Below are 96,383 nucleotides of genomic sequence, written 5' to 3'. Positions count from 1 at the left end.
ACAATACCAGCGCACCGCCCACAGGATCACATCACCCTGGAAATGGCGCCACTTGAAATCCGTCATCGTTCCGTCCGTCCAATCTCCGCCAAGCATGCTCAAGCTTCACGATTTTTGCAACAGAGCCAAACCGGAAATCCTAGTTGGCTTCTCGAAGCTCCAGCTTCCCCATTGCGAGGGCTTACTGAAGGTAAACGACGGGAGGCGTTGAGGCGCGCGCGGAATTCTGCGGAGAATCGTTCAGCACATCATCCTCGCCATGGGGCAGCGATTACGCATGACGATGCTTTGGCGAACACAATGTTTGGGATGTGGAAAGACATTCTCCCTAACCACGACCCCGATGCTGAACCGGAGAGGAGGGAGAATAGGAATCGTGTTCGGATGTGGAAAGAAGCGCTAGAAGCAGCGTTTCCGCATGAAGTAGATCCTGACGGGCAAACGACGTACTGGAGAGTGGCCCACCTTCATCTGCTGCGCAATCGGGTGTCGCACATGGATAGCTTGCTCAATGTTGACGTTCTCGATGTGATTGGTGACGTGTTTTCACTGGTTGGGAGCATAGACCCGGTTCTCGAGCAGTGGCTCACGGGCACGAGCACCGTCAAGAAAATTTACGCCGCCCAGATTGCACGCGTGGGGATTGAGGGTGTGAATCCCACTGTCGTGGGTTTGATGAGGTAGTCGATGTTGCGGAAGCTTTGGCATCGGCGTGCGTTGTGCTCCGTACGTTGTTTCAAAAACGGGTTTCATCAAACGGAACAAAACCTGGGACACTTCATATCCCACCCCAGGCCTAATGACTTGGGTGCAGCGGCAACGCTCATCCGATTTAGGCAGAGTCGTTGCAGGATCCAGTGGGTCACCTGGTCCGTGGTCTTTGAATTGTCGGGCGCGCAGGCAAGGCCAGCACGGAAGATCTTCTGCAAGCAACGCTTGTTGGTGCACCGGTAGCGTGGAAGGCGCACATGAAGTTGTTGGGTGGCCGACGATGGGCAGATCGACCAGGCTGCGGATGACGTGGTCGCGGAATACTCCAGGCTGCCCGCAGGTAGGGCATTCATTGATCGGCTCGACGGGTTCGGCTTCAATAACAGTGACGTCACCGTTTTCTGTGGCACCGGTGATAGTAGTTCCTAGTTTTGCGGTGCGGCAGATGGTATCGACGATGACATTTCCGTTAGGCTGCACAGTAGGTCCTTAGTTTTGTACGGATGGATTAGATACCTTTTTCCTACAAAGCCAAGGACCCCAATATCTTGTGCCACGCCCGAACCCCCGGCGAACTAATCAATGCACTCTAAAACCGGAAGAGCCCTTTTAGTACTACTGGTGGATTTCGGTTTTGGTGGGGATTAACGCCGCCGGCTTCGGTTTTTCCGTTGAGGAGGTCGTTGACTACTTCCCGATGGTGAAATGGGTCGATGGTGAGGTAGAGAGGAACCAGTCACCTGGAAGAGATCGATCCAGTCGTTGGTGTGCAATCTGGGAGGTAGGGTCGCGGGGTCGATTCCTCGCGAGTGCAACCATGATTGTGTTTCTGAACGTGATGAAAACAACCCTGCCCTTCGGAGAATTTCCCTTATCCCGCGTCCCCGGGCAGTGAAAACGGTGTGCACCATCGCCTGAAAGGCTTTGCGCTGCTCTATCGGAATCTTCGGGTCACCCACCCGGCGGATCACTAAGATCCCCCCGTCAACGTTTGGCTGTGGCCGGAAAGCAGACCTTGGTACCCGGGAACCCAGGTGAAATGTGAACCATGGGGACCACTGAGCCGTCATCATCGTGCTTGCGCCTACCCCAGCCCGGCGGCGAGCGACTTCCCACTGCATGAGGAGTACAGCGTCAGTCCATGCCGGCGCATGCAGCAACTTTCGAAGAATGGCAGTGGTGAGGTGAAAGGGAATGTTTCCCACAATGACGCAGGGAGTGGCGGGTAAACGGAAGTTAAGGAAATCATCATGGACCACTTCGACCGCCGCCGAGGAGGTTTCTTGTGTGAGTTTGGCAGCTAGTTTTGCGTCCACTTCAACTGCCGTTATCGCCCTCCCCAAGTGGGCCATCGGGTGAGTGAGGGCACCGCTTCCTGGTCCGATCTCAATGATGGGGCCGGAGGTTTGTTTTACAAGGTCGATGATGGAGTTGATGATCTTGTGGTTGGTGAGAAAATTTTGGCCATGCTCGTGACGGCCGTGTCCGTATGCAGACATCAGGTGTGCTCCTTGGATTTGAAAGGGAGCCGGGCATGACAAATAGCCGCCCGGCTAAAGGACCGGAGCGGTTTTTAACCTACGGGGTAGGAAACCGCCTTAGCGGTTGGTGCGCAACCGCAAGAAAGCGGTACCTGAAATCAACATGGGTCTAATTATATCCCCGCCCGCCCCCAGTAGAGAAAAAGAAAAGGCCTACAGGCGCAAATTGTCCTGTAGACCTTTTCTTACTCATAGCGAGGGACCTTGTCCTCACTTTCTGTACTTGCATTCTACTCTTGGAAAGTTTCAATGCAAGTTCCCCAAGGGTGTGCAACCTTCTGGTGGTCGATGATCACAGCTCAAAGGTGTGATGTCCATGGGTTTTTGGAAAAGGAGTCCGAAGACTTCTTGGACAGGGAGTCCAGTTACTTGTTGGGCAGGGAGTCCGTCGCTTTGTGGACGGGGAGTCTAAGGGGTTTGTGGACGAGTTTTAGGTGCTGGGCGGCCTATGGCTTTTTGCGGCGTGAGGGCCGTGGTCGTGACAGGATCAGTTTGATCTCTGGTGGGCGGCGGTGCCACATCCTTTCGACATATCCGATATTGATCTGACCTCCGGCTGGTCGGTGCAACAAGGTAAGGGGCTATCGCTTCCTTCCGCTGGTGGGTTAGTTGTGAAAGGCCTCACCTGCTTTTGACCCGGACCCCTGCCGCGCCTTCTCGCCGTGGGGCGCTGCCGAAGTGGGGTCTTGGGAGCGTCGGAAAGCTTCAGGAAACCAAGATTGAGTCCACCACGCTCAACTTTCTAAAAAATTTTTCTGCTTTTTACCAGGGCTTTTAGGTTCTCGGGGCAATTTACAGCAGTGGGGCGGGAACAATATCCAGGGTGGGGGAGTTAGGCTAAGTGTCGGGTTGAGTGGAGCAGGCTCAACCCAGTGAACACTTCAATAAAACACAATGTAGGAAGGAACCTCCATGTCCCGTGCAGTAGGTATTGACCTCGGTACCACCAACTCCGTAGTTGCCGTTCTTGAGGGCGGTGAGCCCGTAGTTATTGCGAACTCCGAGGGTTCGCGCACCACCCCATCCGTGGTGGCTTTTGCCAAGAATGGTGAGGTGCTGGTTGGCCAGTCCGCCAAGAACCAGGCGGTGACCAACGTGGACCGCACCATCCGCTCCGTCAAGCGCCACATTGGCACTGACTGGACTGTTGGCATCGATGAGAAGAATTACACCCCACAGGAAATTTCCGCCCGTACCCTGCAGAAACTGAAGAGGGACGCAGAGGCATACCTTGGTGAGGACGTCACCGATGCCGTGATTACCGTTCCCGCATACTTCTCCGACGCACAGCGCCAGGCAACCAAGGAAGCCGGCCAGATCGCGGGCCTCAACGTGCTGCGCATCGTGAACGAGCCAACCGCAGCCGCGCTCGCATACGGCCTGGAGAAGGGCGAGAAGGAGCAGACCATCCTGGTGTTTGACCTCGGTGGCGGTACCTTTGACGTCTCCCTGCTGGAAATCGGCGACGGCGTGGTGGAAGTCCGCGCAACCGCCGGTGACAATGAGCTCGGTGGCGATGACTGGGATCAGCGCATCGTGGACTGGCTGGTAGAGCGCTTCAAGGCGTCCTCCGGCGTGGACCTCTCCAAGGACAAGATGGCCATGCAGCGTCTGCGCGAAGCAGCCGAGAAGGCAAAGATTGAGCTGTCCTCCTCCCAGAGCGCAACCGTGAACCTGCCATACATCACCGTTGATGCAGACAAGAACCCACTGTTCCTGGACGAGACGCTTTCTCGCACTGAGTTCCAGCGCCTTACCCAGGATCTGCTGGACCGCACCAAGACCCCGTTCAACCAGGTAATCAAGGATGCCGGTGTGTCCGTCTCCGAGATCGACCACGTGGTGCTGGTGGGTGGCTCCACCCGCATGCCTGCAGTATCTGACCTGGTCAAGGAGCTCACCGGTGGCCGCGAGCCAAACAAGGGCGTGAACCCAGACGAGGTAGTGGCAGTTGGCGCTGCACTCCAGGCCGGTGTGCTCCGCGGCGAAGTCAAGGACGTGCTGCTGCTGGACGTCACCCCACTCTCCCTGGGAATTGAGACCAAGGGTGGCTTGATGACCAAGCTCATCGAGCGCAACACCACCATTCCGACCAAGCGCTCCGAGACCTTCACCACGGCTGAAAACAACCAGCCATCCGTGCAGATTCAGGTCTACCAGGGCGAGCGTGAGATGGCGGCGGACAACAAGCTGCTTGGTTCCTTTGAGCTCGGCGGCATTGCGCCTGCGCCACAGGGTGTGCCACAGATCGAGGTGACCTTTGACATCGACGCCAACGGCATCGTCCACGTCACCGCCAAGGACAAGGGCACCGGTAAGGAAAACACCATCAAGATCCAGGACGGCTCCGGCCTCTCCCAGGAAGAGATCGACCGCATGGTGAAGGACGCCGAGGCCCACGCGGAAGAGGACAAGAAGCGCCGCGAGGAGCAGGAAATCCGCAACTCCGCTGAGTCCATGGCTTACCAGACCCGTAAGTTCCTGGAGGAAAACGGCGAGAAGGTTTCTGAGGACGTGAAGACCAAGGTCAACGAAGCCGCCGACGCCGTGGACGAGGCCCTCAAGGGCAGCGACATTGAGGCCATCAAGGCAGCCGTAGACAAGCTCTCCACGGAATCCCAGGAAATGGGCAAGCAAATCTACGAAGCCGAAGCAGCCCAGGCCAACGCCCAGGATGCCGCTGACGCCGACCCCAACGTGGTGGACGCAGAGGTTGTAGATGAGGACGAGGACAAGAAGTAATGTCTGACCAAAACCAAAACCCTGACGTCCCCGAGGTTGAGGAGGAGTTGCTTACCGACGCCCCCAGCGCCGAAGGTGAACAGGTTGCAGCGGAAGGTGCCGCCGAAACCCTAGAGGGCGCTGAGGTGGATGGCTCTGAGGTGGATCGCCATGAGGCGGGTGCCGCAGGCGATCTGCAGGCGCAGCTTGATGAGCGCACTGAAGATCTGCAACGGATCACCGCGGAGTACGCTAACTACCGGCGTAGGACCGAGCGGGAGCGCCAAGCAACGGTAGAGCTGGCAAAAGCACAGGTGATCACCACGTTGCTGCCGTTGCTCGATGACCTTGAGCTCGCCGAGAAGCACGGTGACCTCGCCGAGGGACCGCTCAAAGTCTTCCGCGATAAGTTGGTGGGCGTCCTCGACGGCCACAAGGTGGAAGCCTTCGCTGAAGAGGGTGACCCCTTTGATGCCGAGCGTCACGAGGCCGTGCAGGACCTCTCCACTGGAGACGAAAAGGTGATTGGTACCGTGTTGCGCCGAGGCTACCAAGCAGGCGAGCGCCTCCTGCGTACTGCAATGGTGATCATCGCCGACCCGGCCGAGCCACAAGAAGTAGTGCAGCCGCAAGAAGCGCCTGCCGAGTAGCCTGCTGCTCGCGCAGAGAGCAATGAGCCCCCGAACCAGTTTCGGTTGGGGGCTCATTTTCGTGTGTTAGCCTAGGACTGATCTTCGTTCATGAATATATAGTTCATTTCGCAAAGATCAATGTGAAAGTCGGTGTTCAACGGGAATCCAGTGAGAATCTGGAACTGACGCGCAGCGGTAACGTAAGCACTTGGCCGTGAACTGGGTGAGCCCACTGGGCATCCTGGGAAGAGCTCATTACAGATGGCCGAGATTCTTGTCTTATGGAGTCCGAAAACCTTGCACCGAGTGGGATGATCGGGAGTGCGCGATCTGCTTCTGGTCACTATGAAAGGCACGTTGGCTTGCCCATGCAACGGCGAATTCTCACGGCTTCCGTGATTATCGGTGTGGGCTGCGCTCTCGCTTGTGTGAGTTTGGTTGCAGCCCTTGTGCTGGGCTCTGCAGAGGTGAGTTTTTCTCAAGCGTGGTCCGTTTTGGCGTCGCACGTCTTGGGCCAGGAGGCCGCCGTACCCAAGAGTGTGGATTCTATTGTGTGGGATCTGCGTCTTCCTCGGAGTTTGTTGGCTCTCATTGTTGGTGCTGGTCTTGCAGTGTCTGGCGTGGCCATGCAGACGCTTGTCCGCAACCCTCTTGCAGACCCCTACATTCTTGGTATTTCTTCAGGCGCAGGTGTGGGTGCTACTGCTGTCATTCTGTTTGGCTGGTTTGGCAGCCTGCCCGTTTCCGCACTCACCGTGGGCGCCCTGGTGGGTGCGGCGGCTGCGTCGTTTGCCATCATGGCTTTTGCTCGCACGCGCGCTGGTTTGACGCCTCTGCGCCTCGTCCTGGGTGGCGTGGTGCTCTCGGCAGCGTTTTCCGCACTCTCCAGCTTTATGGTGTTTGCGGGCCCAGATCCGCGTGCAGCGCAGTCCGTGATGTTCTGGATGTTGGGCAGTGTCGCGGGCGCTACCTGGGCAAAGCTCTGGTTCCCGCTCGTGGCGGTGTTGCTGGTGAGCACATACTTTGTGATGTGGAGTAGACAGTTGGACGCTTTGGCAACGGGACGGGAGACGGCCGCAGCCGTGGGTGTGGAAGTGCCTAAGTTGCGGATGGGTTTGTTTCTTGCACAGTCGGTGCTGGTTGGCTCGATTGTGGCCGTGGCCGGGGGCATCGGCTTTGTGGGCCTGGTGATTCCCCACGCTGCTCGAATTCTCGTGGGCGCGTCGCATCGCTTGCTTATTCCGGTTGCCCTCACGGGCGGGGCGTTGTTCATGCTCTGGGTGGATGTGTTGGCGCGTGTGATTGGTGGTTCCCAGGAGATGCCGCTCGGCGTAGTCACGGGACTTATCGGTGCACCGCTGTTCCTCTACCTGATGGCGAAGAATAGTTATCGCTATGGAGGTATGGAATGAATTGTGTGCAACATGGCGCGCTCCTCAAGGCGCGCGGCCTGACCTTTTCGTACCACAACGGCGATCAGCCAATCTTGCGGGATCTGGACCTCACGCTGCAGCCGGAACAAATGACGGCCATCGTGGGCACGAACGGTGCGGGGAAGTCCACCCTGCTTAAGTTGCTAGCAGGTGTCATGGAACCCAGTGGTGGGAAGATCCTCGTCGGTGAGGAGTCCTTGCGGTCGATGCCGGCGCGGCAGCGGGCACAGCAACTCGCGTTTGTGGCGCAGGAGGAGCAGCCTCCCTTTGAGATGGAAGTTATCGACTTTGTGAGCTTGGGCCGCCTCCCGTACTCTTCGCGTTTTGGAGTGATGCGGGCCAGCGATCATGAGGCCGTTCAGGCCGCGATCCAGCTCATGAGGATTGAGAACCTCGCCGGGCGCAATAGCGGTGAGCTTTCTGGCGGCCAGCGCAGGCGCGTGGTGATCGCCCGTGGTATCGCACAGCGGAGCCCATTCCTCCTGCTTGATGAGCCAACCAACCACCTCGATGTATGCCACCAGCATCAGGTGCTCAATATGGTGCGAGAGTCTCACAGTACCGTCGTTGCGGCGATTCACGACCTCGACCTCGTCCTCACCTACTTCGACCGCGTGATAGTGCTGCATGAGGCTTCGGTATTCGCTGACGGATCGCCTGTTGACGTTCTCACGCAAGACGTTGTGCAACAGGTCTTTGGGGTGCGCTCCCACATCGAGCACGTGGAGGCTCTCCGGCATCCGCACCTGCTCACTGAAAAATTTGAAGACTAATTAGAACAAAACCCCATTTTGGGATGGAGGAAACCCCATGAAAACTTGGAACAAAACCCTCGCAGTATTTACTCTGTGTGGCCTCGGCCTCGTGGGCTGCACCTCTTCAGGTGATGCGCCGCAAGCGGAGGGCGATCAGGCGTCGATCACCCTGACCAACTGTGGCCAGGAGGTGACCTACCCAGGTGAAGCCAAGAAGATGCTGGTCAATGACGGTAACATCATGTCCCTCGTGCTGGCTGCCGGCGCAATTGACGCAGTGACCGCCGTGAGCTCCATGCAGCGCGACTTGGACATCCTGCAGGCCGCCTACGGTGACGCCATCGCGTCGAAGGAAGAGATCGCTGAGAAGTACCCCACGCTTGAGGAGATCGTGGCATCGCAAGCCGACGTCTACGTGGCTGGCTGGGGCTACGGCCTGAGCGAAGACAAGGGCATCACCCCAGAGCGCTTGGCCGAGTACGACATTGCTACCTACGTGCTCTCGGAGTCCTGCCGTCAGCAGGACGGGGAGGGCCGCGGGGTGATCAACCCCTACGACGCAGTGCGCGAAGACCTCCACAACATTGGCCTGCTCACCGGCAATGAGAAGGAGGCCAAGGAGGCCGTGCAGCGCTTTGACAAGCGCCTAGACACGCTGGAGGCCGCACCGGAAGCAACTAAGGAGCCCGTGGTGCTGGTCTTCGACTCCGGCACTGACACCGTATTCACCTCTGGCCGTTGGGGCGCTCCTCAGGGCATCATCGAAGCGGCAGGCGCCAAGAACGCAATGGAGGGTGTGGAGGATACGTGGGTATCGGTGAACTGGGAGGCAATCGCTGAGCAGCAACCCGACGCCATCGCGTTTGTGGATTACCCCGGCCAAACGCTGGAAGAGAAAGTGGAGCTGCTGCGCAGTCACCCGGTGACCAAGGATCTGCCGGCCGTGAAGGAAAACCGCTTTATCAACCTTCCCTACGCCATGTGGTGTGAGTCGCCGCTGAACGTCGATGCCGCGGAGCATGTGCGTAAGGCCCTCGAGTACTTCAAGCTTGTCCCAGAAAGCACCATCGCCCCAGAGTTGGCCCTGCCTGATTCCGTACCGGGTCAGGAGTACACGCGCGGTTAGGTTCTTTCTTCTCCCATCACACCACGCTGCCGAGTGTTTGGCCGCGTGGTGTTTTTATGCGCTCACGTGCACGGCTGGGTTTCGCTCGCACACCCAGGGTGCAATAAAAACTCCAACGTGAGCGTTGCGTCCACTAGACTCAACTTTTAGTGAACAGGAAAGAAAGGTGTGCGCATTATGGCACCAAAACCAGAGTGGGCTGAGAAGGACTACTACAAGGACCTCGGTGTATCCAAAACCGCTACCGAGGCGGAGATTAAAAAGGCGTATCGCAAGCTTGCTCGCGAAAACCACCCGGATTCCAACCCCGGCAACGCAGCCGCGGAGGAGCGCTTCAAAGCCGTGGCCGAGGCATATGACGTGGTGGGTGACCCAGAAAAGCGTAAAGAGTATGACGATTTCCGCCGGATGGCGTCTCGCGGATTTGGTCAGGCAGGAGGCGCCGGCTTTCCCGGCGGGTTTCGCCAAGCGCAAGAAGGATTCGACTTCCAAGACATCTTCACTCAAAGAGGCGGAGGATTTAGCCAAGAGGGCCCTTTGGGGGATATCTTCGGTGGCATTTTCAACCGCGGCAGTGGTACTCGCAACACAACTGCGCCGCCGCGGGGACAAGACGTAGAAACCTCCATCCGAATTAGCTTCCGCGAGGCCGCGCGCGGCACCACCATTCCGGTAAAGCTCACCGGTGAGGTTCCGTGCCAAACCTGCCACGGCTCGGGCGCGAAGTCGGGCCAACCGCAGAACTGCCCTACCTGCCAGGGAACAGGGTTTACCAGTGAGAACCGCGGAGCTTTTGGCTTCAGCGCACCGTGTAAAGACTGTGGCGGTACCGGCAAGAAGATCACCGACCCCTGCCCGGATTGCAACGCCACCGGTACCCAGCGCAAAACCAGGGACATCACGGTGCGCATCCCACAGGGCATCCGCGACGGCCAAAAAGTTCGCCTCGCAGGCCAGGGCGAAGCCGGGCACAACGGCGCCCCAGCAGGCGATCTCTTTGTGACCGTCCACGTTGACGCCGACCCCGTCTTTACCCGCGACGGCCAAGACCTTGAGCTTACGGTGCCAGTCTCCTTCGCCGAGGCAGCCCTCGGCGGGACCGTCTCCGTTCCCACGCTCGATGGTCGGGTGACTGTGAAGATCCCGGCGGGAACTCCCGACGGGCGAGTGTTGCGCGTGCGCGGGAAAGGAGTGCCGCGCAAAGCTGGCGCTGCTGGAGACCTCCTTGTGCGCGTCGTTGTGCAAGTGCCGCCGACGCTCGACGTAGATGCCACAACCGCACTGCGAACCTATGCGCAGGCGGAGCGCGATGCCGGATTTGACCCGCGCCAGGGATGGGCGGGCAACGCTTAGGAGGTGAGAACCATGAGTACAGAACGGACAACCTATGTGATCTCGGTTGCTGCGGAGCTTTCCGGGATGCACGCGCAGACTTTGCGCACCTATGACCGCATGGGTCTGGTCACGCCGGAGCGCACATCTGGTGGCGGGCGTAGGTACAGCGAGCACGATATTTCCATGTTGCGGGAGATTCAGTCGCTTTCCCAGGATCAGGGAGTCAACCTTGCGGGGATCAAAGCCATCATTGAGCTGAAGCGCGAAAATGAGCAGCTCAAGCGCGAAAATGAGCAACTGCGCCGCCAAGTGGCCAGGCCCAAAGGGGAGATTGTGCACGTGCCGCGTTCCACTGCCGTGGTGATGTGGCAGCCGCGTCGCGGGCGCTCTTCCTCCTCCTCATAGTAAAAAGGAGGGCATGGATTCCCTGGATGCGCAGTATTCCCGCAGACTTGTTGCCCCCGACCTCGCGCGTGGTTTTGCCTTATTAGGCATCGCCATTGCAAATGCAATTACGGCGTGGTCGGGGGACGCGGGGGAGACTGGATTCGGGATCGTGCGCAACACCGCCGACTCCATGGCCGGCCTGTTTGGCGCAATGTTCGTGCATGTGCGCGGCATCGCCCTGTTCTCCACGCTGCTGGGATACGGCATCGGGATGATCTACGCCCGGGAACTGCAAAAAGGCCACCGTGCCACCCGCGTGATTCTGCGCAGATACGCCTGGCTCGCGGGTTTCGGTGTGTTGCATGCAATCTTCCTGTTCTGGGGAGACATCATGGTGTTCTACGGGCTGGCCGGCATGGCAATGTGCCTGGTGGTGCGCCTCAAAGACAAGGCCCTGTTGACCATCGCCGCCGCGCTTGCGGTGGTGTGGATTGGTGTGATGGGGCTCTTGACTGCGCTTTCGGTTGTCATGGGTGGCGTCATAGACATGGCAAAACTCAATATGGCGGCGCCTATGGTGGAAAGCTACCTGGATCAGCTTGTGGCGGGCGCGATCATAGTGGCAAGCCAGCCTCTGAGCTTCTTCGGCGTGATCTTCATGCTGGGCCCGTGCATCCTCGTGGGGTTTGTGGCCGGGCGCCGCGGCATGATGTGGCATGTGCCGCGCTACCTACCGCTGCTGCGCGCCCTGGCACTTATCACCTTTGGCCTGTGCATCATTCTGGGTGCTGTATGGTGGTTCATCGGGATCAACGGCATGAACACGGAAGCGATCGTGTTCATCAATACTGCTGTGGGTCCGCTTTCCGGCCCGGGTTTCCTGGCCATGTTTGCGCTGTTGGCGCACTGGGTTGAGCGCCGCGGGGGAGTAGGGGAAATCTTCGGTGCGGTGGCCGCTCTTGGCTCAATGAGTATGAGTGGGTATGTGGCGCAGTCGGTCCTCTTTGGGTTGATCATGGCCCCGTACGGCCTGGGTGTGGGCTACGGGGGTGGCGCTGCCTATGTTACCGGCGTGGCCGTGTTCGTGTGGCTAGTGACTGTGCTTGTAGCAGGTTTTTGGCGCAGTCTGGGCAAGCGCGGGCCGGTGGAATCAATCCACCGGAAGGTGGGATATTCACCAAAATTGGCATAAATCTTTCGCACACAAAGCAAAATCTGTAACCTAGGCCTCACCTCGTCCAAAATTGTGGCGGGGCACACACTAGATGCAGATTGGAGCTCATGTGACCATCTACACCAAACCAGGCGAAGAAGGATCAATCGTTTCTTTCCGTGATCGCTACGATAACTACATTGGCGGCAAGTGGGTGCCCCCTACTGATGGTGAGTACATGGACAACATCACCCCGGTTACGGGTGAAGTGTTCTGCCAGGTTGCGCGCGGTAAGGCCGCAGACATTGAGCTGGCTCTCGACGCTGCCCATGCGGCCGCACCCGCTTGGGGTGACTCTTCCCCAGTGGAGCGTTCCACCCTCCTGCTGAAGATCGCTCAGCGCATGGAGGAGCACTTGGAGGAGCTCGCCCTGGTGGAAACCTGGGACAACGGCAAGCCGATCCGTGAAACCCTTGCCGGAGACATTCGAGGGGCGATCGATCACTTCCGCTACTTTGCCGCGGCGATCCGCGCGCAGGAGTCCCGCACCTCGCAGATTGATAAGAACACGGTGGCCTACCACTTCCATGAGCCAATTGGCGTGGTCGGTCAAATCATCCCTTGGAACTTCCCAATCCTCATGGCCGCATGGAAGATTGCCCCCGCGCTGGCGGCCGGCAACGCGATTGTGCTCAAGCCTGCGGAGCAGACCCCAGTGTCCATCCTCCACTGGATTGAGTTGGTGGGTGACCTGATCCCAGACGGCGTGCTCAACATCGTCAATGGTCTGGGCGAGGAAGCCGGCGCTGCCCTTTCCGGCTCCAACCGCATTGGCAAGATTGCCTTCACCGGTTCCACTGAGGTTGGCCGCATCATTAACAAAGCCGCCGCAGACAAGATCATCCCAGTCACACTGGAGCTCGGCGGCAAGTCCCCATCCATCTTCTTTGCGGACATCATGGATCAGGATGATTCCTTCTTTGCAAAGTGCGTGGAAGGCTTCACCATGTTCGCACTCAACCAGGGCGAGGTGTGCACCTGCCCTTCGCGTGCACTGGTCCATGAGTCCATCGCAGACGAGTTCCTTAAGCGCGGCGTTGAGCGCGTGAAGCAGATCAAGCTCGGCAACCCACTGGACACCGAAACCATGATGGGTGCGCAGGCCTCCCAGGAGCAGATGGACAAGATTTCCTCCTACCTGGAGATCGGCCCAAAGGAGGGCGCGGAAGTGCTCACCGGCGGCCACATCAACAAGATCGAAGGCCTAGACGGCGGCTACTACATTGAGCCCACCGTGTTCCGCGGCACCAACGACATGCGCATTTTCCGCGAGGAAATCTTTGGTCCGGTGCTCTCCGTGACCACCTTCAAGGACTTCGACGAAGCCATCCGCATTGCGAATGACACCAACTATGGCCTCGGCGCCGGTGTGTGGACCCGCAACCAGAACACCGCGTACCGCGCTGGCCGCGCCATCCAAGCTGGCCGCGTGTGGGTGAACCAGTACCACAACTACCCAGCGCACGCTGCGTTCGGTGGATACAAGGAGTCCGGCATTGGCCGCGAGAACCACCTCATGATGCTGGACCACTACCAGCAGACCAAGAACCTCCTGGTTTCCTACAGCGAGGAACCAACCGGCCTGTTCTAAAGGCGTTGCCACTGTTCCACATCACACCTGTTGCAATCCGGCTTTCCCGTATGGGAGCCGGATTGTGGCGTATCTGCACACTATTGAAAAAGTAATTCAAATCACAATGAGGAGGAAGACCATGACTTTCCCAGAGAAATTCACCGCAGCAGTAGTAGACGAGCTCGGCCCAGAGGTAAACGTCCGCGAAATCGAACTGCCTACCCCAGGGCCAAACCAGGCGCTGGTCAAGCTCATCGCCTCCGGCATCTGCCACACTGACCTCCACGCCGCAGAAGGTGACTGGCCGGTCAAGCCCAAACCGCCATTCATCCCTGGCCATGAGGGCGTGGGTGAAGTGGTGGCACTCGGCCCAGGCGAGCACACCGTTGCAGAAGGTGACATGGTAGGTAACGTCTGGCTGTGGTCCGCTTGTGGCCACTGCGAGCACTGCCGCACCGGTTGGGAAACCCTGTGCAATGAAGCGCAATACGGTGGGTACAACGTGAATGGCTCCTTTGGCCAGTACATGCTGGTAGATACCCGTTATTGCGCCCGCATCCCCGAAGGCGTGGACCCGGTGGCTGCCGCACCAATCCTGTGCGCCGGAGTGACGGTGTACAAGGGCCTGAAGGTCACGGACACCCGCCCAGGGCAGTTTGTGGTGATCTCCGGTGTGGGTGGCCTGGGGCACCTCGCCGTGCAGTACGCGGTGGCAATGGGCCGCCGCGTGATCGCCGTGGATATCGCCGATGAAAAGCTGGAGCTCGCCAAGAAGCACGGCGCGGAGTTCGTGGTAAACGCAAAGGACGGCGACCCATCCCAAGCGATCCTCGAATACACCGGCGGCGGCGCCCACGGTGTGCTTGTGACCGCAGTCCACCCACAGGCATTTGCCCAGGCCATCAACATGGCGCGCAAGGGCGGCACCATCGTGTTCAACGGCCTGCCACCAGGAGAGTTCCCAGCGAACATCTTCAACATCGTGTTCAAGGGCCTCACCATCCGCGGCTCCATTGTGGGCACGCGCCAAGATCTGGAAGAGGCCCTGGACTTCTTCGCGCGCGGCAAGATCCACCCAACCGTCACCGAATGCAAGCTCGACGACGTCAACAGTGTGTTTGAGGACATGCGCCACGGCAAGATCGACGGCCGCATGGCAATCCGCTTCTAGCGCGCAAGCACCTCCCGCATCACCTCATGGAAGGCGGGGTCCTCAAAGTAGTCCGAATGGCCTCCGCTGAGGATCACCCCTTCCACGTGCGGGTCCTCACCATGCAGAGCCCCGAACCGGGAACCCGTGAGACCGATGGGGTCGCGCGCACCCAGCACGGCAACAACTCTTCTACTGCCAGAGAACGCTCCCGACGGAACCCCCGGGCTTCCCACCAACACCACGGTATCTGCCTCAAGGCCGTGGCTTGCGCCCGCGTGGCCGGTTACCACGGACCCGTATGAATAGCCCACAACGGTGAGCTGCGCCTGCGGGGCAACCTCGCGCAAATGTTGCTGAAATGCTGCTAGATCCCGGCCGCCGGCAACCGCCGGCTCGGTGCGCAGCCCCGCCACCACGGAAGCCGGTGCGGTGTACCCCTGCCACGCAATGACCGTTGCCCCGGTGGCCTCATGCAGCGCCAACGCGCGCCGGGCGGCGGCCTCCTGGCCCTGTTCAGAGCTGGAACCCACCCCGGCAACAACGGTGATGATGTTCTGCGCGTCGAGCTCACCAAAGATCACCGCTTCCCCCTCCACGGCAGCACCCGATCCCCGGCACAGCCCCGCCAGCCTATCGAGTTCGGCGGCGCAGGCTGCGTCGAGTTGCCTGCCAAGCGCACGTAACGCCGCGATGGCCGCCACAGACCCTGGGTTGAGGTCCCAGATTTTCTGCGCGAAGCCTTCCAAAACGGCGTTGGCGCTCGCCGTGAGCTCCAAGATGATGGCCGCTTGAGTGAGCAAAAGGTCAAGTTCACGCCTGTGGCGTAGGAGTGTGCGGCTGCGGTTTCGTGCAGCTTGGGCGGCCTGTCCGTCCATGAGGGAAAACGCACGTCCAAGGCCTTCGGCAGTGCGCCCCCACGCCTGCTCGCGGCCGCTGTGGTGGAGTCGCAGTACCTGGGCTGCCGCTCCCAGGGCGCTGGTGCTAAGCGGGATCATGGCGGCCCCAAAACTGCTGGTCCAGCTTTTCTGCGGCGGCAAGCCAGGAGCGAACTGAATTAAGGTGGAGGTCTATGTGTTCCTCGCTGTTTGCACTCAGTTCCTGGTAGATGGCTAAAAATTGGCGGAGTGAGCGTTCGGTTTCCCCGCCAACCGCGGGAACGTCGGGCTGCCTTGGCATGGGGCAGTGGTGAAGATGTTTGGATGCGTCTGTGTGAAATTCCATGCCTTTAAGCCTGCGTGGGCAGACCCCCTGGGTGCTAGGGGCTGGGCAGCGAAAGGGCGGAAACTGTGGAAAACTGCCCAAATTCCACAGTAGGGTTTGGGTATGTTGATCGCACTGGCGCAAATCACAAGTGGGAAAGAGATTCAGGCCAACCTGGAACTCGTGAAAACCCAAGCTCAGAAGGCTGCCGAGGCCGGGGCGAGGGTAGTTGTGTTCCCGGAGGCCACAAGTCAAGCCTTTGGAACGGGCCGGCTGGACACCCAGGCGGAGCCCCTAGATGGGTCGTTTGCCTCTGCCGTGCGTGAACTCGCCGATGAGCTGGGGATTACCATCGTGCTCGGCATGTTTGAGCCAGCGGATACCAAGGGGGAGGTCAATCGCATTTACAACGTGGCCTTGGTTGCCAGCCCCAACACCGCCAACACCTCCGGCACCGCCTACCGCAAGATCCACACATATGACGCCTTTGGCTACAAGGAGTCGGACACCGTAAAACCCGGCTCTGAACTGGCAACATTCACAGTCGATGGGGTGACTTTCGGCGTGGCCATCTGCTACGATGTCCGCTTCCCCGGTCAGTTCCGCGCCCTCGCCGCTCAAGGCGCAGAGGTGATCGTGCTCCCCACGAGCTGGGCCGATGGCGAAGGCAAGCTCGAACAATGGCGCACCCTCACCGCCGCCCGCGCCCTGGACTCCACCACCTTCATCCTCGCCGCCGGCCAGGCCCGCCCCGAGCACAGCGAGGAACGCTCCGAAGGAGCCCCAACCGGCATCGGCCATTCCGCCGTGATCGCCCCAGACGGCACACGCATCGCGGAGGCAGGCTACGCCCCAGAGCTGCTGCTTTGCACTATCGACGTAGCCAAGGTGGCACACACCAGGAAAGCACTGCCCGTTCTGGAAGGCACGGACACGTACTAATCTTCCCAGAATCTCCGCGGGGAGGTATCCAACACCGTGCTGTGCTGAATCCCGCCTTTGGCCAAGGCTTCTTGGGTGGCGCGGATTTCTTCGGTGGTGCCGGCGATGATGATGTGGCGGTCCAGCCAGCGGCCGTAGCTGGCCACCACTTGGCCCACCTGCCCCACCTGCGGGAGGTGGAGCCCCCGTGGCGGTTTGGAGTGCTCGGTGGCACCCACCCACCATGCGTCTTGCGGGTGCTGCACAACCGGGGTGATTGCCAGCCACGGCGCGGTGGCGGCGATCTGCCACATGGTGGCAAGCTCGTACTGCTCACCGGGGTATTCGGAGCTTAAGAACATATGGATGCGCGGCGGGTCGGCGGATTGATTGAGCAGGTCTAGCATCAGCGCGCGCATGGGCGCCAGTGCGGTGCCGTGGCTGATGAGCAGCAGGTCACGGTCATCTAACTCAATGGGGGTGCCGAGTCCCTGGGAGACGCGGCAGGTATCGCCTTCGCGTAGGGCAACTGAGGAGTCGGCAGAAGAATCGAAGCAGTGGATTTCAAGTTGGCCCTGCTCATTTGCTGGAATGGAGGGATATACCCGCATCCATCGCCCTGGGGTGAGCGAGGGGCCGAGCCAGAGGTGCTGGCCAGCACGGTAGGAGGTGGGGGCGTGCACCTGGATGCGCACAATGGTGATGCGCCTGGAACGGCGTTCTACTTGGACCACGTGGGCGTCGGAAAGCTCCGGCGCAGGCCGCGCTTTGAGTTGGCGGGCGCTTTCATGCAGCACCCGCTCCGCCGCCAGGACTTCTTCCAGCGGGAGGTCCTTACCCAGGGTCTGCACGGCGCTTAAGGCGGCGGCGAGGAGCGCGGGGTAGTCACTTTCCTGCACCCCAAAGACCCCGAGCGGGGCGTGTTCCACAAAGCGTTCCGGTGCGCGCAACAGAGCGGCGATTGCCTGCCCGGCCGGTGCGGAGCGCAGGTGCAGCCGGGTGGCTACCTCCGGCGCGTGGGTGAGCACATGCTGCAAGAAGAGCTGGTGAAGCTCGTGTTCCTGGAGCAGTTCTTGGTGAATCACGCTCCCATTCTAGCTGGCTCCCACCCAAGCTCCGGGGCAACGTGCTTGGCAAAGTTTTCCAGGATGGAGAGATTGAGCGCCACGCCTGCCTGGTTGGGGATGGTCAGCATGAGGGTGTCTGCGCTCATCACGGCGGCGTCCTGCTTGAGGGCCTCAATGAGTTTGTCAGGTTCGTCGGCGTAGGTGCGGCCGAAGGTGGCTTTGAGGTCGTCGATGATGCCCACCTGGTCGTGGCTGCTGCGGCCGAACATGGCGCGCTCGGCGTCGTTAGTGATGGGGAAGATGGAGCGCGATACAGAGACGCGCGGCTCCCAGTCATGCCCCTGAGCTGCCCATTCCTCCCGGAAGGCCTGGATTTGGGCGGCTTGGAGGTCACCGAAGGACTGGTCGCTGGTTTCCGCGAGCAGCGTGGAGCTCATGAGGTTCACCCCATCCCGGGCCACTTGCCGCGCGGATTCTGCCGAGCCGGCGCCCCACCACAGCCTGCGGTCTAGCCCCGGAGACTGCGGCAACACGGGCAGCGGCGCGCCCTCGCGGTACATCCTGGGGTACTGCTTGTCCCAGGTAGCGGCGGTGGCTACGGGCTCCCCGCGCACCGCGGCGAGGAATTGCTCCCACTTCGCGCGGGCGATGTCTGCGCCGCGAGGATCCTTCGACCCGGTGTAGCCAAAGGCCTCATATCCGCGCTCAGCCGGCTCCGGTGACCCTCGCGACACCCCAAGCGCGATCCTATGGTTGGAAAGCAGATCCAGTTGCGCAGCCTCTTCTGCAAGGTAGAGAGGGTTTTCATAGCGCATATCGATCACGCCGGTGCCCACTTCAATGGTTTTGGTGGTGGCGGCGATTGCACTCAGTAGCGGCATGGGGGCCGCGCCTTGGGGTGCAAAGTGGTGGACCCGGAAGTAGGCGCCGTTCACGCCCAGCTCATCCGCGGCCTGGGAAAGCTCAAGCGCTTGGTGGAGCATGTCTTTGGCGCCGGAGCGGATGTCGTAATGGCCAAAGCTGAGGAATCCAAATTTTTTCATGGCTCGATGCTAAGCCCATGAATGTGATGTGTCAACAACTAGGGGAGCGGGTGGCCTGCGGCAGTGTACAGCGCATACCACTGCCTGCGGGAAAGCTGCGTTCCAGCACCTTGTGCAATCTCCCGCACGCGCTCCGGGCTGCTGGTTCCCGCAACCACTTGAATCCCGGCGGGGTGCGAGCAAATCCACGACGCAGCAACGGCGGTAGCGCTGCATCCCAGCTCATTACCGACGCGCCCAAGCACCGCATTCAGCTCAGGAAACTCCGGCGAGTGCAGGAACGTGCCACCTGCTGCCTGGAATGGTGCCCAGGCCTGCAGCCGAACGCCTTTCCTGCGGGCGTATTCAAGCAGCCCATAGTTGGCGCTGGCCGTAATGCCCTCGCTGACCAAGCCCGCCTGTACCAATGAAAGCTGCACCTGATTGACCTCCAGTGGCTGGGCGATTGCCTGCTGAAGGAACTCAATTTGTCCGGTGGTGTAGTTGGAAACGCCAAAGGTGCGCACCTTGCCGCTGTGCTGCAGTTCTGTAAAGGCCCGCGCCACTTCCTCGGGTTCCATGAGTGTGTCTGGGCGGTGCAGCAGGAGCGTGTCAATGTAATCCACGTCGAGCGCGCGCAGCGATTCCTCCACGCTGTTCATGATGTGGGCGTAGGAGTGATCATAGTAGGTCGTGGTATTCGGGACGGCCACGATCCCCACCTTGGTCTGCAGCGTGATCTCCTCGCGTTCCGCGGGGCTTAGCGTGAGGGCCTGTGCAAACCGACGCTCACAGTAGTGGTAGCTGCCGCCTGGAGAAAATGCGCCGTAGATGTCTGCGTGGTCAAAGTGCGTCACGCCTTCTTCGCGGTAGGCGGTGTAGAGGGCGCGGATCTGGGCGTCGCTGAGCTCCGCGATACGCATCATTCCCGCAATTACATTCTTGTTCATGGCGTTCATGCTATCTGGGGTGTGCGGAGGGCTAGGAAATGACAAATGTCATTGCATATCGATGATTCTCGGCACTACCTCGGCACCTTGTGCGGCGGCCAGTATTGGAAATATGCAGAAGCCAATCATAGAAGTCTCAGGTTTGACTCGCCGCTACGGTGATTTCACCGCAGTGGACAACATCAGTTTTCAAGTTGCCAAAGGAACATGCTTTGGGTTGCTAGGTACCAATGGTGCCGGTAAGACCTCCACCCTAGATATTCTTGAGGGCTTGGCCTCGGCTACCAGCGGTAGCGTTCAAGTCCTCGGAATGGACCCAATTGCCCAGCGCAAGAAGCTACGCCCACACCTGGGCATCATGCTGCAACACGGCGCTTTGCCAGTGGAACTCAGCGTGAAGGAAACCCTGGTGATGTGGGCCGGAACCTGCAGCACCCCAAAACCAGTGGAAGAAATCCTGGAGAGCGTAGACCTCTTGCACAAGGCTGATACCAGGGTGGGCTCGCTTTCGGGTGGTGAACAACGCCGTCTTGACCTCGCATGCGCACTCGTTGGCTCACCCAGCGTCATTTTCCTGGATGAGCCCACCACTGGTCTTGACCCAGAATCTCGTGCAAACACCTGGGAACTCCTGGCTAATTTGAAGGCATCCGGCGTCACCATGGTGCTCACCACTCACTACCTAGAAGAAGCGGAAATGCTGTGCGACTCCATGGTGATCATGCACAGAGGGGTCATCCGGGCCCAAGGGAGTGTGAAGGAAATACGCCAGGCTCTACCAGCACAGATTAGCTTCTCTCTGAACAACCACCACCTCAGCTTGCCGCAGCTTGATGGCACCGTATCCACTCACGGGGACATCGTTGTGGTGCACACCCAGCAGTTGCAAAAAGATGCGTTTGCTCTGCTCTCTTGGGCGGACGCCAACTCAGTTGAACTGCGCCAGTTTTCTGCTCAACCTGCAAGCCTCATGCAGGTGTTTGAGTCCATTGCGAAACAACCCTAAGGATCTTCATGAAACGAATTATTGCGCTCAGTCGCGCCGAAACTTTGCAATTTCTCCGCAACCGCACGGTCCTAGTGATGGCGCTGCTCTTCCCCGTTGGTACACCGGTAATCCTCTTTTATAAAACCATGGCAGAAAGCCCAGCTACTGCTGTTCTCGCTTTTGAGATGTTCACAATCTTGGTGCTGCTCATCGGCTTGTTTTATGCAGTGCTTTCCATGGCTACTGCGCGAAGGGGAGAGGGTGTGCTCAAGCGTTTGCGAACTGGTGAATGCCAAGACTGGGAAATCCTTGTGAGCATTGCCATGCCAACAGTCATTACCACGGTACTGCAAACGGTGGTCATGCTTGCTGTGATGCGGGCCCGTGGTGCGGTGATGCCACAAGAGCCGCTGTGGTTAGTTGTGGCCATGCTGGGGGGAACGGTCCTCTATGTGGGAGCCGCGTACCTCACCAGTGTATTCACCAAAACGCCGGAGGCTGCTCAATTTACTGCATTTCCGGTGATGGTCGGCTGCATTGTTGGTACTTCTGGGGTGCGCCAACTGCTTTCACCGCAGTTGCAAACAGTGGTGGACTTCCTCCCTTTCACTCCGGTGAACCAGTTGGTGTATCACGCCTGGCTGGGGGATCAGGCGCAGGAAATGTTCAGCCTCTCGCCTTGGCAAATGGCATTGTTGTTGCTTGGCTGGGGGCTGCTTTCCCTGATCGCGGTGCGAAAAACGTTTCGTTGGGAGGCGCGTTAAACTGCACGATATGACTGCACGGCAGCGCCTCCACACTGGCTTTTTCACCACCAGTTGGGTTCTTTGTGCCCCGTTCTACTGGGCGCTCAGCCTGGGTGTGCAGCCGTCGCAGTGGTGGGAGATGGTCATCGCCGGGATCCCCTTCGTTCTTGGTGCGCTCGCCGTGTACCAAGGCGTGGGCCTTTGGGGGAATGGACTTTCCTCTCGTCTCCTCTGGGGTAACTATGTCTGCCTTGCGCTCATGATTTTCTATGAGCCACTGCGCGGTTGGGCGGCGTGGCTCTTGTTCTTGTTTGTATTGCCATTACTCCGCAATCGGCACCTGCATGCCGTGGTCTGGCTCCTCATTGTCTGCGCAATGGGTCCCTGGTGGGTCGCTGCCGTTGCTCTTGCTGCCTATGTGGTGAGTGTGCCTTCCCTGTGGACGCTCAACGTGATCAGGGAGCTTGAACAAGCGCGCAATACTGCTGCTGAGTTGGAAAGGAATAGGGAGCGGTTGCGTATTGCTCAGCAGTTACATGATTCTCTGGGGCAGCACCTGGCCACTGTGGGGCTGAAGGCCCAGGTAATCCAAGAAGTTGTGAAGAAGCGCTACCCGGATGATTCCCAGCTCCTCCATGAGGCGGAAAGTTTGGTAGCAGTGAACAACGAAGCTGTGCTCCATTTGGGGCAGGTGGTGCATGGGTATCGTGCGGTGGAATTGGAGTCTGAGCTCCAGGGTGCGCAAAAGCTGCTCCAAGAACATGGGATCAAGGTGCAGGTGAGCGGAAGTGGCACGGACTTTCCGCATAATAATGCTCTGGCGGCGTGGTTTGTCCGTGAGGCGATTACCAACGTGGTGAAACATTCTGATGCGGGTGCGGTGGACATCCTTGTCGAGCCGCGCAAAGTGAAGGTCCGCAATGACGGGGCCCACGCGAGCATCGGCCCGTGGCGCGGTTTGGACACCCTCGCTTCACGGGCTGCCGCCTCGGGTGGGCGCCTCAACTTGAGTCAGGATGGGGAAGTGGTGGAAGTGGTGCTGGATTTTGATTGACATTGTGATTGCGGACGACGAAGCCCTTGTGGGTTCCTCCCTTGCCACGCTTTTGAGCCTGGAGGAAGATTTCCGGGTGCGTGGCGTGTGCAGTTCTGGTGAGGAGCTGCTTGCGGTCTGGGCTCCTGGGTTCGTTGCGGTGCTGGATTATCACATGAGTGGCATGGATGGTCTTGCTACTGCGCAGGAATTACTCAAGAGTGATCCCGCGGCGCGCATTCTCATGGTTACCAGTCACGCGCGCCCACAGCGATTGAAGCGTGCGTTGGAACTGGGGATCCTTGGCTACTTGCCAAAGACAGCGAGCGCTCAAGACTTTGCGGATGCTGTGCGCACGGTGCATGGCGGAAGGCGATTTATCGACGCCGACCTAGCCGCACACACCATCGGTCTACCGGACTCACCGCTGACACCCCGTGAGGTAGAGGTTCTTGAGCTAGCCGGTGCGGGGTTGAGTGTGCAGCAGATTGCGCGGAAGGTGTACTTGGCTCCCGGTACTACGCGTAATTATCTTTCGTCTGCCATCGGCAAGGTGGGTGCTGCGAACAAGGTTGAAGCGTACCTGCGGGCCCGTGAGGCGGGATGGATCTAGGAGTTTGCCCTGCTAGAAAAGTTTTTGTGGCTGATGTTACTGGAGTGACCAAGCGCAAAAAGCTGGGGTTGAGCCAAGAACGCTCAACTTTTTTTGAGTTGAGTGGAACAAACTCAACTTTGTGGCCGTTGGAGAAAATGTAGTGAAGAAAGGAACATCATGAACGCATTTAATCCAACAACCAAAACTCAAGAAGCCCTGCAGGTAGCGCTGCAGCAGGCTTCCGCTAAAGGCAACCCAGACATTCGGCCAGCGCACTTGCTGGCCGCAATTTTGGGCCAAGAAGACGGCATTGCGGTGCCTGTGCTGCGTGCTACAGGTGTTGATCCCCAGGTGGTGGCCAAGGAGGCCAATGCCTTGGTGGATAGTTACCCCCAGGCACAGGGCTCCGGGATGGCAAACCCGAACTTTAACCGTGACGCCCTCAACGCTTTCACCGCAGCTCAGGAACTCGCCGGTGAACTTGGTGATGAGTACGTGTCTACGGAGGTGTTGCTCGCTGGTATTGCGCGGGGCAAGAGTGATGCCGCTGAGTTGCTCACCAAGCGCGGGGCTACGTATGACGCCATCAAGGGCGTATTTCCCGCAGTGCGTGGGGCAAAGAAGGTGACCACCCAAGACCCAGAAGCGCAGTTCCAGGCCCTGGAGAAGTATTCCACCGATCTCACCGCACGCGCCCGCGAAGGCAAGATCGACCCTGTGATTGGCCGTGACGCCGAAATCCGCCGCGTGGTGCAGGTACTTTCCCGGCGAACCAAGAACAACCCAGTGTTGATCGGTGAGCCCGGTGTGGGTAAAACTGCGATCGTGGAAGGCCTTGCCCGGCGTATTGTGGCTGGTGACGTCCCAGAATCCCTCAAGGGTAAGACTCTTATTAGTTTGGATTTGGGATCGATGGTTGCCGGCGCCAAGTACCGCGGCGAGTTTGAGGAACGCCTCAAGGCCGTGCTGGATGAAATTAAGCAGGCTGAGGGTGAGATCATCACCTTCATCGATGAGCTGCACACCATCGTCGGTGCCGGAGCTACCGGCGACTCCGCGATGGACGCCGGCAACATGATTAAGCCCCTTCTCGCGCGCGGTGAGCTGCGCCTTGTGGGTGCTACCACCTTGGATGAGTACCGCAAGTACATTGAGAAGGACGCCGCCTTGGAGCGTCGTTTCCAGCAAGTGTTTGTTGGGGAGCCTTCGGTGGAGGATGCCATCGGTATTCTGCGCGGCCTCAAGGAGCGCTACGAGGTGCACCACGGCGTGCGCATTCAGGACTCTGCCCTGGTAGCAGCAGCCACGCTCTCGGACCGCTACATCACCTCCCGCTTCCTGCCGGACAAGGCCATCGACTTGGTGGATGAGGCGGCCAGCCGCCTGCGCATGGAAATTGACTCCTCGCCGCAGGAAATCGATGAGCTCGAGCGCATCGTGCGCCGCCTTGAGATTGAGGAAATGGCGCTGACCAAGGAAACGGACGCCGCCTCAAAGGATCGCTTGGCCAAGCTGCGCCAGGAGCTTGCCGACGAACGCGAGCGCCTGGGCGAACTGGTTGCACGCTGGAACAACGAGAAGCAAGCGGTGGACCGGGTGCGTGAAGCCAAGGAGGAGCTGGAGAAGCTGCGCCAGGAATCGGAGATCGCGGAGCGTGACGGCGACTACGGCCTGGTAGCCGAGCTGCGCTACGGGCGTATCCCTGAGCTGGAAAAACAGCTCGCGGATGCGGAGGCTTCTGAGGTGGAAACCACCATGATTACTGAGGAAGTCACCCCGGACACCATCGCGGAGGTCGTCTCCGCATGGACCGGGATCCCCGCCGGCAAGATGCTCCAGGGTGAAACGGAAAAGCTGTTGCACATGGAGGATGAGCTGGGCAAGCGCGTGGTAGGCCAGCTCGAGGCTGTGCAGGCGGTTTCCGACGCCGTCAGGCGTGCTCGGGCCGGCGTGGCAGACCCGAATCGGCCCACGGGTTCCTTCCTCTTCCTCGGCCCCACCGGTGTGGGTAAGACGGAGCTTGCCAAGGCGCTGGCGGAGTTCATGTTTGATGATGAACGCGCAATGGTGCGCATTGACATGTCCGAGTTTGGTGAGAAGCACTCCGTGGCCCGCCTCGTTGGTGCCCCTCCAGGCTATGTGGGGTATGACCAAGGTGGCCAGCTCACCGAGGCAGTGCGCCGCCGCCCCTATACGGTGGTGCTGTTCGACGAAGTGGAAAAGGCCCACCCGGATGTGTTTGACATCCTGCTCCAGGTCCTTGACGAAGGCCGGCTGACCGACGGCCAGGGCCGCACGGTGGACTTCCGCAATACGGTGCTGATCCTCACCTCCAACCTGGGCGCCGGTGGCACCAGGGAGCAGATGATGGATGCGGTGAAGCGCGCCTTCAAACCGGAGTTTGTGAACCGCTTGGATGACGTGGTGATTTTTGACCCACTGAGTGAGCAGCAATTGGCAAACATCGTGGACATTCAGGTTCGTGATCTTGCCAAGCGTCTGGAAACTCGCCAGTTGCGGCTGCATGTATCCGATGCTGCGCGCCTCTGGCTCGCTGAGCGAGGCTACGATCCTGCCTATGGTGCGCGCCCGCTGCGTCGGTTGATTCAGCAGGCGATCGGTGACCAGTTGGCAAAGAAGCTGCTCTCGGGTGAAATCCGGGACGGCAACACAGTGAACGTGGACGTTGCCGATGGCGGCGCGGCACTTGAGGTGTCCGCTGCCTAACGGAAGGGCTCCCCTGTGTGGGAGCTCTTTTCGTGCAATTTAAATTGCGCACAATTTAAATTAGGTGCATACTTGTGTGAAACCAACATAGGAGGATCAGATGACACTTCAACCGCTCTACACCGCAGAAGCGCTCGCAACTGGTGCGGGCCGGAATGGGCATGTACGCACCGCAGATGGGTTGCTGGATACCCAGATGGCCGTCCCTCAAGAAATGGGTGGCCCAGGCGGCGCGCCAAATCCCGAGCTGCTGTTCGCTGCGGGATATGCGGCTTGTTTCCACTCCGCCTTGCAATTAGTTGCACGCAATGAAAATGCGGATTTGGGTGAAAGTGCAGTGGGTGCAAAGGTGAGTATCGGCAAGCTGGAAGATGGCGGCTTTGGGCTCGCCGTGGAACTTGAAGTGGTGATCCCAGGCCAAGCACACGAACAAGCGGTGCAATTGGCACACAAGGCGCACCAGGTGTGCCCATACTCCAACGCAACCCGCGGCAACATTGCAGTAGAAATCAACGTGGTGGAGGACTAATGCTCTTTGAACCCATGCAAGCTGGGGAAATCAGGCTGAACAACCGTGTTGTCCAAGGCCCAATGGGGCGCCTGCGCGCGGACACGCAGGGTGTGCCAGGGGAACTGATGGTGGAGTTCTATCGGCAGCGCGCGGGGATGGGGTTGTTGATTACCGACGGCACCTTCCCCACCACAGCCGGCAAGGTGCAATACAAGCAACCCGGCCTGGAAACCGCCGAGCAAGCCGCTGGCTGGAAGCAGGTGGTTAGTGCGGTGCACGCCGAAGGCGGGAGTATCGTGGTGCAACTCATGCACGCCGGTTGGAACACGCACCGAGAAATCACGGGCCAACCTACGCAATCCCCAAGTGCACTCCCTCATGAGGGCTACACCCACAACGCTTTGGGTGAGCGCATTGCCTATGAGGTCCCTGAAGAACTTGACCAGGATGGCCTAGAGAGCATTCGTGAAGGCTTTGCCCTCGCCGCACAGCGGGCAGTGCAAGAGGCAGGTTTTGATGGCGTGGAGCTGCATGGCGCCAATGGCTACCTGCTTCACCAATTCTTGAGCCACAACACCAATTTGCGCAGCGATGCCTATGGCGGCAGCCCGGAAAAGCGTGCGGCGTTCCCCCTTGAGGTCGCGGCGGCAGTGGTGGAAAAGGTGGGACCTGGGCGCGTCGGTATGCGAATCAGCCCTGCGCTGCCAATCCAAGGTGTAGCGGAGACGCAGGAGGTTGTGGAAACCTATGATGCCCTGGTAGATGGGCTCAATGAGCTGGGAATTGCCTACCTCTCCGTGGAGTACGCCCCGGATACTGAACAGTTGGTTCGGCATATCCGCGAGCGCTTCCAGGGAGCGTTCTTCCTCAATGATGCGTCCAAGATGGGAACAACGGAATTCAATGGGCTGCAGGATGCCCAACGGATGTTGGAGCTTGCCGACGCAGCCGTGGTGGCCCGTGCCGCATTGGCTAATCCTGACCTGGTTGCGCGCTGGCAGCAAGGCGTTGAACTGCAGCAACCTGATTGGGATCACATCTACACTGGCGAGGCGCGCGGCTACACGGATTATCCGAAAGCAACCTAGTTGGGCGAGCATAAGAAACAGCTAATAGAATCGCTGGCATGAGCATCCTCATTTCCGTAGAAGAACTCGCCGAGCGCATCCATGCCGGCAGCAACAACATCATCCTTGCCTGCTTGTGGGAGGCGCATAGCGGGTCCGGGTTCCCAGCATTCAACTCCGAGCACATCTCCACCTCGCGGTTTTGCGACGTAGCCTTGGCCCTTTCCTCCGTACCAAGCTCCAAGACGGGCCGTAATCCCCTGCCAACCAAGGCAAACCTGGACCGTTGGTTCCGCCGCTGGGGTTTGGACTCCAAGCGCCAGGTGGTGGTGTATGACAACTTCAAGGGCCTCTACGCCGCCCGTGCCTGGTGGGTGCTGAAGTGGGCCGGCGTGGAAAACGTGGTCTACTTGGACGGCGGGCAGAAGCTGTGGGAGGCCAAGGGGAACCAAACCCTGGGTGGCCCAGGCAATCTGTCCACTCCTGGCGACCTCAGCGCGGACCTTGGCCACATGCCAACCGCCACCATCGAGGACGTGAAGGCGCACAACGGGATCCTCTTGGATGCGCGCGAGGCCAACCGCTTTGCTGGACGCAAAGAGTTCCTGGACCTCAAGGCGGGCCACATCCCAGGCGCAGTAAACGTGCCTTCACGTGACCTGCTGCAAGAGGACGGCACCTTCAAGAGCGCCGAGGAGCTGCGTGAGATCTTTGCAAACGTGGGCATCACCAGCGCAGACAACGTGATTGCCTACTCCGGATCGGGCAACCACTCTGCCCAGGCGATCATCGCTATGAACATCGCCGGGATTGGCACCCCGCGCCACTACGTTGGCGGCTGGTCGCAATGGTGTGCAGACCCCAAGAATCCAGTAGAGCGCGGGGAATAAGTTAGGTGAGCTGCAAGAGATAAATGGAGTAGTTGCCGTCTTCTTGCCGCAGCTCACTTTCGGGGTGGTAGTTGTAGCTCACATTCAACGTGAGGTACTTGACGTCCTCCGGCACGTCCAAGGTGGCTACCGTCCCACCCTCAGTAAACCCATCCCGGTTCATGGTGCCGAGTTCCTGGAAGTAAACCGAGTCCGAGGACAGAAGTTCTTCGAGGTTCGAGCCTGTAAGGCTACTGAAACCTAGGGTGCGAATTTCCGTAATGACGTAGCGTTCCGGGGCAATGAGGGAGATTGTCAGGCCGGGGAGCTGAACGGAGACGTCGGTGAACTCGAACGGGTCAGTAAAGATTGCTTCGTCGAGCTCCACTACGTTGCCGTGGCGCCACTCTTCCACTGGGGCGAGCTCATTGCCCTCAATCAGCAAGGCGGCCTCGGGTTGGGTTCGCGTCGCGGAGGCGGGGCGCGCCTCGTCGGCGGTCTTCTCGAAGTAGGTGGGGGTGTCTACGTCTTCAAACGGGGCACTAAATTCAAACGGGGTGCCAAATTCAATTTCCATGGGGTTTCCTCCTCCGAATTGGTGACTGGTGCCTCTTGCGCGGATTGGCAGGAGGCAAGGAAAGCCGCACTTGCCAACAGCATGGTTACGAAAACCTTTGTGAAGCCAGGTTGCATTGTGCTGACCTTTCATTGAGGGGAATTGCCCATGGATCTTAGTGAAAATTGATCGCCGTTCATTTCTGAATCAATCCAGGTCGCCCCATATGGGGGTGCGCTGTGTTTCGCCCTGTTGATCGAGTAGAGCCGGCTGGGCCGCCTGTGCGGTTAAGCTGAAGCCATGCTCTTTTTGGTTGCGGCCTTGCTCTTTCTTGCTGGTGTAGCGCTGTGGTGGCTCGATGCCCGTCGGAGAAACAGCCAACAGTTCAGTGCGGCTGATTCCGGCCCTGTTGCCACCGAAGAAATCGAACCTCAATCCCAACCGGTTAGCGAACCTCAGCCCCAGCCGGATCAAGCGAGCGTTAACTACGGCGCAACCGAGGAAATTGTGGATGCTCAGGTGGAGGCTGAGTTGGTGGCACTGCCCGCGGTGGAGCCCGAATCTTTGCAGGTGGAGCCAGTGGAAATTGCGGAGGAGGACATCGAGTTCACCGCCCCCCGCGCTGCCCAACTCCAACCCCAGCCCCAGCCGGTGCCAGCAACGCCGGACCGTGACGCCCCTCGTCGGCAAGCGTTTGGGAGTTTCCCCGGCGCCCCCAAGCGGGAGAAGCGGGCCTGGGCCCAGCAGCACGGCTTTGCGTACGTCAAGCAGGACGCGTACCTCGCGGAGGAGTGGGTGCGGGTGCAGGGAACCGCAAAGGATGTGGTCAGCGGGGTGTCTGGTGGCTATGAGACGCACCTGCTCGAACTCGGCGGCGCCACGGTGATGGCTATCCGACGCGCCCAAGGCTCCGAGGTGGTGCTGGAGGCTCGGCGGGAGGGAAGTGGCTCGGAGGACCTGCAGCCGGTGCGCGCCTTCGCGGGTTTTGGACTGCGCGCCAACGAACAGGGCGCGGTGGAGCGTTTCCTGGATGAGCGCGTAGATCAGGCGCTGCAGCAGTTGCCCGCGGCGGTGCAGATGGTGTGGTGGGAGTCGGAGTGGGTGCTGGCGCAGTTCGCCAAGGGCAGTGACCAGGCAGATTGGGATGCCACCTTGGCCCCGCTTGCCGCGCTGGCTGACGCCGCCCGCATCCTCCCGCCGCGCAAGGGCGCGAAGCAGCCCGTGGAGTTCCAGGAGTTCGACCCCACCCGGGCTTTCGTTCACGTAGCGGCCGCGCCGCAGGACCCGGACGAGGACGAACTGCCCGAATTGCCGGACGTGCCGCAACGCCCCGCAGAGCCTTTGAGTTTGCCCAGCAGGGCCGTTGGGGCGTCGCACGGCGAAGTGGAGTTGCGCCAGCTCGGGGAGGATGAGGTGCGCAGCATCGGCGAGCAGGCGCAGGCCCCGCAGGACTTCCAGGGAACCCGCGTGCTGCGGGATACAAGCGCGGGCTCGAGTATCTTTGACGATATTGTGGCCGAACTCGGTGACCCAACCCAAGGAGCAAACGATGGCAATTAATCAAGAAAAGAAGGCGCAGCTCGCCCAACTGGTCAAGGAGCTCGCCGTGGTCCACGGCAAAGTGACCCTCTCCTCCGGCAAGGAGGCGGATTACTACGTTGATCTGCGCAGGGCAACGCTGCATGCCCAGGCCTCGCGCCTCATCGGTGAACTGTTGCGTGAGCTCACCGCGGACTGGGATTACGTTGCCGTGGGCGGCCTCACCCTCGGCGCTGACCCCGTGGCCACCGCCATCATGCACGCCGACGGCCGCGAGATCCACAGCTTCGTTGTCCGCAAAGAAGCCAAGAAGCACGGCATGCAGCGCCGCATCGAGGGCCCGGACATTGTGGGCAAGAAGGTGCTGGTTGTGGAGGACACCACGACCACCGGCAACTCCCCGCTGACCGCCGTTGCTGCCCTCCGCGAGGCAGGCGCTGAGGTAGTGGGCGTGGCCACCGTGGTAGACCGCGCCACTGGCGCTGACCAGGTGATCGCTGCAGAAGGTCTGGAATACCGCTTCCTTTTGGGGCTGGAAGATCTTGGACTCGCTTAAAGGCCCCACTGAGTGGAACGAGGGGCGCCACGGCGTAGGCCCCTGGGTACAGGAGCATCCCGACGAACCCGTGCCCGACGCCCCACACCTGGACCCTGAGCTGCTGGAACATGGGGACCGGCGCAACGTGGTGGACGCCTACCGCTACTGGCGCCGCGAGGCAATTGTGGCGGACATCGATACCCGCCGCCACCCGCTGCACATCGCCATTGAAAATTTTGAGCACGATGCCAACATCGGCACCGTGGTGCGCACTGCCAACGCTTTTGCCGTAGACACTGTGCACATAGTGGGGCGTAAGCGGTGGAATCGCCGTGGCGCCATGGTGACGGACCGCTACCAGCACCTCGTGCACCACGAGTCCACCGAGGCGCTCATTGAGTGGGCGTTGGCGCAGCAACTCACCGTGGTGGCCATTGATAACACGCCGGGGTCCGTGCCGCTGGAAACCGCGGAACTGCCCGAGCGGTGCCTGCTCCTGTTCGGCCAGGAAGGCCCCGGTGTGACCCGCGCGGCGCAGGAGGGTGCGTTGATGACGTGCTCCATCGCGCAGTTCGGTTCCACCCGTTCCATCAACGCAGGGGTGGCTGCGGGGATTGCGATGCACGCTTGGGTGCGCCAGCACGCGGACCTGAACAAGGCGTGGTAGTGCATAAAAATAACGCTTTAGTAACGTTTTCTTGTGAATGTCGATATAATCGGCTGAGTGCCTATTCTCCCAGCTAGTCAGGGTGAAGGCGTGTTCCTTATCCACCTGCTCACCCCTAGGAACGGCTTCCTTGAACGAAATTTGGTTGCACAGGGCTGACCTCGCAGAAGCAGCCATCCAGCAACGCCACGCCTCCCGCGTTTGGGCAATCCCCAAAACCAACCTGGCAGTTGTTGCTTGGCCGCCAACCACCAAGGAAAAGCTGTTCTACCGCTGGCACTACTGGTGGCAGGCGCACTACTTGGACTGCCTCGTTGACGCCGCAACCAGGGTGAACACCAAAGGGCGCAAGACTGCGATCAAAGAGACGATCACCGGCATCCGGGTGCGGAACCTGGGCAAACTCACCAAGAATAAGTATTACGACGACAAGCTCTGGCTTGCCCTCGCCATGCAACGTGCCCGAGGCCTGGAGGAGAAGAGCCCCAAAAAATATCAGCGCACCTTAGAAGCGAACATTTTTGCTGGGCGCGATGAGATCGTCGGAATGCTGCCTTGGCGCACCGGAGAGCATTTCTTCAACGTGCCCACCAACGGCCCCGCGGCCATCCTTGCTGCTCGTTCCGGGGATGTGGCAACGGCGCGAGCGCTTGTGGACTGGATCTTTGACAACCTGATTGATGATAACGGCCTGGTGATGGACGGCATTCGCATGTCCATGAATGGCCCTGAGGTGGTCAAACCCACGCACCCCTACTGCCAGGGCGTGGTGCTTGGGGCGTGCCTGGAAATTGTGCTTGCGCTGCAGGGAAGTGATGAGGCCGAAGCTGCAATGCCTTATCTTTCCCACATCCGTGCGCTCACTCAGGCTGTGGCTAAGGAAATGGCAACCAGCGCTGGGGTGATTGATTGGCGCACCGGCGATGGTGATGGTGGCCTTTTCAAGGGCATTTTGGTGCGCTACCTCGCAGACCTTGCGGTACGCCTCCCGGAGGACTCAGAGGCAAACCGCGCCACCAAGCGTCTGGCTGCCAAGATGGTGATGGGCTCTGCGAACAGCGTGTGGAATCACCGCCTGGAGGTGGATGGCCTGCCGATCTTTGCCACCGACTGGACCGATGATGCACGCCTGCCGCACAACTACGGTGTGGGTGGTTCCTCACTGAGTGACATCGTGCGCATCGTGCGCATTGATGAACGTGACCTCTCTGTGCAGCTCTCCGGCTGGATGCTCCTGGAGGCCGCGGCGCGGGTGAGTGCGCACAGTTAATGTTGAAGAAAGTTTGACTATGCCCGAATATGTGGGATTTCTCTCCTAAAAATTTCGCCTTCGGGGCAGCGGCTGAGGTGCGTTGCTGGCATAATCGGTTATTAGGTCACCAAGGTCAATGGTTGCTGTTTGCTTGGCCTTGCGTGCGATAAACCCTAAACGTCCACTATCGGAAGGTGACGCAATGCCAATCGCAACCCCAGAGGTTTACAACGAGATGCTCGATCGCGCAAAGAAGGAAGGCTTTGCCTACCCAGCGATTAACTGCACCTCCTCGGAAACCATCAACGCTGCTCTCCGTGGTTTCGCCGAGGCAGAGTCGGACGGCATCATCCAGTTCTCCACCGGCGGTGCAGAGTTCGGTTCCGGCCTTTCCGTGAAGAACAAGGTTGCTGGCGCGCAGGCTCTTGCGGCGTTCGCACACGAGGCCGCAAAGCACTACGGCATCAACGTTGCGCTGCACACTGACCACTGCCAGAAGGAAGTGCTGGACGAGTACGTCCGCCCACTGCTGGCTATCTCTCAGGAGCGCGTTGACCGCGGCGAACTGCCACTGTTCCAGTCTCACATGTGGGACGGCTCCGCAGTGCCAATCGACGAAAACCTGGAGATCGCCCAGGAGCTGCTGGCCAAGGCAAAGGCAGCACACATCATCCTCGAGGTTGAGATCGGTGTTGTTGGTGGTGAGGAAGACGGCGTTGAAGCCAAGGCTGGCGCAAATCTTTACACCTCCGAAGAGGACTTTGCCAAGACCGTGGATGCCCTGGGCACCGGTGAAAACGGCCGCTACCTGCTGGCCGCCACCTTCGGTAACGTCCACGGCGTGTACAAGCCAGGCAACGTGAAGCTGCGCCCAGAGGTTCTGGACATGGGCCAGAAGGTTGCAGAAAAGAAGCTCGGTCTCACCGCCGGCTCCAACCCATTCGACTTCGTGTTCCACGGCGGCTCCGGCTCCGAGAAGGAAAAGATCGAAGAGGCTCTGCGTTACGGCGTTATCAAGATGAACGTGGACACTGACACCCAGTACGCCTTCACCCGCCCAATCGTTGGCCACATGTTCTCCAACTACGACGGCGTGCTCAAGGTAGACGGCGAAGTTGGCAACAAGAAGGCTTACGACCCACGCTCCTTCATGAAGAAGGCAGAGCAGGGCATGGCTGACCGCGTCGTCGAGGCCTGCCAGGACCTCCACTCCGTGGGCACCACGCTCAGCAAGTAATCTACTTGCGCGTTAGGGCACCGCCGGTTGGCGGTGCCCTATTTTTGTTGGCGTTGGGTGCCAGGCCCTCAAGCAACCCCGAGGATTGCCGCCGCGATGGCGTCGGCACGGCGCAGAATGCCATGGTTCGTGTAAGGCTCCGCGGTTTCGGCAGCGGGCCAGGTCACGCCGTCCACGGAGATGCCAAAGCAGTACAGGCCCGGTTGGTTGCGCACTTGCATGCTGGGCTCGTGGATGTCCACGGCGCCGGTGTGGGCGGTGCCGGTGGAGTCCGTGCGAACGCGTTCCACAACCAGCTCGTCATCGATGAGTTGGCGCAGCAGGGGATCGCCGGTAACGGTGATATCTGGGTTGGGCACTCTGGCCTCGATCACCACACGGGAAGGATAACGCTTGGTGGGATTGCGTTTGGAATAGCCCACAAAAGTTCCGCTGAGGTCGGGGTCCACCACAAAGTCCGGGCCGGGCAGCTCCACCACACCGGCGGCGATGAGCTGGCTGAGTTGCTCCAGGCGCATCTGCGGCGGGCCCATCAGGTTGCTGGAGTTCACGGCGGTGAAGAAGCCCTGGAAGTGCTCGCTAAAAGAGTGGGCGCTGAGGTGGGCGAGGCTGAGTTCGATTGCGTCCCAGCAGTCTCGGATGGGTTCACACCAGCGGGCGTCTTCCCGCAGGTAGTTCTGCAGCCACTGCGGCCAACGATCCATGTTCACTGGTGGGTGCAGAACGCGCTGCCAGTCCACACTCGGAAAGTGGTGTTCTACCTCTGCCACGGCGAGCGGCCAGATGTCACGCATGAAGTCCAAGGTCTGGTGCTTGGCAATGAGCGCCTCTACTGCTTGTTTGGTGAGGTGTTCCGGGGTGTAGCGGGTGGTCATTTCACGTTTGCCGCGGTAGGGCAGCCCACCGGGTGAGCCCGCCACGATCCGTGGCTCGCGGCCACTCGGGTGGTACTTGCCATCCCGGAACTCGCCGCCACGGCCGAGCGTGAGCTCCGCGAGGTAATCAAAAAAGCCCAGGCCAAGCCCCTTAATGAGCACGGTTTCCTCTGCGGAAATGGTGGACAGGTTGGCGTCGGCAGCGTTGCCCGGAAGGATGTGCAGCGCGTCTTTGTCTTTGGCATAGTCCAGGAGTACCTGGGCATCTGGGGGAGCAGCGGCAACGACGTGCCCAAGCGCCAGCACCACGGCGTCTACACGCACGGTTGCGGCGGGTGCCTCTACCTGCCACTGATCCCCAAAGGGGGCCACGCGCGTGACCTTGGATTTGTGCACACGCACCTGCTCATTGGTGATGTTTGAGAAGTGCCATTCTAGGTAGTGGCCGTAGAAGCGGCGCTGCGCGGGTTCCTCGGGTTGGAGGGATTCGGCGAGGTTGTGGAGTCCGGGTGGGAGCCAGTGGGTGGCGGCGGAACTGTGTGCCCATTCGTGCAGCGTGGGGCCTTGGCGTAGGGGGCCGCGCAGTTCCACGGTGGGGTCCATGAATGCCGTGACCTGCGAGCTTGCTGTGTTCATGAGCATTTGCGGGGATTGATCGGTGCGCCATACCGCCCCGGAGCCGGGGGCGTTGGGCTCAAAGATTTCGATGCGTATGGGTGCATCTGCCATGGACAGCAGGCGTTCGGCGACGGTGAGGCCGCGCGGTCCGCAGCCGATAATTGCAACGCTTCTCATGCGGCCAGCTTAATTGGGATGCTGGTGGGGGGTGGGGGTGCGTATGCTGCCGTGGCCCCACAAACCTACTCCTCCTCTACGGCATCGAGGCGCCTTTGGGCGCGGTTGCGCTGCCGCTCGGTCCACTTGGGCAAAAGCCAGAAGGCAATGCACCCGCCCACAATGCCGCCGATGGTAACGCTCATGGAGCCAAACGAGCTGCGGTAGGCAATCCCGGCGATCATCGCAACGCAGGGGATCATCACGAACCCCATGTAGCGCTTTTGCGGGACGTATTTGGGCTGTGGTACCCGATTGCGCAGCCAATCGTCGGCGGCGATTTCATGCGCCAGGATTGGCAGAAGCGCCAGGATGGACAGCAGTGAGTAGTTGCCTGGCAGCACCCAGGCCAATATGGCACCGGCGACTGTGGCGCCGATCGGGGCAGCGTATGCGCCCACCGCCATGCTCTGAAGGTAGGTGTTGGCTTGGTATTCGTCATCGCTGCCTTCATGTACGTGGGCGAGCGCAGTGCGGCCAAGCGCCTCAGTGATTTTGGTGCTCATGCTTGTTCCTTTCCAAATACTTCCTCCACCGTTTTGCCCAGCTCCCTACAGATGGCAAGGGCTAGGTACACGGAGGGGGAGTAGTTCCCTTTTTCGATGTTGGCAATGGTTTGTCTTGAAACGCCCACGCGCGCGGCCAGGTCTGCCTGCGAAAGTTCAAGCCAGCGCCGCCATTTGCGGACCATGTTTTCTTGCGGGTTCAAAACACCTCCCCTCTTTGGCAAAACGGAAACCCAATACGACCAAATGTAAAAGATTCTTTGCATGAAGTCAAGGCTTTCCTGAGGAGTACACTGATACGGCAGAGTCATGAAGGAACAGGAGCGTGTATGCGGCCAACACTGCTGCCAACATCGCGGATCACTGAGGGCATTGATCGTCTGAAAGACAACTGGCCCTACGTTCTCCAGGTGGGTTTGGCCTCTGGCCTGGCGTTTTGGGTGGGCTTGCTCATTGGGCACGAGCACCCCTTCTTTGCGCCCATGAGTGTGGTGATTGTGCTTTCCACCACCGGCGGTGAGCGCTTCCGCCGTTCCATCGAGCTGGTGGTGGGTGTCTCCGTGGGCGTTGGCTTGGGGGACCTGATCGTTGCCAGCGTGGGCACCGGCGTGTGGCAAATTGCCCTCGGCGTGATGTCCGCGGTGGCGGTAGGCATCTTCATTGACAAAGGCCCGCTGCTGGCCAACCAGGCGGCCTTCGCATCAGTACTGGTGGCGACCATCCTCCCGCCCAGCACGTCCGGCGGCTTTGACCGCATGACGGACGCGCTGATCGGCGGCATCGTGGGCTTGGTGGTGCTCGCGCTGTTTCCCATCTCTCCACTGCGTTCAGGGCGCCGCGAAATCTCTCACATGCTCGGCATCGCGGCCGGCATTCTGGATCAGGTGGCCAAAGCGCTGCCGCGTTACGACGCAGCCGCCATCTCCTCAGCCCTGGCCACAGCGCGCGGTACGCAAGCAGGCATTAATAAGATGATTGCAGCGGCGCAGGAAAGCAAGGAGGCTGCGAGGTTTTCGCCCTTCCTGTGGGCGCAGCGCAGCCGCATTGCAAGCATGTTGCGCATCCTCAACCCGGTGGATAACACCATCCGTTCCACCCGCGTGCTCGCCCGGCAGGCGCTCATCCTCGCCGAGGCCCAGGGCAGGACATCCGAAGAGCAGGTGCAGATGATTGCGGAGCTCTCCCAGATCGCAGAAACCCTGGCGCACGCTTACGCGGGGCATGAGGCCGAACACCTGGTGATCCCCAAACTGGTGAAGCAACTCCAAGGGTTGGCTGTGCGCGCGCAGCCGGAAATACTCGCCCCTCAAGCGCTCACTCAGCAGGCGCTGCTGGTGCAAACGCGCTCGTTGATTGTGGACATGCTGCAAATCTGTGGGATGTCTAGAAAGTCGGCGGCGGCAGCACTGGCGCCGGTAACCTAGGCGGCATGGGCAAACGCACTACGGCAACCGTTGCGCAGATACGCAAACTGGATGACTCCCTGCATAACCGCGCACTTCGCGTGCGCCGCAACCTGCTCTCCATCGTTCAGGTGGCCATTGCCGCAGGCCTGGCGTTCTATATAGCCCAACGCTTCTTTGGCCACTCCGTGCCCTTCTTCGCCCCGATGGCGGCGGTGATCACCCTGGGGCTTTCCGGTGGGGCGAGGCTGCGGCGAGCCTTTGAGTTGGCCTTGGGGTGCTCCGTTGGCGTGGGTCTTGGGGACCTCCTCATCTACAACATCGGCTCCGGGCACTGGCAGATCGCGCTGGCGGTCGCGGTGAGTTTGGCTGTGGCCTCATTCCTTTCCGGTTCGCAGCTCGTGAGCAACCAAGTGGCCATTGGTTCCATCCTGATTGCCACCATCATGCCCCCAGGGAGCAGTAGTGGCTTCGAGCGGCCAATCGATGCCCTCATCGGTGGTGCCGTGGCCATCCTGGTGATCGCCGTCCTGCCCAACGCCCCGCTCAGCGCAGGGCGCCGTGAAGTGTCTAAAGTGCTGGCGCTGGCGGCGTCGGTACTTGAGGATGTAGCAGAAGCGCTAGCGCGGCGGGACGCGCAGGCCATTGAAACCGCGCTGGCGCTGGTGCGCGGGAGCCAGACCAACATCAACGCGATGCTGGAGGCGGCCAAAGGTTCAAAGGAAAACGTGGCCGTATCACCGCTGTTGTGGGCTGCGCGGCGGAGGGTTGATTCCTTCGTGCGGATCCTGGCGCCGGTGGACAACGCGATCCGCAATACGCGCGTGCTGGCCCGGCGGGCACAGGTGCTGTTGCAGGACGGCGACGCCGTGAGTGAGCAACAGATCGCGATCATCAGCGACCTCTCCCTGGTAACCAACCGCCTTGCTGAGCTATACGCCCAAGGCCACTCCGAGGCCCAAGAGGTACCCGAGTTAGTACACACATTGCGTGACGTAGGTGCGCGCGCCGGGTTGGACGTGGCCAAAGGGGGAGTGCTTTCCGCGCAGGTAATCCTTGCACAATCGCGTTCCATCACCGTGGACTTGCTGCAAGTGTGTGGCATGTCCCGTGAGTCGGCGGTCGCACAGTTGGCCCCCACCTCATCTTCGCCCGCGTTCCCGCCAGAGGTGGATTAGCAGTGGCAGTGCGTAGAGCTTAAGGCCTCACCACTTGAATATCGCGCAAATGCCTGTAAAACGTAGCGCCTTCTACTGGGCGTTTGCGCGATACGCCGTCTACCACCACCCGCAACTCTTTGCCGCCGGCTTGCAACGCGCGCCCCGCGAGCACCTGGTCACTCACTAGGTTCGCTGGTACTGTGCGCAACAACTTGCGCCGCGGGCTGCCGCCGGAAATCAACGGCGCGGCAAGCAAGCCGGGCGCGTCGAGCATTGGCACCAACCGCGCACCATAATTGCCCAACGCACGCTTCTTGCCTTCCTCAAACCCCGCGGTCAGGCGCTGTGAATCCACAATGATCTCCCCGTACAACTCCGTGCCATCCCAAGCTCCGATGGTGGCCTCGCCTGCTACGGCGGTGCCGGCGTCGTCACGGATGAGCGGCGTGGGCTTTGCCGGAGCTTCCCGCAGAAACTCCGCACCCGGAACACCCCAGCCCACCGCCAAGGGGGAGGTGGGGTCAATCGGCTCGTACGCAAACTCCACCCAGCAAGCATCCGCGCGCATGAGGAAGGTGAGAACGGCGGAGGCGGCGGCGTCGGAACCCTTGACGACGACGCGCAGCGGGTGCTTGAGGAACGGCTCCTGCGGCGCGGGACGGGGAGCTTCGAGGTGTTCAACGTTGGGGGACTGGGCAATTTCCTTCAGGCTGGGGGTGGGGTCCTCCGGCAAGGCTTGATTGATGTGGGGGCGAAGCGATTTTAGATCGCGCTGGGAGGGCACGGTGCGGCCGAGGTCAAGTTCATACAGCATGGTGTGTAAAATGGTACAACGTCTGTTTTCAACAAATTAAAGGACGTGCACACATGGCAGCGATCGTGATCGTAGGTGCTCAATGGGGCGACGAGGGTAAAGGCAAAGCCACTGATATCCTCGGCGGCCTGGTGGACTATGTAGTCAAGCCCAACGGCGGTAACAACGCTGGTCACACCGTAGTTGTTGGCGGTGAAAAGTACGAGCTCAAGCTCCTGCCCGCCGGTGTGCTTTCAGAAAACGCGGTGCCCATCCTTGGCAACGGCGTGGTGATCAACCTTGAAGCGCTCTTTGAGGAAATTGACGGGTTGGAGGCCCGCGGTGCCAACGCCTCCCGGCTGAAGATCTCCGCCAACGCCCACCTTGTTGCGCCCTACCACCAGGTTCTTGACCGGGTGCAGGAGCGTTTCCTGGGTAAGCGCGCCATTGGCACCACCGGCCGCGGCATTGGCCCCACCTACGCAGACAAGGTCTCCCGTGTAGGCATCCGCGTTCAAGACGTGTTTGATGAATCAATCTTGCGCCAAAAAATCTCCTCCGCCCTGGACGTGAAAAACCAGATTCTGGTGAAGATGTATAACCGCAAGGCAATTGAAGTTGAAGCCATGGTGGAATACTTCCTCTCCTACGCAGACCGCCTGCGCCCAATGGTGATCGACGCCGAACTGGAACTCAACCGCGCACTCGACGCCGGCAAACACGTCCTCATGGAAGGTGGCCAAGCCACCATGCTGGACGTAGACCACGGCACATACCCCTTTGTTACCTCCTCCAACCCCACCGCGGGAGGCGCATGCGTTGGCGCCGGCATTGGCCCCACCCGCATCACTTCCTCCCTCGGCATCATCAAGGCGTACACCACCCGCGTAGGTGCCGGACCATTCCCCACCGAACTCTTTGACAAGTGGGGCGAATACCTACAGGTCACCGGCGGTGAGGTGGGTGTGAACACTGGCCGCAAACGCCGCTGTGGCTGGTACGACTCCGTAATTGCCCGCTACGCCTCCCGCGTGAACGGCTTCACGGACCTCTTCCTAACCAAGCTGGATGTGCTCACCGGCATCGGCGAAATCCCCATCTGCGTGGCCTACGAAGTAGACGGCCAACGCTTTGAGGAGATGCCACTGACCCAATCCGAGTTCCACCACGCCACCCCCATCTTTGAGACCATGCCCGCCTGGGAAGAAGACATCACCGGCTGCAAGACCTTCGAAGAGCTCCCCGAGAAAGCCCGAGCTTACGTGCTCCGCCTGGAAGAGCTCTCCGGCTGCCGAATCTCTTACATCGGCGTGGGTCCTGGCAGGGACCAAACCATCGTTCGCCACGACGTCATGGCCTCTTAAAAGTTTTTGTGACTGGTGGGGTTTCCCTACGAAACTTCGGCCAGGGCCTCCCGTGCTTCTTCGGTGGTTTCGGCGGAGACGTAGGCGAGACTTTCGCCTTCGGCTTGGATGGCGTCACTTTCTGGCGCGGTCAGGGCAGAACGTAGCGGCACGTTGCGGGTTGCGGCGCCGGGTGTGGTGAGGGTGACGTCGATAGGCAATCCCAGCACGGCGCGGGCATGAAGCTCGTACTGGCTGCGCCGCTGAGTGCCCAGGGTGACTTCGCCGGCGCGGGTGGGGCCGGGGACGCAGCGGTGAAGGAGGGCGTCGTCGCCGGAGATTTCCAACTCCACTGAAAACAGGCCCTGGCCCCCGATGCTGTTCGTGATGCGGGCGGCGATTGAACGGGCGGCGTCGCGGGCCGCTTGAGTCATGTGGGCTGGTTGCCAAACGATTTCGTCCTGGCAGGCGATCGGTTCCCCAAACCAGGTGGCAAGCTCGCCGGTGGCGGGGTCAATCGAGCGGATGGCCTGTACGGTGACGGCGTTGGTGGTTTCTGAGGCAACCGGGAGGCCTAGCTCTTCGGAGGCGTGTGTGCGCTGGGCGGCGGCGTCGAACTGCGCCTCAGTGATCTCTACCTCCTGGCCTAGGCGTGCGAATGCCTGTTTCATGAGCAGGCGAGTCACGGCAGTGGGGGCAATCAGTTCCATAGAGGTTCATCCTAACGGTAGGGTTGGTACATGGCTTACCATGCAGATTCTCAAGACCTTGAGACTAAAGAGGTCCTCACCTGGGAGGGGTTCGGTACCGCCTCCCGTGAGCTCGCGCAGCAAATTGTAGATAGCGGTTTTACCCCGGACATTATTGTGGCCGTTGCCCGCGGTGGCCTGGTGCCCGCCGGCGCGCTTTCCTATTCCATGGGGGTGAAGCTTTCAGACGCCATCAACGTGGAGTTTTACACCGACGTCCACGAAACACTCCCAGACCCCGTGCTCCTGGAACCCCTGCTGGACACCAACTCCATCAAGGGCAAGCGCCTGCTGGTGGTAGACGATGTTGCAGATTCCGGGCGCACTCTGGCGCTGGTGCTGAAGCTGTTGGAGGGCTACGGCTCTGAGGTGCGCTCGGCGGTTGTGTACGCCAAGAGCGCCTCCGAGGTTGATCCTGATTATGTGTGGCGCCGCACGGACGAGTGGATTGTGTTCCCGTGGTCCGCGCTGCCGCCTGTTACTTCAGCATAGGGATGTGGGGCACGCCGTCCTCGTCAAAGGCCTCGCCCACGCGGGTGAATCCGTACTGCTCGTAGTAGCGCTCTAGGGGTTCCTGTGCGTGGATGAGCACGCGCTTGCCGGGGAATTGTTCCTCCGCGTAGCGCAGGGCTTGGAACATGAGCTCTTGGGCAAGGCCAGTGCCGCGTGCGGAGGGAGCCACCACGAAACGGCCCAGCTTGACGTGCTCGCCTTCGGGAAAGATGCGGGCACAGCCGAGCAGGGTGGCGTCGGTACCCCATGCCATGAAATGCGCGGCGGTGAGGTCGTGATCATCGATCTCCGCATAGGGGCACTGTTGCTCCGCCACGAACACATCGACGCGCAGTTTATACAGTTTGTGGAGTTCAAGCGGGCTGAGGTCCGCGAGCCTGGAAACAGCAAAAAATGGATCCATGGGAGCCCACTTTAGCCCCCCAAACGCCTGTAATACAGCTAGACTTATGCCTTGTTTCACTGTGAGAAATGAGAAGGGAATTTCCGTGACCGATACAGTCCTGCTCACCCGCGCGGGCCGCAATTTTGACGGTTTTGACGTTGACGGCTTTGCCTCCCACCTTGGATTGTCGGTCCACCACCTCATTGACCAGGAAGCCTCCATCAGTGCGGTGCTGGCATCCAACCCCACTGGCCTGCTGATCGGCTCCGGCAACGTGAACTTTGACGCCAAAGCAGCCTCCGCCCTTGGCGTCCCCCTCCTCCTGCTTTCCGACGTCCCCAAGGGCCTGCACATCGACCTCGCCCTGGGGGAGTCAGCGGAGCTCGGGGCAACGGTTGCGGCCACCTTCACCGCTGAGGAAGTAGCTACCCAAGCCGGATTGGATCGGGTGGCTCAGGCGCTTGAGCACACGCAGGCTGAGCAGGTGATGAGCGCCCCGGTGTTCGAGCACTGGCTGCTGGAACTGGCCAAGGAAAAGCAGGCGCACATTGTGCTGCCGGAAGGCGATGATGACCGCATTCTCACCGCCGCCTCCATTCTGCTGGCCAGGAACATCTGCAAGCTCACCATCCTGGGTGATCCCGCTACCGTCACCGCCCGCGCGCAGGAGCTCGGTCTGGACATTTCTGCGGCCACCATCAAGGACACAGACCCAGACGAGTTCGCAGAAGATTTCTACGAGCTGCGCAAATCCAAGGGCATCACCTTGGAAGATGCGCGCGAAACCATGAAGGACATCTCCTACTACGCCACCATGATGATCCACAAGGGTCTGGCAGACGGCATGGTGTCCGGCGCCGCGCACACCACTGCGCACACCATCAAGCCCTCCTTCCAGATCATCAAAACCAAGCCCGGTGCATCGGTGGTTTCCTCCATCTTCCTCATGGTGATGCGCGGCCGCCTGTGGGCGTTCGGTGACTGCGCCGTAAACCCCAACCCCACCGCAGAACAGCTCGCGGAAATCGCCGTTGTCTCCGCGGAAACCGCGGCCCAGTTTGGCATTGACCCCCGCGTGGCGCTGCTCAGCTACTCCACCGGCAGCTCCGGCTCCGGCCCAGACGTAGACCGCGCCGTAGAAGCCACCCGCCTGGCCAAGGAAAAGGCCCCAGAGCTCAAGCTGGACGGCCCGCTGCAATTCGACGCCGCCGTGGACCCCACCGTAGCCGCCAAGAAGATGCCAGACTCCCCAGTGGCTGGCCAAGCCAATGTGTTTATCTTCCCAGACCTGGAAGCGGGCAACATCGGCTACAAAACCGCCCAGCGCACCGGCCACGCCCTCGCCGTTGGCCCAATCCTGCAGGGCCTGAACAAACCGGTCAATGACCTTTCCCGCGGCGCCACGGTAGATGACATCGTGAACACCGTAGCCATCACCGCCATCCAAGCTGGAGGAAACTAATGTCGCTCGTATTGGTGCTGAACTCCGGCAGCTCATCCATCAAATTCCAACTCGTTGACCCCACCTCCCACGCCACCGACGAACCCTTCGCCTCCGGCCTGGTGGAGCAAATCGGTGAGCCCAGTGGCACCATCACCCTGAAGCACGCCGGGGAAAAGCACCGCATCGAGGCCCCCATCCCAGATCACGCCGCCGGCCTAGACCTTGCCTTCACCCTCATGAGTGAGCACAAGTGCGGGCCCAAGGACGTAGAACTGGTGGCGGTGGGGCACCGAACCGTCCACGGCGGTTTGCTGTTCAACTCCCCAGAGGTGATCACAGACGAGATCGTGGAACTCATGCGCGACCTCATCCCACTCGCCCCACTGCACAATCCCGCGAACATCGTGGGCATTGAAGTGGCCCGCGAACTGCTGCCAGACATTCCCCATGTGGCGGTGTTTGATACCGGCTTCTTCCACTCACTGCCACCCGCTGCCGCTCTTTACGCAATCGACGCCGAGACCGCCGCCGAGCACGGTGTTCGTAGGTACGGCTTCCACGGCACCAGCCACGAGTACGTTTCTCACAAAGTTGCGGACATCTTGGGCCGTCCGTATGAGGACATCAACCAGATCACCCTCCACCTTGGCAACGGTGCATCCTGCGCGGCTATCAAGGGCGGGCGTCCCATTGACACCTCTATGGGCATGACCCCACTGGCCGGACTGGTGATGGGCACACGCTCTGGAGACATCGACCCCGGCATCGTGTTCCACCTCCACCGCACCGCAGGCATGAGCATCGATGAAATCGACGCCCTGCTGAACAAGCGCTCCGGCGTGAAAGGCATCTCCGGTGTGAATGACTTCCGCGAGCTGCGCGCCCTCATCGACGAGGGCAACCAGGACGCCTGGCTTGCCTACAACATCTACATCCACCAACTGCGCCGCTACATCGGTTCCTACATGATCTCCCTCGGCCGCGTAGACGCCATCACCTTCACCGCCGGAGTGGGGGAGAACGCGGACTTTGTGCGTGAAGATGCCCTCGCCGGCCTGGAAATGTACGGCATCAAGATTGACCCGGCCAAAAACGGCCGCGAGCAAATCATCTCCACCGACGACTCCACCATCAAAGTCCTCGTGGTCCCCACCAACGAGGAATTGGCGATCGCCCGCTACGCTAAAACCAAGTCCGAGGCCGCACAGAGTTAGCCAAATCCACCAGGGCGTAGCGGTGCGCCGGGGTGGTGGCGCTGCGCGCCAGTTGGCGCAGACTCTTGGAAAGCCCCTCCCTCAGACCGGTGCGGCTGAAGGCAAAGCCCATGAGGGGGCCGGAAGCTGCGGCCTCCTGGAGGTCATTGTCCATGAGCCACTGCAACCCCTGGTTGAGCACGGCAATCTGAATCTGCAGGAAGCGGGGGTCATTGGTTGGGATTTCCTCCAGGCGCCGCCCAGCCCTGCGGATACGAGTTTCGCTGGGCTCAGCACTGATGAGGTGCAAAATGGCCGTGAGCTGCGCCATCCTGTGGTGCCTCGACTGCTGCGGCACCTGATCCAACACATTCACCGCCGTTTCCACCTGATGCTCCGCCACCAGGGCGCGTGCCAAGCCGAAAGCCGAGCTCACCGTAGTGGGATTGGTGGCCCACACCAGCGCGTAGAGGTACATGGACTTGAAACGCAGAAGGCGCGGCTCTTGGCTGAGCTGGGCCCAGGCTCCTGGAATGGCGTCGCCTTCCAAATTGCTCGCCGCTAGTGCCAGCTCGGGGCCAATGAGTGACTGCTCGTTCATCCCCATCTGCTGGATCATCATCTCGCCCACTGCGGCCCTTGCCAACTTCGGTGCGGCCTCTCCCGGCAGGATGCGGTACACCTCATTGAAAAACGTCTGCGCCGCCGGGAAATCCTCCAAAAGGAGCGCCGTGATGCCTGAATACCAGTGGTGGCGCCAGTCATCGCCCAGAGTGGGCTCCAGGGTGCGCAGCCAATTCCGTGCCTCCTTTGTGGCGCCCATGTCCAGTAGCGCACGCACCACGCCAAGCGGGATTTCTTTACTGTCCGCGTACTGGCTCATGGCCTGACGCATCGTTTCCAGTGCTTCCGAAGGTTCGGTATAGGAGGAGCCGGAGATCATAGGCGCGCCGGGGTCATCGCGGTCCAGCAGCGGCACGGGCAGCGCGGCATTTACTTCTTGCGGGGTAATGCGTACGCTGCGCTCGATCCCATCCAGCAGTTGATCCGTGCGGAACACCAGATGCTTGGTCCCAAAGGTGGAGCGCTGCGGTGAATACAGGGAGTGCTGGGCGGGGAAATGCTTGCCGGTGGTGGTGGCCACGAATTCACGCAGCACGCCATAGAGCTGCGTCTCCAGCTCCCTCACGTTGGCAAAGCGCTTCTGCGGATCTTCGTCCGTGGCCCTCCGCAATAGCCGGTAGTAGCTCATATTGGTGGCAAACAGCGGCTCTTCCTCTGGCGTGGGCAACCCCGGCAGGTACGCACCGTCTTCCACCGGCAGTTTCACAGTGAGTGATGCCAGCGTGCGGCCGATGGTGTAGATGTCGCTGGCCACGCTGGGCCCGTCGGTAGCAACCTCTGGAGCCTGAAACCCCTTCGTGCCGTAGATGAAGCCGAACGCCCCGATACCACTCACCGCGCCGAGGTCGATCAGCTTCACCTGGTCCTCTGTGGCAATGATGTTGTCCGGTTTGAGGTCGTTGTACACCACCCCGCGCGAGTGCAGGTACTCCAGCGCCGGGAGGATTTCCAGGATGTAGCCGATTGCGATGTCGATGCTGAACACGTCCTGTCCGCGCAGCTCGCGTAACGACGGCCCATGCACGTACTCCATCACGATCAGCCCGCCCGTGCGGGGGTCGTCCACAAAGTTGTAGGCCTTCACCACACCTGGGTGCGTGATGTCTGCAAGAAACTCCTGCTCACCCGTATCCGCCCTGCCCTTGAGCACCACCAGGCGCTCGGAAACGTTGCGGTCTTGCGCCAGGTAGATCCAGCCCATGCCGCCGTGGCCAACTACGCCTTTGACCTCGTACTGCTCGGCCACCACATCGCCTGGGTGCAGGACCGGCTGATCCTCGTATCCGCTGGGGTCCTTGAGCATCTGCGGTGGCGGCGTGATGAACGGCAGCTCGGTCATGCCGTTGGCTACGGGCCTCGCGCTGCGTTCCGCGCCCCTGCGGGAGCGGAAGGTGTCCAGCGCTTGTTCTTTGGCGCGCGAGGAGGTGTCATGCAACGCCGTGATGTCATCCATGATTGCGCCGAGGTCATCGTCGGCGAAGGGATCAAAGACTACTGCCTCTGTCTCACTCATTGCTCACTCCTGTAGTTCAGCAGCGGAGGTTGCTGGGCAGGGAGGTAGGCGCCGAACCAACGGTCGTAGCTTGCCCGCCACGTCCCATCCTGAAATACCCGCTCCAACGTGGAGTTGACCTGCCGAATCAACCCATCCGAGTTATGCCGCGCGCCGGGCTTGCCAAAAGCGATGCCGTAATCCTCCACCGCCAGTACCTCACCGACAATCTTGGTGGAAGGGTCCTGCGCTCTCATGCCGGAAAGGATTGAATCATCAGAAATCACCGCGTCCACTTGTCCCTGCTGGAGCGCCAGCAGGCAGTCTGAAGAGCCCCGCACCAGCAGCAGGTTCTTTGCGGTGGTCACGCGCTGTTGCCCCGTGGAACCTGCCGCCGCGCACACCGTTTTGCCCGCCAAGTCCTCCGGTGATGCAATATCCGAATACGTGTTGGTGAGCAGGCGTGTGCGGGCCGTGTAGTACGGGGTGGAGAAGAACACCTGGTCTTGGCGTTGGCGGGTGATGGAAAGGGAGCGGATCACAAAATCCACTTCTTTCGCCTCAATCATCCGCAGCCAACTATTGGAATCAACGTAGCGGAAGTCCACCTTGGAGGCGTCGCCAAAAATGTCCCTGGCGATCTCCCGCACCAAATCAACCTCGAACCCCTCCAGTTCCCCGGTCACTGGATTGCGGAAGCCCACCAGGTTTTGCGACTGCTCCACACCCACAATCAGCCTGCCGCGCGCCAGGATGTCCGGAACCCGCTCCTGCACCGTGCGTGCGTCGGGTTGCAAAGAACCCAGCAAGTTCTCCGTGATCACTTCCTGCTGCTGCACCGGCGCTAACACCGCACCATCAGGCAGGGGATATTGGAACGTGTTGGTAATCGGCGCGGGCGGCGGGGTTTCCTGTGTGCAGGCCGTGAGGAGCAGGCAGAGGGCGATGATGCGTTTCATAGGAACTCCTGCAGCCTCGGGCGGATGCCAATCCAAATGGAGAGCACCGCGCTGATGGTGAGGATGAGCACCACATGGCCTACCACGCTAAACGCTTCTAAACTGCGGAAACTATATGAGCGCATGGAGTCTCGGGTGGAGTTGATGAGCTCGCCCAATGCATCATTGAGGCGCATGAAAGCGCTCTTCTTGGTGGTGCTCAGCGTGATGTTGAGGGCTTCGTCGTAGTCACCGGAGTTCAGCGCGGTTGAAAGTTGCAGGTGGGTAGCTTCCCACTCACTGGTACTTGAACGGGCGATGTCCAAGGTGGCTTGGTGCTGGGCGGCCAGGGGAGAGCTTGCATAGGTGTCCAAGGCCTCGTTGACGGTCTTTATGGCGGTGGCAAAGCTCGCGTTGGAGGCGTCCAATGACTGCCTGAGCACCAATGCCAACGTTTCCGTAGAGCGGGTTTGCTGAGCCACAATACGCGCGTCCACCAGCGCGGACATCGGGGCGGCGGCAACCTCCCGCGCCGTGCTCGCAGCCCGCCACGTCAGCGCACTCGCCGTGCCCACCCACGCCAACACCGCAACCACCATCGCGGTGGCCACCACCATGCCCGGATTCAGCCGCCTCCTGGTCACTTTTGCCAGCCACACTTGCCCCGCTATGAGTGCTGCGAGCGCAAACACCATCCCCAAAATTGGCCACTGCAACGGCTGCCCGAAGGCGCGCTGCTGCTCCAAAAAGGTGCTGTCCGTGGTGTTGTGCAGCTTGGCGGCTGCCGGGAGGATCTCATCACGCATCACCACGTTGGCCTCAGACATGTAGCTGGCACCCACCGGATTGCCCTGCCGCGCGTTCAACCAGGCCGTTTCCACCAACGCGTTATACACCGGCAAACGTGAGGAGATGGTGTTCAGGGTCTCCAGCTCCTCCTGCTCAAGGCCCGCAGCCGCCTGAGTGAGTGCCGTTGAGGCGTCGGAGATCGCTGCATGGTAGCGCTCCTTGTTTTCCGTTGCGTCACTGCCCGCCCGCACAAACACCACCGACGCCAACGTATTTGCCACCGACAGCGAGGAATACATGCGGTGAGTCAAATAATTCACCGGCTCGGTACTATTGAGCATCGTTTCCAGATCACCGCGCCGATCCGTAGAAAACTGCGCCAACGCCAAGCCCGCAGCCAGCAGAAACACGCTGAGGATCACCACCAGGGACGTCATTTTTCCTGGGGTGGTCACCAAGAACGCGAAGAGCTTGCGCGCCCAGATGATCGGGTAGTACACAGAACGCCGATCGTCCACGCGGTCAAGCCAGTGGTCGTGTGCAGTCATCCCTGCTAACTTTAGCAATCAATGAATTGGGTAGTTGGTCCAGACGGGAAAAAGCGCTGGGGAAAATACGGTGCAGCAGGCCTACTTTTGGTTGCCGACGGTCACGTGCTCCTGCAGCACCGCGCCGCCTGGACCGCGGATGGCGGTACGTGGGCGCTGCCTGGAGGTGCACTGGAGTTTGGCGAGACCGCCGTTGAAGCTGCCTGCCGTGAGGCCTATGAGGAGGCTCAGGTCCGCGACTTCCGCGTGGTGGGGGAACGGGTGACGGCCGTGCATGGATCGTGGACATACACCACTGTGATTGCTGTGGCTGACCACTTATTGGAAACCGTTGCTAATGAGGAATCTTTGGAGCTCAAGTGGGTAGCGGTGGAGGACGTTGCGAGCTACCCCCTCTTGGAGGCGTTCGCTAAGGCCTGGCCTGAATTACAGCGGCTGGTAGCGCCAACCACACCAGGGCAATCACCAGAAGCGTGACTGGTGGGCTCTTCACCGCGAGCTTGGCCGTCCTGGTTGCCAGCCCCTCAAGCAGCGAGCGGATCGGTGGGAAGAGCAGCACCAACATCACGCCCAGCAGGTTGAACAGCAGGTGAGTGAACGCCACCTGCATGCCTACACCCATGTTCAGCGCCAGCAGCACAGCGCTTAAGGTAGTGGCGATGTTCGCGCCCAGAATGATCGTGAGCCTGTTACTTGCATTCATTGCCGCTGTGGTGATCACGGTAGCGCTGCTGTGCCTCATTACTAACGTGACCAGCACCCCCGCGACCAGCCCAGACGTATCACCCTGAGTGCTAATAGCAAACCTGCGGACCCACCTCATGCCACCAGCAATAAGCGTGATCCCCAAGAGGAGCTTCCACCACTCAAACTCCCCCGCAAGGAGCGGTGGCGCAAAGTCCGTCCTGAGGGAAATCGTGAGCTTTTCCAGCGGGTGAAACAGCAGTTCAATGGGGCCCAGCGTGAGCAGGCCGAGCGCGTTGAACCAGAAATGGAGGCTTGCCACCTCCATCGCGCCCTTGTCCTTGGGGAGAAAATGCGCAGCCACCAAGGGGGTCATTGTGGTGCCAAGGTTAGCGCCCAAAATCCCGGCGACAGCCACCTCCGGGTCAATATTGCTGGTCACCAACAGCATGGACACCACCATCGACGACTGCATCACCGCCGTTGCCAACACACCCAGTGCAAATCCCTCATCTACCTCCGGCAGCGCAAACGAGTGCGTAATGAGGAAGATGCCCATAGCGATTGTAAAGCAGCCCACACCCATCACGGCGAGCTGCCCAAACCTTGTGAGCGCGGTCATTGCAGCGCCGAAGTCAATCGCATCACGTTATCCAAGTAGCGGCGCCCAAAGGAACGCTCATTCCACTCCTCCAACGTGAGCTCAATCGAATTCTCCTTATATCCCTGCGCCAATTCCTCCAACTGTGCAATCACCTTCTTATGCGTGGCCATAAGCGTTACTTCATAGTTCAAACCAAATGAACGCATATCCATATTGGAAGACCCAAGCACCCCAATCTCATCCGCCAGCAAAAACTTGCTGTGCAACACCGCCGGCTTCTTATACCTGTGAATTTTCACCCCCGCCTCCAGCAGCGCCTGATAGTACGACGTCTGCGCATGGTTCACCACAAACTGGTCCGCCTGCTCACTCACCAGCAGCTCCACCTTCACGCCCCTAAAGCATGCCGACGTCACCGCCTCCATCATCGACTCATCCGGAATAAAATACGGACTGCACATCACCAGCCGCTCCTTGGCGTGGTGAATCACTGAGTTAAACATCCGCAGATTCGGCTCCGCGTGATACCCCGGACCCGAAGGCACCAACTGCAACAGGTCCTCGCCGTGGACTTCCGATAGCTCAAACGGCACCGTCTCCCCGCTCTCAAGCAACCAATCCACCGCGAACACCAGGTTCATGGAGGTCACAATCGGCCCAGAGAACTCAAACATCACATCAACCCAATTCCGCCCCTTATTCCCATACGACGGCTCAATCATGTTCTGCGACCCAATAAACCCACGCTTACCATCCACAATCACCATCTTCCGGTGATTACGCAGATCCGGCCTACGGAAACGGCGGCGCCACGGCTTCAGCGGCAACATGAGCTGCCAATCCACCCCAATCTCAGTGAGCCTCCTCCCCAGCTTCAAATAACCCTTGTATTTCCACGAGCCAACCTGGTCAAACAGCAAACGCACCTTCACGCCACGCTTCACCGCCCGAGCCAGCGCTTGGAAGAACACATCGGTTGTGTCATCCCAAGAAACAATATAGATCTCCACATGGACATACTTCGTGGCGCCGTCTACTACCTGCGCCATTCGCTCAATCGACTCTTTGTAATCCGGGTAGTAGCCATGCGTCTCCCCAGACACCGCCGGCATCCCCGTGAGGTTCCTATTGAGCCGAATAATCGAGTCAATCTCCTCACTCATTGCCACGGAGTCCGGCACATCAACACCCAGCTCTTTGATCCGCTGGTTAGCTTCATCCTGAATGCGGTGCCGCCGCCTGTTAATCCACGGCGAACCCATCAGCAAGAACAGCGGCAACCCCACGAACGGGAGCAGCAAAATGGCAAGCAGCCACGCCGTCGATGAGCTTGGCCTGCGGCCTTCCGGTACGAATCCGATCGCGGCAATTTTGATGGTGTAGTCGATAATCAGGCCGATTGCCTGCCATGAGCTAAGGTCCACGGTAATCCACCACTACCGGCGCGTGATCCGAAGACCGCTCCCCATCAATAAATGCTCGCTCAACCTCCAAATTGGAAAGCTGGAAATCGATCAACATCCCCTCGTTGCGTTCATACCGCCCAGCCCGATAGTCCCAAAAACTAAATCCCTCCCAAGGGCTGGCCACCTTCCACTTCTCCAACAACGCGTCAAACGCCTGCCTCTCCGGCTCCGTCACATGCGTCTCACCCGCAAAGGCATTGATGTCCCACACATGCCGATCCAGCGGCGCCACATTGAAATCCCCACCAATCACATCCGCATCGCTGCCCTTCAACGCATATAAAAAGCGCAGCTTGTAGTCATAGTGCGGGTGCGCAATCTCCCTTCCGTTGGGAACATACACACTTTCGACGCGCACACCGCCGCAGGTCGCTGAGATCGCACGCGCCTCAAGGCCATTGAAAGAGGGCTGGTTGGCAAACCCCTGGCGCACATCTTCCAACCCGACCCTCGACGCAATAGCCACCCCATTCCACTGGTTGAGGCCCCAATGCGCCACCTCATACCCCTCAAGTGGCGGGAAATCCTTCGTTTTTGTCTCCTGCATCAGTAGAACGTCAATGTCCAGGCGATCCAAAAGGTCAATAACACGGTCCTTCCTTGCCCGAATTGAATTGACGTTCCAGTTCACAATGCGCATGAGTTGCAGTCTAGCGTGTGTACCGATGCCGATGGTGTTCCACAAACCCTAGCTTGTGGTACAGCCCTATTCCCGCCACATTATCGGCGATCACCTGCAAATAGGCAGTGTGCGCTCCCTTCTGCCTGGCCCAGCGCAACATCTCCACACCCAGTGCGGTCCCCAGTCCTTGCCGCCGATACTTTTCCGCCACCTCAACTGCCGAATAACCCAAATACCCATCGGTGATCGTTCCCCTCGTCACCGCCACCGTCTGCCCATCCCTCACCAGACGCCCAAATCCCATCTCCCCATCAATCGGGCGCAACTCCAACGCGTCAGCGGGAAGCGGTTGCCCACGGAAATGGTACAAATCCAACCACTGCTGATCAGGCTTCTCCAGCAGTTCAAATCCCTCCGCCTGCTCCGGCAAATTCTCCAGATTGCGGGTCATCACAATGATCTCCGGGCCCATCGGCACATTCGGGTTTGGCGCAATCCGCTCCGGAATCAACAACGTGGTGGGCAGATTGTGCCGACGATAAAACTCATTAATCTCATCCCACGGAATCGGCACAAACCGAGCACTCGGCCCCAGCGGCGCCGCCGAATTCGACCGCTCCGCAATCCCATCCCCGGCCCGCATCAACCACTGGCCGTCGCTAGTCCATTCCTGATGCGCTCCCGGAAACGCCTTCGCTGTAGCCTGCTCAATCGCCCTGATATCCCTGTTCATCACGGTTTTCGGCGAAAGTTTTTTCATCACCTGATACTTAGGGATCACGATGTCACCGTTCAGCGTGAGCGGATCCAAGCTAGTGACCACACCAATCACCTCCGTATCACTACGGACCACCACGCGATCACCCACTCGGACCGGCTCTTTCCTAAACATCAGTCCCACCCAAACGGATCCGGGTCAACCCCAGGCATCCACGTCTTGCCCCAAGTGTGGTTCCTCAGCACCCGCTTGGCCTGCCGCTTGAACTTGCCCACCAGCACATCCGTGTACACATACCCGTCTAGGTGCCCCACCTCATGCTGGAAGCAGCGCGCAAGGAAGCCAGTCGCCTCCAGCTCAATGGGGGCGCCGTGCTCGTCGTAACCGCGTAACGTCACCCTGTGGGCGCGCCACGTTGGCCATGCCTCGCCGGGCACCGACAGACAGCCTTCCTCTTCCTCTTCCTGCTCCTCAGACACTTCCAGCGTTGGATTCACCACGCAGCCGCGATGCATCACGCCGTCATCATCCGGGCAGTTATACACAAACACCCGCTTGTTCACCCCAACCTGGTTGGCGGCCAAGCCCACGCCGTTGGCGGCGTCCATGGTTTCATACATGTCTGCAATCAGTTCAGAAATATCCTCCGTCACGGGCTCCGTGGGGGTATGCAGCACTGGGTCACCATAGATGACGATTGGGCGAATAGTCATGGCTTACAGTGTAGGCATGGATAGCGATAAACTGCTGGACCTCCTGGCCTTCGAGGAACAAACGCACCGGAACAAGGAAGAGGCTATCCGCGAGCGCTTTGGCGTTTCACCCGTCCGCTACTACCAAGCGCTCAACATCGCCATCGACGTTCCCCACGTCATGGCTGCCTATCCCTTGCTCACGGCACGCTTGCGCCGGCTTCGAGACGCTAGAATGAACAAACGTGACTGAAAAAACCCTTCCCTTGCGCGGCATGGCCATGATCCTCATCGCCGTTGCAGTCCTTCTGGCGCTCTGGGGCTTGTTCCAAATGCGGACTCCCCAAGAGGAAGTTGTGGCGCAAGAAACTACCACCACCACAACAACTACAGCGGTAGCTCCTCCTGCCGAAACACCACCGCCACCGCCAGGGGTGAAGGTTTTGAACAACTCCACGATCCAGGGCCTTGCGGCTTCTGCCGGTGAGCGCGTTTCCGGAATGGGTTGGGAAGTTACGGAGACCGGCAATTACTCGGATGAGATCCTTGCCCAAAACACCGTTTTCTTCGCACCCGGCAATGAGGAAGCAGCCCAGCGCCTTGCTGAACAAACTGGCTCGGTAACCGTTCCACGTGAAGGCGACCCACTGGTGCTTGTCCTTGTTCAGGACTTGCCATGATTTTTCACCCTTCCCCGGCGCCTACCCTCGGAGTGGAGTGGGAGGTCGCGCTCATTGATCCGGTGACACGAGACTTGGTGCCCCGCGCGGCCGATGTAGTGGCGTATGTGGAGCAGCACTACCCGGAAGTTCACCTCGAGCGTGAGTTCTTGGCGAACACCGTAGAGCTGGTCACCGGTGTGCACAACACTGCAGGCGAGGCCGTTGCGGAACTTTCTACCGCAGTCAAGGCCGTCAAAGAAGCTGCCAGTGAGCTGGAGATTGCGGTTTGGGCCTCGGGCTCGCACCCATTCGCTGACTTCAGAGAACAGCCCCTGAGCGAGAAGGGGCATTACAACGAGATCATCGCGCGCACCCAGTACTGGGGAAACCAAATGCTGATCTGGGGTATCCATGTCCATGTGGGTATCTCCGACAAGCAGCGGGTTTGGCCCATCATCAATGCCGTGAACACCATGTACCCGCACATCCTGGCGCTGACGGCGTCTTCGCCTGCCTGGGAGGGTATGGACACCGGGTATGCCAGCAACCGCACCATGCTTTACCAACAACTTCCTACTGCAGGACTGCCGTACCAATTCCAAACGTGGGAGGAATTTGAAGCGTACATGGTGGACCAGGACCGCAGTGGCGTGATCAACCATGTGGGCCAGATGCACTTCGATATCCGCCCAGCCGGAAAGTGGGGCACGATTGAAGTCCGAATCGCGGACTCCACCTCTGATCTTGGGGCGCTGGCCGCGTCGGTAGCTTTGACTCATTGCCTTGTTGTGTACTTTGACCGGCTGTATTCCGCCGGGAAGCCGTTGCCCACTCTGCAGGATTGGCACCTGCGGGAGAACAAGTGGCGCGGTGCTCGCTATGGTTTGGATGCGATTGTGATTACCAGCCGCGAAACCGACGAGCGCCTGGTCACTGATGACCTGCGCGATTGGGTTGCCCGGTTGGAGCCGATCGCGCGGGAACTTGGTTGTGTGCAAGAGTTGCATGGAGTCCTCCGTATCATTGATGAAGGGGCTTCTTACCAGCGTCAACGTGCAAGTTTTGCAAGCTCTGGGGATTGGGTCCAGGCCGTGGATATGGAGATTATTTAAAGAATTGCGCCTCCATGTTTCGTAGGGTGTAGGTCTTCTTCCGCAGGATTGGGGCTAGAGGACCTTCGGGGTGAGTGTGGATCGTGGAGCCGTCGGGCATGACCCACTTCACCGCGAAGGAGTCTGGATCAATGCTCGCGGAAACGATGCGGCGGGTTTTCATGATGTGATGCTCGCGGCACAGCGATTGGGCGTTATGGATGCTGGTCGCACCGCCTTGGTTGAAGGGGACCACGTGGTCAATGTCTGCGTTGCGCGCGGAGCGGCCGCAGCCGGGGAAGCGGCAGGTGCCATCGCGGCCCCGGATTTCTGCCTTTTGTTGAGGCGAGAAGTGGTAGGTGCTGCGGGCTGTTTTGCATGGACCCTGTACCGTGGCGTCCTTCAGCAAGGATGCGATTTCCTCTTCCCAGAAGTGTGAATCTTCCGTGGATACCGTGCCATCGCCCTTGTAAAGGTGCAGGTTGACGTTCATTTTCACCTTTGCGTCCAGGAGGTGGCGGAACGCGGTAGGGGCATCGCAATGCTTGCGCTTCTGGATCAATTCGATTGTGCGCTGGAAGAGCAGCATTGTGTCGTGTTTGAGCCGCATGTTGCAGGTGCTGAGCGGGCGCGAATCTTCAATTTTGATGTTGAGGGATTCCTCCTTCTCCTCCTTCATTGGCATCAGTCGCTTGCGTATGGCCTGAGCTCGGGTTTTAAGCGTTCTGGCTGTTGGTAAATCTTGCATTGGTGAGCGCGGAATTAGCGCTTTGAGAATGCGTTCGTCGAACTCTGCCCAAAACTCCTTGGATAAGCCCCGCATGCAATCGATAATCCCGCGGATCCGGTCAATATCCATGATCCAAGTGGCCTCCACAAAAGCGCGCAGTTTTGGCAGGTTGCGGAGCTCGTAGATGGCAAACAGTGCATTGCGCACGTTGTATGGAGATTGCCCCGTGCGCGTTGCAATTGTGACTGCTAACGCAGGGAGATCTACATCATCTGCCCCCTCCAAATGTGCTGCGTAGAGCTCGTAGGTGACCTTGTTTACGGTTCGTTGTGCGATTGCTATTTGGTCATCAGAAGCGCTGACCGCGTAGAAAGGTTCAAGCGTCATTATTCCCCCTTATTCGAACATTTGACCTAAGTGTAAGTTGGCCAACGCTATTTGGCAAGGGGTTCCAGAAAATCGCAGGTGGGAAAAGTTTGTGTAACTAGAGTGGCTGATGAGACTTACGTTTTTTCACTTGCGTCACACAAACTTTTCCTACGGCATACCCGAGCATCCATAGGAAACCAGCGCCGATGAATCGAAGGTTGAGGAGGTTGCTAGGATCGTCGGCGTAGTTCCAATACACCATGCTTCGCCACGCGACGGCGGAGGAGTAGGGGGAAAGGAAAAGGATGAGAGCTGCAAAAATGCCAACACTGGAAAGGTGTTTTAGTGGCCAAGGAAGATTTGCGCGGAGGTTGTCCAGGCGAACTATGAGCCACACGCCAATCGGAATCACCCACACCCAGTGGTGGAACCAGGAGAATGGTGAGATGAGGCAGGCGGTAATTCCGGCGAACCCCATCGCGAGCACCATGTTGCCGCTGAGATGGATTGCCCATACGGCAACTGCAAGTGTGATAAGTACACAGACCAGCCAAATTGCCGTGCTATTGACGTCGAAGGTACGTTCGAGTAGGCTCCGAATCGATTGGGCACCAGGATTTGAATGTTCGCCAACACGAGAGGAGTTAAAAATGGCGTAGGTCCAAAATCTATGTGCATCGGGGACAGTCAGATAGCCGATCGCTACAGTAGCCAGGAACGTACCAAAGCTCACCGCTGCGGCAGTCCAACGGCGCTTAATCAGGAATACAATGCCAAAAAACGCGGGGGTGAGTTTCAGCCCGGCTGCCAGGCCCACGCCAATTCCGGCAAAGCGATTCTTGGGGAGGAAATCCAGGGCAACTAAGGCCATGAGGATGAGGTTGATCTGGCCGTAGTGGAAGCTGCCATGCACGGGGTCAAGCGCGAGCGCGCCAACAGCAAGAGTGACGCCAAGCGCAGCGACGGTGGGCGTGATGCGTTTGCCGAGGTGCTGGAAGCACAGCAGAATCACGGCGACCAAACTCATGAAGTTAAGGCCTTGCCAGAACACCGTGACGATCCCGTCTGACATCGGCGCGAGCTGCGCAAAAAGGGTGCCGGCAAAGGGTGGATAGGTAAAGGGAAGGCCTGGGACAAAGTCACCGTCGTAGAGGTTGCCGCCGTCTGCGAGCTGCCGTCCAGCCAGGACGTACACAGCAAGGTCCGGCGGGAGCCATTGCGTGATGCTGTCTTTGATCGGGAGGGTTGATTCGCGCAGCAGCACCCAAAACGCAAAGAGACTAGAAATGAGTAGCACTATTTCCTCCTTCGGGCGGCAGGTTCATCGTTGCGGGAAAGTTCCCCATACAGGCCTTCACGACGCGCCAAGCGCCCCAGTCGCTGGGCCGTCACAGGGCTTGTCACTAGAGCAAAGAGAATGAGGAGGACAAGAATGCCGAGGTCACCACGCTCGGCAACGGAGAAACTTTCGCTGCCGATCACGCGAATGCCAGCGCCACCTACGGTGAGCACAAGCCCTAAGGTTTGAGGCTTGGTGATTACGTGGATACGGGAAAGGGTATCGGGGAAACGGTTCAGTCCAATGGCTGCAGCAAGCACGAGGACTGCGCCGATGGAAAGCATGATGAGGGAGATGATGTCGGTCATCGGGCACCGTCCTTCTTGCGGAAGCGGGAAATCGCAATGGTGGAGATGAAACCAAGCAGAGCGATCACCAGCATGGCGTTTGCCACGGTGGTGTCGAGCGACCAACAAATGTAGGTGGCAAAGGCACATTGCAGCATTGCTGTGGTGGCGTCGAGCCCAAGGAGTCGGTCCATTGAGTTGGGGCCCACGATGATGCGGTAGGTGGTGAGGATAAACGCCACGCTGAAAATGCAGGCGATGATCGTTAGTGCAATCTCATACATTATTCAAAAGTCCTGATCAGGCGGCGTTCAAATTCGGCAATTTCCGCGAAAGCTTTATCAATCTTGCTGTGAGAGGAGGCATCCAACAAATGAACAGTCCACGTGCGGTTTGCAAGGTCAATGTCAGTCACGGTTCCACCGGGCTGAAGGTTGTAGAGCGAGGTTGCGATGGTAAATACGAATTCGCTTTCCACGCGCATCGGAACCTTAATGATGGCGGAATGCGGGGTCCGCCACAGCGCCAACCAGCCAACCTGAATGGAGGCCACAACGAGCTGCCACGCCCATTCCGCAATCAAGATGATGAGGGAGCCCACGTGGATGCGGAGCTGCCCGATGGGAAGCTTTGGCAAGGGGAGAACGTAGTGGACAAACACGCCCACCAGCAGGCCGGCTACTACGTTGCCGATGGTGAGCTCGCCCATGAGCATCACCCATAAGACGATGGTCCAAAGGATTTTCATTGGATTCCCTCCGTCTGGCGCTGGTCGATGGTGTCCGAGCCGTCGTCAAGGCGTTCTTGTTCTAGGGTACGGCCGGGTTCTTGGTTGCCAAGAACAGCGGTTCGGTAGATCGAGATGTCTTGGGCTGTGGCCGCGGCTCGGCTGGTGATGCCGGAAACTGGCCCGGCAACCACCGACACACCAAGGGAGGCGATCACCAGGGCCGCAGTGGCCGCGACCATGCCTGTTGGAGCCTTGCCGACGTCGTCACGCTCTTCAAGCTTGACCTCATCGGTGACTTCATAGAGCACACTGGGGCGTGCCATGGCGGTGGACTCGGGGGCGTCTTTTCGGTCGCGCCAGAAGGCTTTGGCCCAGACCATGACCATTGTGTACAGCGTCAGGAGGGAGGTGATGATCGCGCCGGCGACCATGATCCACGGCATTGCCCCACCCTTGGCGGCGGCGGCTTCTACAAGGATGACCTTGCCCAGGAAGCCGGAGAAAGGCGGGATTCCGCCCAGGTTGAGTGCGGGAATGATGTAGAGCAGGCCGAGGATGGGGAAGCTGCGTGCCAGGGAGCCGAGGCGGCGCAGCGAGGAGCTACCGGCTTGGCGTTCAATGAGGCCAACCACCAGGAAGAGGGCAGTTTGCACCAGGATGTGGTGAACGGCGTAGAAGATCGCGCCGGAAAGCCCCTGCTCGGTGCCAAGGGAGACGCCGAGGATCATGTAGCCGATATGGCTCACGAGAGTAAAGGAAAGGAGACGTTTGATGTCGTTTTGGGCCATTGCGCCAAGGATGCCTACCAGCATCGTGCTGAGGGCCACCCACATGAGGAGGGTGTCCAGGGCGCCGTCGGTGAACACAACGGAGCGCATGCGGATGATGGAGTACACACCAACTTTGGTGAGCAAACCGGCGAACACGGCGGTGACCAGGGAGGGGGCGGTGGGGTAGGAGTCTGGGAGCCAACTGTCCAGAGGGAAGACGGCGGCTTTGATGCCGAATGCGATGAGGAGGACAGCGAAGATTGCGGTGTGGATGCCGGATTGCCCCATGCGTTCGGAGATCTGCGCCAAGTTCAGCGTGCCCACGGCGGCGTACACCAGTGCGATGCCGATCAGGAACACAACTGAGGAGGCCATGGACACCATCACATAACCAACACCGGCGCGCACACGGGCAGCGGAGGCGGAAAGTGTGAGGAGAACATAGGACGCAACGAGGAAAACCTCGAAGCCCACATACAAGTTGAAGAGGTCCCCGGCCAGGAAGGAAAGGTTTACGCCCATGGAAAGCAGCAGGTAGGAAGGCAGGAAGACGGCCACGGGTTCGTCTTTGGAGCCGTCGCGCACACCTTGGCCGATGGCGTACCAGAACACGCAGAACAGCACCATCGCGGAAACCAGAAGCATCAGTGTGGAGAGCCGGTCCGCCACCAGTGTGATGCCAATCGGGCCGTCCCAGCCGCCGATCTGGATGGTTTGGATGCCTTCCTGGTCCACGTAGTACACCATGTAGGCAGAAAGGACGATCATGAAAAACAGCGTGCCAAGTGCCACCCAACGCTGAGTTCTTGGGTAGCGAGCGAACGCCAGCGACAACGCCGCGGCGATCGCAGGCGCAATGATCGGAAGGGGAAGTAGGAGGGTAAACATCAATCCTCGCTCACTGGGGCTTCGAATGACTTTGGGCCGAAGGAGTCGCCGCGGTCTGTGAGCCGGCCGGTGGTGGGGTCGTCGGAGGCGTCGTGGTCTGGGGCTGCGGAGGCGACAGGTGGGCGCGCTGCGACTGCTGCATCCTCGGTGTCGTCTTCGATGATGTCCTCGGTGCGGTATCGGTATGCGCGGTAGGCGAGAGCCAGGATGAAGCCAGTCAAGGCCATGGAGATAACGATTGCGGTGAGGATCATGCCTTGAGCAAGGGGGTCCGCAACTTGTTCGCCGTAGATTTCGGAGTCGCGGTACTTGATTGGTGGGCTGCCTGGGGAACCACCGGCCATGAGGAGGATGAGGTTCACGCCGTTTCCGAGCAGGAGCAAGCCCATCATCATTTTGGTCATTGCGCGGTCAAGGACAAGGTACACGCCGGCGGAAATGAGTACGCCGGCCATGAGAAGGAGGGAGAAGTTCACTACCATTGCTTCACCTTCTGACGCATCTTGCGGGCACGGTCGCGGGCGCGTTGCTTACGCATCTCCTCGTCCTTGTCCAACTGGCCGCCGAGGGAGTGGAGGATGGACAGCACAAGGCCCACCACGATGAGGTACACGCCGAGGTCAAAGAGCAGGGCGCTGGCAATGTGGACGTCGCCGATCTCCCACACGAAGGAGGTCAGCGGCGGGTAGCCCAGCAGCATCGGCCATACGGCGGCGGCTGCCGAAGCGAGTAGGCCAAGGCCGAGCAGTTTCGACGGGTCCACGGGCAGTGCCTCCTCCAGTTCGTCGGGACCCCCAGCGAGGTAGCGCAGGGTGAGGGCCAGTGCTGCGACGAGACCTCCGGCGAAGCCGCCACCAGGGGCGTTGTGGCCTGCGAAGAAGAAGTAGATGGAGAGCACGATCATGGTGGGGAACAGCATGCGGGTGACAACGTCCACCATGATGGAGCGGTTGCGCATCTTTTCGGAGTCGTTGCGTGCGGCCAGCCAGCGGCGCCCGGAGGTGACGGTGGGGCGTCGGGAGGCGCGGTGGAAGTCGCGGGTGCGGAAGACCAAGGAGGCGATTCCGATGGCGGCGATGATGAGGACGGTGATCTCACCGAAGGTGTCCCAGGCGCGGATGTCTACCAGCAGGACGTTGACGGCGTTGGCGCCGTGGCCGATTTCGTAGGCGAGGTCGGGGATCTTCACTGCGATGGGTTCCGTGGTGCGGGCGTTGATGGCGAACACGGTGAGGATCATCACGGAGAGGCCAACGGCGATGGAGAGCCAGGCGCGGAAGCGGTTGGATTTGGGGTCTTGCTTCCATTGGGTTTCGGCGGGGAAACGGCGCATGACCAGCATGAAGACCACAACGGTGGCGGTGTCCACGAGGAGTTGGGTGAGCGCCAGGTCCGGTGCGCCTTGAAGGGCAAAGATCATTGCCATGGCGTAGCCGGTGATGCCCACGAGGATGAGGGCGGACAGGCGGTTAGCTTGCACCGTGGCGGCAATCGCAACGGCGATTGCAACGAACGCCACAACTGCTTGGGTGGGATTGTCCCAGAGTTGCATGCGGACGTCGTTACGCTCCCCGAGCAGGAGCGTGACCAGCGGGAGAACGGTGAGCACCGCAAAGATGATGCCGAGGTTGATCACCAGGGAGCCGCGTTGGGTGGAGGCGGTGAGACGGAGGGAGAGGGCGCGGAGGAAGTCGAGGACGGAGTCGTAGGCCACGTCTGCGTCGCCGAGCGCCGGGGTGCCGTTGTGGAGCTTGGCAATTTGGGTGCGCTGCCAATGCATGATGCTACCTGCGACGATGATCACTGCGGAGAGGAGCAACGGAATGGTGAAGCCGTGCCATAGTTCCAGGTGGGCACCTTCCACATGGGTGGTGATGAGGAAGTCCAGGCCAGCAGGCGCAATGCCAAAAACCACGGTGAGCAAGGCAAGAACTGCAGGTGGGAAGTATTGCAGGGCGGTGATTTTGTGCATCCCGTCAACGGCTTCACTGGGCTCTTTGCCGCCGAAGGCGTAGAGGAAACGCAGGGTGTAGGCCATGGTGAGCACGGAGCCCAGCACAAGTCCCACCAGCAGCATTTGCCCCGGCAGGCCCACCAAAAGTTCTTCGTGCAGTACAGCGTCTAGAGCTGTTTCCTTTGCCACAAAGCCGAACAGCGGCGGGATGCCGGCCATGGAGGCACCAGCGATCAGGGCGAGCACGAACAGCAGCGGCTCCTTGCGCCCCAGGCCAGAAAGTTTGCGCAGGTCGCGGGTGCCGGAGGCGTGGTCGATGAGGCCCACGACCATGAACAGGCACGCCTTGAATAGTGAGTGGGCGAATGTGAGCGCAAGACCGGCCAGCATGGCGTCACGTGAGCCGATTCCCACGAGCGTCATGATGAAGCCCAATTGGCTTACGGTGCCGTATGCGAGGACCAGCTTGAGGTCGTTTTGGCGCAGTGACATCCACCCCGCCATCAGCATCGTCACCACACCTAGCGGCAAGATGACTAGGTGCCATGCGGGGGCAAAGTTGAAGTCGGGGGAGAGGCGGGCCACCAGGTAGATTCCGGCCTTCACCATCGCCGCGGAGTGCAGGTAGGCGGAAACTGGGGTGGGGGCAGCCATCGCACCAGGCAGCCAGAAGTGTGCGGGGGCGATGGCGGATTTGGAGAGTGCGCCGGCGAGGATGAGCACCATCGCGGCGGAGATGTACGGTACGCCTTCTAACTGGGCATTTGGAATGTCGGAAAGCTGCCACACGCCGGTTTGGGTGCCGAGGAGAACGATGCCCACTAGCATCACTAGGCCGCCAAGAGCGGTAATCATGAGCGCTTGTGTGGCGCTGCGGCGGGAGGAGGCGCGCTCGCCGTAGTAGCCCACCAGCATGAAGGAAAGCACGGAGGTGATTTCCCAGAAAACGTACATGAGCAGGAAGTTGTCGCTGATAACGAGGCCGTACATGGCAAATGCAAAGCCCACCATCTGCCCGGCGAAAAAGCGCAGGCGGCGCGGAGCTGAATCAAAGTAGCCCCAGCAATACAGCAGGACAAGCGTGCCGACGCCCAAAATGATCACACTAAACAGGGCTGCTAGGGAGTCCAGGCGCAGGGTGAGGTTGAGATGCGCCTGGGGCATCCATCCATAATGGGCGGTGAGGGCGCCTCCGTCTGCAAACGTCCCCCGCGCAAACTCACGCAGGATCCAAAGTAATCCGCCGAGCGGGACAAGGGAGAGTAGGCCAAAGGCGGGGCGGCCAAGAATTTTCACGAGCACGGGTGCCGCGATTGAGGCAGCAGCGAGCAGCAGCAGCAAAAGCACCAAGTTCTTCCTTACTCATTTCGGGACACACCTAGCCTACCTGAGTCGTTCACCGGCGGCGCTGAGGGCTGCGGCCACAGACTGCGCATTGCTGCCACCAAAACCAATGGCCCATTTCTTGGTGTTGTTGTGGCAGGCGTAGATGAACGTCACGGTTGCCTCAAAGATTTCGCACTGGTGGAACTTGAGGATCTCTACGCGCCGGCCGGCATCGGCAAGCAAGTGAGTGCAGGCGGAGACTGGGCCGGAGGCGATGATGGTGTGCTCAACGCCGGAAACGGTTGCGTGGTAGGCGTTGTGGAAGCCGGGGAGCTTTTGTTCTGAGTGGATTTGGACGCGCACGCTGGCGGCTGGCGCATAGGTTGCCATGAAGGTGCGCCATTGCATGCCAGCGGCTTCTTCCGCCAAACCTTTGGGGAGGTTGCGGCCAAAGCGGGCAAAGAAGGGGTCTGTGATGGCAATCAGAGCTTGCATTGAAGTGGTCCTTAGTTAGTGGTGGAGCCGACTCCGTGTTGCTGGGGTGTTACCGACTACTTCCCGGTACGTGGGGAGCCGGTTCCCACCGCCGAGTACGTAGCCCAAGGCACTCGGGCTACTGGTACGGCGCTAAGGTTCATCACAAAAGCAAACAGTAATCCCCGTCACATCAGGGTGCAAGCTGTGTCACACTTTTGGGGGTGTCCCGTATTGCAGCAGGAAGGCGGCCTCGGCCACGGCGATGTCCCGGATCTCGTTTGGATCCACGGACTCATTGGGGGAGTGGATCACGGCCAGTGGGTCCTCCACGCCAAAGAGCACAAGTTCCGCTTGGGGCGCAACCTCGAGCAACTCGGCGCACAGTGGAATGGAGCCGCCGGAACCCTGCTTCACGGTTTCTTGTTTGCCGTAGGCTGCGGCCAGGCAGGAATCAAACAGCGCAACGCCTGGGCCGTCTAGCTTCGAGGCAAAGGGGGCGTTTACGTCTTCAATATCAACGGTGAGCTGAACATTCCATGGGGCGTGAGTGCGCAGGTGCTCGGCCAACTTGGCGGCCACCTCACCGGCATCCATTCCGGCTGGTACGCGTAGGTTGAGGCGGGCGGTGGCGGTTGGTGGCACGGCGTTCACGGCCTGCTCAACGGGGGTGGAGGTGAAGCCGGTGATGCTGATGGCTGGGCGCGCCCACACCATGTCTGCCGGATCGTCCTCATCGGTGCCCATAATGTCCACGCCATCACGGATGCCGGCGTCTTGGCGGAACATCTCCCGCGGGTAGCTCACGCCTGGCCATTTGGCCATGGTGGACACGCCGTCAATTTGGGTGCGGCCGTGCTCGTCGCGCAGGGAGTCGAGGATACGAACCAGCGCGGCTACGGCGTCAGGAGCGGCGCCGCCGAAAGAGCCCGAGTGGACGGCCGCGTGCAGCGTGTCCACAGTGACGCTGAGCTGAGCGCCGCCCCGTAGCGACGTTGTCAGCGTCGGCACGCCCACCTGCTGATTGCCAGAGTCTGCGATCAGGATCATGTCTGCCTGGAAGAGCTCGGGCTGGGCCTTGATGAGCGCGGAAAGCTCCGCGCCGCCCTGCTCCTCCGAACCTTCGACCAGGAATTTGATACCGACGCCCGTGCCGCCGAGCTCAGCGACGGTGCGGAGGGCGGCGAGGTGCATCACGAGGTTGCCCTTGCAGTCTGCGGCGCCGCGGGCGTACCAGCGGCCCTCGCGCTCAGTGAGCTCATTCGCGGGCGTGATCCAGGCGGCGGGGTCGCCAGCGGGAACCACGTCGTAGTGGGAGTACAACAGCACCGTTGGCTGGCCCGGATCGGCAGCCTTGGTGCCAATGAACGTTGGCGTGTTGGTGCCGATGATCGAGGGCAGCTCTGTGACCTCAAGGCCAACCGAGGCCAGCGCCTGCTTCACCCAGGCGGCGGCGTGTGCGTGATCCGCGGCGTCTTGCTCAGTGGAATGCACTGAGTGGAAGGAGGTGATTTCCGCGAGGTCGGTGAAAATCTGGCTGCGTTGCGCCTCAACGAGGGGCCGGATGCGTGAAACGGAATCAGATATAACAGTATCCATGCCTTCCCAGCGTACTCCTGTGCCTTGCACTCGCCACCCCTGACTGCTAAAACGGGATTAGCACTTGCATAGATGGAGTGCCAGAAGTGGGTGAGGGTAGGACCACACTCAGCCTTCCCGTGCCGTCGCGGGCGCCTACTTGGAACACATGGACGTGAGTGTCGTCTCAATATATATAAGGAGTACGAAACTTATGGCTAAGATCATCGCCTTCGATGAGGAAGCACGCCGCGGCCTCGAAAAGGGCCTGAACACCCTGGCAGACGCCGTAAAGGTGACCCTGGGCCCCAAGGGCCGCAACGTGGTTCTGGAGAAGAGCTGGGGCGCGCCAACCATCACCAACGATGGTGTGTCCATCGCCCGAGAGATCGAGCTTGAAGATCCATACGAGAAGATCGGCGCTGAGCTGGTCAAGGAAGTTGCAAAGAAGACCGACGACGTAGCCGGCGACGGCACCACCACCGCCACAGTGCTGGCTCAGGCGCTGGTGCGCGAGGGTCTGCGCAACGTTGCAGCGGGTTCCAACCCAATGGGCATTAAGCGCGGCATCGAGCAGGCAGTTGCAAAGGTCACCGAAAACCTGCTGGCTTCCGCCAAGGAAGTGGAGACCGAGGAAGAGATCGCCGCTACCGCCGGCATTTCCGCCGCGGACCCAGCGATCGGTGCGCAGATTGCCAAGGCAATGTACGCCGTGGGTGGCGGCAAGCTGAACAAGGAATCCGTGATTACCGTTGAGGAGTCCAACACCTTTGGTGTAGACCTTGAGGTCACCGAGGGTATGCGCTTTGATAAGGGCTACATCTCCGGCTACTTTGCAACGGACATGGAGCGCCTTGAGGCGGTGCTGGAAGACCCATACATCCTCCTGGTTTCCGGCAAGATCTCCAACATCAAGGAGTTGCTGCCCCTGCTGGAGAAGGTTATGCAGTCCGGCAAGCCACTTCTGATCGTGGCTGAGGACGTGGAGGGCGAGGCCCTTTCCACCCTCGTGGTGAACAAGATCCGCGGCACCTTCAAGTCTGTAGCAGTGAAGGCACCGGGCTTTGGTGACCGCCGCAAGGCACAGCTCCAGGACATCGCCATCCTGACCGGCGGCCAGGTTATCGCAGAAGAGGTTGGCCTCTCCCTGGAGACCGCTGATCTCCCGCTGCTGGGCCGCGCGCGCAAGGTTGTGGTGACTAAGGACGACACCACCATTGTTGAAGGCGCAGGCGACCAGGCTCAGATTGAGGGCCGCGTGAACCAGATCCGTGCGGAGATTGAGAACTCTGACTCTGAGTACGACCGCGAGAAGCTGCAGGAGCGCCTTGCAAAGCTGGCCGGCGGCGTTGCCGTGATCAAGGTTGGTGCGGCAACTGAGGTGGAGCTGAAGGAGCGCAAGCACCGCATTGAGGATGCCGTGCGCAACGCCAAGGCTGCGGTTGAGGAAGGCATTGTGGCTGGCGGTGGTGTAGCCCTGCTGCAGGCTGCCACCGTGCTGGAAAATGACCTGGACCTCACCGGCGACGAGGCAACCGGCGTGAAGATTGTGCGTGAGGCACTTTCTGCGCCACTCAAGCAGATTGCCCACAACGCTGGCCTGGAGCCAGGCGTGGTTGCAGATAAGGTTTCCAACCTGCCAACCGGCCAGGGCCTGAACGCCGCTACCGGCGAGTACGTGGACCTCATGGCTGCGGGCATCAATGACCCAGTGAAGGTGACCCGCTCTGCGCTGCAGAACGCGGCCTCCATTGCTGCCCTGTTCCTCACCACCGAGGCAGTGGTGGCTGACAAGCCAGAACCAGCAGCTCCTGCAATGCCAGGCGCTGATGAGATGGGTGGCATGGGCTTCTAAGCTCTACGCTGCGAGCCGCCTAGGGGAGCCCCTGGGCGGCTTTTCTGTGCGCATAGAACGCCACAAAATAGCGGATTGAATGCGGCGTGTCTAGCGCCGAAGGTGCAAACGATTGCCGCCAGCATTGCCTGGGTGGCGCTTAAGAGCTTATTAGACGTGGATTTTGTGAAAATTGAGGCCCGTGAGGCACCGGTAAAGATATTTTTCTAAAAATTTTTCCTACCCTAATGCGGGGGTATTGCTGCAATTCTGCAGACTGAACGGGTTGCGAATCAGTAACGATATCCTTGGGTTTTGCTGAAAGCACCTGTGAGTTCCCTTGTTACAGTGGTGTAGGCCACATTCGAAGTGTGAGGCAATCTTTGGCGAATTGACTAGCGAACGCTTGCCGACGGTGTTAGTGTTCCTAATCGAGCCACTGAGATGAGGCGCGAGCCAATAGAAACTCGGTGGGATTCCGATCCACTCTTGGCCTCGCGCCGAGAACTTACTTCTAGGAGTATTCATGTCCTCTGATTTCTTCAACTACATTGACACCACCTTCAGTGTTCTTGGTGCTGCTGGCTTCGCAGACGTTTTCCAGACCGCTTCCAAGGCACTGGCTGCAATCTTCAACACCTTCCTCGAGTTCACCGGCCAGCAGGCTGTTCCTAACGTACTCGGCAAGTAATCTAGAAACCCTCTAGATCACCGTAATCATTCTTAACAGGAGAAAAACATGGACTTCACTCAGATCCTCAACAACATCGTTCTCGGCCTCTCCCGTCTCGGCGACGTAGTCAAGGGTTGGGACAACATCCTCAACACCTTGTTCCTCTTCAAGGACACCGCTGCTTGGGGTTCCGGCCTGGCTGAGACTGTTTTCACCGCTAAGTAATAGCGTCTGAAGCTTAAGAGCAGTGACCCGTCTAGACATCGTCTAGGCGGGTTTTCGCTATGTTTGGTCAGGTGATCATGGAAGAATGGCTTCGCGGTTGAGAATCTGGGCCTCGCCCGCTAGCAAGGTTCCCGGGTTGCGGTGGAAACACCAACCCTTTTCTTTCATATTGTGCTTCTGCGTCCCCGAGGTACCACCCGCCACACCAGTCACAAAAACTTTTGCAACGCCCCACACCAACGCCACAAACCAACAGGGGGAGAAAATGTTTCCCACTGCTGCGCCAAGGTTGCTGCAAAGGGCTAAAATTGACTCATGGCTGACAATGAAAATGACCTCCCAATCATCGACCTAGCGGCAACCGAGGGGTACATTGTCGATGACTCCGATGAGGACGATCCCGTCCTGCTCAAGCCGAACGGCGAACCTATTGAAACCTGGCGGGAAAACTATCCTTACCAGGAGCGGATGACTCGCGAGGAGTACGAGCACACCAAGCGCGCGCTTCAAATTGAACTGTTGAAGTGGCAAAACTGGACCAAGGATACGGGCCAGCGCCACATCATCCTGTTTGAGGGGCGCGACGCAGCAGGCAAGGGCGGCACCATCAAGCGCTTCAACGAGCACCTCAACCCTCGTGGTGCCCGTACCGTTGCTTTGGAAAAGCCTTCGCCACGGGAATCCACTTCTTGGTACTTCCAGCGTTACATCCAGCACTTCCCATCTGCGGGTGAGATCGTGTTCTTTGACCGCTCCTGGTACAACCGTTCCGGCGTGGAGCGCGTGATGGGTTTCTGCACGGAGTCGCAGCACGCCGAGTTCCTGCGTGAGGTGCCCATGTTGGAAAACATGATTATGGGTTCCGGCATCTCACTCACGAAGTTTTGGTTCTCCGTGTCCCAAAAGGAGCAGCGCACCCGCTTTGCCATCCGCCAGGTGGACCCCGTGCGCCAGTGGAAGCTCTCCCCAATGGACCTGGCCTCACTGGACCGCTGGGACGATTACACCCGCGCCAAGGAAGAGCAGTTCCGCTACACGGATACCGACGAATCCCCGTGGATCACCATCCGCTCAAACGATAAAAAGCGCGCCCGCATCAACGCGATGCGCTACATCTTGAGCAAGTTTGAGTACACCAACAAAGATCACGAGGTAGTGGGTGTCCCCGACCCGCAAATTGTGATGCGTGGACGCGACCAAATTGGTGATTAGCCTGAGAAAATGCCCCCGTCTAGGGGGCATTCTTTTTTAGTGCCTGCTCAGGGGTCAATGAGTGTAGAACAATAGCGGCACCATCACTCTAGTTCTTAAGGATCGCCATGTCCCCAACACCGAACCTTCGCTCAGGCGCAGCGCTGCTTGCAACCTCTGCGTTAGCAGTGAGTCTCTTCCATCCAGTTGCGCACGCTCAACCAATGGAAGACGCACCGGCGCTCAACACAAAGGCCGCTGCCCAGGTAGTTTCTCCACCGCCTGGCTCACAAGGCCAATGCAAGGCCTCTGTATCCACTTCAGTGGATCAGGACTCAAATGGGGCTCAACAGAACAAGGGTATTTCCGGCCAGATGTCTATTGGGATCCAAAATTACAAGAGTGCCGCGAACAATTCCTTTACGTTCCGTCCTTGGGTTCGCGCCTACCAAGTCTCTGGGCGTGAAGTCTTGGACGCAAACATCACCTTCCAGGTTGATGGCCCATCTGGCACCTACACAATGGATGCGGTTATTCCTAAAACTGACCCAGAAATCATCAGCACAGTACCTGTGACCAAAGTGATTGAACCCCCAGCATCCTTCCAAGATGGAGGGCCAGTAACCATCAACCTCGGCGCCTTCAACGCCAAGGGAGGGGGTTGGGGCGCTGCAGATGCAAACGCATCCATGTGGCACATTTACACCCCTTCCGGCAGCGCCGCCGGAGACATCAGTGTTCAAAGCACCGTTGATGTGACCTACAAGCCCATCACCTCAGAAAACGACCGCTGCCAACCCCTTTCCTATGACTACAGCAACGCCACCTCCGTTCCTGCAGGAAATAATCGAGATCTTGGCGTGCAGGTAAACGTAGCTTCTCCTAAAGACGCAGCCAGGATCACCGGCAGCGTGCTCCTCGATGGAGTGCCAGTGGAGGATGCGGAGGTGTTCATTGATGAAAACGGCAAGGTGTACGGCAATTTGCCAAAAGCACTGAGCGAAGAAACTGGAGTCACCGTGCAGTTGGTCGCGGCTCCACGCGAGGGCGATCCTGGTGCGCCGGTGAACATCGGAGACCCATTCCAAATCCAAGTAACTGCACCAGCTTTTGCGGAACCCAACGAGTTGCTGCCTAATTGGCCTGATGCAACAGTGCGCGCGGGTGAGTCTGTCACCGTTGGTAACGTGGGAATGGCGCTACCTGCAGGTGCGGTGGTTCTGAGTGCCCAGTTTGCAGACCCTGATGAAGCCGCTGCCAATGGCTGGACACTGGCAATTGATGGTGTTACTCACCAGCTCACGGTCACTGCGGCGCCAGACGCAGAAGCAGGCGATTCCGTCTCCGTACTCGTGGTGGTAAGAGATGCAGACGGCAACGTCATTGCAATTGATGACGCAACAATTACTGTTGCAGAAGAATCCGGGCCGCTGATCATCCCAGTGCCAATTCCATGGAATGGAAGCGGTTCGAGCGCACACCCCACGGGTACGCCTACTCCCCAGCCGCAGGCCTCACAGCTCAAGAGCGTGCAGCCAACCACCACCACTGCAAATGTGGTGCCTAAAGCGAAACCTCAACAGCGAGTGCTCGCCAACACAGGTGTGGCAGGAATTGCCGCCATCACTGCCATTGCAGTCATCGCCGTAATTCTCGGATCGGCACTCATGTTGCGCCGACGCAAGTAGTGCAGCCAGGAAGCTATCCTCCAAAAGCGGCACCAGACAATACTCTCAGAATTGTCTGGTGCCACCTGTTTATTGCGCGGGCGCAGCAGCGTAGCTACCAGCGGTACTCAGGCGAGCGGTGGCGTCGAGAAGCATCGCAACCTCTGCCTCCTTGCCGCCTGGGAGCCTGCGCTCGACGATCGGCGTGAACAGGGGCTTTGCTCCGATCATGCCCGCCTCAAAGTCAGCGGCGCCCTGCTGGAGCCTGCGGGTAGCGTGCTCAAGCCAACGATCACGCGCCTCCGAGCCAAGCTGCTGCGCCACCGCTTGCGCGAACACGCCGGGGTGGGCATACACCACCAGCGCACCCACATGGCCGAAGCCCAGCGACGTCAGCGCCGCGGCTTTCACCTCGGGGAGCTGGAGGGGCTCGCGTAGCCACACCAAATTACGCGCCTTGGGGGCGATCAGGGGATCCACGCAGTCCAGGGAAACGTTTGCGGGGATGCGGCTGGTGCGGAAGACGTCGATGATTCCGCCGGTCTGGAACAGTGCCGCGCCCGCCTTGGAGTGGCCGGTGAGCGTTTTTTGGGAGATCACGAACATCGGCTGGTGTGGGTCGCGCCCGATTGCTGGCCAGAGGATGGAGTGCAGCTCGGACTCGTTGGGGTCATTGGCGTTGGTGGAGGTGTCGTGTTTGGAGAGCACGGTGACGTCGTTGGGGGAAAGCCCCAGGCCGCGCAAGCTGCGGGCCAGCGTGGAGTCCACTCCACCAGTGCCAGCGCCCAAGGCGCCAAGGCCCGGCGCGGGGATGGAGGTGTGCGCGCCATCGCCGTAGGAGGCAGCGTGCGCCACCACCGCATACACCGGCAAGCCCAGCTCGGCGGCCAGCGAGCCACGCACCAGCAGGACCGTGCCGCCGCCCTCGCCCTCCAGGAAGCCGCCGCGGCGGCGGTCGTTGGCCCTGGAAATGAAGCGATTGTCAATGCCTTGGGCGGTCATCTTTGCCGTTTCCGCGGTGGCGTTCATGTCACCAAAGCCAGTGAGTGATTCCACCTGGACGTCGTCAATGCCACCGGCGATCACCACGTCCGCCTTGCCCAGCCGGATTTTGTCCACGCCTTCCTCAATGGACACCGCCGCGGTGGCGCAGGCGCCGATGGGGTGGATCATGGAGCCGTAACCGCCAACGAGCGACTGCATAGTGTGCGCCGCGATCACGTTGGGCAGCGCCTCCTGCAGGATGTCGCTGGGGCGATCTTCCCCGAGGAATCGGCTCACAAACACCTTGTGGAGCGATTCCATGCCGCCGATGCCGGTGCCCTGGGTGGTGGCTACCTTCGTTGGATGCACCGCCTGCAGTAGCTCGGCGGGGGTGAAGCCGGCTTGAGTGAAGGCGTCGATGGCAGTGACCAGGTTCCATACGGCCATGCGGTCCAAGCTGTCCACCATGTTCGCCGGGATGCCCCAGTTCGCGGGGTCAAACCCGTCCGGCATTTGGGCGGCCACGGTGCGGCTCAGCGTTGCCCGGCGCGGCACCCTAGCGGTAGCACCTTTGCGGCGGGTGACTTCCCACTCACCGTCTGTTTCCCTGATGGAGGTGAAGGTGGGGTCTGCGGCGAGGATGTCTTCCGCCTCGGCGCGGGTGGGCACCAGGAAGGTGATGTCTCGGTCTAGGTGGACGGTGGTGAGGTCAATGGAACCCTGGTTGTGCAGGTGGTATTTGTCCGTGAGCGTGCGAATCCCACTGCGTGCCACCACCTCATCGCGGAAGCGTTCAAAGATCTCCGCCTCCGGCACTTCCTGGCCGTCCTCGGTGTACCAGCCTGGGCGTGGGGTATCAGCCCAGTTCACCAGGCCTGTCATCCATGCGAGCTCCAGCACACCCGCGGCGGTGAGGTCACAGGTGCCGTCGCGCCCCAGCCCGTACTCGGCCTCGTATCGAGTGCGCCCGGAGCCCCAGGAGCTCACCTCGCCAACGCCGGCGATCACCACCATGTCTTCCAGGGCAGTTTCGACGCGCCCAAGGCCCGCAATTTCCGCAGGTTGGGTGGGCGAGCTCGCGTTTGGCAGGGCTGGGATGGAGACCGGAGTTTGGCCAGTTTCGCTTGGGGTGTTGGCAGGGGCGAGGGCGCGGATGTCGATGCGCTGCTTGCCGAGGCCGCCGGTGAGGTCCGCCTCGATTGGGGCTTGCGTGGCCTGCTCGCGGGCCTCAGGGGTGGCGAGTTTCAGCAGTTCAGAGGCAATCTCTTGGGTGTCCCACACATGGACGCCGAGTTCGCGCACGGCGGGGACGAGGGCGTCGTTTCCGCTCATGAGGTGTGTGCCAGCTACCCAGCCGATCTGGGCGTGCGCCAGCGTGACATTTTCTGCCCACACCTTCTCCGCGTGCCACTTGCTCACCAGCGCATCCAGGGCTGCTTTGACTTCGCCGTAGGCGCCGTCGCCGCCGAACATGCCGCGGTTTGGGGAACCGGGCAACACCACATGGCAGCGCTTGGAAATCTTGGCTACGCCTGCCATCATGCGCTCCACAGACCACAAGAGCACCCTCGCTTGAGTTTCGGTGGCAGGGCCGGCGTCAGCAAGTGAGCCGGACACCGCGGGAGCGGCGAAGGGGAACATCAGCGTGGGCGCCAGCGCTTCCTTGAGCACCTTGACCTCATTGCCCACCGATTCGCGCTGCTTGGTGCCAATCCACTCAGTGAGGGCATCCACGTCACGGAAAGAATTGAGGTTTGCAGGGACGAGCCAGAGGGCGGCGCCGGCGCGGGCATGGGTGGCGTAGAGTGTGCGCGCGAATTCCTTGCGGGCTTGGTCCACCTTGGAGGCGGTCATGATCACGGTGGCACCGCCGGCCAGGAGTTGCGCGGCAATGGCCTGTGCGATCGATCCGGGTGCGGCGCCGGTGACGAGCGCTACCTCTTTGGCGTACTGGCCGGGGTTGGTGCTGCGCGCAGCTTGCGCCACCTGTTCCAGTAGCTCTGCGTGCTGTGGGTTGTGGGTGGCCCACCATTCTGCCTGTTCGGCTACTTGTTCGCCGGCGCCGGTGAAGTGTTCTACTGGGAAGTCGCGCTGGCCGAGGGCCAGGCGGGCGAGGTCTTCGCGGGCTTGCGCCCAGGCGTCGTCAAAGAGCACGGCGCGCAAGGGGTCAAAGGTGGGGGTCACACTGCGCAGCCAATTGGGGCCGAGCTCGTGTTCCATCGCAGTGAACAGTGCGCTGTGGTCCTCAGGTTCCTCTACGGAGTGTTCGTGCGCAACACCGAGCTTTTCCAGCAGGGTGCGGGCGGTGTCTGCGAGTGCTGCAGTCATTTCCTCTGAGTAGGCCTGGAGAGCTGCGGAGTCCACCACCTCATGGGTGCCCGTGGCTACCTCGGTGAGGCGCACGCCTTGCCTGTCTGCGACGGCGCGGATGGCAGCGTCGAAAAGAGCTTCTGCCTCGGCCTTTGTGCCTGCCGTAGTTGGGAGCGTGGCCAGGGTGCCGCCGAGGACGGAGTCTTCCTCGCGGGTGCCCAGCAGGAGTTCGGCCTGGACGGCGGGCAGCCAGCTTTGAGGTAGGCCGAAGGTGCTCAGGCGCTGTTCCAAAGCGGCAGGCTTGAGGCCGGAGGCGCCGAGGAGTTGGCGCAGGCGGGTGGTGATGGCCTCGCTGAGAACAGGGCCGAACGCCTGGTAGCCGGGGGCGGCGGCGTTCACGCGCTCGCGGAGGGTGGCTACGTCTGCTTCCGCGGCGCCATCGATTGCGGGTACACCGATTTCCACGCTCATGTCCATGAGGAGTTGGTTGCGCCTGGAGGACACGCCGTTGGTGAGGTCTTCGATGGTGTCACCGGGCGTGATCTGCTCCGGGCGGATCTTGTTTTGGTAGGCGAACAGCACCAAGATGGCGTCCTCTGCACGGAAGTGGAGCTCGCTCACGGAGGCAGCGGTGGGAGTTGGGGTGGGTACGGCGGGTGCGGCGGAGGTGGGGGTTTCGACTTCTGCTGGCGCCTCCTCCACAACGAGCTCTTCCTCCGCACTTACTGGCGCCGCGGTGACGTCTTCCATGAGGATTTGCGCGAGGTCGCGTTCGGCATTGCGTACTGGCAGGTTCACTCCACGCACTTCCATGGAGCGTTTAGCCAGGTTGGTGAGCGTGGGGCTGGAGGCCAAGCCCACCTCAAGGAGTTCCTCCACGTTGTCAAACAGCACGTCTTGGGTTTCAATCCACCGCACTGGGGAGGCAAACTGCCAGCTCAGCAGCGCGATGAGCAGTGTGCGGGCCAGCGTTTGGGGGTCGGTTTCTGCAACGCGCAAGTCTTCCAAGCCGCTGTCTGGAGCGCGCTGGGCGGTGGCGTCCACAAAGTCTTGGGTGAGCTCGAAGGGGCGCGCCACGAGGTTGGGGATGTAGCGGCCCACCAGGGCGTCCAGGTCCAAGGTGGTGGGCAGGAGTTCGTTGAGCTTTTCGGCAAAGGCAGCAACGCCATCGCGCAGCACGCGGGAGTGGAAGGGGACGTCGATGCCAGGCACAATCACCAGCGCCCGTTCATGAACCTGCGCCGTGCGGGCTTCCAAAGCTGCAAGGCCCGCCTTGGTGCCCGCCACTGAGTATTGCTGCCCAGCGATGTTGTAGTTCACAATCTCCAGGAATTCCCCGGATTCGCGCGCCACCTGGGCAACGTATTCCTCCACGTCCTCGGCAGCCACGCCAAGCATGTTGGGCCGCAGCGCGCCCATGGCGTAATTGGATTCACCGTTGGCGTCGCGGGGCACCAGCGTAGCCATGGCGGAGCCGCGGGAGTACACGATGTCTATCACTGCCTCCAGGTCAAAGATGTTTGCCATGCATGCCAGTGCCGTGTATTCACCCAGTGAGTGGCCGGCGTACATGCTGCCGCTTTGCACCACGCCGGCCTCGCGCAGGCGTTGGGTTTGGGCGTAGGCCACCACGGCGAGTGCCACTTGGGTGAATTGGGTGAGGTGCAGCACGCCTTGGGGGTGGCGGAAGGTTTGCTCGCCAACAACGAGGGTGGTGGGGTTGTGGTCCACCACTTCGATGATGGAAAAGCCTAGTGCGGAGGTGGTGTGTTGGTCAGCGCGCTGCCACACGGCGCGGGCGGCGGGCGACGCCTGGCGGTCCGCCTGCCCCATCCCTGGGGTTTGGATGCCCTGGCCTGGGTAGATGTATGCGGTGCGCTTTGGTGCGAGCAGGCCTTGGGCTTGGGAGACCACTGTGCCTTCGATCCGGCAGGTCACCTCCACCGCGGCTTGGGTGCCCGCGCGGCCTACGCGCTCCACGGTGATTTCCACTTCGTCGCCGAGCTGCACCATCCCGTACATGGAGTAGGCCCAGGCCTGCACGGTGCCGTGGGTTGCGGCTTGGTGCTGGGCGGTGGCGGAAAGCCACATGCCGTGCACCAGTGGTGCATCAAGATCCACGAGTTTGGCGGCGTTGGTGGAGGTGTGGATGGGGTTGTAGTCACCGGAAACGATTGCAAACGGGGTCATGTCCATTGGCGCTTTCACCACGGTGCGTGACATGAAGCTGCGCGGCGTGGCGCTTACCTCAGCAAGCGGCGGCAGCGCGGCGGGGGTCTGTGGCGCCTCGGCGCGCCCTCGAATCGCGAAGCGCTGAGTCTGCGTTGCCACGAGCGTGCCTTGGGCGTCGGAAAGCTCCAGCTCAACCGTGACCACCCTGCCCGCGGAGGATTCCTGGATGCTTGCGCAGCGCGAGGTCACGGTGAAGCGCCCCGGCCGCAGTGGGCTAAGCAGCGTGACCACATGATCCAGATGCACCGCGTTGAGCAGGCCCTCGATCACTGGGAAACCATCCTCAAGGACTCCGGTGCCCAGCGCTGCATAAATGGCAGGCCAGCACGGTCCCACCAGCACATCAGGGGTGCCGACGGGCCCAAGGCCCGCGCCAGTCACCGCAGTATGGGCCCGCAGCAGGTGCTCGGTCAGGGTGAAACTGTAGTGAATGTTCCCTGCGGCATCAGCGGTGGGAAGGGCTGTGATGGCATCGCCGGATTCAGAGGTGGAACCCACGCCCGCAACACCTGCGAGCAGGGCAAACACCGCCTCCGGCAGGCGGGAATCATCCACCAGCGGGGCAGCACCCGTGCCTGCACCCTCAGGGATGAGCACTGGGATGTCCACATGCGCCACATGGAATGGGCGGGAGTCTGGGGGCAGGGTATCCCATGCGGAATCGGCGTGGACGCGCAGCACGATGCCGGCCTCAGTGTGCTCAATCGTGCAGGCGTGTTCTCCCAGGCGAGCCGCCGGATTAGAGATGGTGCGGCCGTGCCACACCAGGGTCGGGCTCGTACGCAAATAGGCTTCCACCGTTGGTGCTGCGCCGAGGCGGGCAAACTGCTCAGTGGGCACCGCTCCGTGGGAAAGCAGCAAGTTGGTGGTGCCGTCCTCAAAACGCTGCAAGAGCTGCGCCACCGGCTCGTTGGCTTCGGTGATGCCGGCCACGGACACCGGCCCTGGGATCACGCGGACCGCGGAAGCAGGGTAGCGCGGGTCATGGCACTGCCAGAGGGTGTCTTTGCCAAACCACTCTTTGAGGTCTGCGTCCAGTGCTGCGGTCCACGGCATTGGCTTGGGGTGTTTGCGGTGCAGGGAGGTGAACCAGGCGGCGTCACGCGCCAGCACCGTGGTGGTCTCCGCCTGTGGGTAGGTGGCGCGCAGGCGCTCCAGAGCGGCCGGGGCATCTGTGGCGCTTTCCACCGTGGGGAAGAGCGTTTCCACTGGGCCGTGATCTTGAGGGTGCAGGCGTGCCTCGATGCGTTGCAGCAGTTCGTGCCAGCGATCCAGCCAAGTTGGGTCTTGCCACGGGAAGGCGAGCTCCGCGAATCGGGTAGCCCACTGGGCGTAGGTGAAAGTGGTGACGTCCCCGAAATACGGCTTCGCAGTGCGTTCCAGAGCTGCGATGATCTCCTCGCGGTGTGCCGGGTATTCCTCAATTGGCAGGGAGGTGATTAGGCGGGAAGCGGCGGCAAAATCGTTGTCCAGCTCGTGCAGGTCCGCCAGGAGGTGCGACTGACTCGACGCCACCCCACCGGCCGCCTTCCCGCGGCCTACCCAACCGCCGTTATCCTGCGGGCTCAGGCCCGGGGTTTCCACCAAAAGCTGCTTGACCTGTGGGGAAGTCTTGGCCTCCTTGCAGGCCATTGCTACCGTACCCACAAACACTGCGTCTACTGGCATTTGCACCATACCGTGCTTGGTAGACCACCGTCCGGTGAGATACTCCGCTGCTCGCTGCGGGGAGTGGAAACCGCCCCCCACGGCGATAGCGATGTTTTCCTGCTCACGCATGGCGGCGTAGGTTTCCAGCAGCATCTCATCAAGATCCACCCAACTGTGGTGTCCGCCGGCATGGCCGTCTTCAATCTGCACGATTATGCGCTGATCCGGGTTCTGCTTGGCAATTTCCACACAGGCCCGAATCTGCTCCACCGTTCCAGGTTTGAAGCTGATGTGCGCGAATCCCTCCTTGCGCAGTGTGCGAAGCAACTCAGCGGCCTCATCCGGCTCCGGGATGCCGGCGGAGATGGTCACACCATCAATTGGGGCACCGTTCGCCCTTGCCTTGGGCACAATCCGCGCCACCCCAAATTGCAGGTTCCACATGAAGCGGTCAAAGAACATAGTGTTGAACTGCGCGGCGCGGCCTGGGGCCAGCAGGCGAGTGAGGTTGGTCTTGTGCTCCAAGAAAATCTCCTCAGAGTACATGCCACCTCCGGCGAGCTCAGTCCAGAAGCCCGCGTTGGCAGCAGCCGCCACGATTTCCGCATCCACGGTGGTGGGGGTCATGCCGCCGAGCATGATGGGGGAGCGCCCCGTCCACTCAGTAAACCGGGTTTGCGTGTAGGTGTTGCCGTTGGGCAGGCGGACCACCTTAGGGGCGAACTGTGCGTAGTTGGTGGCGCGGGGGAGGGTGAAGCCGGCGGTGCCGATGAGGTCACGGGCCTGCGGGGTGTGGGCGGAAACGATTGCCTGGCCGCTGCCTGCGATCAGCGCGCTCGTGATTGTGCTGAGGCGCTCATCCAAGCTGAGCAGGTGAGTGGCCTTGAGACCCGCTACGGTAGATGGCCAGTCATGCGGATCCACCAAAATTTCCTGGGCGAGCTTGCGGGCCAGTTCCTCTGAATAGCCACATGTGGCGGCGTACTGCGCGGTGAGCTCCACCGCGGGCTGCAGGCTGGAGTGGTGGAATGGCAGGGCTACGGGCAGGAGGTCGAAGCTGAGCTGGAGTTCCGTGCCGCCGCGGGTGCGCTGCTCCAGGGCGGCGTTGTGCTTGGCCACCTGCTGTTCGAGGTTGTGTTGGGTGGCGGCAAGTGCTTCGGGCGTACCGGACAGGACGAAGTGGCGTGGGCCGTTGATAACGGCTAACTCGGTGGCGTCGGAAAGGTGTGCCGTGACGAACTCCCTGCTGGCGCCGCGTACGGAGAGCATTTGCGGGCGCTGCTCGTGGGAGCCGTGGACGGTGGCAGCGGCGGTGCCCATGAGGACGGCGATGCCGAGTGCCTGCGCCGGGTCATGGACCGCCGCGACGCCGAGGCTGCCCTGGGAGTGGCCGGCCAATTGGGCTGTGGCGGGGTTGATGCCCACCTCTTGGAGATGATCGAGCGCGGCGATCTGGCCCAGCACGATGCCTGGGATGCTCACCGCGGGTAGCGTGACGCGCGCCGTGCCGGTGGTGCTGACGAGGGCGTCCAGGGTGGCGAACAGTCCGGGGGTGGTGCTGGCGAGTTCGCGGGCGAGTGGGGCGGTGCTCTGCTTGACTTCTTGGAGCAGTGCGCGCAGGCGATTGGCGGTGTGCGGGCTTTGTGCTGCTTGGGCGAGTGTGTCTTGCCAGGCGCTGGCTTGGCCCTGGAAGAGGATCGCGGGAGCGGTGATGGGCGTGGGCATTGTGCCTCCTAAGTCTGCGGCGCGCGAAAGTTACGCGGTAGTAACCTACTATGGCGTAGGTTTCTCCTCTGGGGAAGAACATGAGGCAAATCTCACATTTAGTGCTGCGCTGAAGGCATGAAAAAACCCTCAAGTGCCAACCTTGAGGGTGAGACCAGCGCCTACCAGGGTTCCACCGGATTACCCTGCCAGCGCATGCCGGTGGGAACGCGGTCGCCGCGCATCACCAGCGAGCCAGGGCCGATCGTGGCTCCCGGCTCAATCACACTGGCCGGCAGCGCCACTGAGTGGGCGGCCAACGTGGCCCCCTCAGCGATTGTCACGGTGTCTAGGCTCATCACGCGATCCTGGAAAAGGTGCGTTTGTACCACGGTGCCCGGCCCCACGGTAGCGGCAGCCCCCACGGTGCAGAGGTCCGTTTCAGGGAACCAATAGGACTCAATCCACGCGCCGCGGCCCACCTTCACCCCGAGCATGCGCAGTACCAGGTTCATGCTGCCGCTGCCACCGATGTGCGCCAACGCCCAAGGTGCGGCAACAGATTCCACGAAGGTATCTTGCAACTCGTTGAGCCACACGAATCGGCTCCATAGGGGGTGGTCGCCAGCGCGATGGCGGCCGACACACAGCCACTTCATGGCCACGGTCACCAGCACCGCCGCCACGCCAGCGATGATGAGCACCACGCCCGCGCCAACAAAAGCCCACACCACGCTGTGCCCGAGCAGCCACTGGAGCGCCACCAGCACGCCGGCGGCAATCACGGCGGAGGTCATCGGGGCGAGCAGCCGCAGTGTCTCCACAACGCCACGCGCCACCTTCACCCTGCGGGAGGGTGCGTACGTGAGGGCGTCGCCACCCTCCGTTTGTACGGTGACCCTTCGCATCCGCTCCGGGGGCGAGCCCCACCAGTTGGAGCCGGCCTTCGCCTTCTTCGGGGTGGAACTGAGCACCGCAACCAGGGAATTTTTTCCAAGTTTGCGCTCCGGGCCGGCAATGCCGGAGTTGCCCACGAAGGAGCGCTTGCCAATGCGCGTTGGCCCCGCCAGCAGCCAGCCGCCGCCGAGCTCGTAACCGCCAATCAGGGTGTCATCGGCCAAGAATGCGCCGTCACGGACCTCCACAAACTTTGGCACCATCACGGCGGTGGAAATCTCCACATCCTTGCCAATGCGCGCACCCAAACTCCGCAGCCACAACGGCGTGATCTGCGCAGCATACAAAGGGAAAAGATGCGTGCGGGCGTCATCCATCAGCCGCTCCACAAACCACACGCGCCACCCCTGCGCCGAACGCACCGGATGCACCCCAGCCCGCAAGCCAACACTCAGCAGCCGCACGAGCACCCAAATCAGCATCATGTAGGTGCCAAAAGCCACAAGCGCAGCCACCGGAGCAAGCGCCAACGCATGCCAAGCAGTGCCGACGTTCCCCAGCACCGCACCTACCCCCGCAGCCAGGGCGAACAGCGGCAGCGCCGCCAACAGGAAGGAGCTCAGCGCATAGACCGGCACCCAGCGGCTACGCCGCGGCGGATGCACCGCCGGGAACGTGTGCTTGGAGCGGCCCACCTTCCGCGCAGGCGAGCCTGACCAGCGCGCGCCGGGCTTGATGGATTGCCCCAGCACCGTAGAGCCAGCCTCCACATGGGCATCCGCGCCCACCTTAGTTCCCGGTAGCAACGTGGACCGCGCGCCCACACGAGCATTGTTACCCACGCTGATGGCACCAACGTGGAAAAGGTCCCCCTCAACCCAGTAGCCACTCAAATCCACCTCGGGCTCCACGGCACTGTGCTTGCCCAAGGTGAGCATGCCCGTGACCGGCGGCAACGTGTGCAGGTCCACGCCCTTGCCAACCTTGGCACCCAAGAGCCGGGCAAACGTATTCACCCAAGTAGACCCCGCGATGCTGCGGGCGCCGGTGGCGTCGGTAAGCGCTTCCGCAGCCCACACCCGCAAATGCACGCTCCCTGCCCTGGGATACGTGCCCGGTGTGATGCCGCGCGTGAGTGCGCGGGCCAGGCTGGCGCCAATGAGCAGGCGGCCCGCCGGCGTAGCCAAGATCAGCCAGGCTGCCAACACCCACCAAGGGTTCAGCGGCAGCGCCCACTCAGTGGGGGCGAGCAGGTTGATGACCATCAGCCACACCACCCACGTGGCGCCGCGCAGGGTGGCCGCCGCGCACTGAGTAAGAGCCTGGATGGCGCGGGCACCGGCAGGGACGGGTGTGGCAGGAGTTGGTGTATGGCTGGTGATGGTGGGGGTGTGGAGTTCGTCGATCTTTGCCGCCATCTGCTCCAGCCGCGGATGATCGTAGATGTCACGAACCGCAAACACCGGAACCCGCTCACGAATCCTGCTCACCAAAGTGGCCGCCGCCAGCGAGGTCCCACCCAGGCCAAAGAAATCATCGCTGGTGCTCCCGACCGCCGAGCCCAACACATCCACCCAAATGCCGGCCAGCCACTCCTGCGTCTCCGTGAACCCCTCCGCATGCACCTGCGCGCCGGGCAAAGGCCACGGCAACGCACGCTTGTCCACTTTGCCGGAGGTTGTGGTGGGGAGTTCATCCATCACACACAACCGTGGCACCAACGCCGCGGGCATGGTGGCGGCTAGGCGCTCGTGGGCATCCGAGTGGTCAAAGCCCGCCTCGGGGTCAGTGAGTGAGACGTAGCCCACCAGGACTTTGTCGCCGCCGCCGGTGGTTTGCACCACCACGGTAGAGGAACGCACATTAGGCAGGGCAGCCAGGTTGGCGTCCACCTCACCGAGTTCGATGCGGCGCCCACCGATTTTCACCTGGTCATCCACGCGGCCCACAAAGTAGAGGCCGTCTGGCTCATAGCGCACGTGGTCGCCCGAGCGGTAGGCGCGGGCCAGGCCCAAGGTGGGCATGGGGGCGTACTTTTCTTTGTCTTTTGCAGCGTCCAAGTAGCGAGCCAGGCCGACGCCGCCGATCACGAGCTCGCCTACCTGCCCAAAATCCACCTGATGGCCTTGTGCATCCACCACAAAGAGATCCCAGCCATCCAAGGGGAGGCCAATGGATACCGGCCTGGAGGGGTGCACTTGCGCGCCACAGGCCACCACTGTTGCCTCAGTAGGTCCGTATGTGTTCCACACCTCACGTTTGGGGCTGCACAGCTTTTCCACCAGCTCCTGGCTCATTGCCTCACCGCCCAAGATGAGCAGGCGAATGTTGTCCAGCGCCTCAGTGGGCCACATGCCGGCGAGTGTGGGCACCGTGGACACCACGGTGATGTCCCTGCGGATCAGCCATGGGCCCAAGTCCATTCCGGAACGCACCAGGGAACGCGGAGCCGGCACCAGGCAGGCGCCGTGGCCCCAGGCCAGCCACATTTCCTCGCAAGAGGCATCAAATGCCACGGAGAGGCCTGCGAGCACGCGGTCCTCCGGGCCGAGAGGACTGCCCTGCACAAACATGCGGGCTTCTGCGTCCACAAAGGCCGCCGCGCTCCGGTGACTCACTGCCACGCCCTTGGGTTTGCCGGTAGAGCCGGAGGTGAAAATGATCCAGGCGGTGTTGTCGCGGCGCGGCAGGCGCTGGTCGCCGCCGGGGGTGGGGCGAATCATGGTGAAGCCGGAGTCGGTGAACATGCCGTTGATATTGGCCTCGCTGAATACCAGGCGTGCGCGCTCCTCAGGGTCATCCGCATCCACCGGAACGTAGGCTGCCCCGGCGTACAGCGTTGCCAGGATTGCCACATAGAGTTGCTTGGTGCCGGAAGAAACGCGGATCCCCACCCTGTCACCGCGCTTGATACCCTGCTGGTGCATGGTGGCGGCGGTGCTGTGGGCCAGCTCAGAGAGTTCGCGGTAGGTAAGCACCTCGCCATCATCTAAGGCTGCCGCCTCCGGAAAGTTTGCAACCGTTTGCTCGAACAACTCCACGAGGGTGCGTGGCTGCGGAGCGTACCCGCCGCGAAGATACTGGGCAGCTGGGCGAGTCACAAACGCACCTCCAAGCAAGTCATGCGTGCCATCCTAATGGGGCTCAATGCAGATTTCTCGGCGACTCCCCAAAGGTCTCCGCCACCAACTTCCCCAACTGCCGCAGGCGTTTCGGGCCCACCGCCAATGCCGCTTGCTCCGCCTCCGTGACCAGCAAGTGCAGCTCCTCATGCGCCGCACGCCCTGCCTTCGTTGAGGAAAGCGCGTGCCGACGTCGGTCAGCGGGGTCCTGGCGCCTGCGCACCCACCCGCGTTGCTCCAGGCGATCCACAATGTACGTCACTTCCGAAGGATCCACCGCCAGCGCCTGCGCCACGGTGCGCTGGGCAATTCCCTGCTGCGCGCAGGTGATTGAGAGCGCCCAGAAATCACGCAACGAAAGGCCATGCTGGGCCAGCGCCTCCTGCACCGCCAGCTGCGTGTGTTTATACAGCCTCTCCAATTGATGCGTGGGGGAGGCCTCCATCTCCGGGGAAAACATACTTCACATGCTAAGCCAAAAGGCCCCCAGGAAACTGGAGGCCTTCATTGGTGAGCGGAGATTAGGCGTTGCGGTTACGGCGCGTGAAGAACACACCCGCTGCAACCAAACCGGCCGCCACAGCGAGCAAGCCCACCACGGAAGCACCGGTTGCCGCCAACTGACGTGGCACACCCTTCTGCTGTGCAGGGCTCACGGAAGTGGTTGGTGCTGGGGTGGTTGGGGTGGTGCTGCCTGGGGCAGGGATTGGAATTGGGATTGGGATGATTGGATCACAGCCGTCGAGCTCGCCGGTCAGGCGTGCAAAGGCCTTGATGTCCGTATCCCAACGCTCTGTTGGATCGCTGAGGTCAGAGCGCTCCCTCTGGGTGTTCAGATCCGGCAGGGTGAGCTCATCCAGCTCGGCGGCGGTCATTGGAACGGAAACCGTGAGGGTGAACCACTGACCTGCCTTGAAGTCTGCGCCTTCAGGCCAGGTGTAGGTTGCAGTATCGCCATCGATTGTGCCGGTGACGTCTGCGCCGATGTAGTTCTCAGCCTCGTAGGGGAAGGCATGGTCTGTGGGGTCAAGGAAGGTGCGATCCTGGTTTGGCTCAATCTGCCACTGCTTGCCCACATCAGGCAGGGACACCGTGAGCTCAGGGTTGTTGATATTAACCGTGGTGCCCACAGGGATGCGGATGTAGAGGCGATCACCTGCGAGGAAGTGCTGGACCTCCATGGTGCCGTCGTTGTTGTATGGGCTGGCAGGACGGATCTTCTCAATGTAGCCGTTGTTAGTCCAGTCTACGAAGCGGCGGTCAATGTAAGCAGATGCGTTCCAATCAACCTCGCAGCGCTCGGTCTTATCGCCGCTCCGGGGAGTGGTTTGCTGGCGGAAGCAATCAGGAGCGGAATCATCCACCTTGGTGGCCGTACCGTTGAGCAGGCGGGTCTTCGCTGCCGCCGCAGCAACCGGATCCCACTGGGCGTTGGTGCCAGTAATATGGGAGGTCACAATGCGAGGGGTTGCCAGGAGCTCCTGGCTGGAAGCGTAGGCCTTTGAAGCAACGATGGCAATTGCGGAGTTCGCCTCAATCGCATCGGTGCTGTTGTTGTGGAACACAGCGGTGAGCGTCTTGCCGGTCACCGTGACGGTGGCCTTCAGAGGCTGCTGTTCGGGGAGGTCGAGGCTGGACGCCCTAACATCTTCGCTACCGCCATAGTAGCGGGTGACCAACCATTCGGTAGCGCTGGTATCAGCGGTGTAGCCTTCGCTCGGCAGTTCCGCTGTGAGGGTAAGGGTTTGGCCTGGATTCAGGATGCGGTGCTGCGTGGAGAACACAAACCGCCAGAAATCACTATCTCTGTTTTGGGAAACCCAGTGCTGCAGCTCAAAATTGCCCGGCTCCTCCTGGCCACCGGAGTTCTTGTGGTTCAGAGAGTTCTTGACCTTGGAAAGGTAGCCGTTGTTTGAGTAGTTGTTGAGGTCGGGGTCGTTGATACTGGTGGCGGTCCAATCCACCATGCAGGTGTTCTGGACGGCGCCATTCTTATCAACAGTTTGGCCGTTGGCGTCAAATTCCACGCCAGGGTACTTTTCCGCCAAAGTTGGCGCAGCGGTAGTGGTTGGCGCAGCTGAGGTGGTTGGGGTGGTTGGGATAGTTGAGGGGGTTTCCTGTGCAAACGTTGCCGGTGCGGCTAACGTGCTGCTGAGCGCACCTGCGATGAGGAGTGCGCCAAAGCGATTGCGAAGAGCCATGAACTTTAGGGCCTTTCCAGCTATTGAAAAGAAGGACAGTCAGACCCTAAGGCAGTTCAAACTGTTGAACAATTGTTGTTGGAAACAATTGCCCCAATGTGGGGCAATTCAACTACTCAGTGGGGAGCCCGGCAGCCACCCAGGCCTGCGTGCCACCGGCCACATTGGTGGCGTCGATACCGCGATGGGCCAGGTAATCCTGCACCTGAGCGCTGCGACCGCCGGAGCGGCAGATAAGGAAGATTTCGCGGTCTTGGTCGAGCTCGCCGATCCTGCCAACAAATTCTGACATTGGGATGCTCACGGCGCCGGCGGCGTGGACCTCGGTGAACTCGGCGGGCTCGCGGACGTCGATAAGCTGGGCGCCTGATGGAACTTCGGTGACCTGTACTTCTTTCATGGCTTTGCAGTGTACCTTGCAAGCCTGCCTGGGGTTACGCGAGCTGCACTTCGCGCAGGGCAATGTGCTCAGCGATAAGCGTTGTTAAAGAGGCGAGATCCTCTACGTACACCCGAAGAATATGGAACCCCTGCTGATGTAGGCGCACTTCTCGCTCACGCTCCTTGCGGAGGACTGCATCCACAGATCCGTGATCCTCACGTGCCTCATGCTTGATTCGGCCATCAATTTCAAGCACAAGCCAACCGTTGATTAAAAAATCTGCGCGATAAGTACCCCACGGAGTCTCAATGCTGCGTTGGAATTCTATCTTCCAATTCATGCCGCTGCTCAACAGCATGAACCGCGCGCGCGACTCCAAAGGGCTTTCCGAAAAACCAGTAGACAACTCCAATGCCCGCCGCACCGAGCCTATGCCACGATAGGGAGGTTTCGCATCCACCATCACCTTACGTAAGCGCTGTTCAGTGAGCTCTGGAAACGCCGCCCTCGCAGAGTCGATTGCCACCACGCCGGCCTCCAAGCCATGATTCCTGGTTACATCCACCAAAGTCCGCGAAAGCGAAGTGAACCGAGCGCCGTTGATACTGACCACCTCATCGGCAGCCAGCTTGCTGCTATAAACGTGCTGATGAGGATGGCGCTGGTGCTTGCCCGGCGCCTTAGTATTGCCAAAAGAATTAACCTCCACCCGTTGATCTCGTGCAGGCAATACCCACAAATTCCATAACCGAGCTGCAGAAATGCCACACACTGCGGCCCGGTCCAACGTCAAGGCCTGTGCAGCGGCAAACGCCCGTGACTGTTCCCAAGCAGGTAGGTTTTCGAATTCCTCCGGCCGATACACGATCTCCGGAATAAGCGGCTTCCACTCACCCCGCTTGTACTGATCCCAGAATTCAACATCTGAGGCCACCGCACGTCTTTTGCTGCGGATTGGGTATTCCTCTTCCCACTGCGAACGAGCAGGTATCGGGCGGCCTGTCAAAGGATTGAAGCTGAACTGCGGAATTACCCCTTGTTTACGCAAAATTCCCCCTGTTTTGAGTTGGTTGAGGCTCTGGGCCTGAAAGTGAATGTGAACGATGCTTGCGCCCCCTGCGTAGCAGCATACAAGCCGTATGTTATTGCAGTTTTTCTGGTACGGGAACCCCCGTGCTGTGGGGGAGGGGGTGGTGTGTGAAAGTCGATAGGAGGTGTTGGTCGATACCCCAAAGTCGATAGGACGCGGATTTCCCGATTTTCAGGCGTGGTATCGACCAACGCGCTGAGCTCTCGACTTTTAGGTATCGACCTACGCGCCCCAACCCCCAAAAAAGCAGGCCAGCCAACCGGCCAGCCTGCCCAAAGCCCCCAAACCCCAGCCCCCCAAAAAACCTAACTTAACCCTTGTAACGCTCCACGGCCTCTGCGAGGATGCGCTCGGCCTCGGCTTTGTCGCCCCAGCCGGATCCGGTGACTTCCTTGTTTGGCTCGAGGTCCTTGTAGTGCATAAAGAAGTGCTCGATCTCGTCCTTGAGGAAGGAGGAGGCGTCGGAGATGTCTTGGAGGTGGTCAAAGCGGACGTCGTCGATGACGCAGAGCAGTTTGTCGTCGCCGCCGGCCTCGTCGGTCATCTTGAATACGCCGAGTGGGCGAGCCTTCACGATCACGCCTGGGAACACTGGCTCTGGCAGGATGACCAGGGCGTCCAGTGGGTCGCCATCTTCGCCGAGGGTGTGGTCGATGAAGCCGTAGTCCAACGGGTAGGCCATCGGGGTGAACAGGTAGCGATCCAGGTAGACCTTGCCGGTTTCGTGGTCTACCTCGTACTTGTTGCGGGAACCCTTCGGGATTTCGATGGTGACTTCAATGCTCATGGTTTCTCCTTCTTTTTGGGACTTCTCTTATAGTAGTCCAGGTGAGCAAGGTTTGGATTTCATCAGTGGTGCTGAGCGCGCTGCTTGTCACCGGTGGTGTGGCGGCCGGTGTGGTGGCGCATAGTAATCGCATCATTGTGGATCCACCGCAGGACCCCACCAGCAGCGATGTCCTCGTCCCGCTCGAGCCAAAGCAATCCGACGCCACCGCCTTGCAAGCCCGCGTGGAGCAACTCGCCCAAAACCCCGCGCTGGGTACCCTCGGCGCACAGATCACGGACGTTACCACTGGTGAAACTATTTTCACTCAGGCAGCCACCACGCCAATGCTGCCCGCAAGCTCGGTGAAAACGCTTACCGCCGCCGCCGCGTTGTTGCAGCTCGGCCCGCAAGATCGAATCGAAACCCCTCTGTATCAAGACGGCAGCACGCTCATCATCAAAGCGAGCGGCGACGTCTGGCTGGACAACACCGCCCTAGACACCATGGCCGCCGCCGCGCAGGGTGAGGTCACGGAAGTGCTCATCGACACCTCCATCTGGCAAGGCGCCAACTTCCTCCCCGGCTGGGAGCAGGAAGACATCGCCGCCGGCTTCATCGCCCCCATCGAACCCGCCATGCTCTACGGCGCGCGGATCGGCGCTGAGTCCGGCGATGTGCCCCGCTCTGCAACGCCGGCTGTCGACGTCGCTAAGGCCCTAGCCCAACGCGTGGGTGCCGCGAGCGTGGGGTTCGGTGCGGTGCGGGGGGCCGAGATTGCCAGCGTGAGCTCGCCGGTGCTGTCCCAGCGTCTCGAGGAGATGATGGAAGAATCGGACAACGTGATGGCGGAAGCAATTGGGCGCGAGCTTTCGGCCACCGACCCCACCGGCGAGGTCCTGCGCATCTTGAACGCCGCGGGCTTTGATACCCAGGGGGTGACGCTGGTGGATAACTCGGGGCTTTCCACGGACAACCGCCTGCCCGCCGCCCTGTTGGAGCAGATCATGCACCGCGCGGCAACCGATGTGACGCTGCGCCCCCTGCTGTCCACCCTGCCCACGGCGGGCAGCACCGGCACCTTAGAGGACCGCTACCCCAACGCCGGCCGCGGCTGGGTGCGCGCCAAAACCGGCACTCTCACGGCGGTCACGGCGCTGACAGGCGTGGTCCCCGGCCAAAACGGCCATCTCTACAGCTTCGCGCTCATCTCTAACGACTCAGAGATCCTGCCCGCCCGCGCCGCCGTGGACGCCATTGCCGCTGCGCTACGGGAAGCCTCATGATTTTCTGGCCGCGCAAAAGCCCCAACTTCATGGCGGTGCGCGTGGCGGCCCGTGCGGTAGAGCCGAAACACCTGGTGGTGGGGGTTTCTGGTGGGGCAGACTCTATGGCGCTCGCCGCTGCGTTGATCGCCGAGGGGTACCACGTCCACACCGTCGCCGTGGACCACCAACTCCAGCCGGGCAGCGCTGAGGCCGCCGCCCACGCCGTGGAACAACTGCGCTCATTTGGGGCAACCGGGGAAGTGATCGCTGTAAACGTGGCCCCTGGCAACCTGGAGGCTCAGGCGCGCGAGGCGCGCTACGCAGCCCTTCACTCACTGGGACTGCCCGTGGCTGTGGCGCATACGGCGGAGGATCAGGCCGAGACGTTGCTGCTGAGTGCGCTGCGGGGCCGGGCGGTTGGGATGGCCGTGGCTGGGGACGTCTGGCGCCCATTGCTCAATGTCCGCAGGAGCCAAACCCGCGGTGCTTGTGAAGAGCTGGGGATTACGGTCTGGGATGATCCGCACAACCTTGATCCCCGCTTTGCGCGCGTCGGTATGCGAACTCAGGTGATACCCCTACTCGCGGAGCTCAGTGGTGGCGATCCAATCCCTGCCCTCGCCAGGGCTGCGGAGCTGATTGCACAGGATGAGCAGGCGCTTCACACCCCCGCAGAAAACGATTGCGCAACCCTGGCTGCCATGCCGGATGCCTACCGACGCCGCGCGATCGCCGCCTGGCTCCACACCCAGGGAGTGCCACTGAGTGGGAGGGCGCTGAGCGGCGTGGATGCGTTGGTTGTTGATTGGCACGGCCAAGGCGGGGTGGCTGTGGGCGGTATGTTGGAAGTCGTGCGGAAAAGTGGCAAACTCTCGGTGTGCAAAAGAAAGGGCGGAAATGAATAACAAGTATGGGCAGGACGTGCTGCAGGTCCTTGTCACCCAGGAGGATCTGCAGGCCCGAATTAAGGAAATGGCCGCCCAGATCTCCGAGCGCTACAAGGACACTGAGCAAGATTTGATCTTGGTGTGTGTGCTCAAGGGCGCGGTGTTTTTTATTACTGATTTTGCCCGTGCGCTGGATATTCCGTGCCAGTTGGAGTTCATGGCAGTGAGTTCTTATGGCAACGCCAGTTCCTCCTCTGGGGTGGTGCGCATTTTGAAGGACCTCGACCGCGATATCCGTGACCGCGATGTGTTGATTGTGGAGGACATTATTGACTCCGGCCTCACGCTGAGCTGGCTGCTGCGCAACCTGCGCAACCGCGGCCCACGCAGCATTGAGGTGATTTCTTTGCTGCGCAAGCCCGAGGCAGTGAAAGCCAAGGTGGACTTTTTGGACATTGGCTTTGATCTGCCCAATGAATTTGTGATCGGTTATGGCTTGGATTACGCCGAGCGTTACCGTGACCTGCCCTTTATCGCCAGCCTGAACCCGAACGTGTACGAATGAACAATAAGCGCATCCTGCAAATAGCTCTCGCGGGATCAGTGGTCATGATGGCCCTGTTCCTGTTCACCGTGCTCGGTGACTCCACCCGTAGTTACAAAGAGGTGGACACCTCCATTGCCATCACGCAGTTGGAGGAAAATAATGTGGCTGAGGCCCAGATTGATGACCGCGAGCAGCGCCTGCGGCTGAAGCTCAAGGAGCCCATCGAGGAAGACGGCCAGGAGCTCACTGAGATCATGGCGCGGTACCCCGCCCGGACCGCCCCGGTGATCTTTGACAAGGTTGCTGCGTCTGATACGGACACCTACAACACGAAGGTCACGCAGGATTCCTTCCTGGTGTCCATGCTGGGCTACATCCTGCCCATGCTCATCGTGTTCGGCCTGATCTTCTGGATGTTTAACCGCATGCAGGGCGGCGGGGGTGGCCTGTTTGGCTTTGGTGGCTCGCGTGCCCGTGAGCTCACCAAGGACATGCCCACGAACACCTTCAGCGATGTTGCGGGTGCCGACGAAGCCGTGGATGAACTCCAGGAAATCAAGGACTTCTTGCAGGATCCCACGCGCTACCAGGAGTTGGGTGCCCGCATCCCGCGTGGCGTGTTGCTGTACGGCCCTCCCGGCACCGGTAAGACGCTCCTCGCGCGCGCCGTGGCCGGTGAGGCCGGCGTTCCTTTCTACTCCATTTCCGGCTCGGATTTTGTGGAGATGTTCGTGGGTGTGGGTGCCTCCCGCGTGCGTGACCTGTTCAAGCAGGCCAAAGAGAACAGCCCCTGCATTATTTTTGTGGATGAGATCGACGCCGTGGGGCGCCAGCGCGGCTCCGGCATGGGCGGCGGACACGACGAGCGCGAACAGACTCTGAACCAGCTCCTGGTGGAAATGGACGGTTTTGGTGACCGCGAAGGCGTGATCCTCATGGCCGCCACCAACCGCCCGGACATCCTGGACCCTGCGCTGCTGCGCCCTGGGCGCTTTGACCGCCAGATCCCGGTGACCAACCCGGACCTCAAGGGCCGCGAGCAGATCCTCGAGGTCCATGCGAAGGGTAAGCCCTTGGCAAAAGACGCCGACCTCAAGGCTTTGGCGCGCCGCACTGCCGGCATGTCTGGTGCGGACCTTGCGAACGTCCTCAATGAAGCCGCCCTGCTCACTGCGCGCATTGGTGGCACCGTGATCACTGCTGATGCTCTGGAAGAGGCAACAGACCGCGTGATCGGCGGGCCGCGCCGCTCCTCCACGGTGATCAGTGAGAAGGAGAAGAAAGTCACTGCCTACCACGAGGGCGGGCACACCCTGGCTGCGTGGGCGCTCGCAGACATCGAGCGCGTGTATAAAGTCACCATTCTGGCGCGCGGCCGCACCGGCGGGCACGCAATGACTGCGCCGGAAGATGACAAGGGCATGTACAACCGCAATGAGCTCTTTGCCCGCCTGGTGTTCGCCATGGGTGGCCGCGCCGCCGAGGAGCTCGTGTTTGGCGAGCCCACCACTGGCGCCTCCGCAGATATTGAGATGGCCACTAAGATCGCCAAGGCCATGTTGGTGGAATACGGCATGAGCCCAACGCTTGGCATGGTGAAGTACGGCGAGGAACAGGGCGACCCCTTCTCCGGGCGCAGGGGCAGCGGGGCGCTGGAATACTCCCCAGCCACCGCCGCCGAGATCGACGCGCAAATGAAATTCCTCATGGACCGCGCACACGAAATGGCCTACACAATCCTGCGCGACAACCGCGACACCCTGGACCAGCTCGCCGAGCGCCTCCTGGAAAAGGAAACCCTGCGCCGCCCCGAGCTCGAAGCCCTCTTTGCCGGCATCGAGGTACGCCCAGTGAGTGAAGTGTTCCCCAACGAGCAACAACGCTTCCCACGCCAGCCCGGCCGCGAGCCCGTGAAGACCCCCGTCGAGCTTGCCATCGAGCGCGGTGAGGAGCCACCAAAACGCTTCACGCTTCTCGACGCTTCCAAGGCCGCACGCGCCAAGCGCCAAGAAAGCCTTGCGGCCCCAGGATCAGGATCAGGGGCCGGTGCGGAGAAGGGGGAAGAAATTGGATTCGAGCTTCCGGAGAATGAGAAATGATTGACCACGCCCGCGCCGAAGCTGCCGTCCGCGAACTGCTCATAGCGGTGGGGGAGGACCCTGACCGCGAGGGCCTGCGTGAAACCCCAGCCAGGGTAGCCCGCGCCTATGAAGAAATTTTCGCTGGCCTGGACACGGACCCACGCACCGTATTGGAAAAGACGTTCAACGAGGATCACCGCGAGCTGGTCCTGGTCCGTGACATTCCCATTTACTCCACCTGCGAACACCACTTGGTGCCTTTCTACGGCGTGGCCCACATCGGCTACATCCCCGGTGAGGACGGCACAGTCACCGGCCTGTCCAAGCTGGCCCGACTGGTGGACCTCTACGCTAAGCGCCCCCAGGTCCAGGAGCGCCTCACTTCCCAGGTGGCGGACGCCCTAGTGGAGAAGCTGGACGCCCACTCAGTGATCGTGGTCATCGAGTGCGAGCACCTGTGCATGGCGATGCGTGGCATCCGCAAACCGGGTGCAAAAACCACTACCTCGGCAGTCCGCGGCGGTTTCCAGCGCAACGCCGCCTCCCGCGCGGAAGTGCTCTCTTTGCTGCGATGAGCACTCAGATCATGGGCATCCTCAACATCACTGAGGACTCGTTTTCCGACGGCGGCCGCTACCTCCAACTCGACGCCGCCCTCGCCCACGCCCGCGAACTCATCGCCGCAGGGGCTGACATCATCGACGTCGGCGGCGAATCCACCCGCCCCGGCGCCACCCGCGTCTCCGAAGACCTCGAACACGCCCGGGTGGTGCCCGTGATCCGTGCACTGAGTGAGATGGGTGTGACCTGCAGCGTCGATACGATGCGCGCTTCGGTGGCGGAGGCGGCTCTGGCTGCGGGCGCCACCATTATTAATGACGTCTCGGGCGCGCAGGCTGACCCTGCGATGTTGGGTGTGATGGCGGCGTCGGACGCGCGCTGCTGCCTGATGCACTGGGACACGGAGCGTTTCGGCGACGCCGCGGGTACTAGCCAGGCTGCGGTGCCCGACGTGCTGGGGCGCCTGCTGGGCCTGGCGCGCGAGGCGGAGGCCGCTGGGGTGGCGCGGGAACGCATCATCATTGATCCCGGCCTCGGCTTTGCTAAAACCGCTGAGGACAATTGGGCGCTGCTTGCCGCACTGCCCGCCTTCGTTGCCACCGGCTACCCGGTGCTCGTCGGTGCCTCCCGCAAACGTTTCCTTAATGCACTGAGTGGGAGTCGTGTTGACGTGGCCACCGCCACTGTCTCCGCCCTCGCGGCAGCCCACGGCGCGTGGTGTGTGCGGGTGCATGACGTGGCGGCAACGCACGCGGCGTTGGCGGTGGCGCGAGCTTGGAAGGAGCATGAATGGACCGCATAGAGTTGCGTGGCCTGCGCGGCTACGGCTACCACGGGGTGCTGCCGGAGGAAAAGGCGGCCGGCCAGGAGTTCAGTGTGGATATCACCTGCTGGCTGCCGCTGACCCGCACTGACGATCTGCGTGAAACGGTGAACTACGCCGAACTCGCCGAGCTGGCCTACGGGGTGCTCACGGGACCTGGCTTCGATCTCATTGAGACGGTGGCCACAAGCATTGCCGACGCCGCCCTCCAGGCCTTCCCCCTCATGGACGCCATCGAGGTCACAGTGCATAAGCCGCACGCCCCGATCCCGCGTGATTTCGCGGATGTGGCCGTCACAGCGAGGCGCACCCGATGATCCGCGCCGTCCTTTCCATCGGCTCCAACATGGCCGACCGCCTGGCCCTGCTGAGCCAGGCCCGAGACGCCTTCGCCCCCGAACTCGTGGCCGCCTCCCGCGTCTACGAAACCCCACCCTGGGGCGTGGAAGACCAGGACCCCTTCCTCAACGCAGTGCTCATCATCCACACGGAATCCACCCCCCTCGAGCTCCTCCGGCGCGCCCAAGCGGTGGAGCAGGCGGCGCAGCGCGTACGCGAACGACGCTGGGGGCCACGCACCCTCGACATCGACATCATCACCGCCACCGACCTCACCACCGGCCAAGAAATCACCTCCACCACCCCCACCC

General features: G+C 60.7%; 87 protein-coding genes, 1 pseudogene and 1 riboswitch. Of the genes and pseudogenes, 48 read left to right on the top strand and 40 right to left on the bottom strand.

Annotated elements, in window-relative coordinates; translation table 11 throughout:
* Window positions 1–309 precede the first annotated feature (309 nt).
* Window positions 310–684 carry a hypothetical protein gene (locus tag NQ050_RS05335; RefSeq protein ID WP_257038257.1) on the top strand — a complete coding sequence of 125 codons (375 nt, stop codon included), beginning with the start codon at window positions 310–312 and terminating at the stop codon, window positions 682–684.
* Between the two features lie 89 nt (window positions 685–773).
* On the opposite strand, the pseudogene NQ050_RS05330 reads toward NQ050_RS05335, so the two are convergent.
* From NQ050_RS05330 to NQ050_RS11240, 3 genes and pseudogenes are all read right to left on the bottom strand, one after another.
* A pseudogene (locus NQ050_RS05330) lies at window positions 774–1,191 on the bottom strand (transposase family protein); the annotation flags it as partial.
* A 164-nt stretch (window positions 1,192–1,355) separates the two neighbouring features.
* Entirely contained in the window at window positions 1,356–2,210 is an 855-nt protein-coding gene (gene erm, locus NQ050_RS05325; RefSeq protein ID WP_257038256.1) for a 23S ribosomal RNA methyltransferase Erm, read from the bottom strand.
* A gap of 99 nt (window positions 2,211–2,309) precedes the next feature.
* On the bottom strand, window positions 2,310–2,357 hold the full coding sequence (locus NQ050_RS11240) for an erythromycin resistance leader peptide (protein WP_011116968.1): 48 nt from the start codon (window positions 2,355–2,357) through the stop codon (window positions 2,310–2,312).
* A gap of 807 nt (window positions 2,358–3,164) precedes the next feature.
* Here NQ050_RS11240 and dnaK point away from each other — a divergent pair.
* From dnaK to adhP, 10 genes are all read left to right on the top strand, one after another.
* Window positions 3,165–4,994: a molecular chaperone DnaK gene (dnaK, locus tag NQ050_RS05320; RefSeq protein WP_257038255.1), complete on the top strand. Its 1,830-nt coding sequence runs from the start codon at window positions 3,165–3,167 to the stop codon at window positions 4,992–4,994.
* Window positions 4,994–5,623, top strand: a complete 630-nt coding sequence (gene grpE / locus NQ050_RS05315) for a nucleotide exchange factor GrpE (protein ID WP_257038253.1) — start codon at window positions 4,994–4,996, stop codon at window positions 5,621–5,623. The genes dnaK and grpE overlap by 1 nt, the downstream gene beginning before the upstream one ends.
* Window positions 5,624–5,726: 103 nt before the next feature.
* Window positions 5,727–5,925, top strand: a riboswitch (cobalamin riboswitch).
* 48 nt (window positions 5,926–5,973) lie between these two features.
* Entirely contained in the window at window positions 5,974–7,017 is a 1,044-nt protein-coding gene (locus NQ050_RS05310) for an iron ABC transporter permease (protein ID WP_257038252.1), read from the top strand.
* A complete protein-coding gene (locus NQ050_RS05305) occupies window positions 7,014–7,811 on the top strand; it encodes an ABC transporter ATP-binding protein (protein WP_257038251.1) in 798 nt (265 codons plus the stop codon). The genes NQ050_RS05310 and NQ050_RS05305 overlap by 4 nt, the downstream gene beginning before the upstream one ends.
* Window positions 7,812–7,848: 37 nt before the next feature.
* Entirely contained in the window at window positions 7,849–8,919 is a 1,071-nt protein-coding gene (locus tag NQ050_RS05300) for an ABC transporter substrate-binding protein (RefSeq protein WP_257038250.1), read from the top strand.
* A 177-nt stretch (window positions 8,920–9,096) separates the two neighbouring features.
* Window positions 9,097–10,272, top strand: coding sequence for a molecular chaperone DnaJ (gene dnaJ, locus NQ050_RS05295; protein ID WP_257038249.1), 1,176 nt, complete (start codon window positions 9,097–9,099; stop codon window positions 10,270–10,272).
* A gap of 12 nt (window positions 10,273–10,284) precedes the next feature.
* Entirely contained in the window at window positions 10,285–10,659 is a 375-nt protein-coding gene (locus NQ050_RS05290) for a heat shock protein transcriptional repressor HspR (RefSeq protein ID WP_257038248.1), read from the top strand.
* A gap of 13 nt (window positions 10,660–10,672) precedes the next feature.
* Window positions 10,673–11,833 (top strand): DUF418 domain-containing protein, encoded by a 1,161-nt coding sequence (locus tag NQ050_RS05285; RefSeq protein WP_257038247.1) that lies wholly within the window; start codon window positions 10,673–10,675, stop codon window positions 11,831–11,833.
* A gap of 91 nt (window positions 11,834–11,924) precedes the next feature.
* Window positions 11,925–13,445 carry an aldehyde dehydrogenase family protein gene (locus NQ050_RS05280; RefSeq protein WP_257038262.1) on the top strand — a complete coding sequence of 507 codons (1,521 nt, stop codon included), beginning with the start codon at window positions 11,925–11,927 and terminating at the stop codon, window positions 13,443–13,445.
* Window positions 13,446–13,566: 121 nt separating this feature from the next.
* The gene (gene adhP / locus NQ050_RS05275) at window positions 13,567–14,598 is read left to right on the top strand and encodes an alcohol dehydrogenase AdhP (protein ID WP_257038246.1); all 1,032 of its coding nucleotides are present in this window, start codon (window positions 13,567–13,569) and stop codon (window positions 14,596–14,598) included.
* Here the strand turns inward: adhP and NQ050_RS05270 are convergent.
* Window positions 14,595–15,575 (bottom strand): alpha/beta hydrolase family protein, encoded by a 981-nt coding sequence (locus NQ050_RS05270; protein ID WP_257038245.1) that lies wholly within the window; start codon window positions 15,573–15,575, stop codon window positions 14,595–14,597. The two genes, adhP and NQ050_RS05270, sit on opposite strands and share 4 nt — an antisense overlap.
* Window positions 15,562–15,801 carry a hypothetical protein gene (locus NQ050_RS05265; RefSeq protein ID WP_257038244.1) on the bottom strand — a complete coding sequence of 80 codons (240 nt, stop codon included), beginning with the start codon at window positions 15,799–15,801 and terminating at the stop codon, window positions 15,562–15,564. Before NQ050_RS05265 ends, NQ050_RS05270 begins: the two co-directional genes overlap by 14 nt.
* A 102-nt stretch (window positions 15,802–15,903) precedes the next feature.
* Here NQ050_RS05265 and NQ050_RS05260 point away from each other — a divergent pair, with 102 nt between their 5' ends.
* Window positions 15,904–16,722 carry a carbon-nitrogen hydrolase family protein gene (locus tag NQ050_RS05260; protein WP_257038243.1) on the top strand — a complete coding sequence of 273 codons (819 nt, stop codon included), beginning with the start codon at window positions 15,904–15,906 and terminating at the stop codon, window positions 16,720–16,722.
* On the opposite strand, the gene NQ050_RS05255 is transcribed toward NQ050_RS05260, so the two are convergent.
* From NQ050_RS05255 to NQ050_RS05245, 3 genes are read right to left on the bottom strand one after another with little or no spacing between them, the layout of a single operon-like run.
* Window positions 16,719–17,786: an oxidoreductase gene (locus NQ050_RS05255; protein ID WP_257038242.1), complete on the bottom strand. Its 1,068-nt coding sequence runs from the start codon at window positions 17,784–17,786 to the stop codon at window positions 16,719–16,721. The two genes, NQ050_RS05260 and NQ050_RS05255, sit on opposite strands and share 4 nt — an antisense overlap.
* Entirely contained in the window at window positions 17,783–18,811 is a 1,029-nt protein-coding gene (locus NQ050_RS05250) for an LLM class flavin-dependent oxidoreductase (protein ID WP_257038240.1), read from the bottom strand. The genes NQ050_RS05255 and NQ050_RS05250 overlap by 4 nt, the downstream gene beginning before the upstream one ends.
* A 38-nt stretch (window positions 18,812–18,849) precedes the next feature.
* Window positions 18,850–19,740 (bottom strand): aldo/keto reductase family oxidoreductase, encoded by an 891-nt coding sequence (locus NQ050_RS05245; RefSeq protein WP_257038239.1) that lies wholly within the window; start codon window positions 19,738–19,740, stop codon window positions 18,850–18,852.
* A 112-nt stretch (window positions 19,741–19,852) separates the two neighbouring features.
* Between NQ050_RS05245 and NQ050_RS05240 the strand changes: the two genes are divergently transcribed.
* From NQ050_RS05240 to NQ050_RS05205, 8 genes are all read left to right on the top strand, one after another.
* Entirely contained in the window at window positions 19,853–20,746 is an 894-nt protein-coding gene (locus NQ050_RS05240; protein WP_257038238.1) for an ABC transporter ATP-binding protein, read from the top strand.
* An 8-nt stretch (window positions 20,747–20,754) separates the two neighbouring features.
* The gene (locus NQ050_RS05235) at window positions 20,755–21,492 is read left to right on the top strand and encodes an ABC transporter permease (protein ID WP_257038237.1); all 738 of its coding nucleotides are present in this window, start codon (window positions 20,755–20,757) and stop codon (window positions 21,490–21,492) included.
* A 10-nt stretch (window positions 21,493–21,502) separates the two neighbouring features.
* Complete coding sequence (locus tag NQ050_RS05230) at window positions 21,503–22,528, top strand: sensor histidine kinase (protein ID WP_257038236.1); 1,026 nt, start codon at window positions 21,503–21,505, stop codon at window positions 22,526–22,528.
* The gene (locus NQ050_RS05225; RefSeq protein WP_257038235.1) at window positions 22,521–23,120 is read left to right on the top strand and encodes a response regulator transcription factor; all 600 of its coding nucleotides are present in this window, start codon (window positions 22,521–22,523) and stop codon (window positions 23,118–23,120) included. The genes NQ050_RS05230 and NQ050_RS05225 overlap by 8 nt, the downstream gene beginning before the upstream one ends.
* Before the next feature lie 159 nt (window positions 23,121–23,279).
* Complete coding sequence (clpB, locus tag NQ050_RS05220; protein ID WP_257038234.1) at window positions 23,280–25,829, top strand: ATP-dependent chaperone ClpB; 2,550 nt, start codon at window positions 23,280–23,282, stop codon at window positions 25,827–25,829.
* Window positions 25,830–25,929: 100 nt separating this feature from the next.
* Entirely contained in the window at window positions 25,930–26,358 is a 429-nt protein-coding gene (locus NQ050_RS05215; protein ID WP_257038233.1) for an organic hydroperoxide resistance protein, read from the top strand.
* Entirely contained in the window at window positions 26,358–27,428 is a 1,071-nt protein-coding gene (locus NQ050_RS05210) for a 1,2-oxophytodienoate reductase (RefSeq protein ID WP_257038232.1), read from the top strand. Before NQ050_RS05215 ends, NQ050_RS05210 begins: the two co-directional genes overlap by 1 nt.
* A gap of 38 nt (window positions 27,429–27,466) precedes the next feature.
* Window positions 27,467–28,297: a sulfurtransferase gene (locus tag NQ050_RS05205; RefSeq protein WP_257038231.1), complete on the top strand. Its 831-nt coding sequence runs from the start codon at window positions 27,467–27,469 to the stop codon at window positions 28,295–28,297.
* Between the two features lies 1 nt (window position 28,298).
* On the opposite strand, the gene NQ050_RS05200 is transcribed toward NQ050_RS05205, so the two are convergent.
* The gene (locus NQ050_RS05200; protein WP_257038230.1) at window positions 28,299–28,853 is read right to left on the bottom strand and encodes a hypothetical protein; all 555 of its coding nucleotides are present in this window, start codon (window positions 28,851–28,853) and stop codon (window positions 28,299–28,301) included.
* A gap of 279 nt (window positions 28,854–29,132) precedes the next feature.
* Between NQ050_RS05200 and NQ050_RS05195 the strand changes: the two genes are divergently transcribed.
* From NQ050_RS05195 to fbaA, 5 genes are all read left to right on the top strand, one after another.
* On the top strand, window positions 29,133–30,392 hold the full coding sequence (locus NQ050_RS05195) for a hypothetical protein (protein ID WP_257038229.1): 1,260 nt from the start codon (window positions 29,133–29,135) through the stop codon (window positions 30,390–30,392).
* Window positions 30,382–30,927 carry an orotate phosphoribosyltransferase gene (gene pyrE / locus NQ050_RS05190; protein ID WP_257038228.1) on the top strand — a complete coding sequence of 182 codons (546 nt, stop codon included), beginning with the start codon at window positions 30,382–30,384 and terminating at the stop codon, window positions 30,925–30,927. The genes NQ050_RS05195 and pyrE overlap by 11 nt, the downstream gene beginning before the upstream one ends.
* The gene (locus NQ050_RS05185; RefSeq protein WP_257038261.1) at window positions 30,911–31,576 is read left to right on the top strand and encodes a TrmH family RNA methyltransferase; all 666 of its coding nucleotides are present in this window, start codon (window positions 30,911–30,913) and stop codon (window positions 31,574–31,576) included. Before pyrE ends, NQ050_RS05185 begins: the two co-directional genes overlap by 17 nt.
* A gap of 130 nt (window positions 31,577–31,706) precedes the next feature.
* A complete protein-coding gene (locus NQ050_RS05180) occupies window positions 31,707–32,846 on the top strand; it encodes a glycoside hydrolase family 76 protein (protein WP_257038227.1) in 1,140 nt (379 codons plus the stop codon).
* Window positions 32,847–33,030: 184 nt separating this feature from the next.
* A complete protein-coding gene (gene fbaA / locus NQ050_RS05175) occupies window positions 33,031–34,065 on the top strand; it encodes a class II fructose-bisphosphate aldolase (protein WP_257038226.1) in 1,035 nt (344 codons plus the stop codon).
* Window positions 34,066–34,133: 68 nt separating this feature from the next.
* Here fbaA and NQ050_RS05170 read toward each other — a convergent pair whose 3' ends face one another.
* From NQ050_RS05170 to NQ050_RS05160, 3 genes are all read right to left on the bottom strand, one after another.
* Window positions 34,134–35,735: an FAD/NAD(P)-binding protein gene (locus tag NQ050_RS05170; protein ID WP_257038225.1), complete on the bottom strand. Its 1,602-nt coding sequence runs from the start codon at window positions 35,733–35,735 to the stop codon at window positions 34,134–34,136.
* Between the two features lie 65 nt (window positions 35,736–35,800).
* Complete coding sequence (locus NQ050_RS05165; RefSeq protein WP_257038224.1) at window positions 35,801–36,280, bottom strand: hypothetical protein; 480 nt, start codon at window positions 36,278–36,280, stop codon at window positions 35,801–35,803.
* On the bottom strand, window positions 36,277–36,465 hold the full coding sequence (locus tag NQ050_RS05160) for a helix-turn-helix transcriptional regulator (RefSeq protein ID WP_257038260.1): 189 nt from the start codon (window positions 36,463–36,465) through the stop codon (window positions 36,277–36,279). The genes NQ050_RS05165 and NQ050_RS05160 overlap by 4 nt, the downstream gene beginning before the upstream one ends.
* A gap of 144 nt (window positions 36,466–36,609) precedes the next feature.
* Here NQ050_RS05160 and NQ050_RS05155 point away from each other — a divergent pair, with 144 nt between their 5' ends.
* Together NQ050_RS05155 and NQ050_RS05150 are read left to right on the top strand one after the other, a co-directional pair.
* Window positions 36,610–37,704, top strand: a complete 1,095-nt coding sequence (locus NQ050_RS05155) for an aromatic acid exporter family protein (RefSeq protein WP_257038223.1) — start codon at window positions 36,610–36,612, stop codon at window positions 37,702–37,704.
* 5 nt (window positions 37,705–37,709) lie between these two features.
* On the top strand, window positions 37,710–38,861 hold the full coding sequence (locus NQ050_RS05150) for an aromatic acid exporter family protein (protein WP_257038222.1): 1,152 nt from the start codon (window positions 37,710–37,712) through the stop codon (window positions 38,859–38,861).
* A 19-nt stretch (window positions 38,862–38,880) separates the two neighbouring features.
* Here the strand turns inward: NQ050_RS05150 and NQ050_RS05145 are convergent, their stop codons facing one another.
* Window positions 38,881–39,657 (bottom strand): hypothetical protein, encoded by a 777-nt coding sequence (locus tag NQ050_RS05145; RefSeq protein ID WP_257038221.1) that lies wholly within the window; start codon window positions 39,655–39,657, stop codon window positions 38,881–38,883.
* 53 nt (window positions 39,658–39,710) lie between these two features.
* On the opposite strand from NQ050_RS05145, the gene NQ050_RS05140 reads away from it, so the two are divergent.
* On the top strand, window positions 39,711–41,000 hold the full coding sequence (locus NQ050_RS05140) for an adenylosuccinate synthase (RefSeq protein ID WP_257038220.1): 1,290 nt from the start codon (window positions 39,711–39,713) through the stop codon (window positions 40,998–41,000).
* Between the two features lie 26 nt (window positions 41,001–41,026).
* Here the strand turns inward: NQ050_RS05140 and NQ050_RS05135 are convergent, their stop codons facing one another.
* The gene (locus NQ050_RS05135) at window positions 41,027–41,689 is read right to left on the bottom strand and encodes an ATP-grasp domain-containing protein (RefSeq protein ID WP_257038219.1); all 663 of its coding nucleotides are present in this window, start codon (window positions 41,687–41,689) and stop codon (window positions 41,027–41,029) included.
* Window positions 41,690–41,719: 30 nt separating this feature from the next.
* Here NQ050_RS05135 and NQ050_RS05130 point away from each other — a divergent pair, with 30 nt between their 5' ends.
* Window positions 41,720–42,220, top strand: coding sequence for a phosphoribosyltransferase (locus NQ050_RS05130; RefSeq protein ID WP_257038218.1), 501 nt, complete (start codon window positions 41,720–41,722; stop codon window positions 42,218–42,220).
* Here the strand turns inward: NQ050_RS05130 and NQ050_RS05125 are convergent.
* On the bottom strand, window positions 42,207–42,644 hold the full coding sequence (locus NQ050_RS05125) for a GNAT family N-acetyltransferase (RefSeq protein ID WP_257038217.1): 438 nt from the start codon (window positions 42,642–42,644) through the stop codon (window positions 42,207–42,209). The two genes, NQ050_RS05130 and NQ050_RS05125, sit on opposite strands and share 14 nt — an antisense overlap.
* An 85-nt stretch (window positions 42,645–42,729) precedes the next feature.
* Here NQ050_RS05125 and pta point away from each other — a divergent pair, with 85 nt between their 5' ends.
* Together pta and NQ050_RS05115 are read left to right on the top strand one after the other, a co-directional pair.
* Window positions 42,730–44,088 carry a phosphate acetyltransferase gene (gene pta, locus NQ050_RS05120; protein WP_257038215.1) on the top strand — a complete coding sequence of 453 codons (1,359 nt, stop codon included), beginning with the start codon at window positions 42,730–42,732 and terminating at the stop codon, window positions 44,086–44,088.
* Window positions 44,088–45,284 (top strand): acetate kinase, encoded by a 1,197-nt coding sequence (locus tag NQ050_RS05115; protein ID WP_257038214.1) that lies wholly within the window; start codon window positions 44,088–44,090, stop codon window positions 45,282–45,284. Before pta ends, NQ050_RS05115 begins: the two co-directional genes overlap by 1 nt.
* Here the strand turns inward: NQ050_RS05115 and NQ050_RS05110 are convergent.
* The 3 genes from NQ050_RS05110 to NQ050_RS05100 are packed head-to-tail and all read right to left on the bottom strand — an operon-like array spanning window position 45,253 to window position 49,654.
* Window positions 45,253–47,400, bottom strand: coding sequence for a serine/threonine protein kinase (locus tag NQ050_RS05110; RefSeq protein WP_257038213.1), 2,148 nt, complete (start codon window positions 47,398–47,400; stop codon window positions 45,253–45,255). The two genes, NQ050_RS05115 and NQ050_RS05110, sit on opposite strands and share 32 nt — an antisense overlap.
* Complete coding sequence (locus tag NQ050_RS05105; protein WP_257038212.1) at window positions 47,397–48,338, bottom strand: glutamate ABC transporter substrate-binding protein; 942 nt, start codon at window positions 48,336–48,338, stop codon at window positions 47,397–47,399. The genes NQ050_RS05110 and NQ050_RS05105 overlap by 4 nt, the downstream gene beginning before the upstream one ends.
* The gene (locus tag NQ050_RS05100) at window positions 48,335–49,654 is read right to left on the bottom strand and encodes a phenol hydroxylase (protein WP_257038211.1); all 1,320 of its coding nucleotides are present in this window, start codon (window positions 49,652–49,654) and stop codon (window positions 48,335–48,337) included. The genes NQ050_RS05105 and NQ050_RS05100 overlap by 4 nt, the downstream gene beginning before the upstream one ends.
* A gap of 21 nt (window positions 49,655–49,675) precedes the next feature.
* Between NQ050_RS05100 and NQ050_RS05095 the strand changes: the two genes are divergently transcribed.
* Entirely contained in the window at window positions 49,676–50,131 is a 456-nt protein-coding gene (locus NQ050_RS05095) for an NUDIX domain-containing protein (protein WP_257038210.1), read from the top strand.
* Here the strand turns inward: NQ050_RS05095 and NQ050_RS05090 are convergent.
* The 5 genes from NQ050_RS05090 to NQ050_RS05070 are packed head-to-tail and all read right to left on the bottom strand — an operon-like array spanning window position 50,064 to window position 54,461.
* Window positions 50,064–50,960 (bottom strand): hypothetical protein, encoded by an 897-nt coding sequence (locus tag NQ050_RS05090; RefSeq protein ID WP_257038209.1) that lies wholly within the window; start codon window positions 50,958–50,960, stop codon window positions 50,064–50,066. The genes NQ050_RS05095 and NQ050_RS05090 overlap by 68 nt on opposite strands.
* Window positions 50,957–52,372 carry a cardiolipin synthase gene (gene cls, locus NQ050_RS05085; RefSeq protein ID WP_257038259.1) on the bottom strand — a complete coding sequence of 472 codons (1,416 nt, stop codon included), beginning with the start codon at window positions 52,370–52,372 and terminating at the stop codon, window positions 50,957–50,959. The genes NQ050_RS05090 and cls overlap by 4 nt, the downstream gene beginning before the upstream one ends.
* The gene (locus tag NQ050_RS05080; RefSeq protein WP_257038208.1) at window positions 52,356–53,048 is read right to left on the bottom strand and encodes an exodeoxyribonuclease III; all 693 of its coding nucleotides are present in this window, start codon (window positions 53,046–53,048) and stop codon (window positions 52,356–52,358) included. Before NQ050_RS05080 ends, cls begins: the two co-directional genes overlap by 17 nt.
* 10 nt (window positions 53,049–53,058) lie before the next feature.
* Window positions 53,059–53,922 carry a GNAT family N-acetyltransferase gene (locus tag NQ050_RS05075; protein WP_306428499.1) on the bottom strand — a complete coding sequence of 288 codons (864 nt, stop codon included), beginning with the start codon at window positions 53,920–53,922 and terminating at the stop codon, window positions 53,059–53,061.
* Window positions 53,922–54,461, bottom strand: coding sequence for a peptide deformylase (locus NQ050_RS05070; RefSeq protein WP_257038206.1), 540 nt, complete (start codon window positions 54,459–54,461; stop codon window positions 53,922–53,924). The genes NQ050_RS05075 and NQ050_RS05070 overlap by 1 nt, the downstream gene beginning before the upstream one ends.
* Window positions 54,462–54,477: 16 nt before the next feature.
* On the opposite strand from NQ050_RS05070, the gene NQ050_RS05065 reads away from it, so the two are divergent.
* Genes NQ050_RS05065 through NQ050_RS05055 form a run of 3 tightly spaced genes read left to right on the top strand, consistent with a single transcriptional unit; the run spans window position 54,478 to window position 56,214 of the window.
* Window positions 54,478–54,693, top strand: coding sequence for a DUF3263 domain-containing protein (locus NQ050_RS05065; RefSeq protein ID WP_257038205.1), 216 nt, complete (start codon window positions 54,478–54,480; stop codon window positions 54,691–54,693).
* On the top strand, window positions 54,686–55,120 hold the full coding sequence (locus NQ050_RS05060; protein ID WP_257038204.1) for a LytR C-terminal domain-containing protein: 435 nt from the start codon (window positions 54,686–54,688) through the stop codon (window positions 55,118–55,120). The genes NQ050_RS05065 and NQ050_RS05060 overlap by 8 nt, the downstream gene beginning before the upstream one ends.
* The gene (locus NQ050_RS05055; RefSeq protein ID WP_257038203.1) at window positions 55,117–56,214 is read left to right on the top strand and encodes a glutamate--cysteine ligase; all 1,098 of its coding nucleotides are present in this window, start codon (window positions 55,117–55,119) and stop codon (window positions 56,212–56,214) included. The genes NQ050_RS05060 and NQ050_RS05055 overlap by 4 nt, the downstream gene beginning before the upstream one ends.
* On the opposite strand, the gene NQ050_RS05050 is transcribed toward NQ050_RS05055, so the two are convergent.
* The 10 genes from NQ050_RS05050 to NQ050_RS05005 all read right to left on the bottom strand — a co-directional run bounded on the left by NQ050_RS05050 (window position 56,207) and on the right by NQ050_RS05005 (window position 66,659).
* A complete protein-coding gene (locus tag NQ050_RS05050; protein WP_257038202.1) occupies window positions 56,207–57,310 on the bottom strand; it encodes an HNH endonuclease signature motif containing protein in 1,104 nt (367 codons plus the stop codon). The genes NQ050_RS05055 and NQ050_RS05050 overlap by 8 nt on opposite strands.
* A 97-nt stretch (window positions 57,311–57,407) precedes the next feature.
* Window positions 57,408–58,589, bottom strand: coding sequence for a glycosyltransferase 87 family protein (locus NQ050_RS05045; protein ID WP_257038201.1), 1,182 nt, complete (start codon window positions 58,587–58,589; stop codon window positions 57,408–57,410).
* Window positions 58,589–58,939, bottom strand: a complete 351-nt coding sequence (locus tag NQ050_RS05040; RefSeq protein WP_257038200.1) for a monovalent cation/H(+) antiporter subunit G — start codon at window positions 58,937–58,939, stop codon at window positions 58,589–58,591. The genes NQ050_RS05045 and NQ050_RS05040 overlap by 1 nt, the downstream gene beginning before the upstream one ends.
* On the bottom strand, window positions 58,936–59,202 hold the full coding sequence (locus NQ050_RS05035) for a monovalent cation/H+ antiporter complex subunit F (protein ID WP_257038199.1): 267 nt from the start codon (window positions 59,200–59,202) through the stop codon (window positions 58,936–58,938). The genes NQ050_RS05040 and NQ050_RS05035 overlap by 4 nt, the downstream gene beginning before the upstream one ends.
* The gene (locus tag NQ050_RS05030) at window positions 59,202–59,666 is read right to left on the bottom strand and encodes a Na+/H+ antiporter subunit E (RefSeq protein WP_257038198.1); all 465 of its coding nucleotides are present in this window, start codon (window positions 59,664–59,666) and stop codon (window positions 59,202–59,204) included. The genes NQ050_RS05035 and NQ050_RS05030 overlap by 1 nt, the downstream gene beginning before the upstream one ends.
* Window positions 59,663–61,306, bottom strand: coding sequence for a Na+/H+ antiporter subunit D (locus NQ050_RS05025; RefSeq protein WP_257038197.1), 1,644 nt, complete (start codon window positions 61,304–61,306; stop codon window positions 59,663–59,665). The genes NQ050_RS05030 and NQ050_RS05025 overlap by 4 nt, the downstream gene beginning before the upstream one ends.
* Window positions 61,306–61,788, bottom strand: a complete 483-nt coding sequence (locus NQ050_RS05020; RefSeq protein WP_257038196.1) for a Na(+)/H(+) antiporter subunit C — start codon at window positions 61,786–61,788, stop codon at window positions 61,306–61,308. Before NQ050_RS05020 ends, NQ050_RS05025 begins: the two co-directional genes overlap by 1 nt.
* Complete coding sequence (locus NQ050_RS05015) at window positions 61,782–64,610, bottom strand: Na+/H+ antiporter subunit A (RefSeq protein ID WP_257038195.1); 2,829 nt, start codon at window positions 64,608–64,610, stop codon at window positions 61,782–61,784. The genes NQ050_RS05020 and NQ050_RS05015 overlap by 7 nt, the downstream gene beginning before the upstream one ends.
* A gap of 33 nt (window positions 64,611–64,643) precedes the next feature.
* On the bottom strand, window positions 64,644–65,081 hold the full coding sequence (locus NQ050_RS05010) for an acetyl-CoA acetyltransferase (RefSeq protein WP_257038194.1): 438 nt from the start codon (window positions 65,079–65,081) through the stop codon (window positions 64,644–64,646).
* Between the two features lie 189 nt (window positions 65,082–65,270).
* A complete protein-coding gene (locus tag NQ050_RS05005) occupies window positions 65,271–66,659 on the bottom strand; it encodes a dipeptidase (protein ID WP_257038193.1) in 1,389 nt (462 codons plus the stop codon).
* Window positions 66,660–66,852: 193 nt separating this feature from the next.
* Between NQ050_RS05005 and groL the strand changes: the two genes are divergently transcribed.
* From groL to NQ050_RS04980, 5 genes are all read left to right on the top strand, one after another.
* On the top strand, window positions 66,853–68,493 hold the full coding sequence (gene groL, locus NQ050_RS05000) for a chaperonin GroEL (protein WP_257038192.1): 1,641 nt from the start codon (window positions 66,853–66,855) through the stop codon (window positions 68,491–68,493).
* A gap of 505 nt (window positions 68,494–68,998) precedes the next feature.
* The gene (locus NQ050_RS04995; RefSeq protein ID WP_257038191.1) at window positions 68,999–69,163 is read left to right on the top strand and encodes a hypothetical protein; all 165 of its coding nucleotides are present in this window, start codon (window positions 68,999–69,001) and stop codon (window positions 69,161–69,163) included.
* Between the two features lie 48 nt (window positions 69,164–69,211).
* Window positions 69,212–69,370 (top strand): hypothetical protein, encoded by a 159-nt coding sequence (locus NQ050_RS04990; RefSeq protein ID WP_257038190.1) that lies wholly within the window; start codon window positions 69,212–69,214, stop codon window positions 69,368–69,370.
* 315 nt (window positions 69,371–69,685) lie between these two features.
* The gene (ppk2, locus tag NQ050_RS04985) at window positions 69,686–70,582 is read left to right on the top strand and encodes a polyphosphate kinase 2 (protein ID WP_257038189.1); all 897 of its coding nucleotides are present in this window, start codon (window positions 69,686–69,688) and stop codon (window positions 70,580–70,582) included.
* 107 nt (window positions 70,583–70,689) lie between these two features.
* Window positions 70,690–72,249: a hypothetical protein gene (locus NQ050_RS04980; protein WP_257038188.1), complete on the top strand. Its 1,560-nt coding sequence runs from the start codon at window positions 70,690–70,692 to the stop codon at window positions 72,247–72,249.
* 69 nt (window positions 72,250–72,318) lie between these two features.
* Here the strand turns inward: NQ050_RS04980 and NQ050_RS04975 are convergent, their stop codons facing one another.
* The 7 genes from NQ050_RS04975 to NQ050_RS04945 form a co-directional block, all read right to left on the bottom strand.
* A complete protein-coding gene (locus NQ050_RS04975) occupies window positions 72,319–81,129 on the bottom strand; it encodes a type I polyketide synthase (protein ID WP_257038187.1) in 8,811 nt (2,936 codons plus the stop codon).
* A 161-nt stretch (window positions 81,130–81,290) separates the two neighbouring features.
* Entirely contained in the window at window positions 81,291–85,106 is a 3,816-nt protein-coding gene (locus NQ050_RS04970) for a Pls/PosA family non-ribosomal peptide synthetase (RefSeq protein WP_257038186.1), read from the bottom strand.
* A 43-nt stretch (window positions 85,107–85,149) separates the two neighbouring features.
* Window positions 85,150–85,587, bottom strand: coding sequence for a MarR family winged helix-turn-helix transcriptional regulator (locus NQ050_RS04965; protein WP_257038185.1), 438 nt, complete (start codon window positions 85,585–85,587; stop codon window positions 85,150–85,152).
* 61 nt (window positions 85,588–85,648) lie between these two features.
* Window positions 85,649–87,328 (bottom strand): hypothetical protein, encoded by a 1,680-nt coding sequence (locus NQ050_RS04960; protein WP_257038184.1) that lies wholly within the window; start codon window positions 87,326–87,328, stop codon window positions 85,649–85,651.
* 112 nt (window positions 87,329–87,440) lie between these two features.
* On the bottom strand, window positions 87,441–87,728 hold the full coding sequence (locus tag NQ050_RS04955; RefSeq protein WP_257038183.1) for a rhodanese-like domain-containing protein: 288 nt from the start codon (window positions 87,726–87,728) through the stop codon (window positions 87,441–87,443).
* Between the two features lie 34 nt (window positions 87,729–87,762).
* Window positions 87,763–88,758, bottom strand: a complete 996-nt coding sequence (locus NQ050_RS04950) for a hypothetical protein (protein ID WP_257038182.1) — start codon at window positions 88,756–88,758, stop codon at window positions 87,763–87,765.
* A gap of 352 nt (window positions 88,759–89,110) precedes the next feature.
* On the bottom strand, window positions 89,111–89,587 hold the full coding sequence (locus tag NQ050_RS04945) for an inorganic diphosphatase (RefSeq protein ID WP_257038181.1): 477 nt from the start codon (window positions 89,585–89,587) through the stop codon (window positions 89,111–89,113).
* Between the two features lie 41 nt (window positions 89,588–89,628).
* Between NQ050_RS04945 and dacB the strand changes: the two genes are divergently transcribed.
* The 8 genes from dacB to folK form a co-directional block, all read left to right on the top strand.
* A complete protein-coding gene (dacB, locus tag NQ050_RS04940; RefSeq protein WP_257038180.1) occupies window positions 89,629–90,852 on the top strand; it encodes a D-alanyl-D-alanine carboxypeptidase/D-alanyl-D-alanine-endopeptidase in 1,224 nt (407 codons plus the stop codon).
* Between the two features lie 29 nt (window positions 90,853–90,881).
* Window positions 90,882–91,739 carry a tRNA lysidine(34) synthetase TilS gene (tilS, locus tag NQ050_RS04935; protein ID WP_257038258.1) on the top strand — a complete coding sequence of 286 codons (858 nt, stop codon included), beginning with the start codon at window positions 90,882–90,884 and terminating at the stop codon, window positions 91,737–91,739.
* The gene (gene hpt, locus NQ050_RS04930; RefSeq protein WP_257038179.1) at window positions 91,732–92,286 is read left to right on the top strand and encodes a hypoxanthine phosphoribosyltransferase; all 555 of its coding nucleotides are present in this window, start codon (window positions 91,732–91,734) and stop codon (window positions 92,284–92,286) included. Before tilS ends, hpt begins: the two co-directional genes overlap by 8 nt.
* The gene (gene ftsH, locus NQ050_RS04925; protein WP_257038178.1) at window positions 92,283–94,367 is read left to right on the top strand and encodes an ATP-dependent zinc metalloprotease FtsH; all 2,085 of its coding nucleotides are present in this window, start codon (window positions 92,283–92,285) and stop codon (window positions 94,365–94,367) included. The genes hpt and ftsH overlap by 4 nt, the downstream gene beginning before the upstream one ends.
* A complete protein-coding gene (gene folE / locus NQ050_RS04920; protein ID WP_257038177.1) occupies window positions 94,364–94,924 on the top strand; it encodes a GTP cyclohydrolase I FolE in 561 nt (186 codons plus the stop codon). Before ftsH ends, folE begins: the two co-directional genes overlap by 4 nt.
* On the top strand, window positions 94,921–95,712 hold the full coding sequence (gene folP, locus NQ050_RS04915) for a dihydropteroate synthase (protein WP_257038176.1): 792 nt from the start codon (window positions 94,921–94,923) through the stop codon (window positions 95,710–95,712). Before folE ends, folP begins: the two co-directional genes overlap by 4 nt.
* Window positions 95,700–96,050 carry a dihydroneopterin aldolase gene (gene folB, locus NQ050_RS04910; protein WP_257038175.1) on the top strand — a complete coding sequence of 117 codons (351 nt, stop codon included), beginning with the start codon at window positions 95,700–95,702 and terminating at the stop codon, window positions 96,048–96,050. The genes folP and folB overlap by 13 nt, the downstream gene beginning before the upstream one ends.
* A partial coding sequence (gene folK / locus NQ050_RS04905; protein WP_257038174.1) for a 2-amino-4-hydroxy-6-hydroxymethyldihydropteridine diphosphokinase occupies window positions 96,050–96,383 on the top strand: 334 nt, incomplete at its 3' end. The genes folB and folK, both read left to right, overlap by 1 nt.

The organism is Corynebacterium sp. 122RC1 (assembly GCF_024580955.1).
GTDB lineage: Bacteria > Actinomycetota > Actinomycetes > Mycobacteriales > Mycobacteriaceae > Corynebacterium > Corynebacterium kozikiae.
The sequence above is the reverse complement of the archived record's forward strand: the minus strand, read 5'-3'. Positions and strand labels throughout refer to the sequence as shown.

Coding starts and splice junctions, on each gene's coding strand:
- NQ050_RS05020 (WP_257038196.1), bottom strand. CDS start 61,788: ATGGTAGTGAACTTCTCCCTCCTTCTCATGGCCGGCGTACTCATTTCC.
- pyrE (WP_257038228.1), top strand. CDS start 30,382: ATGGCAATTAATCAAGAAAAGAAGGCGCAGCTCGCCCAACTGGTCAAG.
- NQ050_RS05290 (WP_257038248.1), top strand. CDS start 10,285: ATGAGTACAGAACGGACAACCTATGTGATCTCGGTTGCTGCGGAGCTT.
- NQ050_RS04955 (WP_257038183.1), bottom strand. CDS start 87,728: ATGAAAGAAGTACAGGTCACCGAAGTTCCATCAGGCGCCCAGCTTATC.
- NQ050_RS05335 (WP_257038257.1), top strand. CDS start 310: ATGTGGAAAGACATTCTCCCTAACCACGACCCCGATGCTGAACCGGAG.
- NQ050_RS05030 (WP_257038198.1), bottom strand. CDS start 59,666: ATGAAAATCCTTTGGACCATCGTCTTATGGGTGATGCTCATGGGCGAG.
- ftsH (WP_257038178.1), top strand. CDS start 92,283: ATGAACAATAAGCGCATCCTGCAAATAGCTCTCGCGGGATCAGTGGTC.
- grpE (WP_257038253.1), top strand. CDS start 4,994: ATGTCTGACCAAAACCAAAACCCTGACGTCCCCGAGGTTGAGGAGGAG.
- NQ050_RS05265 (WP_257038244.1), bottom strand. CDS start 15,801: ATGGAATTTCACACAGACGCATCCAAACATCTTCACCACTGCCCCATG.
- folP (WP_257038176.1), top strand. CDS start 94,921: ATGAGCACTCAGATCATGGGCATCCTCAACATCACTGAGGACTCGTTT.
- NQ050_RS05230 (WP_257038236.1), top strand. CDS start 21,503: ATGACTGCACGGCAGCGCCTCCACACTGGCTTTTTCACCACCAGTTGG.
- NQ050_RS05310 (WP_257038252.1), top strand. CDS start 5,974: ATGCAACGGCGAATTCTCACGGCTTCCGTGATTATCGGTGTGGGCTGC.
- NQ050_RS04995 (WP_257038191.1), top strand. CDS start 68,999: ATGTCCTCTGATTTCTTCAACTACATTGACACCACCTTCAGTGTTCTT.
- NQ050_RS05095 (WP_257038210.1), top strand. CDS start 49,676: ATGAATTGGGTAGTTGGTCCAGACGGGAAAAAGCGCTGGGGAAAATAC.
- NQ050_RS05055 (WP_257038203.1), top strand. CDS start 55,117: ATGATTTTTCACCCTTCCCCGGCGCCTACCCTCGGAGTGGAGTGGGAG.
- NQ050_RS05260 (WP_257038243.1), top strand. CDS start 15,904: ATGTTGATCGCACTGGCGCAAATCACAAGTGGGAAAGAGATTCAGGCC.
- tilS (WP_257038258.1), top strand. CDS start 90,882: ATGGCGGTGCGCGTGGCGGCCCGTGCGGTAGAGCCGAAACACCTGGTG.
- NQ050_RS05005 (WP_257038193.1), bottom strand. CDS start 66,659: ATGGATACTGTTATATCTGATTCCGTTTCACGCATCCGGCCCCTCGTT.
- NQ050_RS05210 (WP_257038232.1), top strand. CDS start 26,358: ATGCTCTTTGAACCCATGCAAGCTGGGGAAATCAGGCTGAACAACCGT.
- NQ050_RS05235 (WP_257038237.1), top strand. CDS start 20,755: ATGAAACGAATTATTGCGCTCAGTCGCGCCGAAACTTTGCAATTTCTC.
- NQ050_RS05070 (WP_257038206.1), bottom strand. CDS start 54,461: ATGACTATTCGCCCAATCGTCATCTATGGTGACCCAGTGCTGCATACC.
- NQ050_RS05215 (WP_257038233.1), top strand. CDS start 25,930: ATGACACTTCAACCGCTCTACACCGCAGAAGCGCTCGCAACTGGTGCG.
- NQ050_RS05130 (WP_257038218.1), top strand. CDS start 41,720: ATGGCTTACCATGCAGATTCTCAAGACCTTGAGACTAAAGAGGTCCTC.
- fbaA (WP_257038226.1), top strand. CDS start 33,031: ATGCCAATCGCAACCCCAGAGGTTTACAACGAGATGCTCGATCGCGCA.
- NQ050_RS05205 (WP_257038231.1), top strand. CDS start 27,467: ATGAGCATCCTCATTTCCGTAGAAGAACTCGCCGAGCGCATCCATGCC.
- NQ050_RS05200 (WP_257038230.1), bottom strand. CDS start 28,853: ATGGAAATTGAATTTGGCACCCCGTTTGAATTTAGTGCCCCGTTTGAA.
- groL (WP_257038192.1), top strand. CDS start 66,853: ATGGCTAAGATCATCGCCTTCGATGAGGAAGCACGCCGCGGCCTCGAA.
- erm (WP_257038256.1), bottom strand. CDS start 2,210: ATGTCTGCATACGGACACGGCCGTCACGAGCATGGCCAAAATTTTCTC.
- clpB (WP_257038234.1), top strand. CDS start 23,280: ATGAACGCATTTAATCCAACAACCAAAACTCAAGAAGCCCTGCAGGTA.
- NQ050_RS05165 (WP_257038224.1), bottom strand. CDS start 36,280: ATGAGCACCAAAATCACTGAGGCGCTTGGCCGCACTGCGCTCGCCCAC.
- NQ050_RS04975 (WP_257038187.1), bottom strand. CDS start 81,129: ATGCCCACGCCCATCACCGCTCCCGCGATCCTCTTCCAGGGCCAAGCC.
- ppk2 (WP_257038189.1), top strand. CDS start 69,686: ATGGCTGACAATGAAAATGACCTCCCAATCATCGACCTAGCGGCAACC.
- NQ050_RS04980 (WP_257038188.1), top strand. CDS start 70,690: ATGTCCCCAACACCGAACCTTCGCTCAGGCGCAGCGCTGCTTGCAACC.
- NQ050_RS04990 (WP_257038190.1), top strand. CDS start 69,212: ATGGACTTCACTCAGATCCTCAACAACATCGTTCTCGGCCTCTCCCGT.
- adhP (WP_257038246.1), top strand. CDS start 13,567: ATGACTTTCCCAGAGAAATTCACCGCAGCAGTAGTAGACGAGCTCGGC.
- NQ050_RS05170 (WP_257038225.1), bottom strand. CDS start 35,735: ATGAGAAGCGTTGCAATTATCGGCTGCGGACCGCGCGGCCTCACCGTC.
- NQ050_RS05270 (WP_257038245.1), bottom strand. CDS start 15,575: ATGATCCCGCTTAGCACCAGCGCCCTGGGAGCGGCAGCCCAGGTACTG.
- NQ050_RS05115 (WP_257038214.1), top strand. CDS start 44,088: ATGTCGCTCGTATTGGTGCTGAACTCCGGCAGCTCATCCATCAAATTC.
- NQ050_RS04960 (WP_257038184.1), bottom strand. CDS start 87,328: ATGGCTCTTCGCAATCGCTTTGGCGCACTCCTCATCGCAGGTGCGCTC.
- dnaJ (WP_257038249.1), top strand. CDS start 9,097: ATGGCACCAAAACCAGAGTGGGCTGAGAAGGACTACTACAAGGACCTC.
- NQ050_RS05285 (WP_257038247.1), top strand. CDS start 10,673: ATGGATTCCCTGGATGCGCAGTATTCCCGCAGACTTGTTGCCCCCGAC.
- NQ050_RS05090 (WP_257038209.1), bottom strand. CDS start 50,960: ATGACCGCGCTCACAAGGTTTGGGCAGCTCGCCGTGATGGGTGTGGGC.
- NQ050_RS05035 (WP_257038199.1), bottom strand. CDS start 59,202: ATGTATGAGATTGCACTAACGATCATCGCCTGCATTTTCAGCGTGGCG.
- NQ050_RS05240 (WP_257038238.1), top strand. CDS start 19,853: ATGCAGAAGCCAATCATAGAAGTCTCAGGTTTGACTCGCCGCTACGGT.
- NQ050_RS05305 (WP_257038251.1), top strand. CDS start 7,014: ATGAATTGTGTGCAACATGGCGCGCTCCTCAAGGCGCGCGGCCTGACC.
- NQ050_RS05300 (WP_257038250.1), top strand. CDS start 7,849: ATGAAAACTTGGAACAAAACCCTCGCAGTATTTACTCTGTGTGGCCTC.
- NQ050_RS05135 (WP_257038219.1), bottom strand. CDS start 41,689: ATGGAACTGATTGCCCCCACTGCCGTGACTCGCCTGCTCATGAAACAG.
- dnaK (WP_257038255.1), top strand. CDS start 3,165: ATGTCCCGTGCAGTAGGTATTGACCTCGGTACCACCAACTCCGTAGTT.
- NQ050_RS05100 (WP_257038211.1), bottom strand. CDS start 49,654: ATGACTGCACACGACCACTGGCTTGACCGCGTGGACGATCGGCGTTCT.
- NQ050_RS05025 (WP_257038197.1), bottom strand. CDS start 61,306: ATGTTTACCCTCCTACTTCCCCTTCCGATCATTGCGCCTGCGATCGCC.
- NQ050_RS05105 (WP_257038212.1), bottom strand. CDS start 48,338: ATGAAACGCATCATCGCCCTCTGCCTGCTCCTCACGGCCTGCACACAG.
- NQ050_RS05145 (WP_257038221.1), bottom strand. CDS start 39,657: ATGCTGTATGAACTTGACCTCGGCCGCACCGTGCCCTCCCAGCGCGAT.
- NQ050_RS05150 (WP_257038222.1), top strand. CDS start 37,710: ATGGGCAAACGCACTACGGCAACCGTTGCGCAGATACGCAAACTGGAT.
- NQ050_RS05155 (WP_257038223.1), top strand. CDS start 36,610: ATGCGGCCAACACTGCTGCCAACATCGCGGATCACTGAGGGCATTGAT.
- folB (WP_257038175.1), top strand. CDS start 95,700: ATGGACCGCATAGAGTTGCGTGGCCTGCGCGGCTACGGCTACCACGGG.
- NQ050_RS05195 (WP_257038229.1), top strand. CDS start 29,133: ATGCTCTTTTTGGTTGCGGCCTTGCTCTTTCTTGCTGGTGTAGCGCTG.
- NQ050_RS05160 (WP_257038260.1), bottom strand. CDS start 36,465: ATGGTCCGCAAATGGCGGCGCTGGCTTGAACTTTCGCAGGCAGACCTG.
- NQ050_RS05110 (WP_257038213.1), bottom strand. CDS start 47,400: ATGAGTGAGACAGAGGCAGTAGTCTTTGATCCCTTCGCCGACGATGAC.
- NQ050_RS05080 (WP_257038208.1), bottom strand. CDS start 53,048: ATGCGCATTGTGAACTGGAACGTCAATTCAATTCGGGCAAGGAAGGAC.
- NQ050_RS05075 (WP_306428499.1), bottom strand. CDS start 53,922: ATGTTTAGGAAAGAGCCGGTCCGAGTGGGTGATCGCGTGGTGGTCCGT.
- NQ050_RS05125 (WP_257038217.1), bottom strand. CDS start 42,644: ATGGATCCATTTTTTGCTGTTTCCAGGCTCGCGGACCTCAGCCCGCTT.
- NQ050_RS05040 (WP_257038200.1), bottom strand. CDS start 58,939: ATGACCGACATCATCTCCCTCATCATGCTTTCCATCGGCGCAGTCCTC.
- NQ050_RS04965 (WP_257038185.1), bottom strand. CDS start 85,587: ATGTTTTCCCCGGAGATGGAGGCCTCCCCCACGCATCAATTGGAGAGG.
- NQ050_RS05245 (WP_257038239.1), bottom strand. CDS start 19,740: ATGAACAAGAATGTAATTGCGGGAATGATGCGTATCGCGGAGCTCAGC.
- NQ050_RS05065 (WP_257038205.1), top strand. CDS start 54,478: ATGGATAGCGATAAACTGCTGGACCTCCTGGCCTTCGAGGAACAAACG.
- NQ050_RS05050 (WP_257038202.1), bottom strand. CDS start 57,310: ATGACGCTTGAACCTTTCTACGCGGTCAGCGCTTCTGATGACCAAATA.
- hpt (WP_257038179.1), top strand. CDS start 91,732: ATGAATAACAAGTATGGGCAGGACGTGCTGCAGGTCCTTGTCACCCAG.
- NQ050_RS04945 (WP_257038181.1), bottom strand. CDS start 89,587: ATGAGCATTGAAGTCACCATCGAAATCCCGAAGGGTTCCCGCAACAAG.
- folE (WP_257038177.1), top strand. CDS start 94,364: ATGATTGACCACGCCCGCGCCGAAGCTGCCGTCCGCGAACTGCTCATA.
- NQ050_RS05010 (WP_257038194.1), bottom strand. CDS start 65,081: ATGCAAGCTCTGATTGCCATCACAGACCCCTTCTTTGCCCGCTTTGGC.
- NQ050_RS05140 (WP_257038220.1), top strand. CDS start 39,711: ATGGCAGCGATCGTGATCGTAGGTGCTCAATGGGGCGACGAGGGTAAA.
- NQ050_RS05250 (WP_257038240.1), bottom strand. CDS start 18,811: ATGAAAAAATTTGGATTCCTCAGCTTTGGCCATTACGACATCCGCTCC.